Source organism: Streptomyces sp. NPDC127177 (assembly GCF_042672475.1).
Lineage (GTDB): Bacteria > Actinomycetota > Actinomycetes > Streptomycetales > Streptomycetaceae > Streptomyces.
In genome coordinates this window covers 102277-214612 of sequence record NZ_JBHXUW010000002.1, presented here as the reverse complement: position 1 = coordinate 214612, position 112336 = coordinate 102277, and the positions used below count along the sequence as shown (strand labels likewise).

Here is a 112336-nt window from a genome sequence, read left to right as displayed (position 1 = left end):
CCGCTGGGCAGCTTCTCGGCGCTGACCCAGGTGCTGTATCCCTTCGCGTCGGAGACAGCGGTGGGGGTGACGCAGAGGGTCAGCGCGTCCTCGACCTGCTGCCATTCCAGGACCGCGATCCGCTTGGCGGGCTTGTCCAGCTTCACCTGCCGGCCGACGCCGTCCTTGAAGGAGACCGGCTTCGTCGAGGTGGTCGTGGTGTCCTGCGCGCAGCTCGCCGACGCGGGCGAGGCGCTTGCGCCGTCGGCGGGGTCGGCCTTGTCGACGCTGGTCGTGCCGCAAGCCGTTGCGGCGAGGACTATGAGCCCGGTGGAGGCTGACGCCGCCAGGCGGTGGGCACGGTTCATGAACGATCCTCTTTCTTGCGATGAAGCGATGAGTCGAGTGGGTCGCGGCGGCGGCTGTGCCGCTGCGGGCAGGGGGACGTCCGGGCGCTTCGGGCCAGGGGCGTCCGGGCGCTTCGAACTCGGGGATGTCCGGGCGCTTCAGGGGGCCGGCCGCCTCGGTCGGGGGCGCGTGTCCGTTCGCCTCAGCCGGGGTGGCGTCCGATCGGGTCGATGCGGAGACGGCCCGTGCGAGGGTCGACGGCCACCTCGACACGGATGTCGTAGACCTCGCCGATGTTCTCGGCCGTGAGGACGTCGGCGGGGGTGCCGGCCGCGTGCACGCGGCCGGAGCGCATCAGGACCAGCGTGTCCGCGACACGGGATGCCTGGTCGAGGTCGTGCAGCACGATCCCGACCGCGATGCCGTGCTGCTCGACGAGGTCACGGACCAGGTCGAGTGTCTCGATCTGGTAGCGGAGGTCCAGGTGGTTGGTCGGTTCGTCCAGCAGCACGACGCCGGTGTCCTGGGCCAGACAGGCCGCGAGCCAGACGCGCTGCATCTCCCCGCCGGAGAGTTCCCCGACCGGCCGGTCGGCCATGTCCCGCACGCCGGTGACACCCATGGCGCGGTCGACGGCGCTCCGGTCCTCGGCGGTCAGTCCGGCGAAGCCGCTCCGGTACGGATGGCGTCCGAACGCCACGACCTCCGTGACCGTCAGCCCCTGGGGCGCGGGCCTCGACTGGGAGAACAGCGTGACCTCGCGGGCGAACCGGCGGGCGCTGAGCAGGGACGCGTCACGCTCGGCCGGTCCGTCCGGAGCACCGAGCGTCACCCGGCCCCCGTCCACCCGGTGCAGCCGCGAGAGTGCGCGAAGCAACGTGGACTTCCCGCTGCCGTTGGGCCCCACCAGGGCGGTCGCGCGGCCGGGCTCCAGGGCGATCGAGACGCCGTGGACGACCGGCTTGCCGCCGTAGCGCAGCAGCAGGTCGTGCCCGTTGAGCGCGGCCGCCGGGGCGGCGGGATCGGCCGCGGGGCTACCGGCTTGCCGGAAGGGGCTTGTGAACATCGATGAGTCCGGACGTTCGAAGGGGCGAGGAGTGCGGCACCCTTCGTCCAGCCTTCACCGGCCGGGCCATGAGCTGACCCCGCGCACGGACAGCACCGTCCACGGCGAGAGACAACTAAGGGTCACCTAACTCCGAGAAGGTTATATTCCGCTTGCGATGTCGACAATCAGGAGTTCTGGACACTCGATACGGGATTCCGGACATTTCCCGAGGTGTCGTCGACCGCACCGAAGAACGCACCCGGCGTGGTTCCCATGATCCGCCGGAAGGCGGCGATGAACGAGCTGGGCTGCGCGTAGCCGAGTGTCTCGGAGACCGTCATCACATCGAAACCCTCGGAGAGGAGCATGAGCGCCCGGTGCACCCGCAGCATCTGCCGCCACTGCGCGAAGGAGAGACCCGTCGCCTGACGGAACGCGCGGGTGATGGTGCGTTCACTGGTCCCCAGCGTCCGCGCCCACTCCTCCAGTGAGCGGCAGTCGCCGGGATCGTCGAGCAGAGCTTCGGCGATCGCGTCGATCCGGGGGTCACCAGGCAGCTGCAACGCGAACTGGTGCCCGGACGGCTCGATCACGTCGAACACGACGGACTCCGCCCGCGCCCTGGCCCGAGCCTCCAGATCCGCGCCGGCCAGATGGGTGAGCAGCGACTCGAGCAACGGCGTCATCGCGATGGCCTTCGGTTCCCCGAACGCGATCGGCGTGCGGTCGGGGGCGAAGAAGGCGTTGTAGAACCGCGCACCCGCCGTCGCCCGGCCCTCGTGCACCACCCCCGCGGGCATCCACAGTCCGTTGCCCTCGAACACGGTGAAGACGCGGCCCCCCACCCGGGACGTCAGCGTTCCCCCACGCACCCAGACGAGCTCGTGCAGGGGATGCGAGTGCGGCGCCCACTCCGTGGGCACGCGAGGAACCCGGAACCCGGCGCTTATGGCGAACGGGGCCGCCGCCTGCTCCGGCAGCGCCACTCCCCGGCGCACCACGGTGCCCGCCTCGCGCCGCCACATCCCGGGGGTCGCCTCACCACGGGACGATCGGACCATGCGGTCGAGTCTACGTGGCCCACCCGGGCCCGGCCCGTGTGAGAGCGGCCACCCCCTCTCCCCCGGCGGTAGATCTCGCGAGGTTCATCTCCGTCAGTTCGCGGGTTCGATCGCCACCTCCAGGTGGTCGAGACCGCGCAAACCGTTGTTGATCATCGGTCGGCTTTCGAGTACCTCGAAGCCGGCGACCCGGTCGGCGAGCCTTTCCAGCAGCGCGCTCATCTCCAGCCTGGCCAGGTGCATACCGACACACACGTGCTCTCCCCGTCCGAAGGCGAGGTGGTCCGACGGGCGGCGGGTGATGTCGAAGCGGGTGGGATCGGGGTAGTGACGCTCGTCGCGGTTGGCCGAGGCGTAGAGCAGCGCGACCCGTGAGCCGGCGGCCAGGCGAACTCCGCCGATCTCGTGGTCTTCGGTGAGGACCCGGCTGAACTGGGGCGCCGGGGTCTCCAGACGCAGCGACTCGTTGATCGCGTGCGGGATCAACGAGCGGTCCGCACGCAGCAGGTCCCACTGGTCCGGGTTCCGGGCGAACAACGCCACCGTGTTGGTGATCGCGAGGATGGTCGTGTCCAGGCTGGGAGTGACGTAGTCGAGCATCATGACCGGGCACTTCTCGTGCGGGATCTCACCGCGGCCGGCGGCCTCGTAGAGCTGGGCCGCCCAGCCGTCGGGGTCGATCCTTCCCGGCACGGCGTCGTTCATGGCGAACGCCATGAACTCCTCGACGGCGGGCCCCGCCGCGGCCGCCCGGTCATCGGCGGGCCCCTGGGTGTTCCAGATGGCCGCGGCCCACTCCAGCATCTTCTCCCGCCCCTGATCGGGGAGCCCGACCAGATCCGACACCACGGCCATGGGCAGGTACTCCGCCAGTTCGGTGACCACCTCGAACCGGCCCCGGCCGACCAGCCGCTCGACGGCCCGGTCGGCCTCGGCCTCGATGCGCGGAGTCACCTCGCGCATCCGCTCCGGCCGCAGCGGTCGCCCCAGCACCGAGCGCATCGCCGTGTGCTCGGGCGGATCGCTGCACAACGTGATGCCCTCCAGCCGGGCGTTCACGTCCGGATCCACGAACACTCCCCGCGCGGACGAGAACGTCTGCCAGTCCATCAGGGCGGCACGCACCTCGTCGTAGCGGGGCAGCGCGTAGAGGTCGTAGCGGGGCAGGTGGACCACAGGCCCGAGTGCCCGAAGCTCGGCGTAGATGTCGTACGGGTCGATGCGCGCCGGTTCGGCGTGCAGATCGACATCACTGGTGGGAACGGGGAACAACATGCCTCCAGGAGACGGATGAAACGAATTCCGCGGCGCCCGACGCACCGCTGCCTGTGGCGGCGTCTGTCCCGGTGCCGTGCCGGTGCCGTGTGGAAGGAAGGGCCGCGACGGCCCGCACGGACCAGTCGCGCCGCCTGCCCCGGTCAGCGGCCATCGGTGACGGACGGCGGCGTCCAGTACGGTGAGCGGCCCGCGAAGCCCAGCAACCGGTCAAGCGCCGGGGCGTCCGGGCTCACCGGCACCTCGAGGGCGAAAGGCATGCCCGCGCCACCCCGGTACTCGGGTTCGATCCGGTCGGCGAGCAGCGCGTGCGCCTGCTCCGTCGCGGCGGGGTCGGGTCGCCAGGCCTGACCGGTGGCGCGGGCGATGTCCCAGCCGTGCACCACGGCCTCGGCCACCAGCATGCTCAGCACGTAGTCGCCGGGGAACGTGCCGCCCAGCGCGGGCACCCGCACGGATACCGCTTCGATGCCGTCGGCCAGGGCGGCACGCACGGCCGCCGACAGTTCCCCGATCGCCGCGACCAGGACTTCGGCCCCGTCAGGACCGGTGTAGGCACGCGGATCCGGCCGCCGGTCACCTTCGGGGTCGGTAAGGGCGAGGGTGAAGTACCCGATCCCACCGAGCAGATGCCGGCGCAGCGCGACCACGTCGAGATCGGCGCAGGGCGTCGGCGCCGTGTCCTGCCGGGGAGTCGTCGCACCGATCACATGTGCCAGGCGGCTCAGGACGGGAAGCACCGGATGAGAGGACATCTGTTCCTTTTCCTCGTCGGGATGAACACGCGCTACGGAACGAGGAGGCGTTCCGCATGCGTTCCACATTCCGTAGCGGAGCGGCCGGCCCGGTAGTCCGGTAGTCCGGTCCGGTAGCGGACCGCCGGGGGCTGCCTCGTTGCGGAAACCCTTCCGCGGCAGCGGATCCTTCGCGTCGGCAAGAACTACGTATGTCAGCGGACTTCTGCGTTCGTCAGCGGACTTCTGCGTACGCCGAGGCCCGGCCGCCGTAACCGCCAGCAGCCGCGGTGTGGATCCGGGAGCGCGGAACACCGCGTCTACGTAATTTGCGCCGACGCGAAGCGGCGCTCCGGCGCGTGACGGTGTACCCATGAAACGACGCACAGCGCTGAAGGCCCTCGGATACGGCATCGGGGGCGCAGTCGTCCTCACCGGCGGTGGCTACGGGATCTACTACGCCACCGCGAAGCAGGACACGGTCGGCAAGATCGCCTTCGACAAGGCCCTGTCGATCCCGCCGCTGGCAGAGTCGAAGACCAACTCTTCGGGCGTCCGGGTCTTCACACTCGGCATCCAGTCGGGCGAGACCCGGTTCAAGACCGGTCCGGCCACCCGCACCTGGGGTGTGAACGGCACATACCTCGGTCCGACGATACGCGCGCGGCGCGGCGAGCAGGTCGGGTTCGCCGTGCACAACGGCCTGGACCAGGAGACCTCGCTCCACTGGCACGGGATGCACCTGCCCGCGGCCATGGACGGTGGACCACACCAGGTCGTCCCGGCAGGAGGGACCTGGCAGCCGCGGTGGACCATGGACCAGCCCGCCGCGACACTCTGGTACCACCCGCACGTGCACGGCGCGACGGCCGACCACATGTACCGGGGCCTCGGCGGGCTGTTCATCGTCGACGACGAGGACACAGCGGCGTCGAAGCTGCCGTCCGACTACGGCGTCGACGACATCCCGATGATCGTCCAGGACCGTGCGTTCGACGGGGACAACCAGTTCGAGAAGAGGACGCCGCTGGGCGGCTCGCTGGGCGTGATAGGCGACGAGGTACTGGTCAACGGCACGATCGGCCCGTACGTGGACGTCACGACCGGGCTCGTGCGGCTGCGGCTGCTCAACGGCTCCAACGCCCGCCTGTACCACTTCGGTTTCTCCGACGACCGGACGTTCTCGCTCGTCGCCACCGACGGCGGCCTGCTCGCCAGAGCGTGGAACACCGAGCGCCTGTATCTCTCGCCGGGGGAACGCGCCGAGATCGTGGTCGCCTTCAAGCCGGGCGAGCGGGTCGATCTGCGCTCCTACCCGTCCGAGTACGGCGGCACCCTGGGGCGGCTCGACGGCTTCGACGACCGTCTCGACATATGCCGGTTCCAGGCCGCGGCAACCCTGTCCGAAGGCGCCGAAATCCCTGCCTCGCTCGGCGTCGCACCGGACCTCGCCGGCGAAGCGGTCGCGCGGAAACGCTCCTTCGTGCTCGCGTCGGACCGGATCAACAGCCGTTCGATGGCGATGGACCGCATCGACTTCGGTGTCCGCGAGGGCACCGTCGAGGTGTGGGACGTGGTCAACGACAACGGTTACCTGCACAACTTCCACGTCCACGACGTGCAGTTCCAGGTGCTGACGGTCGATGGCGGGAAGCCGGAGCCGCACCTGCGCGGCTGGAAGGACACCGTCCTGCTGGCGCAGGGAAAGCACTACCGACTGGCGATGCGCTTCCACGGCCACACCGATCCGAACACGCCGTACATGTACCACTGCCACCTGTTGCAGCACGAGGACGACGGAATGATGGGCCAGTTCGTCGTCCTGGGCGAGGGCGAGAAGGTCGGCGCCGTGCCACAGACACACCACCACTCCTGACATCCCCACACGCCGACACACGGGCCCACCGCCGGCCCACAACACCGAGAAGCAAGGACTCCCATGCACGTCTCCGCCTCCCCTCGCCGCTCCGCCAGGACGGCCGCCGCAACGATCGCCGCGGCCGTGAGCCTGACCATCGCCCTCAGCGGTTGCGCCTCCGGCGACGAGTCGGAGCCCAAGGCGCAGAAGGCCAAGGCCCCCACCGCATCCGCCACCGGGCCGGCCGGACAGACCCGGGGAAACCGTTGCGGCGGGAAGAGCACGGATCCCGATGCGGCCCTCACCCGCTCTTCCGACATCGACATCGACGCACCCGTCGAACGGGTCTGGGACGTGCACACCGACGTCGTGAACTGGAAGAAGTGGCAGGACGCGGTCCTGAGCATCGAGCGCCTGGACTCCGGCGCCTTCTCCTCCACGTCCAGGTTCCGGTGGACAACTCCCGTGCCCAAGTCGCAATTCGCCCCGGCCGACACCCTGACGATCACGTCGAGCGTCCAGCGCATGGAGCCCGGCTCGTGCGTGATCTGGGAGGGGCCCGCGAAGGGCAAGGCGATCGCCATCGACAAGGGGACGCACCTCTGGATCTTCACCAAGACCGATAAGGGCACCCACGTACACACCCAGGAGTCCTGGGACGCCCCGCTGCTGGAGTCGCTGCAGGGGGACGACCGTGACGCCGTCGCCGACATGCTGGGCGGAGGGCTGGACGTCTGGCTCCGGGCGCTGAAGACCGAAGTCGAGGAGCCGGCGAGCTGACGGCCGTACACGCACCGACCCGTACGGCGGGGCGGCCGATGCCCCGCACCGGCCGGACCGCCCCGGGAGCGGCTCCGGACTGGTCCCGGGATTGGCCCCGGATTGGTCCCGGACCGGCCGAAGAACCCTGCCGGCTCGGTGAACCAGGCGCTGTAGCCTACGCGCTGTGCGAACGTCGGCTCCCACTCACGGTCCGCTGCTGGGCAGGCAGCACGAGACACAGCGCCTCCGTGAGCTGATCGACGCGGCACGGGCCGGCCGGGGCGGTGCTCTCGTCCTCGGTGGTGAGGCAGGTATCGGCAAGAGCACGCTGCTGGAGCACGCGGCAGGGGCGGCGTCCGGATTCCGCGTACTTCGCGCGGGCGGGTCCCAACTCGAGGCGGAACTGCCGTTCGCCGCGCTGCACCAGCTCTGCCTTCCGGTGCTGGGTCACCTGCCCGAGCTGCCCACCGAACACCGCCGGGCACTCAGGATCGCTTTCGACCTGGAGTCCGGGACATCGGACGTGTTCCGGGTCGGCCTGGCGACCCTGGGGCTGCTCACAGCGGCCGGCCAGGAGCGCCCGGTGTTCTGCGTGATCGACGACGCGCACTGGCTGGACGCGGCCTCGTCGAAGGCGCTGGCGTTCCTGGCCCGGCGCGTCTCGGCCGAGCCGGTCGCCATGGTGTTCGCCATCCGGCCGCCGTCAGGGGCAAGCGGACTGGACGCCCTGCCGACCCTGACCGTCGACGGGCTGAGCGACGCCGACGCACGGGCACTGCTCGCCGCGCAGAGCCACGAGACGCTAGACGAACAGGTGCGTGACCGGCTCGTGGACGAGGCACGGGGCAACCCGCTGGCTCTGGTCGCCCTGCCGAGAGCCGGTGGGTTCGTCCCGCCGCGACCCGCCTCGGTGCCGACCCGGGTCGGACACGGATTCCGGACCACGCTCTCCGGTCTGCCCGCACAGGCGCGACTGCTCCTCACGATCGCCGGCGCCGACCCGACCGGCGATCCCGGGCTGCTCTGGCCCGCCGCGCGCAGTCTGGACATCGACCTGCCCACCGCCGGTGCGGCCGCCACAGCCACCGGACTGGTCGAGTTCGGAACCCGCGTGCGCTTCTACCACCCGCTGGCGCGGTCCGCGGCATACGACGCGGCCTCGGCGGGCGAACGGCGGCTGGCCCACCGGGTGCTCGCCGAAGTCACCGACCCGGTCGCCGATCCCGACCGGCGCGCGTGGCACCGCGCCCAGGCCGCCGCCGTCCCCGACGAGGAGGTCGCCGCCGAACTGGAGCGCTCGGCGCTCCGAGCACGGGCCCGTGGCGGTGCGGCGGCGACGGCCGCCTTCCTCGAACGCGCGGCGGAGCTGTCGCCCGACACCGCACAGCGGACCGAGCGGACCCTCGCGGCGACGCGCGCCCACCTCGACGCGGGCGCCACCGACAAGGCGGCCACGCTGCTCAGGACAGCCGAGAGCTCGGGTCTTGACGAGTTCCAGCGGGCGGAGACCGAACTGCTCCGGGGCCGGATCGCCCTGGTCCGGGCCGACGACAGCGAGGGTCCGGCGTGGATGCTGCGCGCCGCGCGACGGCTCGCGCCCCTGGACCCCGAACGTTCCCGGGAGAGCTACCTGGAAGCGCTCGAAACGAGTCTGCTCGTCGGACGTCCGAACGGTGTGATGGGCAGGGTCCTCGCCGAGGCGAAGTCCGCGCCGCCGCACCCACCGGACATCCTGGACGCGCTGGACATCCTCACGTCGAACGGGCACCGGGCGGCCGTATCCCTGATCAGGGAGGCCCTCGACGGGGCTCGGGGCCCCCTGTGGACCCGGCACCCCGCGCTCGCGATCATCCTCGCGGCCGAGCTGTGGGACCCGGACACCCATATGCGGATCATCGAGTGGCTGCTGAAGTACGGCCGTGAGTCGGGATCACCGCTCACCCTGCGGCTCGGTCTCGCGCAGGCCGCATCCGCCGCCGCGCTCACCGGCAACCTCGACGAAGCGATGGCCGCGATCGCCGAGGAGGAGGCTATCGCCGACGCGACCGGCGCGCCGCCGGTCATCTACCACCGGCTGCAACTGGCCGCGATGCGCGGACGCCGCGAGGAGGCGTCGGCACTGTTCGAAGCCGTCATGGCGACGGTCACGGCCACAGGGCAGGTGGCCTCCAACATCCACTGGGCGAACGCCGTCCTCAACAACGGCCTGGCCAACTACCGGGAGGCACTGGCCGCCGCGCGACGTGCCACCGCCGACGGCGAACTCTTCACCGCCGGGTTCACCCTGCCGGAGCTGGTGGAGGCCGCCGTACGGTGCGGCGACCACGCCGCCGCCGTTGCCGCGCTGACATCGCTGACCGAACGCACCGAGGCCTGCGCGACCCCCATGGGCCTGGGGATCGCCGCCTACGCGCGAGCGCTGGTGACGGGAGCGGAGAACGACTACCGGGAATCGATCACCCACCTCACCGACACGCCGATGCTCCCGTACCGGGCCAGGGCCCACCTCCTGTACGGGGAGTGGCTGCGGCGGCAGGGCCGCAGACAGGACTGCCGGCCCCACCTGCGCACCGCGCACGAGCTGTTCTCCGGAGCCGGACTCGAGGCGTTCGGCAGACGCGCGGCCGGCGAGCTGCGCGCCACGGGCGAGACGGCACGCAGCCGTACCGATCACGCGCGCGACCAGCTCACCATGCAGGAGCTGCACATAGCGCGGCTGGCCGCCACCGGCGCGACGACGAAAGAGGTGGCCGCCCGGCTGTTCCTCAGCCCCCGGACCATAGACACCCACCTGCGCAACATCTACCGCAAACTGGGCATCAACTCCCGCCGCCAGCTCAGAGACCGGCCCGACCTGCGGTCCGCGGACTAGTGCCCCTCCCGGCAAGCCTTGCCCCGTCGCGCCGCCCAGCACGCGCGCTCGCCGCGTTGGCCGAAAGCCCTGGTAGCTCCGCGACAAGGGCTTCCGGTGGCATGGCGAGCAGTCGCGCCGGACGAGATGGCCGGTGTTCAGCGCGCGGGTGCAGCCGGTGGGGTACCGCGCAACCCGGCCGCAGCTCGGGCCAGCGCGGCGAGGGCCGGTGAGTGGTGGCCGGCCGGCCATGCGAGCACGGTCGTGATGTGCGGGGCGTCGACGACGGGCACCGCGACATGGTCGGGCCACTGCCAGGCGCGGCTGGAGGCGGGGATGACGAGCAGCGTCTTGCCCAGCGCGACGAGCTGAGCGAGTTGTGACTGGGTGTGCACCTCGGGCCCGGGGCCGTCGGGGTAGGAGCCGTCGAGCCGGGGCCATCGGGCGATGGGAAGGCCCGGCACGTCGCGGACGTCCGCGAGGGTGAGCCGGGAACGTGCGGCGAGCGGGTGTCCCGACGGGAGGAGGGCGACTTGGCCTTCGGTGTGGAGGTCTTCGGTATCGAACCCGGCCAGGTCGTCGACCGGCCGGTGCATGAGGGCCACGTCCGCGCGCCCGCTGCGCAGGAACCGTGCCTGCTCGCCGACCTCGCAAAGGACGACTTCGACCGGTACCGAATCCGTGCCGGCCGACGACGAGGCGAGGAGCCGTTGCAGCAGTCCGTGGGACGCGCCGGACTTCGTCACCAGTACCAGTGGCCGCCGGAGATCCGCTGCGCGTCGGGTCCGGCGCGCGGCAGCCGCGACCGCGTCGAGGGACACCCGGGCTTCGCGCAGCAACACCCCGCCGGCGCCGGTGAGGGCCACCCCTCGTCGGTTCCGGTCCAGAAGCTGGACGCCGAGCCGCCGTTCCAGCTGTCGGACGGCACGCGACAACGGCGGCTGCGCGATCCCGAGCCGCTGAGCCGCACGCCCGAAGTGCAGCTCCTCGGCGACCGCGACGAAGTACCGCAGCTCGCGGGTCTCCAGATCGTCCATGGACACACCCTATCCAGCGTGTGATACCCGCCGGGTATCACAACGTACCTGATCGATATTGGACGAAAAGGACGCAGCGCGCCCAGCATGGGCAGCGTGAACAACACCAGGACAGCGCTGGTCACCGGCGCGAACAAGGGAATCGGCTTCGCCATCGCTCAGGGTCTCGGAAACCTTGGTTTCACGGTCGCCGTGGGGGCGCGCGACGACATCCGACGCGAGGAGGCCGTCGAGCGGTTGCGTGCCGCGGAGGTCGACGCGTTCGGGGTCGCCCTCGACGTCACCTCCGACGACAGCGTCACCGCAGCGGCGGCGCGCATCGAGAAGGAGACCGGGCGACTCGACGTGCTCGTCAACAACGCGGGGATCTCCGGCCGGTTCGAGGCTGGGGCGCAGGACCCCACGACCCTCGACCTCGACGTCCTGCGCACGGTCCTGGACACGAACGTGTTCGGGGTCGTACGGGTGACGAACGCGATGCTCCCGCTGCTCGGCCGTGCCGCCTCGCCCCGGATCGTCAACATGTCCAGCAACATGGGCTCGCTCACGTTGCGGACCGGCCCGGTCATGGCCGCCTACGCACCCTCCAAGTCGATGCTCAACAGCGTCACGGCACAGTACGCCCGCCGATTCGCCGACACGAACATCATCGTGAACGTGGCATGCCCCGGGTACGTCGCAACGGACTTCACCGGGTTCGCCGGGGAACGAACACCCGAGCAGGGCGCCGCGATCGCCGTTCGCCTCGCCACCCTGCCCGACGACGGCCCCCGAGGCGGCTTCTTCGACGACAAGGGAGCCGTCGCCTGGTAACTCTGCGCGCGAGAGCGGCCGACGCGTGGAGCCTGTCGGCCGCCCGTGATCCGCCTAAGGGCTGTCCCGCGTCACCGCCGCCGCTGTTCGGCGCGCAGCTCGAAGTCGCCGTAGCTGTTGTCGACCGGGTTGACCGTGACCCCGGGGGCGACGATCTCGTCGACGGCGTCGAGCACGTCGGCCGGGAGCGTGACGTCCGTGGCGGGCAGGAACGCCTCCAGCTGTTCCATGGTGCGGGGCCCGATGATCGCCGAGGTCACGCCGGGGTGGTTGATGACGAAGGCGACGGCGAGCTCGATGAGCGTGAGACCGGCCTTCTCCGCCAGGACGGCGAGTTGTTCGACGGCGTCGAGCTTGCGCTGGTTGGCGGGGGTGTCCATATCGAAGCGTGCCCGGGGCCGGGCCGCGGAGGCGGGCCCCTCGATCGCGTGCTTGCGGTAGCGGCCGGAGAGCCAGCCTCCGGAGAGCGGACTGTAGGTGAGGGTGCCCATGCCGTGGCGGCGAACGGCGGGAAGCACGTCCTCCTCGATGCCGCGGACCAGGATCGAGTACGGCGGTTGCTCGGTCACGAACCGCTCCAGGTTCCGCTCCCGCGAGACCCACTGGGCCTCGACGACCTGGGAGCCGGAGTAGGACGAGGACCCGATGTATCGGATCTTGCCCTGGTGGACGAGGTCGGAGAGCGCGCCGAGGGTCTCCGCGACGTCGGTGCCGGGGCTGGGGCGGTGGACCTGGTAGAGGTCGATGTGGTCGGTACCCAGCCGCCGCAGGGAGTTCTCGACCTCGCGGATGATCCAACGCCGCGAACCACCGCGCTGGTTGGGGTCCTCCTGGTCCATCGGCATGAAGAACTTGGTCGCCAGGAACACGTCCTCGCGGCGGTCCTTCAGGGCCTTGCCGACGATCTCCTCCGAGACGCCGGCGGAGTACACATCCGCGGTGTCGACGAAGTTGATCCCTGCGTCGAGGGCGCGGTGGATGATCCGGATCGAGTCGGCTTCGTCCTCGTTGCCCCAGGGGCCGAACATCATCGCGCCCAGGCAGAGCGGGCTGACCTGGACGCCGGTGCGGCCGAGCGGTCGGTACTGCATGAAACGGTTCTCCTCGAGGTGGGCGTCAGTCGTTCACGGTGGGGACGACGGTGCCGGAACCCGCCCAGCTGGCGAGCAGGCCCAGGGCCTCCCGCTCCCGGGAGTCCGGTTCCGGGGTGTAGAAGTTGAGGCGCAGCCCGGGATCGGCCGGCAGATCCATCGCCTCGTAGGGCAGTGCGAGATCGCCGACCAGCGGATGGCGAAGGTTCTTGACGCCGGAACGGTGGAACTTCACGTCATGGCGGGCCCACCGGCGGGCGAAGTCGTCGCTCCTGGTCGTCAGCTCTCCGATCAGATCGGTGAGCGCCTTGTCCTGGGGGGCCCGGCCCGTCTCGGTGCGCAGGAAGGCGACCGCGTCGTCGGCGCCCTTTTTCCAGTCCGTCCAGAACTCCTGGCTCGTCGGGTCGAGGAACATGAAGCGGGCACTGTTGACCGGACCGCACCGGACGAACAGCGGCGAGTCGAAGACGGGCGCGTACAGCGCGCGTCCCAGCGTGTTGGCGGCCAGGATGTCGAAGCGCGCGTTGCGTACGTAGGCCGGCACGTCGGTCATGGAGTCGAGCAGCCGCAGGATCGTGGGCCGTACACGGGACGCGGTCACCGCGGCCCGCCGGCCCGACGGCGTCGCGGCACGGGCGAGGTCGTAGAGGTGGGTGCGCTCGGCCTCGTCCAGCTGGAGTGCGTGCACGAGGGCGTCGAGCACCGAGTCCGAAGCGCCGGCGAGATTCCCGCGTTCGAGCCGGATGTAGTAGTCCACACTCATGCCAGCGAGCAGGGCGACCTCCTCGCGGCGAAGGCCGGCGACTCGACGGTTTCCGCCGTAGACGGGGAGCCCGGCCTGCTCCGGAGTGATCCGGGCCCGCCGGGTGCTCAGGAACTCGCGGACCTCGGCGGCCCGGGTGCTCCTGCCGGTGTCAGCCATGTTCAGGAGCACCTGGGCTGGTGGCGAGGACGCTCATGAGGCGGCTCCTTCCGATCGTCGGGAATCCTGTGCCGGTCCTCTCACGGTAGATCCGTCGGCGAGAGCCTGCGAGGTACTGCCGTTACCTGGAAGAGCAGTGACTCCCACCCGTTCGCCGAGACGCGGTTTGCTGGACCGGTCCGGGCGCAGCCGGCCGGGGCTCGGGCTCACCTCCGGCGGGTGGCGCCGGTCGGCTTAGTCCTCGGGGCCTCGTCCAGCGGTTGCCGGGGCTGGTGAGCGGGCCGAGAGTGCTGAGGGGGGTGCCCCGGCCACCGGCGGGACTTGCCCGGCCCGGCCCCGCCTCGACCTCCGGCGGGCGCCGCGCAGACCGGCTCCGCTGCCGTACTCGCGGCCCACGGGCCCGGCCGTCATGACCCTCATCGCGCCCTCGCAGGCCACCACACAGAAAGGTCCCCGTGATGCAGACCCTCACCCTCAACAACGGCGTCGAGATGCCCGCCCTGGGACTCGGCGTCTTCCAGACCCCGCCGGACGAGACCCGGGCCGCCGTCACAGCGGCGCTCGACCTCGGCTACCGGCACATCGACACCGCTGCCGCGTACGGCAACGAACGCGAGGTCGGCCGGGCCATCCGCGAATCCGCCGTACCGCGCGAGGAGATCTTCGTCGAGACGAAGATCTGGATCAGCGACTACGGGTACGACGAGACGCTGCACGGCTTCGGCAAGAGCGCAGCCAAGCTGGGCGTCGACCGCATCGATCTGCTCATCCTCCACCAGGCCCTCCCGTCGGACTTCGGCAGAACCCTCGCCGCCTACCGCGCCCTGGAGACGCTCCTGGCCGACGGCAAGGTCCGCGCGATCGGCGTCAGCAACTTCATGGTCGACCACCTGACCGCGCTGCTCGACGCCACGACGGTCGTCCCCGCGGTCAATCAGCTGGAGATCCACCCCTACTTCCAGCAGCGCGCCGTCCTCGACTTCGACGACCGGCACCACATCCTCAACCAGGCGTGGTCCCCCATCGGCGGCATCACCTTCTACCCGGGGTACGGCGAGAACCGCAGGAGCGTCCTGGAGGACTCCGTAGTCACCGAAATCGCCGAGGCGCACGGCAGGAGTCCCGCCCAGGTGCTGCTCCGCTGGGGCCTGCAGCACGGCCGCTCGGTGATCCCCAAGTCGACCAGGCGCCACCGCATCGCGGAGAACATCGACGTCTTCGGCTTCGAGTTGACCGCGGACGAGCTGAAGGCCCTCGACACCCTTGAGACCGGCCACCGCGGCGGCCCCGAGCCGACGGGCATCACCCTCGCGGACCACGGCCGTGCCATCCCGGAAGCCTGACCGAAGGACCTGACCGGTACCGGGGCACACGCTCCCGCGGCCGAGGACGCGTCGAGCCCGGAGGCGTCCGGGCCGATGTCGCCTTCCGCGAAGCGGATCCCGGCGAGTACGCGGACGTGGACATGGCGTACCGGGTGAAGTACGGCCGGCGCACCGGCATCGTCGAGCACGTCCTCACCGACCGGGCCCGCGACTCCACCCTGCGTCTCTAGCCCCGCTGATCCCCCGCTCCCCCATCCCTTCCCACCCCCCTCCAAGGAGCATCAACCGTGCGAGCCACCCTGATGTACGCGGCGGAAGACGTACGCGTCGAGGACGTCACCGACCCGAAGATCCAGCAGCCCACCGACGCGGTGGTACGGATCGTGCTGGCCTGCGTGTGCGGCAGCGATCTGTGGCCCTACAGGTCTCTGGAACCCACCGACACGCCCCGCCACATGGGCCACGAATTCCTCGGCGTCGTCGAGGAGATCGGCTCCGCGGTGCGCGGTCTCGCACCCGGGGACGTGGTCGTCGCCCCGTTCGTCTGGTCCGACAACACCTGCGCCTACTGCCGGGAGGGCCTCCAGACCTCCTGCCCGCACGGCGGCCAGTGGGGCGTGAACGGCGTCGACGGCGGTCAGGGGCAGGCCGCCCGTGTCCCGTATGCCGACGGGACCCTGGTGAAGCTGCCCGTCGCCGAGGACTCGGAACTGCTGCCGGACCTCCTGACCCTGTCCGACGTACTGTGCACCGGCTACCACGCCGCCCGCACCGCCGGTGTCGGCCCCGGCGACACGGTCACCGTCATCGGGGACGGCGCGGTCGGCCTGTCCGCCGTGATCTCCGCCCGGCTGCTGGGCGCCGAGAAGATCGTCCTCATGGGCCGCCACCGGGCCCGGACCGACCTCGGCCGCGACTTCGGCGCCACCGACGTGGTCGCCGAGCGCGGTGAGGAGGGCGTCGCCCGGGTCCGTGAACTGACCGGTGGCGAGGGCACCCGCAGGGTCCTCGAATGCGTCGGCCTGAAGGACGCGCTCGTGCAGGGATTCGGAGTGGTCCGCGACGGTGGCACGATCAGCCGGGTCGGCGCCCCCCAGTACACCGACGTCCCCTTCGGGTTTGCCGACTTCCTCCGCAACATCACCCTCACCGGCGGTGTCGCTCCCGCCCGCGCCTACATCGAGGAACTCATGCCACACGTCCTGGACGGCTCGATCCGCCCCGGTCGCGTCTTCGACCGCACGGTCGGCCTGGAGGACATCGCGGACGGATACCGGGCAATGAACGACCGGGCGGCCCTGAAGGTGCTGGTACGCCCATGACCGCTCGCAATCGGTGTTCCGCCCACCGCGGCGGGCGCGGCCTCCCCGCCCCCGAAACCGGCGAACGTGCCGGCGGCCCGTCTCGGACTTCCATGTCGAGGGGCGACTGAGAACGCGGGAGGGGTGAGGGGGCGGGCGGCCCCCACCCCCTCACCCAACGGGTCCTTCACCAGGAGGACTTCGTCACCCCTGGCAGGTATCCGGCATGGGCCTGGGCCCGTACGTTCACCCGGGACAGGCCGAACTTGCGCAGGTGGCCACGCGGGCGGCCGTCGACACTGTCACGGTTCCGCACCCGGGTGGCACTCGCGTCCCGGGGCTGGCGTCGGATCTCTGCCCGCGCGGCGGCCTTCGCGTCGTCCGTGGCATGCGGAGACGCCAGAACCGCCTTGAGTTCGGCGCGCCGCTGCGCGTAGCGGGCCACGACCAGCTTCCGCTTGTCGTTCTTCGCGATCTTGCTCTTCTTCGCCATCAGACACGCTCCCCGCGAGCCCGGATGCGGGCGACCGCGGCCTCGATGCCGATGGTGTCCACGGTCTTGATGGCACGCGCGCTCAGCCTCAGACGGACGTGCCGCCCCTCGCCGGGCAGCCAATAGCGCTTGTTCTGGATGTTGGGGTCGAAGCGGCGCGAGGTGCGCCGGTGCGAGTGGGAGATCTTCTTGCCGAAAACCGGCTGGGCGCCGGTCAGCTGGCAGTGGGCGGACATGACGGTTCTGCCTTTCTCTCCACCGAGTTATCGGTAATGGAAATCATTGTCGTATAGTACCCGTCATGGCCCGCAACGAGGTACGCCCGATCATCAAGCTCCGCTCCACCGCCGGAACCGGCTACACGTACGTGACCCGTAAGAACCGCCGTAACGACCCGGACCGGCTGGTTCTGCGGAAGTTCGACCCCGTGGCCCGACGCCACGTCGACTTCCGCGAGGAACGCTGACCCCGTCGGCCCCGCCCGCCTGTCGGCACCCGATTGAGAGACCACACCCATGAAGCCTGGAATCCACCCCGTCTACCGGCCGGTCGTCTTCCGCGACAAGGCAGGTGACTTCGCCATCCTCACTCGGTCCACGATCACCAGTGACAAGACCATCGAGTGGGAGGACGGCAGGACCTATCCGGTGGTCGACGTCGAGATCTCGTCGGCCAGCCACCCCTTCTACACCGGCACCGCCCGCGTGCTGGACACCGCGGGCCGCGTCGAGCGTTTCGAGCGCCGCTACGGACCGGACGGAGGCCGCCCATGACCCCCGACGGGCCGATGTCCGTGGTGATCGTCGCCGGACTCCACGCCGACGCCCGGCGCGCCACCGTCGAACGGCTGTTGCGCGAGGTGCCCGGCAGCGTCGCGCTGCACCATGACCTGTCCGCCGGCCCGGCGGGCACCGTGCGCCGGAGCGTCCGCGACGCCATGGGCGAGACGTGCTGGGGCGAGACGCCCCTGGTCAACGACTGCGCCTGCTGCGCACTGCGCGAGGACCTCGTTCCCGAACTGGAACGGCTGGCCGACAGCGGCCTCACCCGCCTCGCCGTCGTGGAACTCTGGGACTCGGTGGAACCCCGCGGCATGGCCGAGGTCATCGCCGCCCACGGCGGTGGCGCCTTCCGGCTGACCAACGTGCTGACCGCGGTGGATCCCGCCCTCGCGCTGGCCTGCCTGTCCAACGGCGACGACCTCGCGGAAGCGGGACTCGCCGCGGCCACCACGGACCAGCGCACCGTGGGCGACACCTTCGCACGGCAACTGGAGTACGCTCCCGTGCTCGCCGTGACCGAAAGCACCACCACCGGACTCGACGATCTGGCACTTCTGCGGCAGTTGCACCCCACCGCTCAGCAAGTCGGTGTCGAGTCGGGCCGGTTGGGTGCCGCAGCGACTGCCGGCTTCGATGTGGACGCCGCCGCGGCCGCACAGCACCCGGCGTGCGCCCGGCTCCCCCACGACTGCGACGAGCAGGGCGTCAGTACGCTCGTCTGGCGGCGCCGTCGCCCCTTCCACTCCGGTCGCCTCTACGAGGCGCTGGAGGATCTGTGCTGCGCGGCGGCCCGTAGCCGGGGGAGGTTCTGGCTGGCGGACCGGCCCGACTGCCTGCTCGCCTGGGACGCCGCCGGTGGCGCACTGTGCGTGGAGAGCGCCGGGCCATGGATGGCCGCGCTCCCGGACGCGGCCTGGGAGATGATGCCGGCCGAGCGTCGCACCGCCGCAGCCCTCGACTGGCATTCCGAGCACGGTGACCGCTGCCAGCATCTCGTCTTCACCTCCCCGGACCTCGACCGGGCGGGGCTGCTGGCCCTGCTCGACTCCTGTCTGCTCACCGACGCCGAACTGGCGTCCGGACCCGGCACCTGGCCCCGTCCCACCGGCTTCGACGAACTGCTCGACGCCGCCGCCTGACCGCCCCATCACACCGACAGGAAGCCGTCATGCCACGCATCGCCAAGACCGCGCCCGCGCGCAAGAGCCGGCCGAACCCGCTCGACGCCGCCGGCATCACGTACATCGACTACAAGGACACCGATCTGCTGCGGAGGTTCATCTCCGATCGCGGCAAGATCCGCAGCCCCCGCGTCACCCGGGTCAGCCGACAGCAGCAGCGTCAGATCGCCGCAGCCGTCAAGAACGCCCGCGAGATGGCCCTGCTCCCCTACTCCAGCCACTGACCCGAAGGCCGTCCACGGCTCGCTCCCCCGCCCCCACGTACTTCCCCCTCCGACGAAAGGACCGTCATGGCCGTCCCCAAGCGCAAGATGTCCCGAAGCAACACCCGCCACCGCCGCGCCCAATGGAAGGCGAGCACTCCGGCGCTCGTCCCGGTGACCGTCGACGGCAGCACCCACCTGGTACCCCAGCACCTCAGGAAGGCGTACGAGCGCGGCATCCTCAACCCCGAGGACTGACACGACTCCGAGGACCGACACGCCCCCGAGGACTGACGCGGCATCCGCACGACCGCAGTCAACGACCCGTTCGGTGAGCCCGCTTGTCATGACTCTCCCGGTCAGCCGGCGCTGTGGTTTCCCCGTGCCGGCGAAGAGGGCTTCGAGGACGCGGTCGACGTACTCGTGGGTCAGGGGCCGCCGGACGACCGGGAGGCGTCTCACCGGGGATCATCTGGCGGGACGCCGCCCGGCCAAGGCCGGTGGTGCCGTCAACGGCTGTTCACGGGCGCCCCCTTCGAGGCGGTGACCGCACCCGGATCGGTGGTGCTCCGCGGAGCCTCGGAGCCTTCCGCGGGCCCGGACCTCGCCAGCCACAGGCCGGTGAACACGGCGGTTGCCAGAGTGACGGCGCCGGCGGCGAGGAAGACGCTGTCGAGGCCGGCCTCGAAGGAGGCGCCGCCGGACTGCCGGCTGCGGACGATGGCTCCCAGTACCGCCACTCCGAGCACCGCGCCGATCTGCCGGGTGGTGCTGATGATGCCTGACGCGAGGCCCCCTTCCTGCGGGCTGACCGCCTGGATGGCGGCTCCCGTCAGCGGGGACATGGTCAGGGCAAAGCCGATACCGACGACTCCCAGCCGCCACCACACGTTCCCGTAGCCGGTGTCGGCGTGCACCATCCCGAGCGCCAGCAGCCCCAGGCCGGCCAGGGCCAAGCCGGTGGTGACCACGATCCGGAAGCCGTACCGGGCGGCGAGCCGGCCCGCGTACGGGCTGACGATCACCATGCCGAGGGACATCGGCAAGGTCTGCAGACCCGCGCGCAGGATCGAACTGCCCTGGACGTAGACGAAGAACTGGGAGAAGAAGAACGACGACCCCATGAGCGCGAACCCCACCACGACCATGGCCGTGTTGGACACGGTGAACAGGCGCTGACGGAACAGCCGCAACGGCAGCATCGGAGCGGAACGACGCGCTTCGACGGCGACGAAGGCGGCGAGGAGGAGCGCCCCGGCGGCGAAGCTGCCCAGGATCACCGGCGCAGTCCAGCCGCGGGCACCGCCCTCGATCAGCCCGTAGGTCAGCGCCCCCACTCCCAGAACGGACAGCACCGTACCCGGGGTGTCGATCGCGGGGGCACTGGGATTGCGGGTCTCTTCAAGGCTCCGCAGGCCGACCACCAGCAGGACCACGCCGATGGGCAGATTGACCAGGAAGATGGCGGGCCAGCCGAACACATCCGTCAGCACGCCGCCGGCGACAGGGCCAACGGCCAGGCCGAGTCCGCTGAATCCGGCCCACAGGCCGATCGCCTTGATCCGTTCCTGCGGCACGGGACAGGCGGCGGCGAGCAGGGCCAACGAGGCAGGGCTCAGCGCCGCGGCCCCGATGCCCTGCAGCACCCGGCCGGCGACCAGCCAGCCGACCGAGGGTGCGAGGCTGCACAGCACCGACGCGACGGTGAACACCGCGACGCCGGTCAGGTACACGCGCTTGCGGCCGAACCGGTCGGCGAAGACACCGCCGGGCAGCAGCAGCATGGCGACCAGCAGTACGTACGCGTCGACGATCCATTGCAGACCGGTCAGCTGAGTGTGCAGCCGGTGCTGCATGTCGGGCAGCGCTGCTCCAACGATCGTGTTGTCGAGCAGAACCATGAACTGGCCCAGGCAGGTCACCGTGAGCAGCATGGTCCGGCTCGGTCGGCTGCCTACGGACGCAGGCGATGCAGCCATGCGGATTCCTCTCCATCGTTGGTCGTGCGTCTCCGGGGCCGACATGGTCAGCCTCCGTACAGTCTCCTAACGCAGCCAGTGGCTGCGTTAGGAGACTGTACGGAGGGTTGCCCCATAAACGCAAGTCATAACTGCGTTAAGGTGTGAGCATGGACGAACAACAGCGAGCCCGACGGCCCGGCGGGCGCAGCGCCCGCATCGGCGCGGAGGTGCACCAGGCCGTCACCGGCCTGATCAGCGAGCGCGGTTACGGCAACTTCACCGTCGGCGAGGTCGCAGCCCGCGCGGGCGTGGCCGACAGCAGCATCTACCGCCGGTGGGGCGGCCTGGACAACCTGCTCACCGACGTGGCGCTCACCCGCCTCAACGCGCAGTCACCGATGCCGGACACCGGGAGCCTGGCCGGCGACCTGCGCACGTACGCGGCCCAGGTGGCCCGCGAGATCACCGGGCCCGACGGCCTGGCACTGGTTCATCTGGCCGTCGCCCTGTCGAGCAGTGGCCGGCAGGGGCTGCAGGCGCGTGATGAAATCCGCGACGAACGCACCCGGCAACTGCAGTCGATGCTCGATCGCGCCCTCGAACGCGGCGAGCACGCACCCGACGCGCTCGGCGTGCTGGACCACATCCTGGCCCCGATGTACATCCGCGTCCTGTTCGGCATGGAGCTCGCCCCGGACTACGTCGAGGGGCTGGTCGACCGAATGCTGTGACCTCGGCACGGACCCGCGAGGAGGGCGGAGCGCTCACCTCCCCCGTTCGCTTCGTCGACAGGGACAGAGGGGCGCCCCCGCGCCGGCAACGCGCGCTGCGGTCCGGGCATTCGCCCTCGTCAGGCCGGCCTTGGGCGGCCTTCCGCCCGACCCGAAGCGCTCGCGTTCCGGGCTGTCCTCGGCGGCCGGCATCGGTGACGACCTGGCATGGTGGAAGATCCAGCGCCGGCGATGCCGGCACGGCATGCGCGACGGTGCACGGGCCTCCATCCCGTTCGTCGCGCGCACGACGGAGAGGCTGAAGGCGTTGCGCACAGCCGGTCCGGAGGCGAAGGGCATGAAGTGGACGATCCACCGGAACGGCACCCGGAGGACCCGTGCGGTCACGCACAGCAGGAGCTACGGTCAAACCGGTGACGGTGTGACGTCAGCGCTTCCATGGCGACGAAAAGGCGCCACGGACAGCATGGGCACGAGCACCCGGGCGCCCGCATACCCCAGGATGGACGGGGGGCGCTGCAGCAGGGGCGCGGGCAGCGCTGGCGAGTTCACGAAGCGATGAGCGGTCGCAGGCGTCCCCGGCCGAGGAGTTGGACCGCCGCCGGGGAGTACCGGTTCAGCAGGAGCGCCGACGCGCCGGCGACGAGGGCGCCCACGGCCAGGCCGGCGATGATGTCGTGCGGGTAGTGGGCTCCGACCCACACGCGGGAGCCGGCCATCGCCAGCGCACCGATCGTGGCGATCACGCCGAGGCGTACCGACACGAACCACAGGGCGACGGCGGCTGCGGCAGCCAAGGTGGCGTGGTTACTGGGGAAGGACCAGTCGCCGGCCGCCGGACACGCCTCCAGGGTGATCACGTGCAGGGACCTGCACGGGCGCGTCTCGTGCACCCCTTGCTTCAGAAGTGAGCTGACGGCAAAGGCGATCACGGTCAGGACCGGGACCGCCAGCGCCATCACCGCCTGGGGCGCGTCCTGGCGGCGCGCCTGCCACCAACCGATCAGCATGAGGACCGCGAAGAGGGCGAGCCCGTAGGTGGAGTAGCCGGAGATGAGCGTGTCCAGCCAGGCGGGGGCGTCGTGTGCCACTCCGACCACGTCCAGGAAGGCACCTCCGTCGATGCTCGATCCGTCGTACGTCTGAGCGAGCGTGGCATTGAGGGTGTGCATCAGGCGCCGCCTTCCGCTCGGTGGGCGCGCCGGGAGCGCAGCAGTTCCAAGCCCACGGGGATGAGCGAGACGACGACGATGACGGCGATGATCGGCAGGAGGTAGCGGTCGACGTCGGGTACGGACGCGCCCAGGGCGTACCCGGCCAGTACGAGGCCCACGGTCCACAGCAGCCCGCCGAGGACCTGCCAGAGGGCGAAGGTCCGTGCGGGTACGGCAAGGACGCCGGCGAGCGGGTTCAGCACGGTCCGCACGATCGGCAGGAAGCGGGCCAGGACGATGGCCTTGGCGTGTCCGTACCGTTCGAGGATCTCGGCGGCGCGGTCGGCGCCCTCACGGATTTTGCGGGATTTCGTGCGGGAGAGCAGTGCGGGTCCGGCGCGGCGGCCGAGCAGGTAGCCGGTCTGGGCTCCGGCCAGTGCGCCCGCGACGGCGGCGAGCAGAACCCAGGGAAGCGACAGGTGCCCCGGTGTGGCGCCCGAGCCGCCCGCGCACAGCAGTCCGGCGGTGAACAACAGGGAGTCGCCGGGCAGGAAGAACCCGAGGAGCAGGCCCGTCTCGGCGAACAGGACGGCGGCGATGCCGATCGTGCCGAAGGTGGCGAGCAGTGACTGCGCGTCGAGCACGTTCACGGCGAGCTGGAGCGGGGGTGCGGCTTGGTGCGCGAGCGTCATCGGCGCTGGCCCCTTCGATGTGGGCGATCGGGCATACGGATGTGGGCAGGTCGAGACCGTCACAGGAGGGCGGCCCCCCTTGCGTCTACAAGGTAGTAGTTGGTCTACTTCACTGTAGACGATCCGACAGGGAGGGCGACCGCATGACTGGGGCGGCGGGCGAGCGCAGGCCGGCCGGCGAGCTGGAGGCCGGTGTGCTGGCGGCACTGTGCGCGGCGGGTGTGCCGCAGTCGGCGGCCGAGGTGCGGATGGCGATACCCCAGGAGCTCGCCCGCACCACGGTGGCCACACTGCTCACCCGGCTGCACGAGAAGGGGGTCGTGGGGCGGACTCCGGGCAGGCGCGGCTTTCTGTACTTCGCGGTGCAGGACGCCCATGACCTGGCCGCGCGGCGTATGCACCGGGAGCTGGACCAGGACGACGACCGCAGCACCGTGCTGGCCAGGTTCGTCGAGGGGCTGAGCACCGCGGACGAGGCGGAGCTGAAGCGACTGCTGGCGGGAGGCGGCCCGTGATCGCCCTGCTGCTGGCCCCGCTCGCCCTGCCCTGGTTCCTGCCACCGCTGGCCCGGCGCACGGTCGCACGGGTGCGGCCCGAGATCGCGCTGGTGACGGTCACCTGCGCAACAGCGACCCTGGGCGTGGGCGTCGTGGCCTGCCTGGGCGCCCTTCTGCTGCCCCTCGCCCTCACCATTCCTCCGGTGACCGCGCTCGCGGAGCTCATCGAGCCTCTCGACGCGGGACCGCGGCTACCCGCGATGGCCGTGTCCGCACTCGCCGCCGGCACTCTCGCCCTGGCCACCGTCCAGGGCCTGCGCAAGGCGATGAGGGAAGCGGCTCGCCTGCGCGTCGCGCACGGTCGCACGGACGGCCTTCCGGAAGCAGGAGGACTGTGCGTCGTGGCCGACCCCCACCCGGACGCCTTCGCGCTGCCGGGCGGTCTGCGGCGGGAGGACCGGATCGTGGTGACCACCGGCATGCTGCGCGCCCTGGGGCCTGCGGAACGAGAAGCGCTGCTCGCACACGAGCGTGCGCACCTCGCCGCCAAGCACCACTTCTACCTGGGCGCCGCCCAGCTCGCCGGATGGTGCCATCCAGCCCTGGCGGCGGTCGCGAGCCAGGTCTCGTTCGCCGCCGAGCGGGCCGCCGACGAGGCGGCCGCAAGGCACTGCGGTGACCGCGCCATCACCGCTCAGGCAGTGGGGCGCGCCGCACTGGCCGCGAACCGTACCGGCAGCCATTCCGGCACCCCCGCCCTCACACCCGGTGTCGCCACAGGCCCCGTTCCCGCCCGCGTCCGGGCCCTGCTCGTCCAGGCGCCGGTACGGCGCGTCGTGCCCGCTCTGCTCGCCATCGTCCTGGTCTGCGCGACAGCGGGGACCTTGTCGCTGGCCGGAGCCGCCTGGCTGCACCACGGCATCGAGACCGCCCAGGGCGAGCGCCCCTCCGATGGGTCACCCTCACCCACTGCGAGATGAGGGCAGCCTTTTCTCACCGTCTACATTTACGTAGACTGTGGTGCGGCCGGACAGCAGTTGCCCGCGCCGTCGGCCCTTCACGTGAATCGAGGCACACCCATGTCCGCCGGACCGGCGCCATGCTCGCCTTCGTCTCGTCCGGCTGCCGTATCCGATCCCCGTGATGGCGCTCTCCCTCACCCCCGTCCGCACAGCGCCGGCAACTCGGATGCCGGCCAACAGCCGAGTGAAAGCAACACCGGCCGCATGAACTCAGCCTCCATCGCGAACCCTGGGCGGGAGACGATGTACGAGAGCAGAAGGCCCGGCACCGATTTCGTCACGCCGGCCGCTCCGCCGGCCGAGCGGGTAATGGAATGGCTGACCGCCCACGAGAGCGTCGAACAGGCTTTCCGTGCACCGCTGGACGGAATACCGAACGAACGGGACGAACGCCTCGCGCGGTTGGCCGATGTCCTCCGGGCCACCGCACAGGGACTCGGCCCACGGGCAGCCGCCACATGGGCCGGTGTGCCCGAGCCCCTTCTTCAGCAGTGGCTGGCGACCGACCCGGAGTTCGCCGCCGCTGTGCGCGCCGCCTCGGCCTTGGCCTCGGCACACGGAGTCGAGCCCGGCGGGAAGATGACACCGGCGATGCTCCGCGTCGTGGTCGTCGCCCTGAGCAAAGGCGAGACCTTCGCCACGGCAGCGGAGACGGCGGGCCTCACCCCTCATAAACTCCGGCTGCTCTGGAGGGAGTCACCTGCTCTGGTCGCCCTGATGGACGCGGCTCGGCGCACCCGGCAGCGGAAACCGAAGAGCTACCTCCCGACGACCTACCGGCCCCGCAAGCCGGGACGTCCCACTCCCACTGCCGGGTACCGTCTCGTACACCGCGGGGAAGAGTAGAAGCCGGCAACCGGAACCGGCGACTTGCGCAACCGCTGGGCCGGCCACGCTTGTTGCCCGTACAGAGCACGCGGGGGCAACGACCTCACTCATGAACGTCTGCACGTTCGCGGACGGCGGGGTGGGTGATTCGAGCGGAGTACCGGGCCGCCGCCTGGCCCCGTTCCGAACCGCTCCTGTGCTGCGCCGGGCGCGCCCGCCGGGGATGGCGGGACAGCCCTTAGACCGTCAGGAATCGGGCCGTCGGGCCGTGGTCTGTGACGTGCCCTGCGTCGAGTACGTGGATGGTGTCGGTGTAGCGGACGACCAGATGCTGTTCGTGGGACACCACCACAAGCGTCATCCCGTGCTCCGTACGCAGACGGGTGAGGAGGTCCATGATGCCGAGGGCGGTGTCGGTGTCGAGGGCCGAGGTGACCTCGTCGCACAGCAGGATGTCGGGGCCGGCGGTGAGGGCGCGGGCGATGGAGACACGCTGGCGCTGCCCACCGGACAGTTCGCTGGGGTACCGGTCGGCGAAGTCGTCGGAGAGACCGACCAGGGCGAGAAGCTCGGCGACGCGTTCCCGGTGGAGGCTCTTGGCCAGGTCCGTGTGCAGGCGCAGAGGCCGAGTCAGCTGCTGCCCGACGGTGTGCCGGGGGTTGAGCGCGGCGAGCGGGTTCTGGGGAACGAGCTGGATGCGGCGCCGTTGTTCCCGGGTGCGGCGCTGTACACGCGGGGCGAGCGGGCGGCCGTCCAGGGTGAGGTGACCGGTGTGGGCGGGGTGGAGTCCGGCCAGGACACGGAGCAGGGTGGTCTTGCCCGATCCGGAGGGCCCGATGACGGCGGTCGCCGAGCCGGGTGCCGCGGTGAATCCCACACCTTTCAGGACCGCGCGCGGCCGGCGGCCGTCGCGGAAGAAGACGTCGATCGCCTGCGCGGCGATGCCGTCGCCGGGGGGTGTGTCATGCACGGCTGATGCGGCGGGCCGGTCGGGGGATGTCTGCCGTACGGCGGCGGTGTTGGGGGTGAGCCGGATGGTGTGGTCGGCGCAGTCCGCGACGAGTTGCGGGTCGTGGGTTGCGATGACGACGGCGAGGTTCCGGCCGGCGGCGAGGTGGCGGAGCAGGTGGGCGAGCTCGTCTCGCACCGTGGCGTCGAGTCCGGCTGTGGGCTCGTCCAGCAGCAGAATCTTCGGGGCGCGGGCCAGCGCACGGGCGAGCGCGACACGTCGTTGCTGTCCACCGGAGAGGGCGGTGGGCCTGCGGTCGGCGATCTGAGTGTCGGCGGGCAGGCGGCACTCGGCCAGCAGTGCGAGCACGTTGTCCTCGGCCGGGTCGGCGGCGAGTTCGGCGACCAGGCGGCGTGCGGTCATGCGGGGGTTGAGGGCGGAGCCCGGGTCCTGACCCACGTAGGCGACGTCGGAGCGGCGCAGTGCGCGCAGTTCGCCTGCCGGCAGCTGGTGCGGGGTGCGGCCGAGGACGTCAAGTCCTCCGGTGACGGTGGCGCCCGGGGGGAGGTGGCCGACGAGCGCGCGGAGCAGGGTGGTCTTGCCGGACCCGGAGGCGCCCGTGAGGGCGGTGACCTGGCCGGCGTGGATCTGTGCGGTGGTCTCGGGCAGGAGGACGCGGCCCCGGGGCAGGTGTATTCCGAAGTCGGTCACGGTGACGAGGGGGGTCCGCTCCGTTTTCCCGGAGGTGGCCGGACTGGGGTGGACAGGGGCGAGGTCGCTCATGAGCGGGTCACCGCCTTTGCTGTGGCGTCGGGGGCCAGGGAGAGGGTCGCAAGGTTGACGGTGATGGCCAGTACCGCGATGGCCAGACTGGGGGCTACGACAGCCCAGGGGTTGAGGAGGATGCCGGGGGCGTTCTCACGGACCATCAGTGACCAGTCGGAGGCCGGTGGTTGAGGTCCGATCTGGAGGAATCCGGCCATCGAGATGATGTAGACGGCCTCGACGAACCGGAGCCCGAACAGGGTCACGATCGTGGCGCGGAGATTGGGGGCGATCTCGCGCAGGGCGATGTAGAGGGTGGATTCACCACGGCCCAGGGCCGCTTCGACGTAGCCGGCGGTGGCGAGCGGGGATGCGGCGGCAGCGACGACCCGGATCGCGTAGGGCACGCCGAGGAGGACGGCGGCGGCGATCACGGCCCAGCGCCCGCCGTCGGGCCATGCCAGCGCGATCAGCATGATGCCCAGCAGCGGCGGCAACAGGATCACGACGTCCGCTGCGCGCTCGACCGCGCGCCCGAGGGCGGGTCGTAGCACCGCGATGCAGCCGATCACGGTGGCGGCCAGGGTGACGGCGACGGCGATCAGCAGGGCGCCTGCGACCAGCAGGGTGCCGCCTGACAGGAGACGGCTGAGCACGTCACGGCCGAGCTGGTCCCCGCCCAGCGGGGCTTCGCTCGCGGGTGAGGCGAAAGGGGCGGTGACAGGCGTGTCGATCGGGTGCGGGGCGATCAGGGAACCGGCGAGCGTCACCAGGAGTGGCAGAGCCGCGATCAGTACCAGTGCGGTGGTCTTCGCCCGGCGGGAGGGCCGGGGTTCGGCCAGGGGCAGGGCGGCGGTCATGCGCGGGCTCCCAGGACGGCGTGGCGGATGAGGTCGGCTGCCAGCAGGACGAGGCTGACGACGGCACCGGCGCAGATGACGACCCCGGCGATGAGGGGGGTGTCCCGTGCGGCGACCGCTCCGGCCAGGACTGATCCGATTCCGGGGTAGTTGAACAAGGTCTCGACCACGACCGCGCCGCCGAACAGCAGGCCCGTGGAAGTGGCCATGCCGGTGGCGATCGCGGGTACGGCGCCGGGCAGTTGGTGGCGCAGCAGGACCCGGTGCAGTGGCAGGCCGTCCAGGTGGGCCGCCTCCACGTGCGGAGCCGCCGACTGGTCGGCCAGCGCACCGCGCACGACTCGGCTGTTCCAGCCGGTCTGCGGGATGACCAGGGCGAGGACCGGCATGACCAGCATGGTCCACGTCGCGGGCTTTCCGTCGCCGCCGGTCACCGTCACCGCGGGCAGCCACCCCGTCCACAGGGACAGCACAAGCAGCAGCATGGCCGCGACGACGAACTCGGGGACCGCGAACGCGGCCGTCGAGGCGTTCCCGATGATCCGGTCAGTGAGCCGGCCGGGGCGGGCGGCGGCGCAGCAGCCGAGCAGCAGGGACAGCACGACGGTGATCGTGAAGGCGGTCACCGCGAGGACCAGCGTGTTGGGCAGGGGGTCGGCGAGCAACTCGGTGACCTTCTGCCCGCGGGCAGAGGTACCGAGGTCTCCGGTGGGGAGCGCCGTCATCCAGTCGGCGAACCGTTCCCACAGCGGCCGGTCCAGACCCAGCAGGTGCCGGCGGGCGACAAGGCCGGCCGCGCTCTCCCCGCGCTCGGCGGTGGCGCTCGCCGCGTCTCCCGGCAGCAGTTCGACTGCCGCGAAGACCAGGGCCAGCAGCACGAGGAGCATCAGCACGCGCCGCCCGGACGTCCCCGCGATGCGCAGCACCATACGTGCGGTCCGGCAGGGGGCGGTGGCCGCCTCAACGCCGGGGGCGGCCAACGGGCCGGTCCTGGCCGTCCGGCTCAACTCAGCCACACGCCTTCGAGCTGGACACGTCCGTAGCCCGGAAGCCTGGGCAGGTTCTGCACCTTCGAGGCGGCCAGGTCGATTCCGTCGGCCATGCCCCACAGCAGGTAGCCGGAGCGGTCGTGCTCGATCTGCTGGAGATCCTTCAGCGCTGCCACACGCTTCTTCGGGTCGCTGCTGCTGATCGCCTTGCGATAGGCGGCGTCGAAACCGGGGTCGTTCCAGCCGGCCTCGTTCTGGCCCGCCTCGCTGACCATGGTCTTGGATGCGTAGAAGATGACCGAGTCGTTGGTGCCCCAGTAGCTGGTGTAGAAGTCCCCGCTCTTCCAGGTCCTGTCCCAGAACGCGCCGGACTCCTGCTTGACGACCTTGATCTTGATTCCGGCCTCGCGGGCCTGGTTGGCGAACAGGGTCGCCGAGTCGGCGAGCCCGGAGATGTCTTCGGTAGTGATCAGCTCGTAGGTCTTCGCGAGGTCGAAGTCCGCTTCCTTCAGCAGCTGCTGGGCCTTGGTCAGGTCCCTCTTGCGCTGCGGAATGCCCTTGGCGTAGTCGGGGTCTCCGGTGCCCAGGATGTCATTGGCGACGGTGCCGTAGCCGGACAGAACCTGCTTGACCATCGCTTCGCGGTCCACGACCAGGCGCATGGCCTCACGGACCCGCTCGTCCGCGAAGGGGCTGCCCTCGGCGGTCCGCATGACGATGGGCATCGCCATGTCGTTGGGGCGGCGCAGCACCTGGATGTCCTTGCGGGACTCGGCAGTGCGCGCGGCCACCGCACCGGCGTTGGATGCGAGGTCGATCTGCCCCGCCAGCAGGGCGTTCGCCATCGCCTGCGGGGTTTCGAACATGGTGATCTCGATCGCATCGAGGTGAACGGCGGGGCCGTACCACTTGTCGTTGCGCACGAGGCGTGCGTTGCCGCCGCGGAACCAGTCCAGCTTGAACGGCCCGGTGCCGGGCGTCTTGGCGATCTCCGAGTCCTTGGTGTCCTTCTTCATCACGAAGGTGGCGAAGCGCGTCAGGAGCGGGAACTCGGCATTGGCGTAGTCGGAGACGAGGACGACGGTGTCCGAACCCTCGGCGCTGATGTTCTTCGCCTGGATGCCGGGCAGACGGGCCGCTCCCGACGGGGTGTTGCGCAGCCGCTTCAACGACCACACGACGTCCTCGGCGGTCACCGGGGTGCCGTCGTGGAAGACGGCACTCTTGGCTATCCGGAACTTCCAGGTCTTCAGGTCCGCGGACGGCTCCCACGAAGCGGCAAGGCGCGGGGCGGTGTTGTTCTCGGCTCCAGGAACGGTGAGAGTGTCGAAGACCAGGGCGAGAACGAGGTAGTCGCTCTCGTTGGCCTGCGTGCCGTGCGGATCACGGGTGATCGCGCCGGCGTGCCCCAGCGCCCCCAGCCTCAGCGTGCCCCCGGCCCGAGGCTTCCCCGTCGCCGCACCGGAGGCTGCGGTTTCGGAGTCCTCGCTGCCGCCGCAGGCCGCAAGAAGTCCGGCCGCTCCTATGCCGGTGCCTGCCCACAGCAGCTGTCGTCTGGTGACGCCCACGTCTGGTTCCTCGTCTCGGGTTCGCGCTCGGCCGTTCTTAGGGTTACCTAACCTGATCCAGCCCGGCCACGCAAGCAGCCCCGGACCACTTCAGCACCCCCTCACGCAACACAGATCGGCCTCAACTCACCTGCTCAGCAAGGGTTCTGACGCCCCATCAGTAATGCGCGGAGTCACCGAAAGTGGGACTACGTTGATGTAGTCAATCACATCGATTAGGGTTGCCTTACCTGGGTGGCGTTGTTACGTTCCTGGTGTCCGGCAGCGCCCCGAGCCGCGCAGCCCCCGACTGTTTCGCATCCCCCTCTTCTCCCTCTCCCGCTTTCGAGCCGGTGCGGCGATGCCGCATGCCCGCGCTTCGATTTCGCCCTGCCCCGGAAGGTGCCACCGTGCTCACCTGCCCTGCCCCGGTACGCCCTCTCGACGTCACCGCCGCAGCCGAACTCACCGCCACCGCGGCCGGGCTGCTCGCCGGCCACGGCTCCGCCACCTCGCCCGAACTCCTCGCCGCCCTCCCCAAGGCGTGCGCCGGACTCACCGATGCGGTCCACCACGCCCTCCGGCCCGTGGACACCGCAGACGGGCTGTTCGTCCTGCGCGGCCTGAACCCCGACGACACGGACCTCGGCTCCACCCCGAGCCACTGGTCAACGGTTGGCGACGCCGGCGCTCTGTGGGACGTGGTCCTGCTGCTCGTCTCCACGCTGATGGGCACCCCGATCGCCTGGGACGGCCAGCAGGACGGCCGGTTCGTCCACAACATCGTGCCCTCGCCGGGACACGAGAGCGAGCAGACCGGCGCCTCCAGCAACGTGCTGCTCGCCCCGCACACCGAGGACGCCTTCCACCCCGGCCGGGCCCATTTGCTGCTGCTGTGCTGCATGCGCAACCACGACGACATCGCCACCACCGCGGCCAGCATCCGCCGCACCGCGCTGTCCGACGACGATGTGCGGCAGCTGAGGCGGCCCGTGGCGCCGATCCTGCCCGACGACGCCTACGAGCAGGCCCAGCGGTTCGCCGGCCGGCCCGCACCGGTACCGGCTCTCTTCGACACCGACGAGGGCCTGACCATGCGCTTCGACCCCGCCTACACCCCCCTCGACGAGGCCGACGACGCATGGCGTGCGGCGTATGCGCGGCTGGGCGAGGAACTGGCCCGCGTCTCGGTCGCGGTAAGCCTGGAGCCCGGTGACGTACTGGTCGTCGACAACGACATCGTCGTCCACGGCCGCGTCCCGTTCCGGGCGCGCTACGACGGCACCGACCGCTGGCTCAAGCGCGCCTCCGTCCACGTCGAGGGCCGTCCCACCCGCCCTGCTGCCGAGGCCGACGAGCACGGGTACGGACAGGCCGCCCTCACCGCCTGGGCTGCCTGAACACCCTGCTCCACCCGCCGCCCCCGCCGCTCCACACTTCGAAAGGACTCGCTCATGGACCGGGACGACACCACCCTGCGCGTGCTGTCCACCAGCGACCTCGCCGGCCTGGACATCCCCCTCACCGACGTCGTCGACACCGTCCGGCAGGCCTACCGCACCCTGGCGGCAGGCGAATCGGACAACCCCCGCAAACTCACGGTCAAGCCCGCCGACGGCCACTCCGTCTCCTACGCCATGCTCGGCCGCGACGGCGTCCGCAACGTCGTCGCCATCAAGACCTCGTACAAACACGGCCTGCACGAGAGCCGCGAAAAGCAGCACTACTACACCACTCTGACCATCTACGACGACGTCACCGGCCGGCCCGTCGCGATGATGGACTGCTCCCGCATCGGGTCCCTGCGCACGCCCGCCGTCTCCGCGCTCCTGGCTCGCGAATGCGCCGCCCCGGACGCCTCGACCGCCCTTGTGGTCGGCACCGGTACCCAAGGCCGCCTCGCGCTGCCGTTCCTGCTGACCACACTGCCGAACCTGGACCGCCTGCTGCTCTCGGGCACCCACCCCGACGGCATCACCGCCGTCCGCGCCGAACTCACCCGGCACTTCCCGGACCGTGACGTGGACGTGGTCAGCGATCTGAGGGCCGCCGCCCGTGACGCGGACATCGTCGTGGCGACCGCCGGCGCCCACACTCCCGCCGCCATCGAGGCCGACTGGCTGCGGGCCGGCGCGACGGCGATCCTCGTCGGCCACGGCCTGGCCCCCTCCACCTTGCACGGCGCCGACCGGGTCATCGCCACCAGCGAGGCCCAAATGCGTGTCACCGGAACCGACATGGCCGACGCAGAGGGAAACCTGCCCGCCGTGGACGTGGAGCTGCCCGTCATCATCTCCGGCATCTCCAAGGCCCGTACCGCGGCCGAGCAGCGCATCTTCGCCTACAACAGCGGGCTGGTCGTCACCGACATCGCCCTCGGGCACCGCTTCGCACAGCTCGCCGCCGAGCAGAAGCTCGGGACCGAGGTGGCCTTGTGGCAGTGAACATCGAGAGCTGGCCCCGCCTTCCGGTCCTCCGGGACACCGCCACCGAGGCGGTGATGGCATCCGGGCTGCTGCCCGAACTCGCCTACGCGTTCGGCGGACCCTTCCACTTCCTGCTGCCGGACGCCTTCGCCGCCAACCTCGGCGCCATGCGGGCGACCCTCTCCGCAGCCGGCGTGGACGGCTTCGTCCACTTCGCCAAGAAGGCCAACAAGGCAGCCGTCTTCGTCGAGCAGGCCGCCGCACAGGAGGCCGGAGTGGACGTCGCGTCCGCAGCCGAGCTGCGCGAAGCGCTCGGCCACGGAGTACGCGGCGAGCACTCGGTGGTCACCGGCCCTGCCAAGGACCCGGCACTGCTGCGCCTGGCCGTGGCACATGGCGCCCTGATAGCCGTAGACGCTCTCGACGAACTCGACGCGGTGATCACCACGGCGCTGGCAGGGCGGATCCGTCCGGCCCGCATCCTGCTACGCGTCCTGCCCCCGGAACAGCCGCACAGCCGCTTCGGAATGACCGACGCCGAGCTCACCACCGCGCTGGGACGCTGCGTCGAGGCCGGTGAAGCGCTGCGGATGGAAGGCTTCAGCTTCCACCTGTCCGGCTACGCCCTCCAGCCACGCGCCGACCTCGCAGCCCGCCTCGTCGAACGCTGCCTCGAAGCCCGTGTGATGGGCCTGGAGGCCGGCCGGATCTCCATCGGCGGCGGCCTGCCCATCAGTTACACCGACGCAGACAGCTGGCACACCTTCCTCGCGGAGCAGAAGCCGGCCCACTACCACGCCGGCAAATCCTTCACCGGCGACGACTTCTACCCGTACCACTCACCGACATCCGGAGCCCACGCCCTGGCCGCCCTGTTGGAAGCGCTGCCGGAGAACGGCTGCCGCACACTCGGCCGGGTCCTCACCGACGCCGCAGTTCAGCTTCTGGTCGAGCCGGGCCGTGCCCTGCTCGACCGGGCCGGCGCCACCGTGTTCACGGTACAGGGGGTCAAGGACCGCGACGGCTACCAGCTCCTGACCGTCGACGGCACGAGCCTCAGCCTGTCCGAGCAGTGGTTCAACAGCGAGTACGCCCCCGACCCGCTGCTGATACCCCGCCGGCCCGACGCACCGCCGGGCGTGTTCCCAGCGAGCATCGGCGCCGCCACCTGTCTGGAATCGGACATGCTGACCTGGCGCAAGATCGCCTTCGACCGGCGGCCTCGCGCCGGGGACCTCCTGCTGTACCCCAACACGGCGGGCTACCAGATGGACTCCAACGAGTCCCCCTTCCACGACCTGCCCCTTCCGCCCAAGGTCGTCATCGACCGGGCCCACCGCTCCCGGCCGCGCTGGCGGCTCGACCGCCACTTCACCTGACCAGCGCGCGCCCCGCCCCGCCCTTCGCCGTCCACCTTCACAGGAGTCTTCTGATGCCCGGAGCCCTTCAGCGGCCCGCCGTGGTCTCCCGCATATCCGACCTGATCGGCTACACCCCTCTGCTGGAACTGGCCACCACCGAGACCGGCAGCCGCCTGCTGCTGAAGCTGGAGATGTTCAACCCCACAGGCACCGCCAAGATCCGCATGGCCCGCGCGATGATCGACGCCGCCGAATCCGCCGGAGAACTTCGCTCCGGAGGCCGGATCATCGAATCCACCTCCGGCAACACCGGACTCGGCCTGTCCGTGATCGCCGCGGAGCGCGGCTACACGTTCACCGCCGTCGTCGACAACCACGCCGCCGCCGACAAACTGCGTGCCATGAAGGCGCTGGGCACCGAACTCGTCCGCGTCGACGCCGACAGCGACGGCGACGAGCTCCACACCGCGGCCCGCGAGGAACTCGCCGAGGACATGGCCCGCGGCCAGGACAACACGATCTTCACCGAGCAGCACAACAACCCCGCCAACGGCGTCGGATACTTCCCCGTCGCGCACGAGCTGGCCGAGGCCCTGGACGGAGATATCGACATCCTCGTCGGCGCCGTCGGCACCGGCGGCGGGCTGTGCGGAACCGGCCGCGAACTGGCCAAGCTCGTTGACGGCTTCACCACCATCGGTGTCGAGCCCAAGGGATCGATCGCGTTCGGCGGTCCCGCCCACGACTATTACCAGTCCGGCACCGGCACCCCCGAAGGCGCCGCGCTCGGGGCCCTGGTCGACTTCGACCTCATCGACGAGGGCGTCAAGGTCGGTGACGTCGAAGCATTTGCCACATGCCGCGCGGTGGCCCGCACCGGGCTGCTGATCGGCGGCTCCGCAGGGGGTGTGGTCTACGCGGCCCTGACCCGCCTGCCCTCGCTTCCGCCGGGCACCACTATGGTCGCCCTGATCAACGACGGAGGGGAGAAGTACCTGGACACCGTCTTCAACGACGTCTGGATGGCCGAGCGCGACCTCCTCAGCCCCGCGGCCGAACGCGAAGTGGACGAACACCTCACCAAGCTCCGCAGGAACCGCCAACCATGCTGACCACCCTCCTCCGCGACAGCCGGGCGCTCGGCGCCCTCGCCGTTCCGCTCATCCTCACCCAGCTCGCGCAGGTTGCCCTGACAACCACCGACACGGTGATGATGGGCCTCCTGGGCACCACCGAGCTCGCAGCCGGCGGCCTGGCCATCGTCATCTTCAACCAGATCCGCACCATGGGCGTCGGCCTGGTCACCTCCGTCGGCAACCAGATCGCCGCCGCGGCGGCCCGAGCCGAACAAACCCCCGCCGGCGAGAGCGGTGAAGAATCGGCAAGGGCGGCAAGAGCGACAAAGGAGGCACACCGCGAGGTACGCGACATCGTCCGCGCCGGCCTGGCCGTCGCCACCCTCACCGGCATCGTCGGCGCCTTCCTCATGGTCCTCATCGGCCAGGCCCTCGGCCTGCTCGGCCAGGACGCCGCCGTCGTCAACCTCACACGGACCATGCTCTACGCCCTCGCGCCCGGGCTGCTCCCCTGCCTGTGGTTCCAGGCCATCCGCCAGTTCACCGTCGGAATGCGCCGCCCCCAGGCCCTCCTGCGCATCACCCTCGCCTCCATCGCGGTCAACGCCGCCCTGAACTGGGCACTCATCCACGGCACCTTCGGCCTGCCCCACACCGGCCTGACCGGTGTCGGCATCGCCACCTCCACCGTCTACACGCTGTCCTGCGCGGCCCTCTACATCGCCGTGAAGAGGGACAGCACCCTGGCGCCGCTCCTCGCCCCCGACGTGACGCGCGCGGACGCCACCACCGTGAAACGCCTCCTCGGCCTCGGCATCCCCATCGCCGCCACCTACGGCTCCGAAGCAGGCTTCTTCTCCGTCACAGCACTGATAGCCGGCTCGTTCGGACCCGACGCACTCGCCGCTCACACCGCCGTCAACCAGCTCGTCTACATCGTCTTCCAGGTCGCCGTCGGCCTCTCCCACGCCGCGTCCATCAACGTCAGCCGCGAACTCGCCCTCGACAACCACGACGGCGCCCGCCGCATCAAGAACACCGCCCTGGCCTGTGCCGGCGCCGTCATGGCAGTTGTCGGCATCAGCTACCTCGCCCTGCCACGGCTCGTCCTGGCGCCCTTCCTGGAAACCGGGTCCGACCAGGCCCTCACCATCGCAACCCACCTGCTCGTCATCACCGCGTTCCTGCAGTTCTTCGACTGTGCCCAGAACATCGGCGTCGGCCTCCTGCGCGGCCTGGACGACACGAAGAGCGGCTTCCGCATCACTCTGATCGGCTACTGGGCCATCGGGCTGCCCACGTCATGGCTCCTCGCCTACGTGCTGAACCTCGACACGGTGGGACTCTGGCTCGGACTCCTCACCGGCCTCGCCGCCACTGCCCTGCTCCTCCTGCGCCGCTACAACAGCGCGCTCTCCGCGGCGGCACGACCCCAGCCCGCCGGTGCTGCCTGAGGGCTGTGCGTAATCCCCTGCGGGCGCACGGCGCCGGCTACGGCGTCTCGCCGTGTTCTGCCGAAACACCCGAATACTCCACTGTGCGGACGTCCCTCCGCCTTGCGATGCACCGCATCCGACGCCTCGCGCTGATCCACCAGGGATTACAGGACAGCCCTTTCCCGGCACCCCAACCCGGACCAGCGGGCGAACCGCCGGCTCCGACGAATCGATCCCGCCCGCTTCCAGCCTCTGGGGCGGGCGGAATCAGCCACCGCGCACGGCAACAGCCGCGTACTCCACGTACTCGTGCAACCCGTAGGCCAGGGCGACGGCCGCGAACGCGGCGACAGCCACCACACCCCCCAGGGCAGCAACACCCGCCCGGCGAGGACCGCGTCGCGGCAACTCGGGCTCAGGAAGGAGCAGGGCCTCGACCCGCCGAGGCACCGGCCCGCTGGTCGCCGACAACAGCGGGTATCCGCCCTTACCCGGTCGGCCCCGGGCCGCCCCGGCCAGGGCCGCCCTCGCGATGGCCGCGGCTGCCACCCGCCGGTTGCCCACCACCGCGGCCGCCGCCTCATCCGCCCAGCGCTCCAGGTGGAAGGCCAGTGCTTCGCGCGGGCCCCGCAGGGCAGGGTGGATCACGGAGGCAAGGTCGACCGCCGCCGACAGCAGGTGATGACGCCCGGCCAGGTGAGCCCGCTCATGAGCCAGCAGCACCTCGCGCTCACTCGCCTTCAGGTCCCGCACCACCCCGGAAGTCAGCACGACCCGCCCCCGCCGTCCCCGGTATCCCGGCAGCGCGAAGGCATCAACATCGGTTCCCGGGACCACGAGCAGATCGCCGTCACCCGTCCCCTCCTCGGCCGACCGCCAGGCCCGACTGAGCAACGAACGGTGCTGGAACCACCGCCGCAGCAGCAAAATCAGCTGCCCGAGCATCACGGCCCCCGCGGCACAGGCCAACGGAACAGCTGCCGGCCATTCCTCCAGCACGCGGGGCAGGGGTACCTGCTCCAGCGAGGCAAGAAACGGGACGTGGAAGAGCCCGATCAGCGCCGCGATCGTCCCGCCCGCCAGCAGGAGCGACGCACCGGTCAACGCCCAACACGCCTCGCGCGGCGGCAGCACTCCGGCCAGGCGAACGGCGATCACCGCCCCACCCCACGGCAGGGCGAGGGCCAGAACCACCAGGACCAGGACGTACGTCACTCGGACTCGCCCTCATCTTCAGCAGCGTCAGCCTCAGCCTCAAGGAGCAGACGTCGCAGCATCTCCTCGTCACCCTCCGACAAGGACGAGACGAAGCGTTTCAGCACCAGCTCACGATGGGGATCGCTCTCCAGTTCGCGACGCATACGACCGGCGACAAGCCCCGCCTCATCCACCACCGGCTCGTAGGCGAAACCGCGCACTACGGGAGTCCGGCGCAGCGTGCCCTTCTCGTACAGGCGGGCCAGAATGGTGGCTACCGTCGTCCTGGCCAACCCCTGACCGAGTTCGGCGTTGATCTGCTGCGCGGTCAGTGGCCGCCCGGCCTGCCACAGCACCGCCAGCACGTCCGCGACGAGCTCACCGTGCGGACGTCTCTCGCCCCGACGCTTGTCCAACACTTATCTCCCGTTCTCCCGCACCCCAAGCGCGTGGGGCGAGCCCGGTGCGGCTAGCTCCCGACCGACGACTACAGCTAGGCAGACGAATGCCGCAGATCATTTCTTAGGCACGGCTAATCTATCGCCTCCGCCGGAGCACCTGCGGTTCTCCTGGAGGGGCCGACCTGACGACCGTCGTCCCTGAGTTCCACCCCGGACCTCACGACGTCGGACGTCAGGGCACCGGGAACCAGGCCGCCAGGCGCTTCGCAATGACCGGTACAGCGACGTTGTCCTGCGCGACTTCCTCGACGAACGGGCCGGCAATCGAGACCGGCGGCGGGGCAGTACTGGCGCTGAGGCCGTTGACCCGCAGGAAGACACGCATGGCAAGCCAGGCGGTGCGTTTGTTGCCGTCAATCAGCGCGTGATTGCGGGCAACGGAGTGCAGCAGTGCCGCCGACTTCTCGTGCAGCGCGGGATATAGCTCGGCTCCGAACACGTTGGTGCGGGGCCGTTCGATAGCTGACACCAAAAGTCCCATGTCACGCACGCTGTGCTCGGTATCGTTGACCTTGCGAGCGATGGCCAGAATCTCGTCGATCTGGATGTGGCGCACTTCGGTCACTTCAGGTAGTCCAGGATCTCCGCATCGCTGTCCATGAGCTCGGCGAGGACATCCTCGACCTGCAGCTCGGCCCGGTTCTGGGCCTCACGGATGGCCTCAATGGCAAGTTCCTGCTTGCTGCGGCGCTCCCGACGAGCACGCTCAGTGAGCTTCGCGTCAAGATCGTCGGGGAGTCGGAGTGTCATCGCCATACAGCGATGATACCTGACCGGTATCTAGGCGACCAGGCGATACCAACCGCACCACCTACGTCGAGCAATACTTCCGCGGTCGCGCCTTCGATCCGACCTGGATCGCGGGCACCCAAGCGCGCCACATTGGACCTGTGCAGAGTTACTGGCCGCCATTGCATGACCATTTCTGGATAGCTCCAAGTTGTGACGAAGTGCTGGCCGAGTCGCCTCTCCGGGAGAAGCGGATCCCATCGAGGACAGGGAGTCATCGATGGGTGCGGTGACATTCATCCAGTCGTCGATGCCGGGCGTATGGATCTCGCTCGGTTGTGCATGCGGGAGGGCGGGGCGGTGGTGTCGATGGCACCGCGGTGGGTGCCCTTCTTCGGCGGGTGCAGCACGATCTTTCTTCATGACCGCCGCCCGTGATCCAGCCGTCCTGTATCCCGACATCGCAACTGAGGGCAGCCTCGCTGCGGCACTTCAGGCCGCAGCGGACAGGGACGGCCTCGCTGTTTCGTTCGAGGCTTCCGAGTCCAGTCCGCTGCTCCGCGCCTCGGTCACGAGCGTGGTTTCGCACCGGACGGTCCTGACTATCAGCGCTTGGGAGGTCAAACGTCGTTGGTCGATCTGCGGCCGCGAGCCGTTCCAGGACGTGTCGCTCGTGGAAGGAATCACGCAGGACCTCGCCCAGGTTGCTCGGGCATCACAGGCATGGCAGAACGGGGTAGAGCTGGCCGGTAGGGCACGGCCAGGACGAGCGTGACCCCCATCAACTCCCCCACTGACCGCAGGGTGATGGCAGCTCGGATCGGACCGGAGTCCCCAACACGGGTGTCGATCCGGACTCGAGGTCTATTGCCGCGGTTGCGACTCTGGGTGCTGGCCGACTGAGTACATGACGAAGCCCCCGGCCATCGGCGAATTCCCGGGGGCTCGTCGTCCGGTGGGGTCAGCTCACCGGCACGAGGCAAGTCACGTGAGCTCGGACCATGTGAGAACCAGGACCATCATTGGTCACAGAGAACTCGACGGTCCTGTCATCCACGTTCTTGGCTGTCCAGGCGACCTTGTCGTTACCTCCGGAGCCTTCGAGGTAGCGGCCCACGAGCTGAGATCCAGCCGGGCACTGTGCTGTCAGCACGAGACGTGCGTCAGGCACTGCGGCACCTTCCTGGCCGGAGACGTCGACAGCCTTGAACTGCGCTGCGTCGCCCTTGTCTCCCTTAGGTCCGGCCGGACCAGCAGCCCCGGTGTCGCCCTTAGCGCCTGTGTCTCCAGCGTCACCCTCGGGCCCTGCGGGGCCCTGAGGGCCGGTCATTCCTGTTTCTCCCCTGGGCCCGGTAGGGCCCGCATCACCCTTGGCCCCCTTGGGACCAGGGTCGCCGAGGTCCCCCTTGTCTCCCCTGTCTCCCTTGTCCCCCTTGACGCCGTTGGTGCTGGTGCCGTTCTTGCCCGGCTCTCCCTTTGGACCTGCGGGACCGGCAGGCCCCTGCGGACCCGTCTTACCGGGCTCACCCTTCGGGCCTCGCGGCCCTCCCTCTCCACGGTCTCCCTTGGGACCCTCATCGCCCTTATCTCCCTTGTCTCCCTTGTCCCCCTTGGGTCCGGGAGGACCGACCTTGCCGGCGTTGTCCGAGCAGACCGGGACCGGCCCGAGGTTCTGCGTGTACCGGGCACTGAGCCAGCCCTTGGGCGTCTTGTACCACGTGCTGTTGCCGCTCACGTTCTGGCCAGTGACCTTGCACACGAGCTGGACACGGGCGCCGCTGCGGTAGAAGCCGGTGACGACTGAGGTCGTGGCGGGCATCGAGCGGGCGTTCTGTCCGATGCGGGATACGACCTTGCCGGTCGAGCTTGCCGCGTGCGCTTCGGCGGTCATGACTGAGGTGGCCGTAAGCCCTGCGAGAAGGCCGATCGTCGCGCTTCTGGCGATGCGGGTTCTGATCATGGGCTGGATATTATGCGAATGACTTGATAATTCGTCACATAACACCCCATTCAGGAAGGAAGATAACTGACTGTCACCGCGTAGAGCGGTCACGACCAGAGCGCCAATGTCGCCGCCCTTTGATGCGTCCAACGCGTTCGCGTCAACGTCGGAAATCACCGCGCGGCGCAGGAGCCCGGCAGCCGCACTTCGGCCACATCAACATTCAGCTATACGGTTCCAGATAGGTCACCGGGACGCCCTGCTCATAGCGTTGGGCCCAGGATTCATTCAGACGACGGTCAGTGAACAAGCACACGAAGCCCCGGGGCGGCACGGGTGATCGTGATGGTGACCCGTCGTCCGCCAAGACCGTCATCAGTTCCTACAGCCCATCAACCACCGCTCCACACCGTCAGGTTGGAAATGGCTCACTGGATCGGCTCTTGTACCGGGCCGCCTCGGGGCCCCGAGCGACGATGTGCTGACACAACTGGTTATCAGGGCCACTTCGATGACGCACTCAAGCACTGCGGAGAGCTGCCGTCCGAGAAATCCACGCCAGGACCGGATCAGACAATGTTTGCCCTGCTGTGATTTCGACGGCGTACCGCAACTGACCAGCGGGTGCCCAACTTAGGCCAGCCCCACGTCCACATTCTCCCTGCGCTCGGACAGCCCTGGTGGACCTGCGTGGCACGCTCAACTGTGAGCAGGTAGTTGCAGGGCAAAGCGGCGGACGGCATCGGTGAAGGCATCCGGATCGTCGAAGTTCGCGAGATGTCTCGCCCGCGCGATCAGTTCGATGCGGGCGTCCGGATGCGCACGGACGAAGTCCATCTCGCCGGACCGGAAGACGGTGTCTTTCTCACCATTCAGGATGAGCACCGGAGCCGCCACATGACGCATCGCATTCGCGTCGAAGCGGCCCAGCACCTCGCCCCAGGCGGCCGGCAGAGTGTGGAAGGCGTAGCCGGAGCGGATGGTGGCGTCCACCACCTCGGGAGGGTAGAGCCGGCGCAGCAGCCTGTCATTCCAGCGGGTCAACCGGTCCGCCGGCATACGGGAGACAAGCCCGGCGACCCACCGGTACGGCGTTGCCCACGGACCACGAGTTGACGCGCTGGCCCCGGCGAGGACCAACCCCCGCAGCTGCTCCGGGCAACGCCGCGCGAACTCCAGCGAGGCGTATCCACCGAGCGAGTGCCCGACGACCAGAGCCGGCCCGCGGTCGAGCGAGTCCACCGCAGAAGCGATGACCTCCGTCGCCGCGTCCAGACTCCACGGTTGAGCAGAGCGGGCCCCGTGCCCCGGTAGGTCAACGGCGGCTACCCGGAAGTCCTTTTGGAGCACGGCGAGCTGTGGGCTCCATTGTCCCGCGCTGAACCGCGTCCCGTGTACGAAGATGATGGGCGGTGCATCCACAGCCGTCATGAGTCCCCCAGATCCGCGCTCTCCTCGTGCCGACTCTACTGGCGGGCAGCCCCCGGCGCCGAGACGCGGAAATTCCGGCCTACAAAGACGTTCGGCCTGGTCAGCTGCGTCGAGGAAACGGGGCATGACACATCATCACGGGCTGAGCTCAATGCACACGCGGCAGGCGGCAGGCGGCAGGCGGCAGGCGGCAGGCGGCACAGGTGACCGGCCGGACAGGTCCTCGTCGTTTCAGAATGAACTCGGCTTACCGGCTGGGCAGGAATGGCAGGGTGACGGGAATTTCGTGGTGCAGAGCGGCCCCGCCCGGTCACCCGCGCAGAGTGGCGGAATCGCCTGACCAGCGGGGCAACGCGCCTGATAACCCATCAGGACGAGCGTCACAATGCCTCGTAGAGCGTCATCCCAGCGTCAAGGTATCGCCCGTAACGCGCCGTCCCGACCTTCGCTGTCGGTGGTTTGCGGCTTTGCTGATCAAGGGCTCGCCCGGTCCTCGATCACTCCTCGGCGGTCGACCCTTGCAGCGGACCGGAGGCCAGGACTCTGGTGGCGAAGTTCGCCAACTGTTCCCGCATTCTCTCCCGCGGAATGCCCCCTTCTCCGGCCAGGTGCTCGACGAGGTCGGCTCGTGTGGCGGCGAGTAGGGCGTGGGTGGTGAAGTCGCTGTCGGTCAGGCCGGGGATCTGCTCCAGTACGGCTCGGAGCAGGCTGTGCCACCGCTCGTAGTGCTCCGCCTGGTACGGGCTGCCGCTCCCGCCTTCCTCCAAAGCCAGCGCGAGGCGCCGGTTGTCGAGTTTGAAGCACAGGATGGCATCGAGCAGGGCGGGTACGCGATCCCGCGGTGGGGTCGCGGGCCCCAGGGGTGGCGGGCCGGTCTCGACGGCCTGCCTGATCGGTTCGAGTCGTGACTCGTACAGCGCGCGGAGCAGCCCGGCGCGATCGCCGAAGGCCCGGAAGAGCGTGCCCTTGCCGACGCCGGCCGCTGCCGCGACGTCGGCCATGGTGACGTCCTCGGGACTCTCGCGGCGAGCGAAGAGAGCGTCGGCGGCCGCGAGCACGGCCTCCCGGTTGCGGTTGGCGTCCTTGCGAGACGACTGGCGTTCGGGCATGTCGCTCCTTCCATTTGCAAAACGGACCCGCGGTCCATATCGTCAAAGCGGACCAAGGGTCCGGATTCTATGACTGGAGGATACCCATGTCCGCACCGACCTCGCCGGCGGATCTATACCGCCACAGCCTGCGACTGCTACTCGACAAGGACATTGCCGCGTGGGTCGCCCTGTGGGCCGAGGACGGCCTCATGGAGTTCCCCTTCGCCCCCGACGGCTGGCCCCGGCGTCTGGAGGGCAAGGAGGCCATCGCCGCCTACATGCGCCACTACCCCGACCACATCGACCTGCACGACTTCCCCGACCTGCGGATCCACGAGACCACCGATCCGCAGACCATCGTGGTCGAGATGCGCGGCGTCGGCCGCATGGTGGAGAGCGACGCTCCCTTCGACATGACCTACATCGCCGTTGTGACCGTTCGAGACGGGCACATCACCTCCTACCGCGACTACTGGAACCCCCTCGCCGTCCAGGAACCCGGCGCCGACTTCACCGGGAGCAGCCGATGACCACCACCGGCACCACTCTGGTCGTCGGCGCCACCGGCACGACCGGAAGCCGCACCGCCGCACAGCTGACGGCCGCGGGTCACCGCGTCAAAGCCGCCAGCCGCCGGGCCACCCCGGTCGCCGGCGCCGAGCCGGTCCCCTTCGACTGGTACGACCCCGCCACCCACGCGGCGGCGCTCGACGGCGTCGACCGCGTCTACCTCATACCGCCCCTGGGAGACTCCGACCCCGTGGCGACCATGCTGCCGTTCCTCCATCAGGCCCGCGCCGCCGGCGTGCACCGCGCGGTGCTGCTGAGCTCCTCGGCTATCCCCGAGGGCGGCCCGGCGGTGGGGACGGTGCATCAGGCCCTGCCCGATCTCTTCGGACAGTGGGCGGTACTGCGGCCCTCGTGGTTCATGCAGAACTTCACCGGCACGCACGCGCACGCTCGCAGCATCCGGGACGAGGGCATCATCTGGACCGCCACTGCGAGCGGTCGGGTCGGCTTCGTCGACGCCGAGGACATCGCGGCCGTCGCCGTGCGCGCTCTAACCGACGAGCAAGCCCCCAACACCGATCTCGTCCTCACCGGACCCGAGGCACTCAGCCACGACGACATCTCCGCGGACATCACCGAGGTCACCGGTCGGCCCGTGGTCCACCACCGTCTGTCCTACGAGCAGATGCGCGACCGCCTCACGACGCAGGTGCCGGTGGAGTTCGCCGCAATGCTGGCCGGCATGGACCGTGCCATTGCCGAAGGGACGGAGGACCGCATCACCGACACCGTCCAGCGCCTCACCGGTCGGCCCCCGCGCACCTTCCGCGCCTTCCTTGAGGCGGAGATGCGATCCAGCGGATGATGTTCCAGGGCGATCAGCACTTCCGTTTGAGACCCTGCGTAAATCTCGGGCCGGCCGTCTGAGGAGGCTCGGAGGTCGGTGAAGTCGTCGCAACCGCCTCCCGGGTCACCTCCGGCGACTACGACGGCTGGACCACGCCTACCAGCGCGGTGTCGCCTGCTTCCGTGATGCCAATGCGCACCTCACGGGTGTCGCTCCCGTGGAGACGTATTGCGCGGCTACTTCTACCGGGCGGCAGGCGCCCCCGAGGGCTTGTACCTACTGGCCCCGGACTTAAGAACCCGCCGGGCCGATCGTCGATGGCCGGCATGGAGGGTCGTCGGGGTGAAGGCCGGTCAACTCCGCGACGGAGTCGACGGGGAGCCCGCGCGCTCGAAGGTGAGCCACGGCTCTGGTAACAAGTGGCTGCGTTCAGCGTAAGCGGGTCCGGGCTGGTTGGAGGGGGCGTCTCGTCGCCGAGCCCCTGCGGGGTGGCTCTGTGGGGCCACCCCGGTAGTAGTTCCAGGTCATGCGGGCGGTGGAGGACTGCGGATGTCGGAACTCCCCAGGCGCTGGCTGCTGCGGTCAGGCGTTCGGGAGTGGCTGTGCGCTCGCCACCCAGCGCGAGGAGATCGTCCATCTTCGGGTTTCCGCCGCCGGAACGAGGTGGGTGAGCCGCCTCCCCGCACCGCGAACCACCCTCATCGGGAGCTGCAGTTGATGGAGGCCCCCGTCAATCAGACAGCAGGCTCCGGCAATCGTGAGTTTGGACAGTTCGTGAGCACCCTGATGCTCCAGGACACCTGGGCAAACCCGAGTGGGTCGGCCTCCTCACACCCGCCGACCGGGGCGGCCTGAACCCGTTGTTCTGGCCCCACGTTCGCCCGTAGGGAGTCTCGACATGGACCCCCGTCTGAACTCACCGCGACGAGGCTTCCCGACCCCCGCGCCCCAACTGACGCCAAGCAGCCGGTAGTGGACCGTACGGACACGTGAGTTCGCCGTCCGAAGCCATCACCGCGCGGTGCGATGAGGTCGCTGCCGCTGTAAACAATGGCTACGGTTGCCGGGGCCGCCTCATCTAGGTTTGTCTGCACATCAACCGAGACAGCATCACGATGCTGGCGGATGGGGGAACGGGTGCGCGAGGACATGGCTGTCGGGGACCGCTACCACGTTCGGCGCGTGCTGGGCAGAGGCGGGCTCGGCGAAGTCTGGGAGGCTCTGGATCACAAACTCCACCGACGGGTTGCGATCAAGTTCGTCACCGGTGTCGCCCGGTATCCAGAAGCGGCTGGGCGATTCGCCCGCGAAGCCCGGACCCTCGCGTCGCTGAACCACGGCAGCATTGTCACCGTCCACGACGCTGGAACGGTCGACCACGAGGGCTACTCCCTGCCCTACGTTGTGATGGAGATGCTGAACGGCCTCACCTGGGAGACAGCGCAAGTGGACTCGGTTGTCGAAACCGGTTCCCGCCTGGCGGACGCGCTCGCACATGTCCATGAGGCGAAGATCGTGCACCGAGATGTCAAGCCCGCCAACATCATGATCTGTACAGACGGGCGCACCGTCCTGATGGACTTCGGCATCGCCCGCGACGACAACTCCCCCACCCGAACGGCCACGACCACCGGGAGGGCTTTCGGTACACCTGCCTATATGGCTCCCGAACAGCTCCAGGGAAGCGCTGCCACGCCTGCCTCGGACATCTACGCACTCGGACTCGTCCTGGTCGACAAACTCACAGGTCAGCGCACCCCCGCCGCGCACTTGACCGGGGCCGCCCGCGCCGCGCTCCCCAAACACCTGGAACTGCTACTTACCCGCATGACATCCCAACGCCCCCAGGACCGGCCACCCGCCGCCGAATGCGTACAAGCGCTGCGCGCCACCGAGCCCCAGCAGCCGCCTGCCACCCACAGGGTGCGCATCGACGTCGAGTCGCACCGTGCCTGGATGGGCGAGGAGGAACTCCAGCTCACCTCAAAGGAGTTCGACCTGCTGCGGGTGCTGGTGCGGAACGCGGGGCGGATCGTCACCCACGATCAGCTGATGCGCGAGGTCTGGGCCACCACGTGGTGGACGTCGACCAAGACGCTCGACGTGCATATCTCCCGGCTCCGCGAGAAGCTCGGCGACGATGCGGCGAACCCCCGCTACATCACCACGGTCGGCCACCGCGGCTTCCGCTTTGGGAAGTCCTGACCCACATCGGCGTCGTGGCACTGCTCGCCATCGTCGACGCCAGCCGACGGACGCACTTTTTGCCCGGACCGCGCCTCGGGCCGAGATCGCCACCGGCGGCAGCAGCGCGGCTTCCCCCGTTGTCTGTGCGACCTCACGACCACCGCAGGCAAGTGGCCTATGTCACGCATACGCCCTCGGAATGCAACACGCTCGACGACCTGCGTCGCAAACAGTGCGTCGGAGAGCGAACCGCTCAATCGCCACACGGAGTCATCCGCACACGGCCTCTGCGAACGCAAGGCGCACCTTTGCCCGGTTCGTCGCCCGCCGCCCAGGCGGCACGATCGCCGGCGCACTTGCGTACCGGCACCACAGCGTTCAAATCTTCGAAGGCTACGCAGGGACCATCGAGGCCGGCTTCCGGGCGGAGGTCGAAAGCGAACAGGCCCTCGCCAGAGGCCAGCACCTCATGGCCATGATCGACGCTCACGAGCAGACCGCGCGCTGAGCGGACCGACAGCAGAAGAAGCCGCCGAGAGACTGAGCATTTTCAGAGTGACCACCGGTCGGGTGACGGTGCGGTGTGGGATCGGGGTGCGCAACGGACCGTTCACTCCTCAGTTGCTCCGTAGAGGGCAGACAGAAGTCGAGCGGCGAGCACGCTGGTCATACAGTCCTTCCATCCGTAGGCGATGGACTGGGCTTCCGGCCTACCAAGATCTGGCGGACGCCCCGGTGTCACGACGCACCGACCCACTGACCATGAGGAGTGACAATCTGCATGCCGCACACAACGACGCCCGACGGGATCGGTATCGCCTACCAGGTCCAGGGGGAGGGGACGGCGCCGCTGGTTCTGCTGGCGGGCCAGGCGAACAACCACCACTGGTGGGACGCGGTGCGCGATGACTTCCACGCCGACCGCAGCACCATCACGTTCGACTACCGCGGCACGGGGCAGAGCGACAAGCCCGACACCCCCTACAGCACCGACCTCTTCGCACTGGACGTGATCGCGGTACTCGACGACCTCGGTGTCGACCGGGCCGATGTCTACGGCACTTCCATGGGCGGGCGCGTGGCCCAACAGCTCGCAGCCCGCCATCCGGACCGGGTGCGCGCCCTGGTGCTCGGGTGCACCTCGCCCGGAGGACCGCACGCCGTCGAACGCACCAACGAGGTGCGTCGGTCGCTGGTGCAGACGCAACCGGGTGCGGCACGGCGGGCCCTGCTGGAGCTGATGTACACCCCGGCCTGGCTGGCGGCGAACCCCGGCCCGCACCAGACGCTCGGCGACCCGGGTATGCCCGCCCACGCCCAGCGCCGCCACCTTGCGGCCAGCAACCAGCACGACGCGTGGCAGCTCCTGCCGGACATCGGCGCACCTACGCTGGTCGTGCACGGCACCGACGACCTGCTCAACCCGCCGGCCAACGCCCCTCTGCTCGCGGACCGTATCCCCGGCGCCCACCTGCAGATGATCCCAGGAGCACGGCACGCCTATTTCGAGGAGTTCCGCGCCGTCGCGAGCCAGCTCGTCCTGGACTTCCTCACCACCCTGCCGCGACGGTGAGGACGGGCCGACACTCGCACGGCACCGCTGACGGGAGCAAGCGACCGGGCCAACTCGAGTTCCTGCCAACCTCTTCCAACCGGTTCCGCAGCTCACTCCGTTCACGCTGCCAACGGCACTCACCGCAGACTTCGTCCGAATGAAGGTCCCCTCCCGCATCGCCTGAATTTCCATGGCAACAACGGGCACTGTGGGCTGGGTCACGCAGTCGCTACACCACGGGAGAACCGCGTGCACCGGGACCTGATCGAGCGGCAGCGAGCCGTACTCGCCTGGGTGAGGCAAGGGTGCCTCAGAGGGGTTTGGCCGGACAGCACATACAAGGTCAGCGCTCAGTGCGTTGTGGCAAACCGGATCTCGTTCGAGGTTTCCGGCGGCGGGTGATCGTCTGGACGGAGGTTCGGGTGCGGTCTCGAACTTGAAAGAACGGGCTCCCTTCCAGCAACCCCAACATCGACGTCATCGCGCACCCCTCGACGATCAGGCGGAATGAAGACGCGGGATCTCTCTCTCCTCCGAGCGAAACCAATGCCTGACCAGCGGAATTCAGCGATCATGTTCGGTTGAGCTGAAGACAAGCCAGCGGCGGTGCGCCGATCTGTGGGGCGTTGCCTGATGTCATCGCACCAGCTCTCCTCATAGTTCGGCGTCGCCCCACTCCTTGACGACCACCTCGTCACCGACTGACAGCTTCCCCGGCGTGATCACGGAGAACTTCGCGCCGAACACTACGCCCCCGCTCGCCGCTCGCCGGTAGCCGGCGAGCGTGCGCAAGGGCTCCGGCCCCTGCCGCGCCCCAGCCCCCTGCGCAACCAGGGTGACGGCACAGCGCACCGCGAGCTTGGCATAGCCCAACTCGGCACCGCCGATGGTGATGCGGCGTGCACGGTCCTCGGCGTGCGGCAGTGCCGTCCAGTCGCCCTCCCCCTCGCTCTCGTGACTGTCGTGGCTGTCGACGACGATGTTCGGGCGGAAGCGGTTCATCGGCAGGGGTGGGGCACCTCGCTCGGCCATCCGCCGGTTGAGGAGGGCGAGGGAGGCGCGGGACAGCAGGTGCACGGCACTGCTGTCGGCATAGCCGGACGGGCCAGGGATCAGGCCATCGGCGATCCGGTCATGTTCCGGCGGCACACGGACCAGACGACTGGGGGTACCGAGGACCTCCGAGAGCCAGGCGGCGACGTCGTCACCCTGGTCGATCCCCTGGAAGGCGGTTCCGAACAGATCGACGTCACGGCGTGGCGCGGACGTCGTCACATCGAGACGGACTGTGCCGTGACCTTCCATGCTGTCGTCAGACTCGAGTGTGAGCCGGGTGCCGTCGGCGCTGACGGCGGGCCGGATCAGCGCGAGGCGAGGGTGCCTGCGCTGCGTGCGGAAGATTCCGTCCTCGCTGATGACCATGAAGCTGCGGTCGTGCGCGAGGCCCGCCGGCGTCAGGAGCGCATCGCTCATGGACGTGCCGGCGCACCCCTTGACGGGATAGAAGATCAGATTCACAACGTTGGCCATGTGCCGCCCCCTTGAGCCCCAGGACTACCGGCGGGTTCCATCCCCCGAATCAGGATCGGATCCCGAATTCGACCACCATCACAGAGAAGTCCTGTGTCGTCGGTGGTAGGACCAGGCCACCGCTGCCAGGAGCGGGCCCCACAGCAGGAGTGGCGCGTAGGCGGCGACGAAGAGGGCTTCGCCGGCCGAGATGCCAGGATCCGGACTGGGGGAGGTCAGCAGTCCTCCGAAGAAGAGGACCCACCACAGGAAGGTGACCGCGAAAGCTCCCAGCGAAGCTGCGAGGACCGCGATCCTGTGGTCGACTGGACCGCCTCCGAGAAACGGAATCCAGCGGGGCATCACTTCCCCCCAAGGCCGTACCAGGCCCAGCGTGAGGTAGGAGGCGACTTCCGCGACCGCACCGATCAGCAGTACGTAAGCCAGGCCGATCAGAGGGGAGTTGTGCGGGAAGGCGGCGAGAAACTCTTCTTGCTCCATCACCCCGACCGGCACCCCGAGCACGAGCGCGACGCGCCACACCCCGGAGGGGACGGTTGACCAGGCCGCGACACGCGCGGCCCGCACGGCCCAGCGCGGAGGCGGCGGGACCGGCAGCACGCGGGATTCGGGCGGGGCGGGATCCGGCGGCGTCATGATGCGAGTCTCTCCCACCGCCGGGCCCGGCACGTCACCCTGCATAATGATCCGCCTCCACCGCACGGGGGAGCACGGCCAGCAGCTCTGGGGTGACTGGTGGCTGCGGGGCCTGACGTTGGAACAAAGGCGTTGAATGTGTCGGTGGGTGAGTGCGTTGTGGCAAAACGGATCTCGTTCGAGGTTTCCGGCGGCGGGTGATCGTCTGGACGGAGGTTCGGGTGCGGTCTCGGGCATGAAAGAACGGGCTCCTTGGTAGTGACGCGGTTACGACACCAGCACGACCAAGGAAGCCCGTTGCTGAATCAGTTGAGCAGTTTCACTGTGCCTGCGTCCACCGCGGCCTCCCCTGGGTGTGACTGCTACGTGCACAGGTTCGGTTCGATTGCTCCGGGACAGCGGGTGCGGTGCCATCCCAGTGACATGACGGATGCGGAGTGGGCCGAGGTCCGCTCCGTGATGCCGGTGCGGCCTGGCTTCTGAAGCGGGCGGACTCCCGGAGGCGTTCTGCCATCGCGAGATGCTCGACGCGGTGCGTTACCTCGTCGACAACGGTGTGAAGTGGACGGCTCTGCCGGTCGACTTCCCTTATTGGCGGGCGGTCTACGATTTCTTCCGCCGCTGGCGGGCCTGCGATTACGCGCGTGAACTCTACGAACGCCTGCGCCGCACGACGCGGGAACGCTCAGGGCGCAACGCCGAGCCCAGCGGGGGGATCATCGACAGCCAGTCGGTGGACGCCTCCGAAACCGTAGGTGAGGACAGTCGCGGATACGACGGCGGCAAGTTCTCCTGCCTCGCACTCGCCTCACGCCGTTCCATCAACCCCAGCACCGACGGCATCACAACCTCCTCGATCAACAACAGGCCGCCCGCTGTCTGCCCCTACCCCACAACGATCACGCCCCGCAGACGAAGAAGCCCCTGCTCATCGAACAGGGCCTCCCTTTGCCGCAACGCACTCAGGCTCTGCAAAGCCGAGGGCTGATCAAGGTCATCAGACGCCGTGGGCATTGGGACGCCCAACTCACCGACGAGGGGCAGCAGCATCTCGCTGACAGCGGCCGTGGCAAAGTCCAGGTACGCGTTCAGTCGAATCCATACTGATGGCCACGGGAAATCCCGGTGGGCGGCCGTCCGACCTATTGCGTTCGGCGACTCACGCGCGCTGAGCGAGCCACGAGATTTCTGGCGTCGGAGCTACCGGGCCGGTGGACCGGCGAGGCGGTCGCCGGACAGTAGCGTGCCTGCCTGCTTGACATGCCGTAGGACAGGTGAGACTTCCATGCTCTGCAGGCCAGGCAGTCCCCCGATGCGATCTGACGTGAACTCGAAGAGTTCGTCGAGGTCCCGGCAGTGGGCGACGGCATGGATGTTGTACGGGCCGGATATGGCCGCGGCGAAGGCGATCTCGGGTTCTCGTGCCAGCGAGCGTCCGACTTTCTTCACCTGTGACGGGTGTACTCGAAGCCACAGGTTGGCCCGTGCGTGATAGCCCAAGGCTGCCGGGGCGATCTCGATGTCGATGTGGACGACGCGATGCAGGAGCAGGACGCGGAGGCGGCGGGAGACGCGACCTGGTGTGGAGTCCGCCGCTGTGGCGAGCTCGACGAGACTGGCCCGGCCGTCCGCAGCGAGCATTTCGAGCATCGCCTCGTCTTCGGTGGTGAGGTGTACGGGGTCGTCCGTGACGGCCGGAGACTCTGTGAACGGAGGGCTGTCGCTTCCGAGCATGGCTTCCTCCTGCGGCGTCAGTGTGCCGTGGAGCGCGGCCCAGTAGTGGCCGCGGCCTCCCATGAACTGGCGGAGCATGGCGAAGGCGTTGATGTCGAGTACCGCCGCGGTGCGCGGCAGCCGCTGGCCGAGGAGTTCTTCCCGCTGCGCTTGGTCCCGTGACTGCGTCGCGCAGGTGACTTCGGAGCCGGCTGCGCCCAGGGCTACCCAGTTCACATCGTCTCGCTTGGCGAGTGCGCCCGCGATCGCCGCTGCGCTGCCGGGCCGGCAGCGCAGTCGTACCAGCCATCTGCTCTGCCCCAGCGCTCCTGGGTTGACGACGCCGACAACGCGGATGACGCCGTCGGTGTGCAGGCGCCGATACCGGCGCCTGACGGCGCCCTCGGTGAGGCCGAGCGCAGCTGCCATCGAGGCGAAGGAGGCTCTCGGGGCGACCTGCAGTGCGCGAATGATTCGCACATCGTCGGGCTGAATCGCGATGGATCCAGGCACTGATACATCCGCCATAGCGGGAATCCTACAAAACGATCTGTCTGGATCGCACATGCGGCGCCATGCCAAGCAGACTTGTTCCGTACCGATGAAGAGCCACAGCAGCGCGTACTTCGAGGCCGCCCCGAGGCGGTCTCGGTAAAGGACGCACGAAGTGAGCTCGCCATGTAAAGGAACGGAGATGGTGCTGTATGTCATCGACTGTCACAGGGCAGCACGTGCCGACCGCCCTCATCGTCGGGGCCTCGCGCGGCCTCGGCCACGCGATGGCGGCTGAATTCCTCGGCCGGGGCTGGAACGTCATCGGCACGGTACGCGACCCTTCCGCGCACACACCCCTGCACGATCTCGCCGCCCGGGCCGGCGGCCGCGTCACCGTCGAGCATCTCGACATCAACGAGCCCGCCCACCTTGCGCCCCTGCACGAGCATCTTACGAACCGCCGGCTTGACCTGCTCCTCGTCAACGCCGGCACCACGAAAAGCGAGCAGACGCCCATCGGCAAGGTGGCGACAGACGACTTCGTCGAGGTGATGATCACCAATGCTCTCAGCCCCATGCGCGTCATCGAGGCGCTCGAAGACCTGGTGTCCCCCACCGGCCTCATCGGGGCGATGTCGTCCGGACAGGGCAGCATCACGAACAACACGACCGCGGGCCGCGAGGTCTACCGGGGAAGCAAAGCTGCCTTGAACATGTTCATGCGTAGTTTCGCCGTCCGGCAGGCCGACACGCAGCGAGGCTTCGCCGTCCTGGCACCGGGCTGGATCCGCACCGCGCTCGGGGGGCCGGATGCTCCGTACACCGTGGAGGAGAGTGTCCCGCTGCTCGTGGACGTCCTGCTGTCCAAGCTGGGCACGCCTGGTCTGGCCTTCCTGGATCGCTCGGGTCAGACCGTGCCCTGGTAAACCCTGCCGGGCGCCCCCTGCGGACGGTCTGACGGCCAGCAGGCGCCATAGCGATTCCATGTCACTCGGAAGCACCCCCATCACCAGCGCGTGGCACGGCCGTGGCGCAGGAAACCGCAGAGGATGACGCCCGTGTCTCTCATCGCTATCGAAGAACACTGGATCACGCCGGCCGTGACGTCCGCCCTCCGAGCTGTGCCGCAGCCTGACGAGAGCCTCGTCTTCAACGGGCGGGGCGACAACCAGGAACGTCTGGAGGACCTCGGGGCCGGCCGCATCGCAGCCATGGACGCTCAGGGAATCGACGTGTCCGTCCTGGCTCTGACGCCGCCGGGAGTCCAGCCGCTGCCGCCCAGCACGGCACTGCCTCTGAGCCGCGCCGCCAACGACATGGCTACAGCGGCCGTCGCCCGACACCCGGACCGCTTCCGAGCGCTGTCCACTCTCCCCATGTCGTCACCGAAGGACGTCGCGGGCGAGCTGGAGCGAGCTGCGGGCATGGGGCATGTAGGCACCATGGTCTACGGCCGATCGGGCGACCGGTTTCTCGACGACCCCGCCTATGACGACTTCTTCTCCGCCGCATCAGAACTCGGCCAGCCCGTGTTCATCCATCCGCAGCTGCCCTCGACCGCAGCCCGAGATGCCTCATACCGCGGATTCGACCCCACGACGGAGCTCGCCCTCGCCACATTTGGGTGGGGATGGCACCTGGACACCGCGATCGCGGCGCTCCGGCTGGTGCTGCGAGGAACGTTCGACCGCCATCCCGACCTTCAAGTCGTGCTCGGCCACTGGGGCGAGATGCTGCTCTTCTGGCTCGACCGAGCTGACAGTCTTTCCCGCATCGCAGGTCTGGAGCGATCCGTATCAGACTACGTCCGGTCAAACTTCTATATCACTACCTCCGGCATGCTCAATCCGGCACTCCTGCAGCACGCCCTCTCCGTCACCTCCGTCGACCGGTTGATCTTCTCGACCGACTACCCGTTCCAACGGCCGACCAGGGAAGAAATCGATTCCTTCCTGAGTCACTTCTCGTCGGACGCGGAACGCGAGCAGTTCTCCTCGGCCAACGCGGCATCTTTGTACGGAATTGCCTTCTAAAGGCTGCCCCCTAATCCCCGGCGGGCGCGCGACGCCGGCTACGGCGCCGCGCGCTGATCCACCAGGGACTACGGGACAGCCTTTAGCCCATGCCGCACACATCCACGCCTATCGCGTCCAGCACCTCGGAAAACAGACGGACGCATGGCACGAAGCCAAGCACCTGACCGAATTCGTCACAGCGGTACGCGACCACGCCGCATCCCTGCCACCCGGACAGGAAAAGACCGAGATCGAGGAGTGGCTCGCGTTCGTAGACGCCCACCTTCAGCAACCCACCAAAGCCGCCTCGGCGCCGAAGCCACCCACGCTGCCGCACCCCAGCCGCGCAGATCTTGAGCCGTACCTCGCCACCGTGAAGTCATCCGCGAACCGAGCTCAACCTCGGCCCCAAAGCCAGCAGGACCAAAGACCCTCAGACCACACCTGCCGGATCGCCACCTGCGCACAGGAACGCCTGACGCTCCATCAGTTCATGCGTCAAACGTGCGTCACGTGCGTCAAGACATCGCCCGTAACGCACACAACGCACACTCGACGAAATGGCAGGTCAGACGCCCTTTGCGGCAGGCTCAAGGATCGCCACGCACTCCACATGGTGCGTCATCGGAAACAGATCGAAAGCCCGCAACGTCCGCACCTTGTACCCGCCCTCAGCGAAGTACGCCAGGTCCCGCGCCAGCGCCGCCGGGTCGCAGGCCACGTACGCGATCTTGCGTGCCCCGAGGGCCGACAGACGCTTGACGACCTGCTTGCCCGCTCCCGCGCGCGGCGGGTCCAGGACGATCAGGTCGCACTCGGTGATGCCCGTGCGGGGCAGGACCTGGTCGACCTTGCCGTGCTCGATGCGGACCCGCTCCAGGTCCTTGAGGTTGTGGCGGGCGTCCTCGACGGCGCGCTTGCCGGACTCGATGCCGAGCACCGCGCCCTTCTCGCCGATGCGCTGGCCGATGGCGCCGGCGAACAGGCCGACACCGCAGTAGAGGTCGAGCGCCATGTCGTTCTTGCGGGGCAGCAGGCCCTGCATGACAGCGCGGACAAGGGTGTCCGCCGCCTGCGGGTGGACCTGCCAGAAGCCGCCGGAGCCGACGCGGTAGGTGCGGTCGTCGGCGCGTTCGCGGACGAAGCCGCGGCCGTGGACGCGGTGTACCCCGCCGTCGCGCTCGTCGACGCGGAGGACCGAGACCGGCTTGTCCAGCTCGACGAGCGGGAGTCGGCCGCCCTCGCGCGGGGTGAGGATGACCTGGCGGTCGTTGGAGCCCGTGGCGGCGATGGCCTCCACCGTGGCCATCTGGGGCCAGTCCTGCTTCTCGATGCCGAGCTCGGAGACGCCGGGGGCGGCGATCAGGCACTGGTCGATGATCTCGATGTCGTGCGAGCGGTGCTTGCGCAGACCGACTCGGCCGTCCTCGTCGATGGCGTACTGGACCCGGGTGCGCCAGGCGGGCACCTCACCCGGCGGGAGCTTGTCGCCCTCGGCCGGCATGACCGTGCCGTCCCAGCCGGCCTCCTCGGGGGTGAGGCCCGCGAGGTGCTGGAGCTGTTCGGTGATCACTTCGCCCTTGAGCCGTCGCTGGGCGCCGGGCTTGGCGTGCTGCCAGTCACAGCCGCCGCACTTGCCGGGGCCTGCGAACGGACAGGGGGCCTTCACCCGGTCCTTGGACGCCTCGATGATCCGTACCGCGTCGGCGCGCAGGAAGCGGGAGTCGGCCGTGCCGTCGGTGACCTTGGCGACGACCTTCTCGCCGGGGAGCGTGTGGCGTACGAAGAGGACCTGGCCCTCGGCCGTACGGGCGATGCAGTGGCCGCCGTGAGCGACGGGGCCGACCTCGACCTCGTACTCCTGCCCGACAAGCGACTCGGCAGCCTGCGGTTCGGCGGCCTGCGGTTCGACAGCCTGCGATTCGACGGCCCGCGTCTCCTCGGCCTTCGTCTCCTCGGCCTGCGTTTCCCCGGTCTGCGGCGAAGTGGATTCGTTCTGCATGAAGGGGAGGCTCCAGAGATCAAGAAGGGAAACGGCAAGCGGCCGGACAACAACCTACGAGTCTACGTGGGTGTCGTCCGGCTGCTTACCAGGAACGGCGGGCGCACGCACAGCTGACGCGCCTCAGCCCTTGTGCGTGTGCGTGTGCTCCTTCGACCTGCGTTCCACCGGGCCGCGGCGCACCGAGCCCGGGGCCGTCCAGTTCGCACGCCTGCGAGCCCGCTTCTTGGCCGCCTCGGAGGACTCCAGCTGGTACGGGACCGAGGTGACCATCACACCGGGGGTGAAGAGCAGCCGGCCCTTGAGGCGCAGGGCGCTCTGGTTGTGGAGCAGGTGCTCGTACCAGTGGCCGACGACGTACTCCGGGATGTAGACGCTCACGACATCGCGCGGGCTCTCCCGGCGCAGGCCCTTGACGTACTCGATGACCGGGCGGGTCACCTCGCGGTAGGGCGAGTCGAGGATCTTCAGCGGTACGTTGATGCCGCGCCGCTCCCAGTCGTCCCTGAGCGCCTTCGTCTCGGCCGGGTCGACGCTGATGGAGAGCGCCTCCAGGTGGTCGGTGCGGATCAGTTTCGCGTACGCCAGGGCCCGCAGTGTGGGGCGGTGGAGCTTGGAGACCAGGACGATCGAGTGGACCCGCGAGGGCCGGATGGTCTCGTCCGACGGGCCCTCGTCGGCGGCGATCTCCTCGGCGACCCGGTCGTAGTGCTTACGGATCGCCGTCATCGTGCCGTAGAAGATCACCATGCCGAGCAGGGCGACCCAGGCACCGTGGGTGAACTTGGTGGCGAGGACGACGACGAGGACCAGACCGGTGAAGAAGGCGCCGAAGGTGTTGATCGCGCGGGAGCGGACCATGTGGCGGCGCTTGAGCGGGTCCCGCTCCGTGCGCAGGTGCCGGTTCCAGTGCCGGACCATGCCGGTCTGGCTCAGCGTGAAGGAGACGAACACGCCGACGATGTAGAGCTGGATCAGCCTGGTCGAGTCGGCACCGTAGATGACGACCAGCAGGATCGCGGCGCCGGCCAGCAGCACGATCCCGTTGGAGAAGGCGAGCCGGTCACCGCGGGTGTGCAGTTGGCGCGGCAGGTACCGGTCCTGGGCGAGGATCGAACCGAGCAGCGGGAAGCCGTTGTACGCGGTGTTCGCGGCCAGGAAGAGGACGAGCGCGGTGGCCGCGGCGAGGATGACGAAGAAGAACGTTCCGTCACCGAAGACGGCGGCCGCGACCTGTGAGATCACCGGGTCCTGGACGAAGCCCGAACCGACCGGGGAGCCCTTGTTGATCAGGTCCGTCGCCGGGTGCTCGGCCATCTTCACATCGGTGGCCATGGCCAGTGCGATGATCCCGCAGAACATGGTGACGGCGAGCAGGCCCATCGCCGCGAGGGTGGTGGCGGCGTTCTTGCTCTTCGGCTTGCGGAAGGCGGGGACACCGTTGCTGATGGCCTCGACGCCGGTGAGAGCCGCACAGCCGGAGGAGAACGCCCGCAGCAGCAGGAAGACCAGGGCGAAACCGGCCAGGCCCTGGTGCTCGGCCTTGATCGTGTAGCCGGATGTCGGGGCGTGCATGGTGTCGCCGAGCACCAGTCCCCGGAAGGCACCCCAGATGATCATGATGAAGACGCCGGCCACGAACAGGTACGTGGGGATGGCGAAGAGCTTGCCGGACTCCTTGACGCCGCGCAGGTTCATCAGGGTCAGCAGGACGATCGCGGCGACCGCGCAGGCCGTCTTGTGCTCGACGACGAACGGGATCGCGGAGCCGAGGTTCTCCACCCCGGATGCGATCGACACGGCGACGGTCAGGACGTAGTCGACCAGCAGGGCGCTGGCCACGGTCAGTCCGGCCTTCGGGCCGAGGTTGGTGGTCGCGACCTCGTAGTCGCCGCCACCGCTGGGGTACGCGTGCACGTTCTGCCGGTACGAGGCGACGACGGTGAACATCAGGACCACGACGGCGACCGCGATCCACGGGCTGAAGTGGTAGGCCGACACGCCCGCGATGGACAGCACGAGGAGGACTTCTCCGGGTGCGTACGCCACCGAGGACAGCGGGTCGGATGCGAAGACGGGGAGGGCAATGCGTTTGGGGAGAAGTGTCTCCCCCAGCTTGTCGCTGCGCAGGGCCCGCCCGATCAGGATCCGTTTGGGCACGTCGGTCAGTTTGGACACGCTGAGGATCGTAAGGGTTTCGCACGGGACCGGCCCACGCACCACCCCCGTGACCCCTGAATCTCCTGCACTCACGCGGAACGGCCACGGATTCCTTAACGCGATCCTTGCGCCGGGGCGCTCCCCGAGGCATCGGAACGCCGCGGGGAGCCCCAGCGCCGCCGCGCCTTTGCCATGGCGGCCCTGCGATACGCACACTCGAATGAGGCAACGCACCCGGCGCCGCATAAGCTCATCCTGGGCAACGGGACGAACCGTTGCCCCATGTGTTTGCCCGGCCAGCCGAGGAAAGAGTGTGAGCAGGGTGTTTTCGCAGGTCAGCCGGACGACCAGGACTGCGAGGTAGGCGCAAGGTGCACATCGTCATCATGGGCTGCGGGCGAGTAGGAGCCGCTCTCGCGCAGACCCTGGAGCAGCAGGGGCACACGGTCGCCGTCATCGACCAGGACCCCACCGCGTTCCGCCGCCTCGGCTCCGGATTCGGCGGCCGTCGCGTCAGCGGCGTCGGTTTCGATCAGGACACCCTCCGTGAGGCGGGCATCGAGGAGGCCGGTGCGTTCGCCGCGGTGAGCAGCGGCGACAACTCGAACATCATCGCCGCCAGGGTGGCGCGCGAGATGTTCGGCATCGAGAACGTCGCGGCGAGGATCTACGACCCCCGGCGTGCCGAGGTCTACCAGCGCCTGGGCATCCCCACGGTCGCCACCGTGCGCTGGACCGCGGACCAGATGCTGCGCCGGCTGCTGCCCGCGGGTGCCGAGCCGCTGTGGCGGGACCCGAGCGGGGGTGTACAGCTCGCCGAGGTGCACACCACGCCGTCCTGGATCGGCCACAAGATCAGCACTCTGCAGGAGGAGACGGGCGTCCGCGTGGCGTTCCTCACCCGGCTGGGCGAAGCCATACTGCCGTCGTCGCAGACGGTGCTGCAGGAGGGCGATCTCGTCCACGTGATGATGCGTACGGACGAGATCGCGAAGGTCGAGGCGGCCTTCGCCGAGGGCCCTGAGGAGGGCGGTCACTGATGCGTGTCGCGATTGCCGGGGCCGGTGCGGTGGGCCGTTCCATCGCGGCCGAGCTGCTGGAGAACGGCCACGAGGTGCTGCTCGTCGACAAGGCGCCGACCGCCATCTCGGTGGAACGGGTGCCGATGGCCGAGTGGCTGCTGGCGGACGCCTGCGAGATCACGTCGCTGGACGAGGCGGCGTTGCAGCGCTGCAACGTCGTGATCGCCGCGACCGGGGACGACAAGGTGAACCTGGTCGTCTCGCTGCTCGCCAAGACGGAGTACGGCGTGCCGCGGGTCGTCGCCCGGGTGAACAACCCGAAGAACGAGTGGCTGTTCAACGAGTCCTGGGGCGTCGATGTGGCGGTCTCCACGCCACGGCTGATGTCGGCCCTGGTCGAGGAGGCGGTGAGTGTCGGCGATCTGGTCCGGCTGCTGCGCTTCAGCCACGGCGACGCCAACCTGGTCGAGCTGACCCTGCCCCCGGAGTCGGCGTTGGCCGGTACCCCGGTCGGCGAGGTGGCGTGGCCCGAGGACACCTCGCTCGTGACGATCATCCGTGGTCAGCGGGTGCTGACGCCGAGCACGGAGGAGACCCTGGAGGCCGGTGACGAACTGCTGTTCGTGGCGGCCCAGGCGCGTGAGGAGCAGTTGGAGGATCTGCTGTCGGTGCGCCAGGGGGATGACCCCGCGAGCTGAGCCGGAAGTGGACGTGAAGACGTGAAGGGGCCCGGACCGCTGATGACGGTCCGGGCCCCTTCATGTGTCCGCGTGCGAAGGCAGGTGTGCGCGTGCGAAGGCAGGTGTCCGCGTGCGCAGGCCGGCTCAGAACTCCTGGCTGCGGGCCGCTTCCGCGGCGGCCGCCACACGGTCCTGCTCGGCCTTGCGGTCCTTCTCGGCCTGTTCCTCGGCCTCCATCTCGGCGAAGACGTCGATGGGCGGCGGTGCCTTGGCGAGGAAGACCCAGGTGAGGTAGACCGCCAGCAGGAACGGCGGGATCTTCAGTGCCACCAGGACCCAGCCGAACTGGGTGGTGTCACCCCACCAGTACAGCGGGAAGAGGATCGCGCACTTGGCGAGGAGGATCAGTCCCCAGGCGTAGCTGGATTTGGCGTAGGCCTTCTTGCGGCCCGGGTTCCTGGTGCGCCAGGAGAGGTTCTCCTTGAAGACCGGGCCCAGGATCAGCCCGATCAGCGGCAGTCCCGCGACCGTGGTCACCAGGTAGGCGAGGGCCAGTCCGAGCGTGTAGATCATGCCCGGCAGGTAGAAGTCCTTGGCGTTGCCGGTCATCTTCGCGAAGACGACGCCGAAGGCCACACCGAAGACACCGCTGAAGGCGTGCTTGACGGTGTCCCTGCGGATCAGCCGTACGGCCACGAGCACCAGCGACACCGCCACGGCCGCGATGGCCGAGTACGTGAGGTTCTTGTCGATGGTGAAGATGGTGACGAAGAGCAGTCCGGGCAGGACTGTCTCCACCATGCCCCGGATGCCGCCGAAGGCCTCGAAGAGCGCGGCCTCGGTGACCGCCTTCGCGTCGGCCTCCTGCTGGTCGGTGCGGGTGGTGGGGTCCGTGTCGGACGTCGGCTTGTCAAGAGACGTCACCGGCTACTCCTTGCCGAGCGGTCGGAGTTCGTATTTGGGGTTGAACAGCACCCGGCGCCCGTGGCTCATGGAGATCCGGCCGGAGGCGATGAGCTTGCGGCCCGGCTCTATGCCCATGATGGAGCGGCGGCCGAGCCAGACCACGTCCAGCGGAGCGGTGCCGTCGAAGAGCTCCGCCTCCAGGGCGGGCACTCCGGCGCGCGGTCGCAGGGTGACCGTCCGCAAGGTACCAGTGACCTTCACGATCTGGCGGTCGGTGCACTCGGAGATCCGGGTGCACCCCGATGCCTGCGAGTCCTCGGCCAGCTCCTCGCACTCCAGGTCCTCCTGGGAGCTGGAGAGGCGGTCGAGCATCCGCCGGAAGCGCCCGGACGGCCGGTCGGCCTTCCCGGCCTTCTCGAATCGAGGAACAGCACTCATACCCGAAGGGTACCGGTCTCCCGGGGTCCTGGCGGGTGGCCACCATCTCACTCGAACGGGTGATAGGAAGCGGGCCCCCGGCGCCCTTCGGGAGCGCCCGCGACCCGTGGTTCGGCCGGTGGCTCAGCCCCGCTCGAAGCGGTAGCCCATTCCCGGCTCGGTGACGAAGTGCCGGGGGTGGGAGGGGTCGGTCTCCAGCTTGCGCCGCAGCTGGGCCATGTAGACCCGTAGGTAGTTGGTCTCGGTGCCGTACGAGGGCCCCCAGACCTCCTGGAGCAGCTGCTTCTGGCTGACCAGCCGGCCGCTGTTGCGGACGAGGACCTCCAGCAGATGCCACTCGGTGGGCGTGAGCCGTACGTCCCGGCCCTCGCGGTGGACCTTCTTGGCGGCCAGGTCGACAGTGAAGCCGGTGGTCTCGACGATCACCGCCTGGTCGCCGCCTTCCTGGCCGACCGGTTCGGCGCGGCGGACGGAGGCGCGCAGCCGGGCCAGCAGTTCGTCCATGCCGAACGGTTTGGTGACGTAGTCGTCGGCACCGGCGTCCAGCGCCTCGACCTTCTCGTCCGAGGTGTGGCGGGCCGAGAGCACCAGGATCGGCACTCGCGTCCAGCCCCGCAGTCCCCTGATCACCTCGACGCCGTCCATGTCGGGCAGCCCGAGGTCCAGGACGACGACGTCGGGGTGGCGGGCGGCGGCGAGCTGGAGGGCGGTCGCGCCGTCGGGCGCCGCGTCCACCTCGTACTGGCGCGCCTTCAGGTTGATCACGAGGGCGCGTACGATCTGCGGCTCGTCGTCGACCACTAGCACCCGGGTCATCGCGGTCCTGCCTTTCTGCAGCCCATCGGGGCCGTGCTGTACGTGGGTGTGGGTCATGAGGTGACCCGCGCGGACAGACCGGCGCCCGACGGGGTGTGTCCCGAGGCCGCCCTGAGGGTCAGCACCATGGTGAGGCCGCCGCCGGGGGTGTCCTCGGCGTCGAGTGTGCCGCCCATGGTCTCCACGAAGCCGCGGGCCACGGCGAGGCCGAGGCCGACCCCGGCGCCGCGCGGGGCGTCGCCGTAGCGCTGGAAGGGTTCGAAGATGCGTTCCTTGCCGTCGTCGGGGACTCCGCGGCCGCGGTCGGCCACCCGTAGCTCGACGCGGGCGCCCAGCGCGCTGGCGGCCACCGCGACGCGGTCGCCGGCGGGGCTGTACTTGACGGCGTTCTCGACGATGTTGGCGACGGCCCGCTCCAGCAGTCCGGGGTCCACGGCGACCATGGGCAGCGTCTCGGGGATGTCCAGGTCGACGCTGTCCTCCGGCACCCCGCCCAGGGCCATGGGCACGACCTCGTCGAGGTCGATCTCGCGGATCAGCGGGGTGACGGTGCCGGTCTGCAGCCGGGACATGTCGAGGAGGTTGCCCACCAGGTGGTCGAGGCGGTCCGCACCGTTCTCGATGCCTTCCAGGAGTTCGGCCTCGTCGTCCTCGGACCAGGCGACGTCGTCGGAGCGCAGGGAGCTGACCGCGGCCTTGATGGCGGCGAGCGGGGTCCGCAGGTCGTGGCTGACGGCGGCCAGCAGCGCGGTCCTGATCCGGTTGCCCTCGGCGAGCCTGCGGGCCTCCTCGGCCTCGTCCACGAGCCGCTGCCGGTCCAGCACGACGGCGGCCTGGGCGGCGAAGGCGCCGAGCACCCGGCGGTCCTCGGCGGGCAGGACCCGGCCGGACAGCGCGAGTGCCATGTGGTCGCCGACGGGCATGTCGACATCGGCGTCCTCGGGCCGGGCGACGGGTGCAGGGCCTACGCTTCCGGCGCACGTCCACGGGTCGACGTCGCTCTGCCGCTCCAGGAGCGCCACGGACTCCATCCCGAAGGTCTCGCGGACCCGGTCCAGGAGTGCGGCCAGGGTGGTCTCGCCGCGCAGCACGCTGCCGGCCAGGAAGGAAAGAATTTCGGACTCGGCGCGCAGCCTGGCGGCCTGGTGGGTACGGCGGGCCGCCAGGTCGACCACCGAGGCCACGGCGACCGCCACCGCGAAGAAGATCACGATGGCGACGAAGTTCTCCGGGTCCTGGACGGTCAGGGTGTGGGTGGGCGGGGTGAACCAGTAGTTCAGCAGCATCGAGCCCACGGCGGCCGACGCGAGGGCGGGCAGCAGCCCGCCGAGCAGGGCTGCGGCGACGGTCATGAAGAGGAAGAGCAGGACGTCGTTGGCGAGCCCCGGGCCGTTCTCCAGGCCCTTGAGGAGCAGCGCGAGGAAGACCGGCCCGCCCACGCCGACGATCCAGCCCCAGATGATGCGGGCCCGGCCGAGCCGGGCACCGCGGGCGATGGGGAGGCCGCGGCCCTTGGCGACCTCGTCGTGGGTGACGATGTGGACGTCGAGGTCGGTGCCGGACTCGCGGGCGACGGTGGCGCCGACGCCCGGTCCGTAGATGTACTGCCAGGCCTTGCGGCGGCTGGAGCCGAGGACGATCTGCGTGGCGTTGACGCCCCGGGCGAATTCGAGGAGTGCCGAGGGTATGTCGTCGCCGATGACGTGGTGGAAGGTGCCGCCGAGGTCCTCGACGAGGGTGCGCTGGACGGTCAGCTCCTTGGGGGATGCCGAGGTCAGTCCGTCGCTGCGGGCGATGTAGACGGCGAGGATCTCGCTGCCGGAGCCCTTGGCCGCCATCCGGGAGGCCCGGCGGATGAGGGTGCGGCCCTCGGGGCCTCCGGTGAGGCCGACGACGATGCGTTCGCGGGCCTGCCAGGTGGTGCGGATGTTGTGCTCGCCGCGGTACTGCTGGAGGTATTCGTCGACCCGGTCGGCGACCCAGAGGAGGGCCAGCTCGCGCAGGGCGGTGAGGTTGCCGGGGCGGAAGTAGTTGGACAGCGAGGCGTCGATCCGGTCCGGTTTGTAGATGTTGCCGTGGGCCATCCGCCGGCGCAGCGCCTGTGGCGACATGTCGACCAGTTCGAGCTGGTCGGCACGGCGGACCACCTCGTCCGGCACCGTCTCGCGCTGGCGTACGCCGGTTATCGACTCGACGACGTCGCCGAGCGACTCCAGGTGCTGGATGTTGACGGTGGAGACCACGTCGATGCCGGCCTGGAGGAGCTCCTCGACGTCCTGCCAGCGCTTGGCGTTGCGGGAGCCGGGGACGTTGGTGTGCGCGAGCTCGTCCACCAGGGCGACGGCCGGGGCGCGCTCCAGCACGGCGTCGACGTCCATCTCGGTGAACAGGGCGGAGCGGTACTCGATCTCGCGGCGCCGGATCTGTTCGAGGCCGTGCAGCATGACCTCGGTGCGCGGGCGGTCGTGGTGCTCGACGAAGCCGACGACGCAGTCGGTGCCCCGCTCCACCCGGCGGTGCGCCTCGGAGAGCATCGCGTACGTCTTGCCGACGCCGGGTGCCGCACCGAGGTAGATCCGAAGTTTGCCGCGCGCCATGGCCTCATTGTCTTTCCTGAACCGGCTGCGGCCGATGCGGCAGCCCCCTCACGAAGCTACCCCGAGTATTTCCGGCATATCGGGCGGGAGGGCTGGAGGGGACCGTATTGACACAATTCTGATGCCGCGATTGACGTGATGTTGATACCGCGGCCGGACCGTCGTCCGGTGGCCTGCGGGCAGTGCCCGGGCCGGCCGTGGCGGCCGGCCCGGGCAGCGGGTGCGGTCAGCGTCCCGCGGTGTTGCTCACCAGCTGCCGCAGGGCGATGTTGAGCCGCAGGACGTTGACCCGCGGCTCACCCGCGAAGCCGAGGATCCGTCCGTCGGTGTGCCGCTCCACCAGCTTCGCCACCTGCCCCGCGCCCAGCTGGTTGCGCTCGGCGACCCGGCGCACCTGGAGCCGTGCGTACGCCGGGGAGATGTCCGGGTCGAGTCCGGAGCCCGAGGAGGTGACGGCGTCGGCCGGCACCTGCGAGGGGCGTACGGGGTGGCCGGGTACGGAGTTGTCCTCGACCACGGCGGACTTGGCGGCGGTGACCCAGTCGATCAGTTCCCTGTTGTCGCCGGAGCGGTTGGTGGCGCCGGAGACGATCAGTGCGTACCCGGTGTTGACGCTGTTGGTGCCGAGGCCGTTGGACGGGCGCGGCTGGAACCACCTGAGGTCGGGGGCGGGGGTCTGTCGGCCCTTCTTCTGGGGCAGGTCGTAGCGCTGGCCGATGAGCTCGGAGCCGACGGTCCTGCCGTTCGCCGTGATCTCGGAGCCGTTGGCGCGGCCGGGCATGAGGCCCTGGGCGACGCCGGTGACGACGAGGGGGTAGATGACGCCGCAGACCAGCGTGAGGACGAGCAGTGCACGCAGTCCGGCCCCGAGTTGCCGTACTGAGTTTCCTACGGAGTTGTTCATGGCAGGTCAGCCGATTCCTGGGATGAGGGAGATGATCAGATCGATGATCTTGATGCCGATGAACGGGGCGATCAGACCGCCGAGCCCGTAGATCCCGAGGTTGCGCCGGAGCATCGAGTCGGCGCCCGCAGGCCGGTAGCGCACGCCCTTGAGGGCCAGCGGCACCAGCGCGACGATGATCAGCGCGTTGAAGATCACGGCGGACAGGATCGCGGACCGGGGTGAGGACAGGTCCATGATGTTGAGCCGGTCCAGACCGGGATGGACCACGGCGAACATCGCCGGGATGATCGCGAAGTACTTCGCGACATCGTTGGCGATGGAGAACGTCGTCAGTGCGCCCCGGGTGATCAGCAGCTGTTTGCCGATCCCGACGATCTCGATCAGCTTGGTCGGGTCGGAGTCCAGGTCCACCATGTTCCCGGCCTCCTTGGCGGCCGAGGTTCCGGTGTTCATGGCCACACCGACGTCGGCCTGGGCGAGCGCGGGGGCGTCGTTCGTCCCGTCGCCGGTCATCGCGACGAGCTTGCCGCCGGCCTGCTCCCGCTTGATGAGGGCCATCTTGTCCTCGGGTGTGGCCTCGGCGAGGAAGTCGTCGACGCCCGCCTCCTGGGCGATGGCCTTCGCGGTCAGCGGGTTGTCGCCGGTGATCATGACCGTACGGATGCCCATCCGGCGCAGTTCACCGAACCGCTCGCGCATGCCGTCCTTGACGACGTCCTTGAGGTGGATGACACCGAGGACCCGGGCCCCGTCGCCGTCGTCGACCGCGACCGGCAGCGGTGTGCCGCCCTCGCGGGAGATCCGGCCGGCGAGCGTGGCCACGTCCGGATGGACCGTGCCGCCGCGTTCCCGGACCCAGGCGACGACCGAGCCGGTGGCTCCCTTGCGGATCCGGCGTCCCCCGACGTCCACTCCGGACATCCGGGTCTGTGCCGTGAAACCCACCCACTCGGCGGTGGCCTGCTCCTCCCGGTGCCGCTCCCGGAGCCCGTAGCCCTCCTTCGCCAGGACGACGACGGAGCGGCCCTCGGGCGTCTCGTCGGCCAGCGAGGAGAGCAGGGCGGCGTCCGCCAGCTCCGCCTCCGTGACGCCCCCGACCGGGAGCAGGGCGGCGGCCTGCCGGTTGCCGAGGGTGATGGTGCCGGTCTTGTCGAGCAGCAGGGTCGACACATCGCCCGCCGCCTCGACGGCGCGCCCGGACATGGCGAGCACGTTGCGCTGCACCAGCCGGTCCATGCCGGCGATGCCGATCGCGGAGAGCAGCGCCCCGATGGTGGTCGGGATCAGACAGACCAGCAGCGCCGTCAGCACGATCATGGACTGCTCGCTGCCCGCGTACACGGCGAACGGCTGGAGGGTGACCACGGCCAGCAGGAACACGATGGTCAGCGAGGCGAGCAGAATGTTCAGCGCGATCTCGTTGGGCGTCCGCTGCCGGGCCGCGCCCTCGACCAGGGCGATCATCCGGTCGATGAAGGTCTCGCCCTGCCTGGTGGTGATCTTGATGACGACCCGGTCGGAGAGCACCTTCGTACCACCGGTGACAGCGCTGCGGTCACCGCCGGACTCCCGGATGACCGGGGCCGATTCACCCGTGATCGCGGACTCGTCGACGCTCGCCACGCCCTCGACGACATCCCCGTCGCCCGGGATGATGTCACCGGCCCCGCAGACCACCAGATCACCGACGCGCAGTTCGGTGCCGGGGATCCGCTCCTCGTCCCCAGCGGTCAGCCGGCGGGCGACGGTGTCCGTCCTGGCCCGGCGCAGGGTGTCGGCCTGGGCCTTGCCTCGTCCCTCGGCGACCGCCTCCGCCAGGTTGGCGAAGACCGTGGTCAGCCAGAGCCAGGCCGTGATCGCCCAGCCGAACCAGTCGGCCGGGTCCAGGGCCGCCAGCACGGTGGTGAACACCGATCCGGTCAGCACCACGAACATCACCGGCGACTTGATCATCACCCGCGGGTCGAGTTTGCGCAGCGCGTCGGGGAACGAGCCGATCAGCATCCCGGGGTCGAAAAGGCCTGCGCCGACGCGCCCTGACGGGTTGTCGTGGTGCGGGGCACGGGCCGGTGTGACGGTGGACATCGCGTCCTCTTGCCTCGTACGGATGGTCATGACGCCAGCCCCTCGGCCAGGGGCCCCAGAGCCAGGGCCGGGAAGTAGGTCAGACCGGCGACGATCATGACGGTGGCGACCAGCAGTCCGCTGAAGAGCGGTCTGTGCGTGCCGAGCGTGCCGAGGGTCGCCGGTACCGGTCGTTGCCCGGCGAACGAGCCGGCCAGGGCGAGGACGAACACCATCGGCAGGAACCGGCCCAGCAGCATGGCCAGTCCGATCGTGGTGTTGAACCACTGGGTGTCCGCCGCCAGTCCGGCGAAGGCCGAACCGTTGTTGTTGGCACCGGAGGTGTACGCGTAGAGGATCTCGGAGAAGCCGTGCGCCCCTGAGTTGGTCATCGAGTTGCCCGGGGTCGGCAGGGCCAGCGCGGCGGCGGTGAAGCAGAGCACCAGCGCCGGGGTGACCAGGATGTAGCAGGCCGCGAGCTTGATCTCCCGGATGCCGATCTTCTTGCCGAGGTACTCCGGCGTACGGCCGACCATCAGACCGGCGATGAACACCGCGACGACCGCCATGACCAGCATCCCGTAGAGCCCGGATCCGGTACCGCCCGGAGCGATCTCGCCGAGTTGCATGCCGAGCATCGTGAGGCCGCCGCCGAAGCCGGTGAACGAGGAGTGGAAGGAGTTCACGGCACCGGTCGAGGTGAGTGTCGTGGCCACCGCGAAGAGGGACGACCCGCCGACCCCGAAACGGGTCTCCTTGCCCTCCATGGCCCCGCCCGCGATGTCGAACGCGGGCCCGTGGTGGGCGAATTCGGTCCACATCATCAGGGCGGTGAAGCCGAGCCAGATGACGCCCATGGTGGCGAGGATCGCGTAGCCCTGCCTGAGCGAGCCGACCATGCGGCCGAAGGTGCGGGTCAGGGCGAACGGGATGACGAGGATCAGGAAGATCTCGAAGAGGTTGGACAGTCCGTTCGGATTCTCGAAGGGGTGGGCCGAGTTGGCGTTGAAGTAGCCGCCACCGTTGGTGCCCAGCTCCTTGATGACCTCCTGGGACGCGACCGCGCCGCCGTTCCACTGCTGGGCGCCGCCCAGGAACTGCCCGACGGAGTGGATGCCGGAGAAGTTCTGGATCGCCCCGCAGGCGACCAACACGAGCGCGCCGATCACGGAGATCGGCAGCAGGATCCGCACGGTGCCGCGCACCAGGTCGGACCAGAAGTTGCCGAGCTCGCCGGTGCGGGTGGCGGCGAGACCCCGCACCAGCGCCACCGCGACGGCGATGCCGACGGCCGCCGAGACGAAGTTCTGCACCGCGAGGCCGCCGGTCTGCACGACGTGGCCCATGGCCTGTTCGCCCGAGTAGGACTGCCAGTCGGTGTTGGCGACGAACGACGCCGCCGTGTTGAACGCCTGGTCGGGGTCGATCGAGGTGAATCCGAGCGAGCCGGGCAGCGAGCCCTGGAGCCGCTGCAGCAGATACAGGAAGAGGACGCTCACGGCGGAGAAGGCCAGCACGCCGCGCAGATAGGCGGGCCAGCTCATCTGTGTGTTCGGGTCGGCGCCGATCGCCTTGTAGATCCACTTCTCGGCCCGCAGATGCCGGGGCGAGGTGTAGACACGGGCCATGTGGTCGCCGAGCGGGCGGTACGCCAGGCCGAGCGCCACGACGAGCGCGAGCGCCTGGAGCACACCTGCGAGGACGGGGCTCATATCGGGCTCAGAACCTCTCCGGGTACAGAAGGGCGAGGACGAGACAGCCCAGCAGGGCGGCGGCCACGACGAGGCCCACCACGTTTTCCGCGCTCACAGCCTCGTCACCCCCTTGGCGATGAGTGCCACCAGCGCGAAGACCGCGATCGTGGTGACGACGAAGGCCATGTCGGCCATCGGGTGCTCCTGGATGAGGTTCGGATTTCTCTGACCCCATGAGCAAAGCTGCCGCAGGCACCGCTGTGACCTGCGTTGATGCCTTCCATACGGAGATGGGCCGCCCCTTGACGGCGCCTGTACGTGCCCGATACGCGCCCCATACGGGCTGCCACTCTCCCCCGGGCAGGCGCGGTACCGCCGGACACGGAAATGCCGGTGGGCCGCACCCCTCGTGGAAGGGATACGGCCCACCGGCCGGTGCTGCGAGGGTGCGGGGTCAGCGCACCTCGGTGATCTCGGGGCCGCGCTGGAGCTGGCCCATGCCGCCGGAGAACTTCGAGCCCTCCTGCTCCTCCTGCTGAACGCCCTCGGGGACCATCTGGGCGTCGTTGGGGAGCTTGAGGACGATCGGGTCGCGCGGGGCCATCGGGCCGTCGCCACGGACCACCACGGTGTCCCGGAAGACCGTCTCCAGCAGCCCGGCGGCCTCCGGCTGCACGGCGCCCTGACCGGAGATCACACCGCGCAGGAACCAGCGCGGGCCGTCGATGCCGACGAAGCGGACCAGCTGCACGCCGTTCGCCCCGTCGGGGAGCTGTACGGGGACCTGCGCGCGCAGCTCCCAGCCCAGCGGGCCCTCGATCTCGTCGATGATCCCGCCCTGCTGGGTGATGCCGGATGCGATCTCCTCACGCACCTCGCCCCAGATGCCCTCCTTCTTGGGGGCAGCGAAGGCCTGCAGCTGGATCGCGCTGTCGCGCAGCACGACGGTGGCGGCGACGATCGCGTCCCCGGCCACCTCTACACGCAGCTCCATGCCCTCGACACCGGGCACGAAGATGCCGCCGAGGTCGACCCGGCCCTCGCCGGGCTGGGAGACCTCTTCGATGTCCCACGGCCCGTCCGGTCGCGGCGCCGGCGGGAGGTTCGTCCGACGCGATCCGCTCTCGGCGGCATCGGCGTCATCGAGCTCGTCGACGACCTGCTCGGCCTCGCGCGCTTCGTCCGCCGTGTCCTCGGCGGAACCACTGTTCTTGCGACGTCCGAACACGTCACTGTCCTTCCCGGTCGGATTCGACCGAAGCGTAGCTGTTCCCGCCCTGGGGAACCCTGCCCCGGACGCCATCAACATCAACGGCGGCATGGCCGCCGGTGGACCCGAAGCCCCCCTCGGCCCGCGCCGAACCGGGAAGCTCCGACACTTCGTGGAAGCGCACCTTCTCGACCTGCTGTACGACCAGTTGGGCAATCCGGTCGAACCGCTCGAACCGCACGGACTCGCGCGGGTCGAGATTGATGACGATTACCTTGATCTCTCCACGGTACCCGGCATCAACTGTCCCCGGGGCATTCACCAGGGCGACTCCACAGCGCGCGGCGATACCCGACCGGGGGTGCACGAACGCGGCGTACCCGTCGGGCAGGGCGATCGAAACCCCGGTGGGGAGCACGGCGCGCTCGCCCGGTGCCAGTTCGGCCGCCTCGGTGGTCACCAGGTCCGCCCCGGCGTCGCCCGGGTGCCCGTACGCCGGGACCGGCACGTCCGGGTCGGTCCGGCGGATCAGCACGTCCACGGGGTGGCGCATCACGGGTTCACCTCGAAGGCACGGGCTCGCTTGACCTGGTCGGGGTCGGCCATCGCGGCCTGGATCTCGGCCGGGCGGCCGTTGTCGATGAAGTGGTCGACCTTCACCTCGATGAAGAGGGCCTCGGCGCGGACCGCGACGGGCCCGTCGGGGCCGCCGATCCGGCCGGTCGCCCGGCAGTAGATCTTCCTGCCGTGCACGGCGGTGATCTCGGCGTCGAGGAACAGGACCGTGTCGACGGGGACGGGGCGGACGAAGTCGGTCTCCAGCCGTCCGGTCACCGCGATCACCCGCAGCAGCCAGTTCAGCGAGCCGAGCGTCTCGTCGAGCGCCGTGGCCAGCACTCCGCCGTGTGCCAGCCCGGGAGCGCCCTGGTGGGCGGCCTGCACGGTGAATTCGGCGGTCACCTCGACACCCTCGCCGGCCCGCGCCTGGAGATGCAGCCCGTGCGGCTGTCCCCCACCGCAGCCGAAACAGTGTTCGTAGTGCGCGCCGAGGAGCTCGCCGGGGGCCGGTGCGTCGGGGTGCCGGACCGGTTTGACCGCGTCGGCCGGGGGCTTCAGAGCCGCAGATGTTCCACTCACAGCCGCAGACCTTACCCGCGCGGGTCCCCGCAGGTCGCGCCGTGCCAAGCTTGGGCACATGCAGCCTTCCGCCCCGCCGTTCGACGAACGTCTCACCGCGCCCCGTTCCTGGTGGCTGATCTCCTTCCTCTTCGGCATCGCGTGCGCGCTGATGCTGCTGCCGCTCGGCACCCTGCCGCTGCTCGCCGGCCTGGTGGGCGGTACGGCCGCTGCGGCCGTGGTGGTCAGCTCCTACGGCTCCGCCCGGATCAGGGTGGTGGCCGGGGCCCTCGTGGCGGGCGACGCGCGTATCCCGGTCTCGGCGCTCGGCGAGGCCGAGGCGCTGGACGCCGACGAGGCACGCGCCTGGCGCTCGTACAAGGCGGACACCCGGGCGTTCATGCTGCTGCGCAGCTACATCCCGACGGCGGTGCGGGTGAAGGTCACGGACCCGCAGGACCCGACGCCGTACGTCTATCTCTCGACACGCGAGCCGCAGGCACTGGTGGCGGCGCTGAAGGCGGCGGTCCGGGCCTGAGGGCGCGGGCAGGGGCGGACGGAGGCGCCGGGGGCGGGTGCCGCTTCCGGTCGGCCCGCGTGGCGCTCGGCTGCCCTGCGCGGGCAGGCGCTGCGGGGCCGGTCAGTCCTTGGAGGGCCGGTCCTCCGGGTCCGCGGCGAGCGGCTCGTACGGAACCGCGGGCCGCTCCAGCGGCGGCAGCTCCGGCAGCCGGTCCCACGGGATCTGACGTTTGCGCAGATCCTTCCTGACCCGTTCGGCAAGTCTCCTGGTGTCGCGGCGGTTCATCATCGCGCCGACCGTGGCGCCGACCATGAACGGAATCAGGTTCGGCAGGTCGCGCACGGTGCGTTTCATGATCTGCTGGCGCAGCTCGCGCTTCATCTGGCCGCCGAGCGCCGCGTTGACCGTCGCCGGATGGGCGACGTCGATGCCGCGCTCCTCGGTCCAGGAGGTGAGGTAGGCGGTGGAGCGCTGGGTGATGCCGCCCGGCGGGCGCAGTCCGTAGACCTCGTGCAGTTCCGCGACGAGTTTCATCTCGATCGCTGCCACACCGGTGATCTCCGCGGCCAGCTCCGCGAGCATGGCGGGCGGTACGGGCATCATGGCCGCCGCGCCGATTCCGGCGCCGACGGTTGCGGTGGCCTTGCCGGCCCCCGCGATGAGGCGGTCGGCGAGTTCCTCGGGCCCGAGGTCCGGGAACTGTCTCCGCAACGTGGCGAGATCGCGTACAGGGACGCGGGGAGCGATGTCGATGATCAGGTCCGCGATATGACCGATCGCTGCCCTGGCGCTCTCCCCGCCCTTGCGTACGCCCCGTTTCACTGAATTCAGACGGCCTGCCCCGGTCACGGGCTCCGTCCTGTCGACCTGTTCGGCCCCGTCGGCCGTGTCGACTTCCGCAGCCGGTTCGGCTGCTTCGAGCGAGGCCGGCCGGCCCCGCTCGTCATCCTGTCCGCCCGGCGAAGGTGGCAGGGCGGACAGCTCGGCAGGCGCTGCTACGCCTTCTGCCGGGTCTGTCCCGCCCTGATGCGCCTCCGACGACTTCTTGCGCCGGGGGCGCCGCTTCCGGAACGGTGTGTCCCCTGCCACGGCCGACCGGACCTCAGTCGCAGTCGCGGCAGATGGGCTGGCCGTTCTTCTCGCGGGCCAGCTGACTGCGGTGGTGCACGAGGAAGCAGCTCATGCACGTGAACTCATCGGCCTGCTTGGGCAGGACCCTTACGGCCAGCTCTTCGTTGGACAGGTCTGCGCCGGGCAGCTCCAGTCCTTCGGCCGCGTCGAACTCGTCGACGTCCACGGCCGAGGCCGTCTTGTCGCTCCTACGCGCCTTGAGCTCTTCAAGGCTGTCCTGATCGACGTCGTCGTCGGTCTTGCGTGGGGTGTCGTAATCCGTTGCCATGTCGCTCTCCCCCTCTGGGTGTCTGCGGTGTCTCAGCGCACGTAACGCGTGAGAGGCCGGACTTGTGCCCGACCCGAGGCGGAGATTTTGCCTCACATCAAGGTCTGTTACTCAATCGACACCCAAAAGGACCGCTCGAGAGTGATCGGCTTGGGTGGCGATGGGGACCGTACACGGTCCCGGCGGTGCCCTTTGCAGGCGCCACCCCGTGTACTTCCCGTGATATTGGCCCCCGAAAACCCCGACTTTTGCCGGTTTTCCGGTGGGATCCCTGATCACGGAGCGTGGACGGCCGGAAAATCGCTCCTGTGATCGATCACACACGGGCCCTCCGGGAGCGGGTCCCGAAAATTCCGCTCAAAGCGAACAAAATAATCCGCGTGCGAATCGCTTCGTCCGGCCCGTCAGACAGGCAGTGAGACGCGCATCACAAGACCACCGCCCTCGCGGGGCTCCGCGATGATACGGCCTCCGTGAGCGCGCGCGACGGACCGTGCGATCGACAGGCCGAGCCCCACCCCCTTGTCGCTGCCCGTCCGCTCCGTACGCAGCCGCCTGAAGGGCTCGAAGAGGTTGTCGATCTCGTAGCCGGGCACCACAGGTCCCGTGTTCGAGACGACGAGCAGGGCCTGGCCCGGCAGGAGCTCGGTGGAGACCTCGACCCAGCCGCTGTCCGGGACGTTGTACCGCACCGCGTTCTGCACGAGGTTCAGCGCGATCCGCTCCAGGAGCACGCCGTTGCCCTGCACGACGGCCGGGCCCAGCCCGCCGCGCATCTCCACGCCCTTGGCCTCGGCCTCGGCCCGCGTCTGGTCGAGCGCGCGGGAGGCCACCTCGGCGAGGTCGACGGGTTTGCGTTCGACGATCTGGTTGTCGCTGCGGGCGAGCAGCAGCAGTCCCTCGACCAGCTGCTCACTGCGTTCGTTGGTGGCCAGCAGCGTCTTGCCGAGCTGTTTGAGCTCCGGAGGTGCCTCGGGATCGGAGAGATGCACCTCCAGCAGCGTGCGGTTGATCGCCAGGGGGGTGCGCAGCTCGTGCGACGCGTTCCCGACGAACCGCTGCTGCGCGGTGAAGGCCCGCTCCAGCCGGTCCAGCATGTCGTCGAAGGTGTCGGCGAGCTCCTTGAGCTCGTCGTCCGGGCCGTCCAGCTCGATGCGCCGGGACAGATCGGTTCCGGCCACCCGGCGCGCGATGCGGGTGATCCGGCCCAGCGGTGAGAGCACCCGTCCCGCCATCGCGTATCCGAAGGCGAAGGCGATGACGCTCAGACCGACGAGGGCCAGCAGGGACCGGTTGAGCAGCGTGTCGAGCGCCTGCTGACGCTGGTGGTTGACGCAGGAGTTCATGGCGGCGTTGAAGGTCTCGACCGACGCCTTCTCCGGGAGGTTGCAGATGTCGCTGGTCACCGAGCCGTTGGCGATCTTGAACGGCAGCTCGCTGCCCACGTGCAGGGCCTGCGCGGCCAGCATGTAGATGATCGACAGCAGCAGGATGCCGGCGATCAGGAACATGCCGCCGTACAGCAGGGTGAGCCGTATCCGGATGGTCGGACGCAGCCAGGGGTACGGGGGCTCCTGCTGCTTGGGCTCCCAGGTGGGCTTGGGGGGCGCCGTCGGTGGCGGCTGGACCGTGGGCACCGGCGTCAGATCCGGTAGCCCGAGCCGGGCACGGTGACGATCACCGGGGGCTCGCCGAGCTTGCGCCGCAGGGTCATGACGGTGACCCGGACGACGTTGGTGAACGGATCGGTGTTCTCGTCCCACGCCTTCTCCAGGAGCTGCTCGGCCGAGACCACGGCGCCCTCGCTGCGCATCAGGACCTCCAGCACGGCGAACTCCTTGGGCGCGAGCTGGACCTCCTGCTCGCCCCGGAAGACCTCGCGGCGGTTCGGGTCGAGCTTGATCCCGGCACGCTCCAGGACCGGTGGCAGGGCGACCGTCGTACGGCGCCCGAGCGCCCGTACCCGCGCGGTCAGCTCGCTGAAGGCGAAGGGTTTGGGCAGGTAGTCGTCCGCGCCGAGCTCCAGACCCTCCACCCGGTCGCTGACGTCGCCGGATGCGGTGAGCATGAGCACCCGGGTCGGCATGCCCAGCTCGACGATGCGACGGCAGACGTCGTCGCCGTGCACCAGGGGGAGGTCCCGGTCCAGCACCACGACGTCGTAGTCGTTGACCTCGATGCGCTCCAGTGCAGCTGCGCCGTCGTACACGACATCGACGGCCATGGCCTCCCGGCGCAATCCGGTGGCCACCGCATCGGCGAGCAGTTGCTCGTCCTCCACGACGAGTACGCGCACGGCGCTTCCTTCCTTAGAACTTCCACGACAGAACTTCCACAACAGAACTGCACGACGTTCGAAACGGACCGGCGGAACGTTCGAAACAGACCCGGGTCCATGATCCGGGCCGCACCCAGGCACGGTCCGTGCGCCTCCATCCTGCCCGTAACGCGTATAAACCGGCGGTAAGACGGCGCGGCCCGACCTGCGACTTCGGGGAATTCGGCGGTTTTTCCGACCAGTTGAGGTTTCTCTGAGGGTTGGGCTGGGGAGGACGATTTCACACCCGCGATCACGTCTCGTATGTGGCGTGCCACAGGCCCCTCCGTTCCCCCGGAGAACACGTGATCACCCGCCCTACCGCTTCGGCGGAGGGAAACCCGGGCACACCCCCGTGCCACCGACCCACGATGAGGGGGCGCCTCATGGACGCTTTCACCGCAGGTCTGCTGCAACGCATCAAGACCACCGAGTCCGACCTCACGAAGGCCCGCGAGACGGGCGACGACTTCCTTGCGGACGTCGAGCAGAGCGAGCTGGAGGATCTGCACCGCCTCGCGGCCGAGCACGGTGTCCACATCGGCGCCACAAGCGTCTGAGCCGTCACGAGAAGGCCCCGCGGTGCCGTACCGGCACTCCGCGGGGCCTTCTTCGTCACGGCGCAGCTGACGGGCCGTACAGCGGCTCAGTCGTGCCAGGCGCCCAGTTCCTCCAGCAGTGACTGGAGGGGCTCGAAGACGCCCGGTGACGCGGCCACCGTCAGCCCGCCGTCCACGGGCTGCCCCGGCCGCCCGCCGGTCCGTGCGCCGGCCTCCCTGGCGATGAGGTCACCGGCCGCCAGGTCCCAGGGGTGCAGTCCGCGCTCGTAATAGCCGTCGAGGCGGCCCGCGGCGACGTCGCACAGGTCGATCGCGGCCGATCCGCCGCGCCGGATGTCCCGCAGCCGCGGGACCAGCACGCGCGCCACGTCGGCCTGGTGCGCGCGGACGTCGGCGACGTAGTTGAACCCGGTCGACACGAGGGCCTGGTCGAGCGGCGGAGCGGGCCGGCAGCGCAGGGCGGCCCCGTCCCCGAAGGCGCCGCCCTTGGCGTACGCACCGCCGCCCAGGACCGCGTGGTACGTCTCCCGGCGCATCGGAGCCTCCACCACGCCCACGACCCGCTCGCCGTCCCGTTCGGCGGCGACGGAGACGGCCCAGGTCGGCAGGCCGTACAGATAGTTCACGGTGCCGTCGAGCGGGTCGATCACCCAGCGGATGCCGCTGCTGCCCTCGGAGCTGGCACCCTCCTCCCCGAGGAAGCCGTCCTCGGGGCGGCGCTCGGACAGGAAGCCGGTGATCAGTTTCTCGGCGGCGATGTCCATCTCGGTGACGACGTCCACCGGGCTGGACTTGGTCGCGGCCACCCCCAGGTCGGCGGGGCGGCCGTCGCGCAGCAGCGCTCCGGCCCGGCCGGCGACGTCCAGGGCGAGGTCGAGCAGTTCGGACAGCAGGGGGTCGGTCACGGCGCTCCCAAGAGGGGTGAGGAGGGGCTTGGCGGGTCGGTGGCGGCGTGCGTCAGGCGTACGGGCTGTCGGCGCCGGCGGCGGCCGGCCTGGCCACCCTGGCCGGGCAGCAGCCGGCCGGGCAGAGGTCGTGGCTCGCCCCGAGCGCCCCGAGCGCGCAGCGCCCGGGGCCGCGTCCCCGTTCGGCGGCGGCGCGCTCCAGCACGAGGTCGCGCACCGCGGCCGCGAACCTCGGGTCGTCGCCGACGGTCGCGGACCGGCGTACCGGCAGACCGAGCTCGGCGGCCTTCGCGGTGGCCTCGGTGTCGAGGTCGTAGAGGACCTCCATGTGGTCCGAGACGAAGCCGATGGGTGCCATCACCACGGCGGGTACGCCCTCGCCGTGCAGCGACTCCAGGTGATCGCAGATGTCGGGTTCGAGCCACGGGATGTGCGGGGCGCCGCTGCGGGACTGGTACACGAGCTGCCAGGGGTGTTCGACGCCGGTCCGCTCACGGACGGCATCGACGATCACCCGTGCCACGTCGAGGTGCTCGGCGACGTACGCGCCGCCGTCGCCGTGCGCCTCGGGCGGGCCGGAGGCATCGGCGGCCGACGTGGGGATGGAGTGCGTGGTGAAGGCGAGGTGCGCCCCGGCCCGTACGTCCTCGGGGAGGCCGGCCAGGGACGCGAGGACGCCGTCCACCATCGGCTCGACGAAGCCGGGGTGGTTGAAGTAGTGCCGCAGCTTGTCGACGCGCGGCACCGGCAGGCCTTCGGCCTCCAGGGCGGCCAGCGACTCGGCGAGGTTCTCGCGGTACTGCCGGCAGCCGGAGTAGGAGGCGTACGCGCTGGTCGCCAGGACGGCGATGCGCCGGTGCCCGTCCGCGGCCATCTCGCGCAGGGTGTCCGTCAGGTAGGGCGCCCAGTTGCGATTGCCCCAGTACACCGGCAGATCCAGTCCGTGATCCGCGAAGTCCTTGCGCAGGGCGTCGAGCAGCGCCCTGTTCTGGCCGTTGATCGGACTGACGCCGCCGAACAGGAAGTAGTGCTTGCCGACTTCCTTGAGCCGCTCCTCGGGGATGCCCCGGCCGCGGGTCACGTTCGCCAGGAACGGGACCACGTCGTCCGGGCCCTCGGGGCCTCCGAAGGAGAGCAGCAGCAGGGCGTCGTAGGGAGCGGGATCGCGCAGATCGGACATGACATCGATCCTGCCACCCGTTCCCGGGACCTCTCCCACCGACATCCGTCCCGCCCTCCGGCCGGTGGCTGGTGGGAGTGCGTGCGACGGCCGTGAGTATGATCCCCCTCCAACTGGCCGGGAGCCTGTCGTTCCTGGCCGTGGCGCTCTTTGCCGCGGGCCTCGCCATCGCACCGACGATGGTCACCACCATGGTCCTCGTCGAACGGCGCGTACCGCGCACGAGACCGACCGAGGGCGCGACCCGGACCAGCGCCGGGCTCGCCGTAGGTGGACGTTCGGCTCCCCGGCCACCGGCCGGCTGTTCGACGCCCGGGGTGAGGACGGGGTACGCGGGTGCCCGCCCCGGCGGGAGCGATCGCGGCCGCGACGGCGTTCCCGGGGGCACCGCCGGCTCAGTGGGCCGGTTCCTACGGAAGGGCGCGGGGAAGATGACCGACACCTACGCACGGACGACGAGCCCGTGGCGCAACTGGGCGGGGAACGTCACCGCCCGTCCGGTACGGACCGTGTCGCCCGCCTCCGTGGACGAGCTGGCCGAAGCGCTGCGCAGGGCGTCCGAGGACGGCCTGAAGGTCAAGCCGGTGGGCACCGGTCACTCCTTCACCGCGACGGCGGCAACCGACGGGCTGCTGATCCGCCCCGATCTGCTCACCGGCATCCGGGAGATCGACCGTGCGGCGATGACGGTGACCGTCGAGGCGGGCACCCCGCTGAAGCGCCTCAACACCGCGCTGGCCCGCGAGGGCCTCTCGCTCACCAACATGGGCGACATAATGGACCAGACCGTCGCCGGGGCCACCTCCACCGGCACCCACGGCACCGGACGTGACTCCGCGTCGATAGCCGCCCAGATCCGCGCCCTGGAGCTGGTCACGGCGGACGGCACGGTGCTGACCTGCTCGGAGACCGAGAACCCGGACGTCTTCGCCGTCGCCCGGATCGGGCTCGGAGCCCTGGGCGTCATCACCGCGATCACCTTCGCCGTGGAGCCGGTCTTCCTGCTCACCGCGCGCGAGGAGCCGATGCCCTTCGACAGGGTCACGGCCGACTTCGATCAGCTGGTGGCCGAGAACGAGCACTTCGAGTTCTACTGGTTCCCCCACACCGGCAACTGCAACACCAAGCGCAACAACCGCAGCGCGGGCCCCGCCGCTCCGCCCGGAAGGGTCAGCGGCTGGATCGAGGACGAGCTCCTCTCCAACGGCGTCTTCCAGGCCGCCTGTTCGCTCGGCCGGGCGGTGCCCGCCACGATCCCGTCGATCGCCAAGCTCTCCAGCCGCGCCCTGTCGGCCCGTACGTACACCGACATCCCGTACAAGGTGTTCACCAGCCCGCGCCGGGTGCGGTTCGTCGAGATGGAGTACGCCCTGCCGCGCGAGGCGGCCGTGGAGGCGCTGCGCGAGGTCAGGGCGATGGTCGAGCGTTCTCCGCTGAAGATCAGCTTCCCGGTGGAGGTGCGGACCGCGCCCGCGGACGACATCGCGCTCTCCACGGCCTCGGGCCGGGAGAGCGCGTACATCGCCGTCCACCTGTACCGGGGCACGCCCTACCAGTCGTACTTCACCGCGGTGGAGCGGATCATGACCGCCCATGGCGGCCGCCCGCACTGGGGCAAGATCAACACGCGGGACGCCGGTTACCTGGCCGGGGTGTACCCGCGGTTCGGCGAGTTCACGGCGGTCCGGGACCGGCTGGACCCGGACCGCCTCTTCGCCAACGACTACCTGCGCCGGGTCCTGGGCGACTGACCGCCGCCCGCGTTCACTCCCCGGTGTCCGTACCGGCGGGTCCGCGGTCCTGATCCGCCGGGGCGCTGCCCGTGCCCGCCGGGTCGGGGGCGGTGCTGCCGCCGTCATCGGTCCGGGTCGGGGTGGGCGTGGGCGACGGCTTCGTGCCGTCCCCCGCGGAGTCCGACGGCGAGGGGGTCGGCGTCGGGTCCCCCGTGGAGCTGTCCCCCTGGTCCGTCCGAGGGCTCCGGCTCTGTCCGTCCTTCGGGTCGGAGCCGGGCTCCGTGCTCTTGTCCTGGTCGGGGGCCGGGCTGTCCGCGGACGGGCCGGTGCTGTCCGACGGTGCCGGGCCGGCCGGGTCCGAGCCGCGGTCCCCGCGCACGACGGAGCCCACGGTCGTTCCCTGACCACCGCTCAGGTCGTTGCCGGAGACGAGTTCGAACGTGGTGATCCCGGCCATCGAGACGACGAACACCACGGCGGCCCCGAGCGCGGAGCGCTTCCAGCCGCGCATCCGGGTGCCGTGCGTGGTCGCATCCGAGAACGCCTCGTCGCCGGCGCCGGCCGGGAGCGGCCGGGCGCCGTCGATCGCCTTGATCAGCTGGGTGCGCCCCGGGTCGTCGGTAGCCCCGCGCAGGACCGTGGTGGCGTCCACGGCACGCAGAACGGTGGTGGCGTCCACGGCGCGCAGGACTGTGGTGTCGTCCGCGTCCTCGGGTGCGGCGGCCGTCGCGCCGACCTGACGCAGGACCGTGGTGGCGTCCGGTGCGCGCGGCACGGCGGCGGCGTCGGCGGATCCTTCCGCCTCCCGCACCGCGACCCGCGTCTCGGGGGTCCCCCACGTCCCGTCCCCGTCCCCGGCGTCGCGCGTCTGGCGCGTGTGCACGGTCACCTCACGGTCCGGGTGCTTCACCTGGACCGTGACCTCACGGATCTGTTCACCCGTACGACGGAAGAAGTGCTGGAAGACCGAGCCCCCACAGGTCGCCACGACGCTCATCACGCCGGCGCCCAGAATCGTTCCGTACACGCCCAGTTGCGAGGCCGCCACGGCTGCCGCGACCGCCGCCACGGCACTGCCCGCAACCTGGGGCAAGCTGAGATCTATCCGCCTTTCTCTGGGTTCTATGTCACTTTCCGGCTTCTGCACCATTTCCAGCCCTTGATTGACATCGCTCCCACCATGCAACACAAGGGACATTTGAGCGAAGCCGATAGTTCCGTTTACGGTGATTCTGTGAAGCAGGACACCCGGAAGGGGCATCCCGCGTCCAACTGGGTAGCTCAACTCCCGTGCCGCGCGAGAACTTCGACGGCGCGGCGGTCCACCCACGTGGCCCGAATGGAGTACTGTGGCGAGCCCTGGGGCCGGACTCCCGCGTGGAAGTCCGGGACCTTCGGGAGGGGGCCGAAGGAGGCACTCGATCCGGCGGCGCCGAGGCATCGCACGGGGGCCGGCTGCACGGAGTGACCAACGGTCACTTTGTGTTGCGCAAGAGGTCACCGTGCCACATCGGCGATCAAGGGCTCACGCCCGACACGCCGGGCAACACGGCAATGTTGTGGCAGGCTGCACCCGGGCAGGTCACACTCGACTAGCGGAAGCAGCGACGCACGTGACGTCGGCAGGCACCACCCGGGAGGTCCCCATGCCCGAACTGCGTGTCGTGGCCGTCTCCAACGACGGCACACGACTGGTGCTCAAGGCTGCGGACAGCACGGAGTACACGCTTCCGATCGACGAGCGGCTGCGAGCCGCCGTGCGCAACGACCGCGCGCGGCTCGGCCAGATCGAGATCGAGGTGGAGAGCCACCTCCGACCGCGTGACATCCAGGCCCGGATACGAGCCGGTGCCTCGGCGGAGGAAGTCGCTCAGTTCGCCGGTATTCCGGTCGACCGTGTCCGCCGCTTCGAGGGCCCCGTGCTCGCGGAGCGCGCCTTCATGGCCGAGCGGGCCCGGAAGACTCCTGTGCGCCGTCCGGGCGAGAACACCGGACCCCAGCTCGGCGAGGCGGTACAGGAGAGACTCCTGCTGCGCGGCGCCGACAGGGAGACCGTCCAGTGGGACTCCTGGCGCCGCGACGACGGCACCTGGGAGGTCCTCCTGGTGTACCGGGTCGCCGGTGAGCCGCACTCCGCGAGCTGGACGTACGACGCCCCGCGCCGGCTCGTCCAGGCCGTGGACGACGAGGCGCGCTCGCTGATCGGCGAGACCGACGACGTCGCCGCGCCCGAACCCAGCTTCCCGTTCGTTCCGCGGATCGCCCGGCTGCCGCGCGACCGGCCGCTGGACCGCGCCCTGGACCGTCAGATCGAGCGCCCCGCCCCGCCTCCGCCGCCGGAGCCGGAGGAGCGCGTCGGCGGGGTCACGGCGAGCGAACGCGATTCGCTCACCAGCCTGCTGGAGGCCGTGCCCAGCTTCCGCGGTGACATGGTCGTACCGGAACGCCCGTCGCCGCCGGAGCCCCCGGCGATCGAACCGGCCGCGCAGGAGCCCGAGGCCGAGGAACCGCCCGCCCCGGCCGCCTCCGCCGGTGCCGGTTCCGCCTACGCGGACGTGCTGATGCCTCGCGCGGTGGCCGGTCACCGTGACCGGCTGACCGGTACGACGGACCGGCAGGCCGAGGCGGACGGTGTCCGGCCGGGCCGCCGGGCCGCGGTGCCGAGCTGGGACGAGATCGTCTTCGGCACGCGCCGCAAGAAGCAGGACTGACGCGGGGTGCCCGCGGCATGACGAGGGCCCGTACGCGATCGTGTACGGGCCCTCGTTCGGCGCCCGGAGCGTACGCGCCGGCTCCGCTGCGGCCCGCCGCCCCGTTACCTGGGGTCCGGGCCCGTGGCGACCGGGCGGGAGGCGTCGCCCGACCACTGCGACCAGGAGCCCGCGTAGAGAGCTCCCGTGAATCCGGCGATCTCCAGCGCCAGCACCTCGTGGGCGCCGGAGACCCCCGAACCGCAGTAGACACCGACGTCTCCGATGTCCTCGGTGGCGCCCAGCGCCGAGAACCGGGAAGCCAGCCGCTCGGCGGGGTGGAAACGTCCGTCCGTGCCCACGTTCTCCGTGGTGGGGGCCGAGACCGCGCCGGGGATGTGCCCGCCGACCCGGTCGATCGGCTCCACATCGCCCCGGTAGCGCTCGGCGGCGCGCGCGTCGAGCAGCAGGCCCGAGCGGGCTGTGGCCGCCGCACCGTCCGCGTCCAGCAGGGGAAGCGCGCCCGGTTCCGGGACGAAGTCGCCCTCGGTGGGCGCCGGCGTCTCCTTCGACAGTTCGCCGGTCCAGGCGGCGAGACCGCCGTCCAGCACCCGGACGTCGCGGTGCCCCGCCCAGCGCAGCAGCCACCAGGCCCGGGCGGCCGCCCAGCCGAGGCCGCCGTCGTACACGATCACCGAACTGTCCCGGTTGATCCCGGCGCGGCGCATCACCGCACCGAATTCCGCCGGCTCGGGAAGCGGGTGACGGCCGCCGCTGCCCGCCGGGCCGGCGAGTTCTGCCTCCAGATCCACGAAGACGGCCCCGGGAATGTGCCCGGCCTCGTAGTCGGGCAGGCCGTGCGGACCACCCAGCCGCCAACGTACGTCCAGGAGCACCGGCGGACGTGGCCCCGCCGACTCGCTCACACATTCGGATGCGGAGATGATGGGCTTCATGGGAGCCATCCTCGCGCAGTTACCTGCCCACCCGTAACAACGGCGAAATGGCCGTACCGCAACAAATGAGACCTCCTCCGTCGAGTTCACGGAAAGTGCGGCGCGGCCGGGGCGCATCGGGCGCCGGGTGGTGCAAGCATCTGCACGGGGCGTACACATCCCGTACCGCACGACGGCGCGCAGGCCCGTTCCCCCGTACGGCCACCACGATGGTCCGAGGAGAGAGTGACGATGACCGAGGCTGCCGCTCGGCGTAAACCCGGAACACCTTGCTGGGTGAGCCTGATCGTGCACGGCCTGGACACGACCCAGAACTTCTACGCCGAACTGTTCGGCTGGGAGTTCGGACCGGGCCCGGAGCAGCTGGGACCGTATGTCCGGGCACTGATCGACGGGAAGGAGGTGGCCGGCATCGGACAGCTGCCTCCCGACCGGCACCTCCCGATCGCCTGGACGACCTATCTGGCCACCGACGACGCCGATCTCACGGCGGAGACGATCCGGGCCTGCGGCGGCACGGTGGGCGTCGGACCGCTCGACGCGGGCGAGGCGGGCCGGATGGCCATCGCCTCCGACCCCGGCGGGGCGGTCTTCGGGATCTGGCAGGCCGCCCGTCATGTCGGCACCGCGCTGGCGGGAGCGCCCGGCACACCCGTCTGGAACGAGCTGGTGACCCGGGAGACGGCGACGGTCGCCAAGTTCTACCAGGCGGTCTTCGGCTACGAGACGGAGGCCGTGGTCTCGGCCGACTTCGACTATCAGACCCTGCATCTGGACGGCCGCCCGGTCGCCTCGCTGCACGGCGTGGGCCACGGCCTGCCGCGGGACCGCGGACCGCACTGGATGACGTACTTCGACGTCGCCGACACGGACGCGGCGGCGCAGCACGTGGTGGAGCTCGGCGGGCACATCCTCCAGCCCCCCAGGGACGGGGCCGGCGGCAGGCTGGCGACGGTCGCGGACCCGGAGGGCGCGGCGTTCACGATCGTGTCATCGGCGGAGCGCTGAGACGCGTACCCGAGCGATCGGGAAGGGGCCTGAAACGGCCGCCCCGTCAGGCCGGGTTGACCGGCAGGACGTCCGGGGACAGGGCACCCGCGTTCGCGGACGCGCTGGTCATGCGGCGGCGGTGATGGCTGCGGCAGAGGACCTCGTAGCCGACGTCCTTCGCCGGCCGGTCGACGTCGCCGACGACGACCTGGGCGCCCTCGACGACCATCTGACCGCCCACCGTCCGCGCGTTGTGAGTGGCACGCGCGCCGCACCAGCAAAGGGCCTCCACCTGGAGGGCCTCTATGCGGTCGGCGAGCTCGATCAGCCGCTGGGAGCCGGGGAAGAGCTTGGTGCGGAAGTCCGTGGTGATGCCGAAGGCGAAGACGTCCAGAGCCAGGTCGTCCACCACCCGGGCCAGTTCGTCGATCTGTTCCGGGGCGAGGAACTGCGCCTCGTCGACGATCACGTAGTCCACCCGGCCGCCCTGGGAGAGCCGGCCGACGACGTACGCGTACAGGTCCATGCCCTCGGCGGCCTCGACCGCCTCCGTGACCAGGCCGAGCCGGGAGGACAACTTCCCCTCCCCCGCCCGGTCGTCACGGGTGAAGATCACACCTTGCAGACCGCGGGCCGACCGGTTGTGGCCGATCTGCAGCGCCAGCGTGCTCTTTCCGCAGTCCATCGTTCCGGAGAAGAACACAAGCTCGGGCATGAGGGGTTGAGCACCTTTCGGGACGGGCGGGGAGCAGGACGGCAGCGCCGGGACGTGTTCCGGAAGCCTTCCGCCCGCGGGGCAGGGGACGTTCGGCACACGCCCTAGGAGCGTACTTCGAGGAGCGGGACGAGTTGCTCGACGGGGGTCATCGAGCCGTGCATGCCGACCATCGCCGACTCGTGGGGCTCGTTGTCGGAAGCGGTGATGACGACGTCGTCGTGGGCCGCCGCGACCACGTCGCCGATCCGGCCGGTGACCCGTTCGTCGATCCGGGGGCCGAACCAGCCGGCTGCGACGGCCTCGTCCCGGCTCGCCACCCAGAACTGCTCGCCGAGGACCTCGCGCCAGACGGCCAGTACGTCGGCCTCGGCTCCCGGGACGGCGTACACATGGCGGGCGCGGCCCTCGCCGCCGAGCAGCGCGACACCCGCGCGCAGCTCCCAGTCCTCGTCGAAGTCGATCCTGGACTGTTCGTCGAACGGGATGTCGATCATGCCGTGGTCGGCGGTGATGTAGAGCGCCGAACGCGGCGGGAGCTGCTCGGCCAGGCGTCTGGCCAGTCCGTCGACGTGCATCAGCTGTCCGCGCCAGGCGTCGGAGTCGATACCGAAGCGGTGCCCCATGCCGTCGACCTCGCTGTAGTACGTGTAGACGAGCGAGCGGTCCCCGGCGGCCAGCCGCTGGGCGGCCACGTCCATCCGGTCCTCGCCGGTCAGCCGGCCCAGGAACGAGCCGCCGCTGAGCGCGACCTTGGTGAGCGGCGTCTGCTCGAAGGCGGGTGCGGAGACCTGCGCGGTGCGCACTCCGGCCGCGTCGGCGAGCGAGAAGACGGTGGGGTACGGCTGCCAGACCCTGGGCTCCGACCAGGGCCGCCAGCGGAGCTGGTTCATCAGCGCGCCGGTCGCCGGATTGCGCACGGAGTAACCGGTCAGGCCGTGCTCGCCGGGGGGCAGTCCGGTGCCGACGGAGGCCAGCGACGTGGCCGTGGTGGCCGGGAAACCCGCCGTGATCGGGCGGCCCGTGCCGCCGCGCGAAGTGGGCAGCAGGGAGTGCAGGAAGGGGGCCTCGTCCGGATGCGACCGGATCTGCTCCCAGCCGAGGCCGTCGATCAGGAAGACGCAGTTGCGGTCGGCGGGGGTGAGTTCGGCGATCGCCGCCGTGAACCCGGGGACGCCCTGTCCGGCGACGAGCGTGGGCAGCAGATCGGCGAGCGAGCCACTGCCGTACTCGGGCACGGGGGCGGTCTCGACAGGGAGCAGTACGGGGTCCTGCCAGGCCGGCTGGACCATCAGCGGCCGGCCGCCCCGGTCGCGGCCGTGGCCTCGGAGAGGGCCTGGGCGAAGGCCAGCGTCTGGCGCACGGTGTCGGGGCCGTCGCCGGCCTCGCTGACCCGCAGGCTCAGGTCGTCGGCGGTGGAGCTGCCGGTGTAGCCGTGGTCGGCCTCGCAGTTGGTGTCGCCGCAGGCGGCGGGCTCCAGGTCGATCCGGGAGACCGCGCCCCAGCCGATGGTCAGGACGACCTCGCGGGGCAGCGTGCCGGGGACGTACTTCTCCGGGTTGGCCACGACGCGGCTGACCACCACCGATGAGATCCGGTCGAGCTTGACCGACTCGGTGGAGGTGGTGGCGTAGGGCGTCGGTGAGCTGGTGTCGGCGTTCTGCTCGTCGGTGTGGCTGACGACGAAACGGTTGTCCGTGAGCACCAGGACCGTGACGTGCCGGCGCACCTCGTTGGAGTCGAAGGTGGTCTCCTGGTGCACCAGGTACGAAGAGACCGGCTCACCACCCACGGCGGCCTCCACCGCCTCGGCCACGAGGGCCGGGTAGTAGCCGCTGCGCTCGATCGCCGCGCGCAGCCCCTGGGTCGTCGTACCGGTCTTAGCCATACGGACCATCCTACGGGGGGCTGATGGCTGCCGGGGACCTCCCGCCCGCCCCGCGCCGGGGGGCCGGGTCAGTAGTTGGAGAGGCGGCGCGGGCCGAGGTCGGTACGGGCCGGGGGCGGCGAGAGCCGGACGCTCGCTCCGAGGACCGTCAGTCCCTGGGTGGCGACCACGACCGGTTCCAGCGCGATGGAGACCACCTCGGGGTGGTCGTCGACCAGCAGGGAGACCCGGAGCAGCAGTTCCTCCAGCGCCGCGGTGTCCACGGGGGCCGAGCCGCGCCAGCCGAAGAGGACCGGGGCGGCCCGGATGGAGCGGATCAGCTCGGCGGCGTCCCGGTCGGTTGCGGGGACCAGCCGGTGGGCGGTGTCGCCGAGGAGTTCGGATGGCGCGCCCGCCAGGCCGAAGGAGAGGACGGCACCCGCCGCCGGATCGATGGTGGCCCGTACGACGGTGTCGACACCACGCGGGGCCATGGCCTGCACGACGGGCCTGAGCTCGGCGGGCTTGCCCAGCAGTTCGGTCAGTTCGCCGTAGGCGCGGCGCAGCGCGGACTCGGTGGCGAGGTCGAGCCGGACACCGCCGAGGTCTGCGCGGTGGCGCAGGTGGGGCGCCGTGGTCTTCAGCGCCACCGGGTAGCCGAGCCGCGCGGCGGCGGCGACGGCCGCCTCGGCGTCGGGGGCGGGCAGCGTGGGCCGGACGGTGATGCCGTAGGCGGCCAGGAGTTCGCGGGCCTCGTCGTGCTCCAGGGGCCTGCCGCGGGGGTCGGGGTCCGGGCCGAGCAGTGCCTCGATGCGGGCGGCCGCGCCCGGTTCGTCGATGGTGTCGTCGAGGAACTCGGGCACCTTGCCGGGGATGGCGGCCTGACGCCGCCACTGGGCGTACTTCACTGCTTCGGCGAGCGCCCGGACGGCACGTTCGGCGGCGGGGTAGGCGGGAATCCGTCCGGTGGCGCGGACGCCTTCGGACCCGGCGGCGGGGGCGTCGGCGGGCGCGGGCGTCACCGGGGGCGCGGGCGGAGGCGTGGCGGGGGCGCCGGATGGTCGTACCGGTGCCGGGACGCCGGGCGCCGGCGGTACGGGCCGCTGCTGGGCCACCGTGCTGGTGGCGGCGGCCAGCGCCTCGGCGAGGCCGCCGATCTCGACATGGACGACGGCCACGGGCTTGGCGGGGCCCGCGGCGGCGGCCGAGTGCAGGGCGGTGGCCAGCACCTCGCCGTCGCCCGACTCCGCCTCGCCGTCCTCGCCCACCCACGGGATCGCCGTCACGATCACCGCGTCGCAGCCCTCGTCGGCCAGTGCGCCGGCCAGTGCGTCCCGGAAGTCCTGCGGGGTGGCGGCCGTGGTGAGGTCGCGCGGCGGACGGGGCCGCAGCCCCTCGGCGAGGCAGGCGTCGTACGTGAGCAGGCCGAGGGACTCGGAGTTGCCGAGGATGGCGACGCGTCCGCCCGCCGGGAGCGGCTGGTCCGCGAGGAGCAGGCCCGCGTCGACCATCTCGGTGACCGTGTCGACGCGGATGACGCCCGCCTGTCGCATCAGCGCGGAGACGGTGGCGTCCGGGATCCGGCTGATGGGTACGGCGTGGCCGGGCGGGGTGGAGCCGCTGTGCCGGGCGCCCTTCACGACGACCACCGGCTTGACCGCGGCGGTGCGGCGGGCGAGGCGGGTGAACTTGCGGGGGTTGCCGAGCGATTCGAGGTACAGCAGGGCGACGTCGGTGTCCGGGTCCTCGTACCAGTACTGGAGGAAGTCGTTGCCGGAGATGTCGGCACGGTTGCCGGCCGAGATGAAGGTGGAGAGTCCGGCGCCGCGGCGGTAGAGCCCGGAGAGCAGGGCGATGCCGATCGCGCCGGACTGGGTGAACAGGCCGATGCGTCCGGAGGCGGGCCGTTCGGGGGCGAGTGAGGCGTTCAGCCGGACGGCTTCGGAGTTGTTGATGATGCCGAAGGCGTTCGGGCCGATGATCCGCATGCCGTACGAGCGGGCCTGGCGCACCAGTTCGCGCTGCCGTTCGCGGCCCTCGGCTCCCCACTCGGCGTATCCGGCGGAGAGGACGACCAGTCCCTGGACGCCGTGCTCCCCGCAGTCCGCCACGGCTTCGGGCACCCGTTCGGCGGGGACGGCGACGACTGCGAGGTCGACGGGTTCGCCGATTTCACCGAGGGAGCGGTGGGCGGGCACCCCGTCGATGGTCACCTGGTCGGCGGCGAAGGCGCTGTTCACCGCGTAGGTGCGGCCGGTGAAGCCCGCGCCGAGGAGGTTGCGCAGGACCGTACGGCCGACCCCGCCGGGGTTGCGGCCGGCGCCGATGACGGCGACGGAGCCCGGGGCGAGCAGCCGCTGCACGGACCGGGCCTCGGCGCGCTGTTCACGGGCGCGCTGGACGGCGAGCGACTCGGCGGTCGGTTCGAGGTCCAGGGTGAGGTGGACCGAGCCGTCCTCGAAGCTGCGCTGCTGGGTGTATCCGGCGTCCCGGAACACCTTGATCATCTTGTTGTTGGCGGGCAGCACCTCGGCGGCGAAGCGCCGGATGCCGCGCTCGCGGGCGACGGCCGCGATGTGTTCGAGCAGCGTGGAGGCGACCCCGCGGCCCTGGTGCGCGTCCTGGACGAGGAAGGCGACCTCGGCCTCGTCCGCCGGTACCGAGGCGGGCCTGCCCTGCGCGTCAATGCGGTCGTAGCGGACCGTGGCGATGAACTCGCCGCCCACCGTGACGGCGAGCCCCACCCGGTCGACGTAGTCGTGATGGGTGAAGCGGTGGACGTCCTTCGCGGAGAGCCGGGGGTAGGGAGCGAAGAAGCGGTAGTACTTCGACTCGGGCGAGACCTGTTCGTAGAAGCTGACCAGCCGTTCGGCATCGTCCGTGGTGATCGGCCTGATCCGCGCGGTGCCGCCGTCGCGGAGCACCACGTCCGCCTCCCAGTGATCGGGGTAGGCGTGATGCGGACTCTGCTCCACAGAGGGCTCCATGGGCAAAGCCTACGGCCCTGTCAGCGGTCGCGTGGGGGGCGGGGCCGGGGCAGTCTGGGGGTGGCCGGCCGGCGGCGGGACGCGGGCCGGGGACGGGCCGAAGGTCCGGCCGGAGCATTGCACACTGCATGAGAGACTGGTCTAGACAACCATTGATTCGTGAAGGGCAGAACCATGGCTGAGCGCCGCGTCAACGTCGGTTGGGCCGAGGGCCTGCACGCCCGCCCCGCATCCATCTTCGTCCGTGCCGCCACGGCCTCCGGTGTCCCCGTGACCATCGCCAAGGCAGACGGCAACCCGGTGAACGCCGCGTCCATGCTCGCGGTGCTCGGGCTCGGCGCGCAGGGCGGCGAGGAGATCATCCTCGCCTCCGAGGCCGACAACGCCGAGGCCGCTCTGGACCGTCTGTCCAAGCTGGTCGCCGAGGGGCTCGACGAGCTTCCGGAGACCGTCTGATCCGACGGTCCCGACCGCCGGAATTCCTGCGGAAGAGCCGCGACACCCCCGACCGGGAGTCGCGGCTCTTTCGTTTGCGCAAGCAGTCCGGCCCATCGGTACGAACCATTGGCGCGACGCCGCCGGATAAATTCGGGGCAGCAGAAAGAAAGCCCGCCCGGAAAGCCCCGGCAAATAGCCGCTCTTTGTATACGGCGTCATTGTTAATGCTGTCCGCTCGGGGTGTTTACGGCATGTTGCGAAGTCCTCACCCGGCCTGCGCGCGGGACGGTGCCGGAGCCCGGCCGGTCGGGGCGGCGCAGCCGGTGCGCGGCGGTGGCCCGCTCGGCGTGCTGGGCGGCCAGTGCTCTCGCCCGTTCCGCGTCGCCGCGCGCCACCGCGTCCACGATGGCCCCGTGCTCGGCCCAGGAGTCGGCGGGGCGGGCAGGCTGGTCCACCGCGTACATCCAGGCGATCTTGTGCCGGAGCTGGGTGAGCAGCGCGATCAGGCCGGGGCTGCCGGAGGCCTGGGCAAGCGTCTCGTGGAACCAGCCGCCCAATGACCGCAGGTCCTCGCCCTCGCCCCGGCGGGCCCGCTCCTGGCCCAGCCGGACCAGGCCGCGCAACACCTTGAGGTGGGCGTCGGTGCGCCGCTGGGCGGCGCGGGCCGCGCCGAGCGGCTCCAGCAGCATCCGGACCTCCAGGAGGTCGGCGGCCTCCTGCTCGTCGGGCTCCGCCACGCAGGCCCCGGCGTGCCTGCGGGTGACCACGAAACCCTCGGACTCCAGGGTGCGCAACGCTTCGCGCACCGGGACGCGGGAGACCCCGTAGCGGCGCGCGAGCACCTCCTCGGTGAGTCGGCTGCCGCGTTCGAAGACACCGGAGACGATGTCGTCACGGATTGCCGTGCATACCGAATGCGCCGGAATGCGCATGTCCGAACCTCCGCCTTAATCCCCGCGGAACGCGGCCGATCGACGCCTGTCCTGTGACTCTATTGCAATGCGCTCGCATTTCCGATGCCGGGTGGAAATTCATGAATATCTTTTGGCCGTGCGGCCGGGTACGACGAAGGCCCCGGCACGGTGCCGGGGCCTTCGTCGAGGATTTCGTGCCGTCAGAGACTGACGCCGTGTGCGCGCAGGTAGGCGACCGGGTCCATGTCGGAGCCGTACGAGGGTGTGGTGCGGGCCTCGAAGTGGAGGTGCGGGCCGGTGGAGTTGCCGGTGGAGCCGGAGAGACCGATCTGCTGCCCCTGGCCGACGCTCTGGCCGACGGAGACGCCGATCGAGGAGAGGTGGCCGTACTGGGTGTACGTGCCGTCCGTCATCCGGAGCACGATGTTGTTGCCGTACGCGCCGCCCCAGCCGGCCTCGACGACCGTGCCGGCGCCGACGGCGACGACGGAGGTGCCGGACGCGGCGTGGAAGTCGACGCCGGAGTGGCTGCCGGAGGACCACAGGGAGCCGCTGGACTTGTATCCGGTGCTCACGTACGAACCGGCGACGGGGAGCTGGAAGGTACCCAGCCTGGCGCGCTCGGCGGAGCGGGCGGCACGCGCCTTGCTCTCCCGGGCCTTCTTGGCGCGGGCGGCGGCCTTGGCCTTCGCGGCCGCCCTGGCCTTCGCCTCGGCCTTCTTCTTCGCCTCGACCTTCACCTTCGCCGCGACGTCCGCCTGATGCTGCTGCTCGTCCGCCTGGGCGGCGATCCGCTCGGCGAGGTCCCCCTCGATCGAGATGACCTGGGTGAGGCCGGTCTCGCCGGTGGCGGGGGTCTCGGTGTCCGCGGCGAGGGCCGGAGAGGCCATGGAGCCGATGACGCCGGTGGTGGCCAGGGTCGCGATGCCGACGGCCTTCGCACCGCAGCGCGTCAGACGGCTCGGGGCACGATGCTTCCCGGTGGCACGGGTGAACGCCATGAAGTGGCTGGTCCTTTCCTTCCCTCTCGCCTACCGGGTTAGCTGACGGGTTCGGAGCAGGAAGGTCTCCTACGGACCCCCGGCGCCACAGAGGCACGGGCATCCGATTCACCCCAGGGACTGCGTGGGTCCCCGGCTCCCCAGGGCTCGCGCCTGACGGGGACTCGGCGATGGCTGCCCGGTACGTCGCGGATGCGGCATACGAGTGGCGGACAGCCGGGCCGACGCTAGACGGGGGCACTTCCCCCCACCAAACGGACAGGCGGTTTTGTAGCACATCCCACAGGGCAGACAGGCAACCTCTCCCCCAAAGCAGACAAAAGGGGCGGGGCTCGGCGGTTGGTGATCCGCCGGGCCCCGCCCTTTGCCCCGTTATCGGGGTGGGTGACCGGTCAGCCGGTGACGACCGACACCTCGCCGATACCGAGCGCCCTGACGGGCTCCTCGATCTGCGCGGCGTCCCCGACGAGGACCGTGACCAGCCGGTCCCCCGGGAAGGCGTTGACCACGGCCGCGGTCGCCTCCACCGTGCCGGTGTCGGCCAGGCGCGCGTACAGCTGCGCCTGGTAGTCGTCCGGCAGATGCTGCTCGACCTGGTCGGCGAGGGTGGCCGCGACCGAGGCCGCCGTCTCGAACTTCAGCGGCGCGACGCCCACGAGGTTCTGCACGGCCGTCTCGCGTTCGGCGTCCGTCAGGCCCTCCGCGGCCAGGGTCCGCAGCACCTTCCACAGGTCATCGAGCGCCGGACCGGTGGACTCGGTGTCCACCGAGCCGCTGATGGCCAGCATCGCGGCACCGGTCGCCCCCGTCGCGGAATCGCGTGCCGAGGAGCGCAGCACCTGGGCGAAGGCGCGGACGCCGTAGGTGTAGCCCTTCTCCTCACGCAGCACGCGGTCGAGCCGGGAGGTGAGCGTGCCGCCCAGGCAGTAGGTGCCGAGCACCTGGGCCGGCCAGACGCTGTCGTGCCGGTCGGCGCCGATCCGGCCGATCAGGAGCTGCGTCTGAACCGCGCCGGGACGGTCCACGATGACCACCCTGCCGGTGTCGTCGGCGGTGATCGGCGGAACCGGACGGGGCTCGGCCGTGTTGCCCGACCAGTCACCGATGGTCTCGGCGAGCAGCGCGTCCAGATCGATGCCGGTGAGGTCACCGACGACCACGGCGGTCGCGGTGGACGGCCGGACATGGGCGTCGTAGAAGGCGCGCACGGCCGCGGAGTCGATCCGCTCCACGGTCTCCTCGGTGCCCTGGCGCGGGCGCGACATCCGGGCCGTGGCCGGGAAGAGCTCCTTGGAGAGCTGCTTGGCGGCGCGCCGGGCGGGGTTGGCCTGCTCGTGCGGGATCTCGTCGAGCCGGTTGTTCACCAGCCGCTCGATCTCGCTGTCGGCGAAGGCCGGTGCCCGCAGGGCCTCGGCGACCAGGCCGAGCGCCTTGGCCAGCCGGGAGGCGGGCACCTCCAGGGAGACCCGGACGCCGGGGTGGTCGGCGTGGGCGTCCAGCGTGGCGCCACATCGCTCCAGCTCGGCGGCGAACTCCTCGGCACTGTGCTTGTCGGTGCCCTCGGACAGGGCGCGCGACATGATCGTCGCCACCCCGTCCAGCCCCTGAGGCTCGGCCTCCAGGGGGGCTTCCAGGAAGATCTCGACGGCGACGACCTGCTGGCCGGGGCGGTGGCAGCGCAGCACCGTGAGGCCGTTGGGCAGGGCGCCACGCTCGGGAGCGGGGAAGGCCCAGGGCCTGGCCGCTCCGGGGGCGGGCTGCGGGTGGTACTCCATCGAGACTCCAGTCGCGGCAGCGTCGGTCACTTGTCCGCTCCTTCGTGAGCGTCGGTGTCGTTGGCGGCGCCGTCAGCCACCTCTTCGGTGGGCTCCGACGGCTCCAGGGGCTCGTAGACCAGCACCGCCCGGTTGTCGGGGCGCAGCTGGGCCCTGGCGGCCGTCCGGACCTCCTCGGCGGTGACGTCGAGCACCCGGTGCACGGCGGTCAGGGCGAGCTGCGGGTCACCGAACAGCACGGCGAACCTGCACAGTTCGTCGGCACGGCCGGCGACCGTGCCGAGACGGTCCAGCCACTCGCGCTCCAACTGGGCCTGCGCACGCTCCATTTCCTCGGGCGAGGGGCCCTCATCGGCGAACCGGGCGAGCTCCTCGTCGACCGCGGTCTCGATCTGCGCCACCTCGACACCGCCGGACGTCTTGACGTCCAGCCAGCCGAGCGAGGGCGCACCGGCCAGCCGCAGCAGCCCGAATCCGGCCGCGACGGCCGTGCGGTCGCGGCGGACCAGCCGGTTGTGCAGCCGGGACGACTCGCCGCCGCCCAGCACCGTCAGTGCGAGATCCGCGGCGTCGCACTCCCGGGTGCCGTCGTGCGGCAGCCGGTAGGCGGCCATCAGGGCACGCGCCGGAACCTCCTCGCGGACCTCCTCGCGCAGCTCACCACCGATGACCTCGGGCAGGGCGCCGTCCCGCGGCGGCTGCTTGCCGTCGTGGGAGGGGATGGTGCCGAAGTACTTCTCGATCCAGGCGAGCGTCTGCTCGGGGTCGATGTCGCCGACGACCGAGAGCACCGCGTTGTTGGGCGCGTAGTACGTACGGAAGAAGGTCCGCGCGTCGTCGAGGGTCGCCGCGTCCAGGTCCGCCATCGAGCCGATCGGCGTGTGGTGGTACGGGTGGCCCTCCGGGTAGGCGAGGGCGGTCAGGCGCTCGAACGCGGTGCCGTACGGGACGTTGTCGTAGCGCTGGCGGCGCTCGTTCTTGACGACGTCGCGCTGGTTCTCCATGGACTCCTCGTCGAGCGCGGCGAGCAGTGAGCCCATCCGGTCGGCCTCGAGCCACAGGGCCAGCTCCAGCTGGTGCGTGGGCATCGTCTCGAAGTAGTTGGTCCGCTCGAAGCTGGTGGTGCCGTTGAGGGAGCCGCCTGCGCCCTGTACCAGCTCGAAGTGGCCGTTCCCCTTGACCTGGCCCGAGCCCTGGAACATCAGGTGCTCGAAGAGGTGAGCCAGACCGGTGCGTCCCTTGACCTCGTGGCGCGAGCCGACGTCGTACCAGAGGCACACCGCGGCGACCGGAGTCAGATGGTCCTCCGAGAGCACCACGCGCAGGCCGTTGGCCAGACGGTGCTCGGTCGCTGTCAAGCCGCCGGAGCCGGCCTGGGCTGTGGCCGTGTGACCCATGGGCATGTACGTCCCTTCGATCGCGATACTGAATGTGTTGCGAGACCTGCCACTGTAGGCAGGCGCACCGACACCTGGCGAAGTATCCGTGCCGCGCACGTCACCGGAAATGCCCGTCCCGACCCCCTCGGGACGGGTGGAGAACCCTCTTTGGGACGGGTCGAGGTCGGAGTTGTCAGTGCGGCGGTCCACAATGGTCCGCGTCAGAACCTGAGGTTGCCCGAACAGAATCCGTGAAGGAGTCGCAGCAGCGATGGCCCGCCGCAGCACGAAGACCCCGCCGCCGGACGACTTCGAGGAGAAGATCCTCGACATCGACGTCGTCGACGAAATGCAGGGCTCCTTCCTTGAGTACGCGTACTCGGTGATCTACTCACGGGCCCTGCCGGACGCCCGTGACGGCATGAAGCCGGTGCACCGCCGCATCGTGTACCAGATGAATGAGATGGGCCTGCGCCCGGACCGCGGCTACGTGAAGTGTGCCCGCGTCGTCGGCGAGGTCATGGGTAAGCTGCACCCGCACGGGGACGCGTCGATCTACGACGCGCTCGTGCGGATGGCGCAGCCGTTCTCCATGCGGCTCCCCCTCGTCGACGGACACGGAAACTTCGGCTCGCTCGGCAACGACGACCCGCCGGCCGCCATGCGGTACACCGAGTGCCGGATGGCCGACGCGACGTCGTTGATGACGGAGTCGATCGACGAGGACACCGTCGCTTTCCAGTCGAATTACGACGGCCAGGAGCAGGAGCCCGTCGTCCTGCCGGCCGCCTATCCCAACCTCCTGGTCAACGGCACGACCGGGATCGCTGTCGGCATGGCGACCAACATGCCGCCGCACAACCTGGGCGAGGTCATCGCCGCCGCCCGCCACCTGATCAAGCATCCGGGCGCGGACCTGGAGACCCTGATGCGGTTCGTCCCCGGCCCCGACCTGCCGACCGGCGGCCGGATCGTGGGCCTCGGCGGCATCAAGGACGCCTACGCCGGCGGCCGTGGCTCGTTCAAGATCCGCGCCACCGTCGCCGTGGAGAACGTGACGGCCCGGCGCAAGGGCCTGGTCGTCACCGAACTGCCCTTCAGCGTCGGTCCGGAGAAGGTGATCGCCAAGATCAAGGACCTGGTCTCGGCGAAGAAGCTCCAGGGCATCGCGGACGTCAAGGACCTCACCGACCGCTCGCACGGGCTGCGCCTGGTCATCGAGATCAAGAACGGTTTCGTGCCGGAGGCCGTTCTGGAGCAGCTCTACAAGCTGACGCCGATGGAGGAGTCCTTCGGCATCAACAACGTGGCGCTGGTGGACGGGCAGCCGCTCACCCTGGGCCTCAAGGAGCTCCTGGAGGTCTATCTCGACCACCGCTTCGACGTGGTGCGCCGGCGCAGCGAGTTCCGCAGGACCAAGCGCCGCAACCGGCTGCACCTGGTCGAGGGCCTGCTCGTCGCGCTCGTCGACATCGACGAGGTCATCCGGCTCATCCGGTCCAGCGACAACTCGGCGCAGGCGAAGGACCGGCTCATCGAGCACTTCTCGCTGAGCGAGGTCCAGACGCAGTACATCCTGGACACCCCGCTGCGCCGGCTCACCCGGTTCGACCGGATCGAGCTGGAGAGCGAGCGGGACCGGCTCAACGCCGAGATCGACGAGCTGACCGCGATCCTCGAATCGGACACCGAGCTGCGCAAGCTGGTCTCCACCGAACTGGCCGCGGTCGCCAAGAAGTTCGGCACCGACCGTCGTACGGTGCTGCTGGAGTCGGCCGGTTCGCAGATCGCGGCGGTGCCGCTGGAGGTCGCGGACGACCCGTGCCGGGTGCTGCTGTCCTCGACCGGTCTGCTGGCCCGTACGGCCAACAGCGACCCGATCGTCTTCGCCGAGGACGCCAAGCGCGCCAAGCACGATGTGATCGTGTCGGCGGTGCCGGCCACGGCCCGTGGCGACGTCGGCGTGGTCACCTCGACGGGGCGGCTGATGCGGCTCGCGGTGATCGATCTGCCGCAGCTGCCGGACACCCATGCGGCTCCCAACCTCTCGGGCGGGGCGATGGTGGCCGAGTTCCTCACCCTGGAGGCGGACGAGGAGGTCGTCTGCCTCACCACGCTCGACGAGTCCTCACCGGGGCTGGCGATCGGCACCCTGCAGGGCGTCGTGAAGCGTGTGGTGCCGGACTATCCGGCCAACAAGGACGAGCTGGAGGTCATCTCCCTCAAGGACGGTGACCGGATCGTCGGCGCGGTGGAGCTGCGTACCGGCGAGGAGGACCTGGTCTTCATCACCTCCGAGGCGCAGTTGCTGCGCTATCCGGCGGCGCAGGTGCGGCCGCAGGGAAGGCCGGCCGGCGGCATGGCGGGCGTGAAGCTCGCGGAGGGCGCGGAGGTGCTCTCGTTCGCGGCGGTGGATCCGGCCGCGGACGCCATGGTGTTCACGGTCGCCGGTTCGCACGGCACGCTGGACGACTCCGTGCTGACGTCCAAGTTCACCCCGTTCGACCAGTACCCGCGCAAGGGCCGGGCCACCGGCGGGGTGCGCTGTCAGCGGTTCCTCAAGGGCGAGGACGTGCTGGTGTTCGCCTGGGCGGGACCGACGCCGGCCCGCGCCGCGCAGAAGAACGGCGCTCCGGCGGAGCTGCCCGAGCCCGATCCACGGCGCGACGGTTCGGGTACGCCGCTGGTGTCGCCGGTCGCGGTGATCGCCGGACCGGTGTAGCCGGCCGGACCGGCGGCTCCGGCGCTATGCGTCGTCGTCGCCGGGCTGCCGCACGTAGCGCAGGACGCCCCACATGGATCGCTCGTGTGCGGCGTCCTGCGACGTCTGCGGGCCCGTCTCCCGGCAGCCGTCGAGCTCCTCGCGGAGGGCCTGTGCGTCGGTGCCGGCCCCGATCAGCACGAGCCGGGTCAGGCGTGGTCCGCCGCGCGTCCAGGGCTGCGGGGTGAACCGCAGGAAGCTGCCGACGGCGTGCAGCGCATACGTGTTGTCCGGGTCCCCCGCGCCGAAGTCGACGTAACCCTTGATCCGGTAGAGGCCCGCCGGCCGTGAGTCCAGGAACCCCATCAGCCGACGGGGGTCCATGGGCACGTCGCTGGTGTAGTCGAGGCTCTCGTACGCCGCGTGCAGATGGTCCCCGTGCTCCTCACCGGTCTGTGCCGCCCGCTCCTCCAGGTACAGGTCCTCGAAGGTCAGCTGACGTGCTTTCTCCTCGCTGTCGGGGCGCAGCGCCGGATCGAAGAGCAGCTCGGGGTCCACGCGTCCGTACGCGGCGGGGATCACGGCCGCCGTGCCGCCCGCCGCCGCGACGGCCTCCCGGACGCGGGTCTGCTCCTCCTCCCCCGCCCGGTCCGTCTTGTTCAGCACGACGAGGTCGGCGACGGCGAGATGGCGGTCGATCTCCGGGTGGCGTTCCCGGGTGGCGGCGAACTCGGCGGCGTCGACGACCTCGACCAGCCCCCCGTACACGATGTGCGGGTTGTCGCTGGCCAGCAGCATCCGCACGAGCTCCTGGGGTTCGGCGAGTCCGCTCGCCTCGATGACGATGACATCGAGGCGGGCGGCGGGCCGGGTCAGGGTCTCCAGGTAGGTGTCGAGCTCGCTGACGTCGACCGCGCAGCACAGGCAGCCGCCCCCGAGCGAGACCGTCGAGCCGACCTGTCCGGAGACGGTCATCGCGTCGATCTCGATCGACCCGAAATCGTTGACGATCACCCCGATCCGGTTCCCCGCGCGGTGCCGCAGCAGGTGGTTGAGCAGTGTCGTCTTGCCGGATCCCAGGAATCCTGCGAGGACGATCACCGGGATCTGCCGGCTGCGGGGCGGGGACGACGCGTTCAACAGGGGCCCTTCCTGGGGACGTCAGACGGCCGGGACCGGCTGCGGCGGGGGCGGGCCGACATAGCGGGCCGCCGGGCGGATGATCTTCGAGTCCTCCGCCTGCTCCAGGATATTGGCGCTCCAGCCGACCACCCGCGCGGCGCAGAACGTCGGGGTGAACATCTCGCGCGGCAGCCCGCACAGCTCCATGACCACTCCGGCGTAGAACTCCACGTTCGTGTGCAGTTCGCGCCCCGGCTTGAGCTCGGCGAGGATCGCCTCCACCTGGCGCTCCACCTCGACGGCGAAGTCGACGAGCGGGCCGCCGAAGCCCTGGGCGATGGAGCGCAGCATGCGCGAGCGGGGGTCCTCGGTGCGGTAGACGGGATGTCCGAAGCCCATGATGCGGTCACCGGCGTGCACCCGCTCGCGGATCCAGCCGTCGATGCGGTCGGGGGTTTTGATGGCGTCCAGGGTGTCGAGGGCGCGGCTGGGCGCACCGCCGTGCAGGGGACCGGAGAGCGCGCCGACGGCCGCCACCAGGCAGGCGGCGATGTCCGCACCGGTGGAGGCGACGACCCGGCCGGTGAACGTCGAGGCGTTGAAACCGTGGTCGACGGTGGAGATCAGATACCGCTCGACGGCCCTGACCCGGGCGGCGTCCGGTACGGAACCGGTGAGCATGTACAGGTAGTTGGCCGCGTGCGGCAGGTCGTCGCGCGGTTCCACCGGTTCGAGCCCCTGTCCGAGCCGGTGCAGCGCGGTGAGCACGGTCGGAACGGCGGCGCAGGCGGTCAGCGCGTCGTCGCGGCGACGGCCGGCGTCGATGTCGTAGACCGGACGGAAGCCCGCCGACGCCCCGAGCAGCGACAGTGCCGTGCGCAGCCCTGCGAGCGGACCGGAGGCGGCGCCCGCTCGCGCTATGGCGGGCAGCGCGTCGCGTACCTCCGCGGGCAGCCGGCGCAGGCCGGCGGTACGGGCCGCGAAGTCGGCGCGGGCGGCCGGACCGGGCAGCTCTCCTTCGGTCATCAGGTACCAGACGTCCTCGAAGCTTCGGGTCTGTGCCAGTTCGACCGCCGAGTACTGCCGGTAGTGGTAGAAGCCCTCGCGGCCGCGGACATCACCGAGAGCGGTGTCGGTGACCACGACACCAGCGAGGCCTCGGGGGACGTCGAGCGGTGTTCCGCCGGTCATGGTCGTCATTGCTTCCTCCGTGGACATTCCGGTGATCCTTGACATTGATTCGACTGTCCATGCTTGACTGAAGATCTGTCAATGTTGATTGAATCAATATGGATACGGTGAGCAGCATGACGGATCAAGCAGATGCCGGTGACGGTTCGGAGCCCGCGGCGCATCGGCTCACCACCCGGGAGACAGCCGAGCGCCTGGGGGTGAAGCCCGAGACGGTGTACGCGTACGTGAGCAGGGGCCAGCTGAGCAGTAACCGCGCACCCGGCGGACGGGGCAGCACGTTCGACGCGGCGGAGGTCGATGCCCTCGCACGGCGTACGGGGCGCAGGGAGCCCGCCTCCCCCACCGTTGAGCAGGGCTTCCGCACCGCCATCACACTCATCGAGGGCGATCGCTACTACTTCCGGGGCGTGGACGCCACGGAGCTGGCCCGGCGTCATGCCTACGAGGAGGTAGCCGAGTGGCTCTGGACCGGCGGGATGCGGAACGGAATGCGCTTCGCAGCGCCCGCCGAAGCGCTGGCGGCGGCCCGCCGGGCGGTCGGCGCACTGCCCGCGCACTGCGGTTCCACGGACCGACTGCGGGTGGCGGTCGTCGCCGCGGCCACCACGGATCCGCTCCGTTTCGACCTGTCACGCGAGGCGGTGCTGGGCAGCGCCCGGAGCCTGATCCCGACCCTGGCGGCGGCCCTGCCGGCGGTGGGCGGGGCCGACGAGGGGGGCGCGGACGGGGACTCGGCGGCGCCTCCCCACGCCGACCTGGCACATCAGCTGTGGCCGAAACTCACCGCACGCCCGGCCGACGAGGCATCACTCGACGTGCTGGACACCGCCCTCGGGCTGCTCATCGACCACGACCTCGCCGCGTCGACCCTGGCGGCCCGGGTGGCGGCCTCCGCGCACGCCCACCCGTACGCGGTGGTCTCGGCGGGGCTCGGGGTCCTGGAGGGGCCACTGCACGGGGCGGCCAGCGGGCTGGCCCACCGGATGCTGGCCGAGGTGCTGGAGCGCGGCGGTGCGGCCCCGGTGGTCGCCGACCACCTCCGCACCGGACGCCGCGTCCCCGGACTCGGGCACCGGCTCTACACCGGCGAGGACCCACGGGCCGCGACGCTGTTCGACCTGCTCGGAGAGGTTCCGCAGGCGGCTCCGGCACTGGCCGCGGCTCACGATGTGGTCGCCACGACCGCGCGCCACGCGCCGCTGCACGCCAACGTCGACCTGGCGCTCGCGGTGCTGTCCGTCTCCTCGGACATGGCCGCCGAGGCCGGCGAGACCGTGTTCGCCGTCTCGCGCACCGCGGGCTGGATCGCGCACGCCCTGGAGGAGTACGGGGAACGCCCGCTGCGAATGCGCCCGATCGGCCAGTACACCGGGCCGCGACCGCCTCAGCCGCTGCCCACCACTACAGGGGGCAGCGCCGCAATAGCCGGTTCATGAGACGCAAATAAGCGACGGTCAGCGGGAAGCGGTGCGCGGGGGCTGGGCGGTCGAACCGCGCACCACCAGCTCGGGCTCGAAGAGCAGCTCGTCGGAGGGCACGGTACGGCCCCCGATCTGCACCGAGAGCAGTTCGACCGCGGCACGCCCCATGGCCTCGATCGGCTGGCGGACGGTGGTCAGCGGCGGTTCGGTGCAGTTCATGAACGCCGAGTCGTCGTACCCGACGACGGAGACGTCGGCGGGGACCGACAGACCCCGGCGCCGCGCCGCACGGACCGCGCCGAGGGCGAGCGGGTCGCTGGCGCAGATGAACCCGGTGACGCCCTGGTCCAGCAGCCGCATGGCGGCAGCCTGCCCGCCCTCCAGCGAGAACATCGCCCTGGCCACCCACTCGTCCGGAATGGTCGTCCCGGACTCCTCGGCGAGCACCCGGGCCGCGGCCAGCTTGCGCTGCGAAGGCATGTGGTCCGAGGGGCCGAGCACCAGACCGATGCGCTCGTGGCCCAGCGAGACCAGGTGGCGCCATGCCTGCTCGACGGCCACCGAATCGTCGCAGGAGACACAGGGGAAGCCGAGGTGTGCGATGGCCGCGTTGATCAGGACGACCGGGATCTTGCGGTCGGCCAGCACCTTGTAGTGATCATGCGGGGCGTCGGCCTGGGCGTAGAGGCCACCGGCGAAGACCACGCCCGAGACCTGCTGCTGCAGGAGCAGCTCGACGTAGTCCGCCTCGGAGACGCCGCCCTTGGTCTGGGTGCACAGGACGGGGGTCAGCCCCTGCTGGGCGAGCGCGCCGCCGACCACCTCCGCGAAGGCGGGGAAGATCGGGTTCTGCAGCTCGGGCAGGACCAGGCCGACCAGTCTGGCCCGCTCGCCGCGCAGCTGGGTCGGCCGCTCGTATCCGAGGACGTCCAGCGCGGACAGGACGGCCTGCCGCGTGGCGTCGGAGACTCCTGGCTTGCCGTTGAGCACCCGGCTGACCGTGGCCTCGCTGACTCCAACCTTCTGTGCCACCTGAGCAAGTCGTCGCGTCATGTGCGCAAGATTAGCGCAAGAAACGCAAGCAGATTGCGTGGGGCTGGAAACGAGACGAATTTCGGAAAGAACCGGAATGCCCTCTACCGTCTCTACGATGAGCGCCCCACCGCCCACCGCCAGGAAGCCGCGTCGGCTCGGCCGGCCCCGGCGGGTCTTCTCGCAGGTACTGCTGATGCAGCTGGCCATCGCCACCGGCGTCACGGTACTCGCCACCGGCCTCTTTCTGGCACCCCTCAGCGCACAACTGGACGACCAGGCGATGCGCCGGGCACTGGCCATCGCCCAGAGCACGGCCGCGGAGCCGGAGATGGCCGAATCGCTGCTCACCACGGAACCGGCTCCCCTCGGCCGGGTCCAGTCGGCGGCGGAGCGGATCAGGCGTGCCACGGACGCCGAGTACGTCGTCGTGATGGACCGGCACGGGGTGCGGTGGTCGCATCCCGACAGCGGCCGGATCGGCAAGGTCGTCTCGACCGACCCCGACGAGGCGCTCGCGGGCCAGGAGGTCATGGAGATCGACAACGGCACGCTCGGCCGCTCGGCCCGGGGCAAGGTGCCGCTGCGCGACGAGGCGGGGCGGATCACCGGCGCGGTCTCCGTGGGTATCGCCTACGACAGCGTCCGCGCCCGGCTCCTCGCGGCGATTCCCGGCCTGTTCGCCTACGCGGGCGGAGCGCTGGCCGTGGGGGCGCTGGCCGCGTATCTGATCTCCAGGCGTCTCCAACGGCAGACCCATGACCTGGGCTTCTCCGATATCGCCGCGCTGCTGGCGGAGCGCGAGGCGATGCTGCACAGCATCCGGGAGGGCGTCGTCGCGCTCGACGCGACCGGCCGCATCCGGCTGCTGAACGACGAGGCTCAGCGGCTCCTGGGCCTCGGGCCCGAGGCTTCGGGCCGACCACTGGCCGAGGTGCTCGGCGCGGGACGGACGACCGATGTGCTGGCCGGTGCGGTGGCGGGCGAGGACCTGCTGGCCGTACGCGGCAGCCGGGTGCTGCTGGCCAACCGGATGCCCACAGCCGACGGCGGCGCCGTAGTCACCCTCCGCGACCGCACCGAGCTCGAACACCTCGGCCGGGAGCTCGACTCCACCCACGGGCTGATCGACGCCCTGCGCGCCCAGGACCACGAGCACGCCAACCGGCTGCACACCCTGCTCGGGCTGCTGGAGCTTGAGCTGCACGAGGACGCGCGGGAATTCGTCACCGAGGTCGTCGGCGGCCACCGGGCCACGGCCGAGCAGGTCGCCGAGAAGGTCCACGACCCGCTGCTGGCCGCGTTGCTGGTCGGCAAGGCGACGGTGGCCGCGGAGCGCGGTGTGGCCCTGCGCATGGCCCCCGGCACGCTGCTTCCCGACGGGCTGGTGGACCCCCGCGGGCTCGTCACGGTCGTCGGCAACCTCGTCGACAACGCGCTGGACGCCGCATCCGGATCGGACGGCGCCCTGATCGAGGTGGGACTGCGCGCCGAGGGCCGTACGGTGGTGCTGCGGGTCCGGGACAGCGGCCCGGGCGTCCCGCCCGGACAGCGCGAGGCCATCTTCACGGAGGGCTGGTCGACCAAGGACCTGCCGGTGCACGGCAAGCGCGGTCTGGGGCTCGCGCTGGTGCGACGGCTGGCCGAACGCCAGGGCGGCAGCGCGGTGGTGGAAACGGCGGACGGCGGCGGCGCCGAGTTCACCGTGGTCCTGCCTGAGGCCATGGCCGAAGCGGAATCCGACCGGGCGGGAGCGGCTCAGTGATCGAGGTACTCATCGTCGACGACGACGTCCGGGTCGCGCGGATCAATGCCGCCTACGTGTCGAAGGTGGCCGGCTTCCGGGTGGCCGCCCAGGCGCACTGTGCCGCCGACGCGCTCGCAGCGGTCGAGAACGGTGCGGTGGACCTGATCCTGCTGGACCACTACATGCCGGGCGGCAACGGACTGGCCCTGGTGCGGGAGCTGCGCGGCCGCGGCCACCGCACCGATGTGATCATGGTGACGGCGGCACGCGATGTCGCCACCGTCCAGGAGGCCATGCGCCAGGGAGCTCTGCAGTACCTGGTGAAGCCGTTCACGTACGCGGGCCTGCGCACCAAGCTGGAGGCGTACGCCTCGCTGCGGCACACCCTGGAGAGCGGTGGCGAGGCCGAGCAGGGGGAGGTGGACCGGCTCTTCGGGGCACTGTGGGCGGCGGGCGAACCCGATCTCCCCAAGGGGCACTCCACGACCACCGCGGAGCTGGTCCGCAAGGCGCTCCGGGGCGCCGAGGGCCCGCTCTCCGCGCAGGAGGTCGCGGAGAGCGCCGGGATGAGCCGGCAGACCGCACAGCGCTATCTGAAACTGCTGGAGCGGTCCGGTCGGATCCGTCTGACGCTGCGGTACGGCGAGACGGGGCGCCCGGAACACCGCTACACCTGGGGCGCCGACACGCCGAGGCCCTGAGGGGCGACCCGGGGCGGTGAGGGGCGGTCAGGCCCCCCGGTCCGCCGCCCCGCGCGGGCCGGATGTCACACCGCGCCTGCTCCGGTCAGGGCGCGGACCTCGGTCTCCGCGTGCTTGGCCGCGTCCGGCGGCTCCCCCGAAGTGACCGTCCCGATCCAGCCGGCCAGGAATCCCAGCGGGATCGAGACAAGGCCGGGGTTCTCCAGCGGGAAGAGCTGGAAGTCCACGCCCGGGAAGAGCGAGGTGGCGCTGCCGGAGACCACCGGGGAGAACACGACGAGCAGCACGGCGGGGATCAGCCCTCCGTAGACCGACCAGACCGCCCCGCGCGTGGTGAAGTTCCGCCAGAACAACGAGTAGAGCAGCACCGGCAGGTTCGCCGATGCCGCGACCGCGAAGGCCAGACCCACCAGGAAGGCCACGTTCAGGTCCTGGGCGAGCAGCCCGAGCCCGATGGCGGCCACCCCGATGCCCGCCGCGGCGACCCGGGCCACGGCGACCTCGCTGTGCTGCTTGGATCCCGGGCGGCGGAGCGATGCGTAGAGGTCGTGGGCGACGGAGGCGGACGAGGCGAGCGTGATCCCCGCGACGACGGCGAGGATGGTCGCGAAGGCCACGGCGGCGACCACGGCGAACAGGATCGTGCCCCCGGTGGAGCCCTCGCCACCGCCGAGCACCAGGGCCAGCAGCGGAACGGCCGTGTTCCCCGAGGCGTTCGACGCCCGGACGTCCGCCGAGCCGACCAGTGCCGCCGCCCCGAACCCGAGGACGATCGTCATCAGGTAGAAGCTGCCGATGAGGCCGATGGACCAGACGACCGACCGGCGGGCCGCGCGGGCGGTCGGCACCGTGTAGAAGCGCGACAGGATGTGCGGCAGCCCTGCCGTACCGAGCACCAGGGCCAGCCCCAGGCTGATGAAATCGATCCGGGCCGTCCACGTCCCGCCGTACCGGAGGCCCGGCGAGAGGAACTTCTTGCCGTATCCGCTCCGGTCGGCGGCGGAGTTGAGCAACTCGTTGACATTGCCGTGGAAGTGGACCAGGACGAGCACGGTGAGAACGATCGTGCCCGCCATCAGCAGGACGGCCTTCACGATCTGGATCCAGGTGGTGGCGCGCATGCCGCCGAGCGACACGTAGATCACCATGAGCGCCCCGACGCCGATGACCGTCCAGGACCGGGCGGCACCGCTCGTGCCGCCCAGGAGAAGGGCCACCAGGCTGCCCGCTCCCACCATCTGCGCCACCAGGTACAGCACGGAGACCGTGACGGAGGACGTCCCCGCCGCGATCCGTACCGGGCGCTCCGCCATCCGCGCGGCCACCACGTCCGCGAGGGTGAACCGGCCGCAGTTGCGGACGAGTTCCGCGACGAGCAGCAGCACGACGAGCCAGGCGACCAGGAAGCCGACCGAGTAGAGCATCCCGTCGTAGCCGAAGAGGGCGATCAGGCCGGAGATGCCGAGGAAGGACGCGGCCGACATGTAGTCGCCCGCGATGGCGAAGCCGTTCTCCATGGGAGAGAACAGCCGGCCGCCGGCGTAGAACTCCTCTGCGGAACCGTGCCTGTTGCGGCTCACCCAGGTGGTGATGGCGAGTGTCACCGCGATGAAGACGCTGAACAGCACGAGCGCCAGGGTCTGGTGATTGCCGCTCAACGCCCGAACCCCCGTGTCATCTCCTGCGTCTCCCAGCGCAGGTCGAGCGCTGCCCGGTCTCTGCGCAGCCGCGCGTGCCGCGCGTAGGCGCCGGTGAGCAGGAACGTCGTGAGGAACTGCCCGAGTCCTGCGACCATGGCGACGTTGACCGCCCCGGCGACCGGCCTGGCCATCAGACCGGGCGCGGTGACCGCCATGACCACATAGGCGAGGTACCAGACGAAGAAGGCGAGGGTGGCGGGGACGATGAAGCGCCGGTAGCGGCGCCGCACTTCCTGGAAGGCGTCACTGCGCTGCACCTCCAGGTAGATGTCCGCTGCACTGTGGTTGCGCTGCGGCGCCACGGAATCGGGCGTACCGGCGGGCGCGAAGCTTCCCGTACCGTCCAGTTCCCCCCATCCGGAGGCCAGCGCGTCGTACCACGGGTCGTCGAGTCGCATCGCTGCGGACTCGCGCCCTGCTTCCTTCTCCACCGAACAACTCCCCTTGTCCACGGACCACTTCGGCCGCGTACCCAAGAATGGGCAGATCGGGAAGATCCCGGGCACTTCATTCGCGAGACTTCACCTCTTCAGGTGAAGGATGCGCCGGGCGGCTGTGCGAGCCCTCGAACGTACGCATAGCGGACCGCCTGAGCCCGGTCGCGCAGCCCGGCCTTGGCGAACAGGTTGTTGATGTGGCTCTTCACGGTGGCCTGCGAGATGTGCAGGTCCCGGGCGATCTCCGCGTTGGACATCCCGTCGGCGATCAGCACGAGCACCTCCACCTCACGGGGCGTCATCCCGTCGGGAAGCTCCGCCTCACCTCCTCCGGCCGACGGCAACGGCCCGGTGGTGACCTGCTCCAGCAGCCTGCGCTGCACGGCGGGAGAGAGCCCGACCTCACCCGAGAGCACGGCCTCGATGGCCCGTACGATCTCGTCTCCCCCGGCGTCCTTGGTGAGATAACCGCGGGCCCCGGCCCGCAGCGCGGGGAAGAGCGAGTCGTCCTCGGCGAAGGTCGTGAGCACCACGACCTGGGTGCCGGGAAAGTCCTTGCGGATACGGCGCGTTGCCTCCACGCCGTCGCAACGGGGCATCCGCAGGTCCATCAGGACCACGTCCGGGGAGTGCTCCGCGACCAGGGCGACGGCCTCCTCCCCGTCCTTCGCCGATCCGACCACCTCGATGCCGGGCAGCAGACCCAGCAGCATGACGATTCCCTCGCGCACCACCGACTGGTCGTCGGCGACCACCACCCGCGCGCTCACGCGGGCACCCTCAGACTCACCACGAACCCCTCCTCACCGGGACCGGCCTCCAGCGAGCCGCCCAGCAGTTCTGCCCGCTCCCTCATTCCCAGCAGACCGTATCCGGAGCCACTGACAGCGAGGTCACCCGCGGGGCTCCCGCCGCCCGAATCGCTGACCTCCAGGGCGATCCCGTCCGGCAGGTACTCCAGCCGGATGAGCACTCTGGCCCCGGGCGCGTGCTTGCGCACATTGGTCAGCGCTTCCTGGGCCACGCGCCGGACCGTCTGCGAGGCCTCGGCGGTCAGCGTACGGTGCTCCCCCTCCACCCTGACCTCGGCCGGCTCGGCCACCACCAACTGCCGCAGGAAGTCCTCCACCGGCGACACCTCGCCGCGCAGGGCGGAGAGCGCCTGACGGGTCTCCGCGAGCCCCTCACGGGCCATGGAGCGGGCGGAGACCACCCGCTGAAGGACCTGGTCCCGGAACTCCCCCGCCGGCTCCCTCTCGATCAGCAGCCGAGCCGCCTCCAGATGCACCAACTGCGCGGAGAGACTGTGCGCCAGCACGTCGTGGATCTCCCTGGCGATCCTGGACCGCTCGTTCAGCGCGGCCGTCTCGGCCTCCGCCACCCGGGCTGCCCGCTCCTGTGCGAGAAGCCGATGGGCGCTGCCCCGGGCCTCGGCGTCCAGCCGGAGCACGTAGCCCCCGAGGCAGAGCCCCGCCGTGGTCGCCGCCGTGGTCAGCCAGTCGCCGGTGTTCACGGCGGCGTAGGCACCGAGCGCCACAGCCGTGGCCGGGATCCCCGCCACGAGCGGCAGCCGCTCCAGAGCAGTGACGGCGCAGCCGCACCAGAGAACCACCGCGGGGACGGAGGCCCCCGCCTGCTGTGCTCCGAACGCCGCCCCCATCAGCAGGGCAAGCAGTCCGAGGGACGGCCACAGAAGGTGCTCCAGGCTGGTCCGGAAGAAGGCCACCGCGAGCAGGGCACAGCCGAAGACCCCGATCAGGCCGACCACGATCTCCCACGGCCCGAACTTTCCGCCCGTGAAGGTCCCCCACAACATCAGGGTGAGCAGGCCGCTCCGCACGGACCATCCGATCACGACCCGCGAACGGGCGCGCTTCTCCCGTGAGAGGGCCTCCCGCGAGGGCCAGCTCGTCCACGCAGCGGGTGTCACACACGGTCCTTCCATGCCGGCCGGGACGGCGCGCTGTCAGCAGCACCACCACCGTACGGCGCCGGTATCTCCGCGGTTCGCGAGGCCAGCACCCCGCTGCGCACCAGCAGCGTCACGGCGAGAGCCATCATCAGGGCGGGGCTGCCCTGATGTATGCCCAGCGCCGCGGCAACCCCGTAGAGAGCGACCCGCAGCACCAGCCCGCCGATCCAGACGTAGGCGGTGGCCTTGGTCCCCTTGCTCCAGAGGGAGCCGTCCTCCGCGCGCCAGAGCCTGGCCGTCCACCCCCAGGCGGCGCCCGTGATCAGTCCCACGACCAGCTCGGCGCCCAGGAGGAAGACGGAGAGCGTCTCGTGGTGGGAGTCCACAAGCCCGGGCTCACGCAGAGCCATGACGAGCAGCACGCCCGGCAGGACCCACCAGCGCCGGTCGCCGGATATCTGCCGCGCGGAGCACTGGCGGACCACGACGAGAGCGACGACCGCGACGATCACCAGGACATTGACGGGCCCGGACATGAATGCCTCCGAATAGCGGGAAGTTCTACGACTCCGACGCTACGGAAACGACCAGGTCAGGGGATCGGCTCAGGGGTTGATCGTGGGTGGAGCCGTGGGGGGCCCCCGGGGGGGGGGGGGGCGGCGCCGGGGGGGGGGGGGGCCCGCCGGGGGCGTTTAAAAAAAAGAAGGGGGCCAGCAAAGTACAAGTGTTTATTT

General features: G+C 70.2%; 104 protein-coding genes, 2 pseudogenes and 1 riboswitch (1 of these 107 cut by a window edge). Of the genes and pseudogenes, 42 read left to right on the top strand and 64 right to left on the bottom strand.

Annotated features, from left to right (window positions below):
• From ACFVJX_RS03355 to ACFVJX_RS03335, 5 genes are all read right to left on the bottom strand, one after another.
• A protein-coding gene (locus tag ACFVJX_RS03355; RefSeq protein WP_384125354.1) for an iron-siderophore ABC transporter substrate-binding protein crosses the window boundary here: on the bottom strand, positions 1-347 show its 5' portion. It extends 718 nt beyond the left edge of the window; the window shows 347 of its 1065 coding nt (coding positions 1-347); its start codon is at positions 345-347; its stop codon lies off the left edge, out of view.
• A gap of 182 nt (positions 348-529) precedes the next feature.
• Entirely contained in the window at positions 530-1393 is an 864-nt protein-coding gene (locus ACFVJX_RS03350) for an ABC transporter ATP-binding protein (protein ID WP_384125352.1), read from the bottom strand.
• A gap of 167 nt (positions 1394-1560) precedes the next feature.
• The gene (locus ACFVJX_RS03345) at positions 1561-2436 is read right to left on the bottom strand and encodes a helix-turn-helix domain-containing protein (protein WP_384125350.1); all 876 of its coding nucleotides are present in this window, start codon (positions 2434-2436) and stop codon (positions 1561-1563) included.
• A gap of 93 nt (positions 2437-2529) precedes the next feature.
• Positions 2530-3711, bottom strand: coding sequence for a cytochrome P450 (locus tag ACFVJX_RS03340; RefSeq protein ID WP_384125347.1), 1182 nt, complete (start codon positions 3709-3711; stop codon positions 2530-2532).
• A 143-nt stretch (positions 3712-3854) separates the two neighbouring features.
• Entirely contained in the window at positions 3855-4466 is a 612-nt protein-coding gene (locus ACFVJX_RS03335) for a TIGR03086 family metal-binding protein (protein ID WP_384125345.1), read from the bottom strand.
• Between the two features lie 352 nt (positions 4467-4818).
• On the opposite strand from ACFVJX_RS03335, the gene ACFVJX_RS03330 reads away from it, so the two are divergent.
• From ACFVJX_RS03330 to ACFVJX_RS03320, 3 genes are all read left to right on the top strand, one after another.
• The gene (locus ACFVJX_RS03330; RefSeq protein ID WP_384125343.1) at positions 4819-6321 is read left to right on the top strand and encodes a multicopper oxidase family protein; all 1503 of its coding nucleotides are present in this window, start codon (positions 4819-4821) and stop codon (positions 6319-6321) included.
• 63 nt (positions 6322-6384) lie between these two features.
• Entirely contained in the window at positions 6385-7083 is a 699-nt protein-coding gene (locus ACFVJX_RS03325; RefSeq protein WP_384125341.1) for an SRPBCC family protein, read from the top strand.
• Between the two features lie 166 nt (positions 7084-7249).
• On the top strand, positions 7250-9937 hold the full coding sequence (locus tag ACFVJX_RS03320) for an AAA family ATPase (RefSeq protein ID WP_384125339.1): 2688 nt from the start codon (positions 7250-7252) through the stop codon (positions 9935-9937).
• A 137-nt stretch (positions 9938-10074) separates the two neighbouring features.
• Here the strand turns inward: ACFVJX_RS03320 and ACFVJX_RS03315 are convergent, their stop codons facing one another.
• Positions 10075-10953, bottom strand: a complete 879-nt coding sequence (locus ACFVJX_RS03315; RefSeq protein ID WP_384125338.1) for a LysR family transcriptional regulator — start codon at positions 10951-10953, stop codon at positions 10075-10077.
• A gap of 87 nt (positions 10954-11040) precedes the next feature.
• On the opposite strand from ACFVJX_RS03315, the gene ACFVJX_RS03310 reads away from it, so the two are divergent.
• Complete coding sequence (locus tag ACFVJX_RS03310; RefSeq protein WP_384125336.1) at positions 11041-11766, top strand: SDR family oxidoreductase; 726 nt, start codon at positions 11041-11043, stop codon at positions 11764-11766.
• A 71-nt stretch (positions 11767-11837) separates the two neighbouring features.
• Here the strand turns inward: ACFVJX_RS03310 and ACFVJX_RS03305 are convergent, their stop codons facing one another.
• Complete coding sequence (locus ACFVJX_RS03305; protein ID WP_384125334.1) at positions 11838-12857, bottom strand: aldo/keto reductase; 1020 nt, start codon at positions 12855-12857, stop codon at positions 11838-11840.
• A gap of 25 nt (positions 12858-12882) precedes the next feature.
• Positions 12883-13779 carry a helix-turn-helix transcriptional regulator gene (locus ACFVJX_RS03300; RefSeq protein ID WP_384125332.1) on the bottom strand — a complete coding sequence of 299 codons (897 nt, stop codon included), beginning with the start codon at positions 13777-13779 and terminating at the stop codon, positions 12883-12885.
• Between the two features lie 458 nt (positions 13780-14237).
• Here ACFVJX_RS03300 and ACFVJX_RS03295 point away from each other — a divergent pair, with 458 nt between their 5' ends.
• From ACFVJX_RS03295 to ACFVJX_RS03285, 3 genes are read left to right on the top strand one after another with little or no spacing between them, the layout of a single operon-like run.
• A complete protein-coding gene (locus ACFVJX_RS03295) occupies positions 14238-15122 on the top strand; it encodes an aldo/keto reductase (protein WP_384125330.1) in 885 nt (294 codons plus the stop codon).
• Positions 15119-15334: a DUF2255 family protein gene (locus ACFVJX_RS03290; RefSeq protein ID WP_384125422.1), complete on the top strand. Its 216-nt coding sequence runs from the start codon at positions 15119-15121 to the stop codon at positions 15332-15334. Before ACFVJX_RS03295 ends, ACFVJX_RS03290 begins: the two co-directional genes overlap by 4 nt.
• 57 nt (positions 15335-15391) lie before the next feature.
• Complete coding sequence (locus ACFVJX_RS03285) at positions 15392-16426, top strand: zinc-dependent alcohol dehydrogenase family protein (RefSeq protein ID WP_384125328.1); 1035 nt, start codon at positions 15392-15394, stop codon at positions 16424-16426.
• Between the two features lie 166 nt (positions 16427-16592).
• Here the strand turns inward: ACFVJX_RS03285 and rpsN are convergent, their stop codons facing one another.
• Both rpsN and rpmB read right to left on the bottom strand, forming a co-directional pair.
• The gene (gene rpsN, locus ACFVJX_RS03280; protein ID WP_384125326.1) at positions 16593-16898 is read right to left on the bottom strand and encodes a 30S ribosomal protein S14; all 306 of its coding nucleotides are present in this window, start codon (positions 16896-16898) and stop codon (positions 16593-16595) included.
• Positions 16898-17134 (bottom strand): 50S ribosomal protein L28, encoded by a 237-nt coding sequence (rpmB, locus tag ACFVJX_RS03275; protein ID WP_384125324.1) that lies wholly within the window; start codon positions 17132-17134, stop codon positions 16898-16900. The genes rpsN and rpmB overlap by 1 nt, the downstream gene beginning before the upstream one ends.
• Before the next feature lie 65 nt (positions 17135-17199).
• On the opposite strand from rpmB, the gene rpmG reads away from it, so the two are divergent.
• From rpmG to rpmF, 5 genes are all read left to right on the top strand, one after another.
• On the top strand, positions 17200-17364 hold the full coding sequence (gene rpmG, locus ACFVJX_RS03270) for a 50S ribosomal protein L33 (RefSeq protein WP_265538784.1): 165 nt from the start codon (positions 17200-17202) through the stop codon (positions 17362-17364).
• Between the two features lie 49 nt (positions 17365-17413).
• Positions 17414-17671, top strand: coding sequence for a type B 50S ribosomal protein L31 (locus ACFVJX_RS03265; RefSeq protein ID WP_384125322.1), 258 nt, complete (start codon positions 17414-17416; stop codon positions 17669-17671).
• Complete coding sequence (locus ACFVJX_RS03260; RefSeq protein ID WP_384125320.1) at positions 17668-18819, top strand: GTP-binding protein; 1152 nt, start codon at positions 17668-17670, stop codon at positions 18817-18819. The genes ACFVJX_RS03265 and ACFVJX_RS03260 overlap by 4 nt, the downstream gene beginning before the upstream one ends.
• A gap of 29 nt (positions 18820-18848) precedes the next feature.
• Complete coding sequence (gene rpsR, locus ACFVJX_RS03255; protein WP_384125318.1) at positions 18849-19085, top strand: 30S ribosomal protein S18; 237 nt, start codon at positions 18849-18851, stop codon at positions 19083-19085.
• A gap of 66 nt (positions 19086-19151) precedes the next feature.
• Positions 19152-19322 carry a 50S ribosomal protein L32 gene (rpmF, locus tag ACFVJX_RS03250; RefSeq protein ID WP_384125316.1) on the top strand — a complete coding sequence of 57 codons (171 nt, stop codon included), beginning with the start codon at positions 19152-19154 and terminating at the stop codon, positions 19320-19322.
• Between the two features lie 251 nt (positions 19323-19573).
• Here the strand turns inward: rpmF and ACFVJX_RS03245 are convergent, their stop codons facing one another.
• Positions 19574-21043 carry an MFS transporter gene (locus tag ACFVJX_RS03245; RefSeq protein ID WP_384125314.1) on the bottom strand — a complete coding sequence of 490 codons (1470 nt, stop codon included), beginning with the start codon at positions 21041-21043 and terminating at the stop codon, positions 19574-19576.
• A 149-nt stretch (positions 21044-21192) separates the two neighbouring features.
• Between ACFVJX_RS03245 and ACFVJX_RS03240 the strand changes: the two genes are divergently transcribed.
• Positions 21193-21756 (top strand): TetR/AcrR family transcriptional regulator, encoded by a 564-nt coding sequence (locus ACFVJX_RS03240; protein ID WP_384125312.1) that lies wholly within the window; start codon positions 21193-21195, stop codon positions 21754-21756.
• 548 nt (positions 21757-22304) lie between these two features.
• Here ACFVJX_RS03240 and ACFVJX_RS03235 read toward each other — a convergent pair.
• Together ACFVJX_RS03235 and ACFVJX_RS03230 are read right to left on the bottom strand one after the other, a co-directional pair.
• Positions 22305-22928 (bottom strand): phosphatase PAP2 family protein, encoded by a 624-nt coding sequence (locus ACFVJX_RS03235; RefSeq protein ID WP_384125310.1) that lies wholly within the window; start codon positions 22926-22928, stop codon positions 22305-22307.
• Positions 22928-23602: a DedA family protein gene (locus ACFVJX_RS03230; RefSeq protein ID WP_384125308.1), complete on the bottom strand. Its 675-nt coding sequence runs from the start codon at positions 23600-23602 to the stop codon at positions 22928-22930. The genes ACFVJX_RS03235 and ACFVJX_RS03230 overlap by 1 nt, the downstream gene beginning before the upstream one ends.
• A 143-nt stretch (positions 23603-23745) precedes the next feature.
• Between ACFVJX_RS03230 and ACFVJX_RS03225 the strand changes: the two genes are divergently transcribed.
• From ACFVJX_RS03225 to ACFVJX_RS03215, 3 genes are all read left to right on the top strand, one after another.
• Positions 23746-24117, top strand: a complete 372-nt coding sequence (locus tag ACFVJX_RS03225; protein WP_384125306.1) for a BlaI/MecI/CopY family transcriptional regulator — start codon at positions 23746-23748, stop codon at positions 24115-24117.
• Positions 24114-25079, top strand: a complete 966-nt coding sequence (locus tag ACFVJX_RS03220; protein ID WP_384125304.1) for a M56 family metallopeptidase — start codon at positions 24114-24116, stop codon at positions 25077-25079. The genes ACFVJX_RS03225 and ACFVJX_RS03220 overlap by 4 nt, the downstream gene beginning before the upstream one ends.
• Positions 25080-25325: 246 nt before the next feature.
• Positions 25326-25967 carry a hypothetical protein gene (locus tag ACFVJX_RS03215; RefSeq protein WP_384125302.1) on the top strand — a complete coding sequence of 214 codons (642 nt, stop codon included), beginning with the start codon at positions 25326-25328 and terminating at the stop codon, positions 25965-25967.
• A gap of 220 nt (positions 25968-26187) precedes the next feature.
• Here ACFVJX_RS03215 and ACFVJX_RS03210 read toward each other — a convergent pair whose 3' ends face one another.
• The 4 genes from ACFVJX_RS03210 to ACFVJX_RS03195 form a co-directional block, all read right to left on the bottom strand.
• Positions 26188-27681: an ABC transporter ATP-binding protein gene (locus ACFVJX_RS03210; protein ID WP_384125300.1), complete on the bottom strand. Its 1494-nt coding sequence runs from the start codon at positions 27679-27681 to the stop codon at positions 26188-26190.
• Complete coding sequence (locus ACFVJX_RS03205) at positions 27678-28523, bottom strand: ABC transporter permease (RefSeq protein ID WP_384125298.1); 846 nt, start codon at positions 28521-28523, stop codon at positions 27678-27680. The genes ACFVJX_RS03210 and ACFVJX_RS03205 overlap by 4 nt, the downstream gene beginning before the upstream one ends.
• A complete protein-coding gene (locus tag ACFVJX_RS03200) occupies positions 28520-29452 on the bottom strand; it encodes an ABC transporter permease (RefSeq protein WP_384125296.1) in 933 nt (310 codons plus the stop codon). The genes ACFVJX_RS03205 and ACFVJX_RS03200 overlap by 4 nt, the downstream gene beginning before the upstream one ends.
• Before the next feature lie 74 nt (positions 29453-29526).
• A complete protein-coding gene (locus ACFVJX_RS03195) occupies positions 29527-31080 on the bottom strand; it encodes an ABC transporter substrate-binding protein (RefSeq protein ID WP_384125294.1) in 1554 nt (517 codons plus the stop codon).
• A 389-nt stretch (positions 31081-31469) separates the two neighbouring features.
• On the opposite strand from ACFVJX_RS03195, the gene ACFVJX_RS03190 reads away from it, so the two are divergent.
• Genes ACFVJX_RS03190 through ACFVJX_RS03170 form a run of 5 tightly spaced genes read left to right on the top strand, consistent with a single transcriptional unit; the run spans position 31470 to position 37376 of the window.
• Positions 31470-32459: a TauD/TfdA family dioxygenase gene (locus tag ACFVJX_RS03190; RefSeq protein WP_384125292.1), complete on the top strand. Its 990-nt coding sequence runs from the start codon at positions 31470-31472 to the stop codon at positions 32457-32459.
• 54 nt (positions 32460-32513) lie between these two features.
• Positions 32514-33503, top strand: a complete 990-nt coding sequence (locus tag ACFVJX_RS03185; RefSeq protein ID WP_384125290.1) for an ornithine cyclodeaminase family protein — start codon at positions 32514-32516, stop codon at positions 33501-33503.
• Positions 33494-34864 carry a Y4yA family PLP-dependent enzyme gene (locus tag ACFVJX_RS03180; protein WP_384125288.1) on the top strand — a complete coding sequence of 457 codons (1371 nt, stop codon included), beginning with the start codon at positions 33494-33496 and terminating at the stop codon, positions 34862-34864. Before ACFVJX_RS03185 ends, ACFVJX_RS03180 begins: the two co-directional genes overlap by 10 nt.
• Before the next feature lie 53 nt (positions 34865-34917).
• Positions 34918-35958: a cysteine synthase family protein gene (locus ACFVJX_RS03175; RefSeq protein WP_384125286.1), complete on the top strand. Its 1041-nt coding sequence runs from the start codon at positions 34918-34920 to the stop codon at positions 35956-35958.
• The gene (locus ACFVJX_RS03170) at positions 35952-37376 is read left to right on the top strand and encodes an MATE family efflux transporter (protein WP_384125284.1); all 1425 of its coding nucleotides are present in this window, start codon (positions 35952-35954) and stop codon (positions 37374-37376) included. Before ACFVJX_RS03175 ends, ACFVJX_RS03170 begins: the two co-directional genes overlap by 7 nt.
• A 249-nt stretch (positions 37377-37625) precedes the next feature.
• On the opposite strand, the gene ACFVJX_RS03165 is transcribed toward ACFVJX_RS03170, so the two are convergent.
• The 4 genes from ACFVJX_RS03165 to ACFVJX_RS03150 form a co-directional block, all read right to left on the bottom strand.
• Positions 37626-38573, bottom strand: coding sequence for a M56 family metallopeptidase (locus ACFVJX_RS03165; protein ID WP_384125282.1), 948 nt, complete (start codon positions 38571-38573; stop codon positions 37626-37628).
• Positions 38570-38974, bottom strand: a complete 405-nt coding sequence (locus tag ACFVJX_RS03160; RefSeq protein WP_384125280.1) for a BlaI/MecI/CopY family transcriptional regulator — start codon at positions 38972-38974, stop codon at positions 38570-38572. Before ACFVJX_RS03160 ends, ACFVJX_RS03165 begins: the two co-directional genes overlap by 4 nt.
• 214 nt (positions 38975-39188) lie before the next feature.
• Positions 39189-39581 (bottom strand): type II toxin-antitoxin system death-on-curing family toxin, encoded by a 393-nt coding sequence (locus ACFVJX_RS03155; RefSeq protein WP_384125278.1) that lies wholly within the window; start codon positions 39579-39581, stop codon positions 39189-39191.
• Entirely contained in the window at positions 39578-39772 is a 195-nt protein-coding gene (locus ACFVJX_RS03150) for a hypothetical protein (protein WP_384125276.1), read from the bottom strand. Before ACFVJX_RS03150 ends, ACFVJX_RS03155 begins: the two co-directional genes overlap by 4 nt.
• Positions 39773-40166: 394 nt before the next feature.
• Here ACFVJX_RS03150 and ACFVJX_RS03145 point away from each other — a divergent pair, with 394 nt between their 5' ends.
• On the top strand, positions 40167-40520 hold the full coding sequence (locus tag ACFVJX_RS03145; protein ID WP_384125274.1) for a hypothetical protein: 354 nt from the start codon (positions 40167-40169) through the stop codon (positions 40518-40520).
• A gap of 186 nt (positions 40521-40706) precedes the next feature.
• Here ACFVJX_RS03145 and ACFVJX_RS03140 read toward each other — a convergent pair whose 3' ends face one another.
• The 3 genes from ACFVJX_RS03140 to ACFVJX_RS03130 form a co-directional block, all read right to left on the bottom strand.
• Positions 40707-41705 carry a hypothetical protein gene (locus ACFVJX_RS03140; protein WP_384125272.1) on the bottom strand — a complete coding sequence of 333 codons (999 nt, stop codon included), beginning with the start codon at positions 41703-41705 and terminating at the stop codon, positions 40707-40709.
• 681 nt (positions 41706-42386) lie between these two features.
• Positions 42387-43118 (bottom strand): alpha/beta fold hydrolase, encoded by a 732-nt coding sequence (locus ACFVJX_RS03135; RefSeq protein WP_384125270.1) that lies wholly within the window; start codon positions 43116-43118, stop codon positions 42387-42389.
• Between the two features lie 497 nt (positions 43119-43615).
• Positions 43616-44227 carry a TetR/AcrR family transcriptional regulator gene (locus tag ACFVJX_RS03130; protein ID WP_384125268.1) on the bottom strand — a complete coding sequence of 204 codons (612 nt, stop codon included), beginning with the start codon at positions 44225-44227 and terminating at the stop codon, positions 43616-43618.
• Positions 44228-44313: 86 nt separating this feature from the next.
• On the opposite strand from ACFVJX_RS03130, the gene ACFVJX_RS03125 reads away from it, so the two are divergent.
• From ACFVJX_RS03125 to ACFVJX_RS03105, 5 genes and pseudogenes are all read left to right on the top strand, one after another.
• Positions 44314-44739, top strand: a complete 426-nt coding sequence (locus ACFVJX_RS03125) for a nuclear transport factor 2 family protein (protein WP_384125266.1) — start codon at positions 44314-44316, stop codon at positions 44737-44739.
• Positions 44736-45584 carry an NAD(P)H-binding protein gene (locus ACFVJX_RS03120; protein ID WP_384125264.1) on the top strand — a complete coding sequence of 283 codons (849 nt, stop codon included), beginning with the start codon at positions 44736-44738 and terminating at the stop codon, positions 45582-45584. Before ACFVJX_RS03125 ends, ACFVJX_RS03120 begins: the two co-directional genes overlap by 4 nt.
• A 1032-nt stretch (positions 45585-46616) precedes the next feature.
• Positions 46617-47333: pseudogene (locus tag ACFVJX_RS03115) on the top strand (serine/threonine-protein kinase); the annotation flags it as partial.
• A 120-nt stretch (positions 47334-47453) separates the two neighbouring features.
• A pseudogene (locus ACFVJX_RS03110) lies at positions 47454-47771 on the top strand (winged helix-turn-helix domain-containing protein); the annotation flags it as partial.
• 763 nt (positions 47772-48534) lie between these two features.
• Positions 48535-49326 (top strand): alpha/beta fold hydrolase, encoded by a 792-nt coding sequence (locus ACFVJX_RS03105; protein ID WP_384125262.1) that lies wholly within the window; start codon positions 48535-48537, stop codon positions 49324-49326.
• Between the two features lie 636 nt (positions 49327-49962).
• Here ACFVJX_RS03105 and ACFVJX_RS03100 read toward each other — a convergent pair.
• Both ACFVJX_RS03100 and ACFVJX_RS03095 read right to left on the bottom strand, forming a co-directional pair.
• Entirely contained in the window at positions 49963-50838 is an 876-nt protein-coding gene (locus tag ACFVJX_RS03100) for an MOSC domain-containing protein (protein ID WP_384125260.1), read from the bottom strand.
• Positions 50839-50916: 78 nt separating this feature from the next.
• Positions 50917-51474, bottom strand: a complete 558-nt coding sequence (locus ACFVJX_RS03095; RefSeq protein WP_384125258.1) for a hypothetical protein — start codon at positions 51472-51474, stop codon at positions 50917-50919.
• 520 nt (positions 51475-51994) lie between these two features.
• Between ACFVJX_RS03095 and ACFVJX_RS03090 the strand changes: the two genes are divergently transcribed.
• A complete protein-coding gene (locus tag ACFVJX_RS03090; protein ID WP_384125256.1) occupies positions 51995-52462 on the top strand; it encodes a transposase in 468 nt (155 codons plus the stop codon).
• Positions 52463-52674: 212 nt separating this feature from the next.
• Here the strand turns inward: ACFVJX_RS03090 and ACFVJX_RS03085 are convergent, their stop codons facing one another.
• On the bottom strand, positions 52675-53715 hold the full coding sequence (locus tag ACFVJX_RS03085) for an Lrp/AsnC family transcriptional regulator (RefSeq protein ID WP_384125254.1): 1041 nt from the start codon (positions 53713-53715) through the stop codon (positions 52675-52677).
• A 176-nt stretch (positions 53716-53891) separates the two neighbouring features.
• Between ACFVJX_RS03085 and ACFVJX_RS03080 the strand changes: the two genes are divergently transcribed.
• The gene (locus tag ACFVJX_RS03080) at positions 53892-54608 is read left to right on the top strand and encodes an SDR family NAD(P)-dependent oxidoreductase (RefSeq protein WP_384125252.1); all 717 of its coding nucleotides are present in this window, start codon (positions 53892-53894) and stop codon (positions 54606-54608) included.
• Between the two features lie 132 nt (positions 54609-54740).
• On the top strand, positions 54741-55715 hold the full coding sequence (locus tag ACFVJX_RS03075) for an amidohydrolase family protein (RefSeq protein WP_384125250.1): 975 nt from the start codon (positions 54741-54743) through the stop codon (positions 55713-55715).
• 550 nt (positions 55716-56265) lie between these two features.
• On the opposite strand, the gene ACFVJX_RS03070 is transcribed toward ACFVJX_RS03075, so the two are convergent.
• Entirely contained in the window at positions 56266-57699 is a 1434-nt protein-coding gene (locus ACFVJX_RS03070) for a class I SAM-dependent RNA methyltransferase (RefSeq protein WP_384125246.1), read from the bottom strand.
• 123 nt (positions 57700-57822) lie between these two features.
• On the bottom strand, positions 57823-59877 hold the full coding sequence (locus ACFVJX_RS03065; RefSeq protein ID WP_384125244.1) for an APC family permease: 2055 nt from the start codon (positions 59875-59877) through the stop codon (positions 57823-57825).
• Between the two features lie 353 nt (positions 59878-60230).
• On the opposite strand from ACFVJX_RS03065, the gene ACFVJX_RS03060 reads away from it, so the two are divergent.
• A complete protein-coding gene (locus tag ACFVJX_RS03060) occupies positions 60231-60899 on the top strand; it encodes a potassium channel family protein (protein ID WP_384125242.1) in 669 nt (222 codons plus the stop codon).
• Positions 60899-61579: a potassium channel family protein gene (locus tag ACFVJX_RS03055; protein WP_384125241.1), complete on the top strand. Its 681-nt coding sequence runs from the start codon at positions 60899-60901 to the stop codon at positions 61577-61579. The genes ACFVJX_RS03060 and ACFVJX_RS03055 overlap by 1 nt, the downstream gene beginning before the upstream one ends.
• Positions 61580-61705: 126 nt before the next feature.
• On the opposite strand, the gene ACFVJX_RS03050 is transcribed toward ACFVJX_RS03055, so the two are convergent.
• The 11 genes from ACFVJX_RS03050 to ACFVJX_RS03000 form a co-directional block, all read right to left on the bottom strand.
• A complete protein-coding gene (locus tag ACFVJX_RS03050; protein ID WP_384125239.1) occupies positions 61706-62485 on the bottom strand; it encodes a DUF3159 domain-containing protein in 780 nt (259 codons plus the stop codon).
• Between the two features lie 3 nt (positions 62486-62488).
• A complete protein-coding gene (locus tag ACFVJX_RS03045; RefSeq protein ID WP_384125237.1) occupies positions 62489-62905 on the bottom strand; it encodes an OB-fold nucleic acid binding domain-containing protein in 417 nt (138 codons plus the stop codon).
• Between the two features lie 123 nt (positions 62906-63028).
• Entirely contained in the window at positions 63029-63721 is a 693-nt protein-coding gene (locus ACFVJX_RS03040) for a response regulator (RefSeq protein ID WP_384125235.1), read from the bottom strand.
• Between the two features lie 53 nt (positions 63722-63774).
• Entirely contained in the window at positions 63775-66318 is a 2544-nt protein-coding gene (locus ACFVJX_RS03035; RefSeq protein WP_384125233.1) for an ATP-binding protein, read from the bottom strand.
• Positions 66319-66544: 226 nt separating this feature from the next.
• Positions 66545-67222, bottom strand: coding sequence for a potassium-transporting ATPase subunit C (locus tag ACFVJX_RS03030; protein ID WP_384125231.1), 678 nt, complete (start codon positions 67220-67222; stop codon positions 66545-66547).
• Positions 67223-67228: 6 nt separating this feature from the next.
• A complete protein-coding gene (gene kdpB / locus ACFVJX_RS03025; RefSeq protein ID WP_384125420.1) occupies positions 67229-69310 on the bottom strand; it encodes a potassium-transporting ATPase subunit KdpB in 2082 nt (693 codons plus the stop codon).
• A 26-nt stretch (positions 69311-69336) separates the two neighbouring features.
• On the bottom strand, positions 69337-71001 hold the full coding sequence (gene kdpA, locus ACFVJX_RS03020) for a potassium-transporting ATPase subunit KdpA (RefSeq protein ID WP_384125229.1): 1665 nt from the start codon (positions 70999-71001) through the stop codon (positions 69337-69339).
• Between the two features lie 7 nt (positions 71002-71008).
• Positions 71009-71098 carry a K(+)-transporting ATPase subunit F gene (gene kdpF, locus ACFVJX_RS03015; protein ID WP_384125227.1) on the bottom strand — a complete coding sequence of 30 codons (90 nt, stop codon included), beginning with the start codon at positions 71096-71098 and terminating at the stop codon, positions 71009-71011.
• Between the two features lie 339 nt (positions 71099-71437).
• Positions 71438-72211 (bottom strand): DUF3710 domain-containing protein, encoded by a 774-nt coding sequence (locus ACFVJX_RS03010; RefSeq protein WP_384125225.1) that lies wholly within the window; start codon positions 72209-72211, stop codon positions 71438-71440.
• A gap of 1 nt (position 72212) precedes the next feature.
• Complete coding sequence (gene dut, locus ACFVJX_RS03005) at positions 72213-72746, bottom strand: dUTP diphosphatase (RefSeq protein ID WP_384125224.1); 534 nt, start codon at positions 72744-72746, stop codon at positions 72213-72215.
• A complete protein-coding gene (locus tag ACFVJX_RS03000) occupies positions 72746-73330 on the bottom strand; it encodes a PaaI family thioesterase (protein WP_384125222.1) in 585 nt (194 codons plus the stop codon). Before ACFVJX_RS03000 ends, dut begins: the two co-directional genes overlap by 1 nt.
• 58 nt (positions 73331-73388) lie before the next feature.
• Between ACFVJX_RS03000 and ACFVJX_RS02995 the strand changes: the two genes are divergently transcribed.
• The gene (locus tag ACFVJX_RS02995) at positions 73389-73847 is read left to right on the top strand and encodes a DUF3093 domain-containing protein (RefSeq protein ID WP_384125220.1); all 459 of its coding nucleotides are present in this window, start codon (positions 73389-73391) and stop codon (positions 73845-73847) included.
• 102 nt (positions 73848-73949) lie between these two features.
• On the opposite strand, the gene ACFVJX_RS02990 is transcribed toward ACFVJX_RS02995, so the two are convergent.
• The 4 genes from ACFVJX_RS02990 to ACFVJX_RS02975 form a co-directional block, all read right to left on the bottom strand.
• Positions 73950-74918, bottom strand: a complete 969-nt coding sequence (locus ACFVJX_RS02990) for a hypothetical protein (RefSeq protein WP_384125218.1) — start codon at positions 74916-74918, stop codon at positions 73950-73952.
• A 13-nt stretch (positions 74919-74931) separates the two neighbouring features.
• The gene (locus tag ACFVJX_RS02985; RefSeq protein WP_003965732.1) at positions 74932-75228 is read right to left on the bottom strand and encodes a DUF4193 domain-containing protein; all 297 of its coding nucleotides are present in this window, start codon (positions 75226-75228) and stop codon (positions 74932-74934) included.
• Positions 75229-75632: 404 nt separating this feature from the next.
• Positions 75633-76865 carry a sensor histidine kinase gene (locus ACFVJX_RS02980; protein ID WP_384125216.1) on the bottom strand — a complete coding sequence of 411 codons (1233 nt, stop codon included), beginning with the start codon at positions 76863-76865 and terminating at the stop codon, positions 75633-75635.
• A gap of 5 nt (positions 76866-76870) precedes the next feature.
• Positions 76871-77524, bottom strand: coding sequence for a response regulator transcription factor (locus tag ACFVJX_RS02975; protein WP_024490544.1), 654 nt, complete (start codon positions 77522-77524; stop codon positions 76871-76873).
• Between the two features lie 407 nt (positions 77525-77931).
• Between ACFVJX_RS02975 and ACFVJX_RS02970 the strand changes: the two genes are divergently transcribed.
• Entirely contained in the window at positions 77932-78105 is a 174-nt protein-coding gene (locus ACFVJX_RS02970; protein WP_362966737.1) for a hypothetical protein, read from the top strand.
• Positions 78106-78191: 86 nt separating this feature from the next.
• Here ACFVJX_RS02970 and ACFVJX_RS02965 read toward each other — a convergent pair whose 3' ends face one another.
• Positions 78192-79010 carry an inositol monophosphatase family protein gene (locus ACFVJX_RS02965; protein ID WP_384125214.1) on the bottom strand — a complete coding sequence of 273 codons (819 nt, stop codon included), beginning with the start codon at positions 79008-79010 and terminating at the stop codon, positions 78192-78194.
• A 52-nt stretch (positions 79011-79062) separates the two neighbouring features.
• Complete coding sequence (locus tag ACFVJX_RS02960) at positions 79063-80190, bottom strand: ferrochelatase (RefSeq protein ID WP_384125212.1); 1128 nt, start codon at positions 80188-80190, stop codon at positions 79063-79065.
• Positions 80191-80621: 431 nt separating this feature from the next.
• Here ACFVJX_RS02960 and ACFVJX_RS02955 point away from each other — a divergent pair, with 431 nt between their 5' ends.
• On the top strand, positions 80622-81941 hold the full coding sequence (locus ACFVJX_RS02955) for a D-arabinono-1,4-lactone oxidase (RefSeq protein WP_384125418.1): 1320 nt from the start codon (positions 80622-80624) through the stop codon (positions 81939-81941).
• 13 nt (positions 81942-81954) lie between these two features.
• Here the strand turns inward: ACFVJX_RS02955 and ACFVJX_RS02950 are convergent, their stop codons facing one another.
• On the bottom strand, positions 81955-83073 hold the full coding sequence (locus tag ACFVJX_RS02950) for a hypothetical protein (protein ID WP_384125210.1): 1119 nt from the start codon (positions 83071-83073) through the stop codon (positions 81955-81957).
• Positions 83074-83569: 496 nt separating this feature from the next.
• On the opposite strand from ACFVJX_RS02950, the gene sepH reads away from it, so the two are divergent.
• Positions 83570-84634: a septation protein SepH gene (gene sepH, locus ACFVJX_RS02945; RefSeq protein ID WP_384125208.1), complete on the top strand. Its 1065-nt coding sequence runs from the start codon at positions 83570-83572 to the stop codon at positions 84632-84634.
• A gap of 104 nt (positions 84635-84738) precedes the next feature.
• On the opposite strand, the gene ACFVJX_RS02940 is transcribed toward sepH, so the two are convergent.
• Positions 84739-85569, bottom strand: a complete 831-nt coding sequence (locus ACFVJX_RS02940) for a sulfurtransferase (RefSeq protein ID WP_384125206.1) — start codon at positions 85567-85569, stop codon at positions 84739-84741.
• A gap of 231 nt (positions 85570-85800) precedes the next feature.
• On the opposite strand from ACFVJX_RS02940, the gene ACFVJX_RS02935 reads away from it, so the two are divergent.
• Positions 85801-86577, top strand: a complete 777-nt coding sequence (locus tag ACFVJX_RS02935) for a VOC family protein (RefSeq protein WP_384125204.1) — start codon at positions 85801-85803, stop codon at positions 86575-86577.
• 46 nt (positions 86578-86623) lie between these two features.
• Here ACFVJX_RS02935 and ACFVJX_RS02930 read toward each other — a convergent pair whose 3' ends face one another.
• The 4 genes from ACFVJX_RS02930 to ACFVJX_RS02915 form a co-directional block, all read right to left on the bottom strand.
• The gene (locus tag ACFVJX_RS02930) at positions 86624-87274 is read right to left on the bottom strand and encodes a thymidine kinase (RefSeq protein WP_384125203.1); all 651 of its coding nucleotides are present in this window, start codon (positions 87272-87274) and stop codon (positions 86624-86626) included.
• A gap of 104 nt (positions 87275-87378) precedes the next feature.
• Positions 87379-88566 (bottom strand): alkaline phosphatase family protein, encoded by a 1188-nt coding sequence (locus ACFVJX_RS02925; protein WP_384125201.1) that lies wholly within the window; start codon positions 88564-88566, stop codon positions 87379-87381.
• Positions 88566-89162 carry a DUF5998 family protein gene (locus ACFVJX_RS02920; RefSeq protein WP_384125199.1) on the bottom strand — a complete coding sequence of 199 codons (597 nt, stop codon included), beginning with the start codon at positions 89160-89162 and terminating at the stop codon, positions 88566-88568. The genes ACFVJX_RS02925 and ACFVJX_RS02920 overlap by 1 nt, the downstream gene beginning before the upstream one ends.
• A 68-nt stretch (positions 89163-89230) precedes the next feature.
• Positions 89231-92128 carry a GNAT family N-acetyltransferase gene (locus tag ACFVJX_RS02915; protein ID WP_384125197.1) on the bottom strand — a complete coding sequence of 966 codons (2898 nt, stop codon included), beginning with the start codon at positions 92126-92128 and terminating at the stop codon, positions 89231-89233.
• 174 nt (positions 92129-92302) lie between these two features.
• Between ACFVJX_RS02915 and ACFVJX_RS02910 the strand changes: the two genes are divergently transcribed.
• Positions 92303-92584, top strand: a complete 282-nt coding sequence (locus tag ACFVJX_RS02910) for an HPr family phosphocarrier protein (RefSeq protein ID WP_073737688.1) — start codon at positions 92303-92305, stop codon at positions 92582-92584.
• 203 nt (positions 92585-92787) lie between these two features.
• On the opposite strand, the gene ACFVJX_RS02905 is transcribed toward ACFVJX_RS02910, so the two are convergent.
• The 4 genes from ACFVJX_RS02905 to ACFVJX_RS02890 form a co-directional block, all read right to left on the bottom strand.
• Positions 92788-93498: a GntR family transcriptional regulator gene (locus ACFVJX_RS02905; protein ID WP_384125195.1), complete on the bottom strand. Its 711-nt coding sequence runs from the start codon at positions 93496-93498 to the stop codon at positions 92788-92790.
• Between the two features lie 182 nt (positions 93499-93680).
• Positions 93681-94481 (bottom strand): M23 family metallopeptidase, encoded by an 801-nt coding sequence (locus ACFVJX_RS02900; protein WP_384125193.1) that lies wholly within the window; start codon positions 94479-94481, stop codon positions 93681-93683.
• A gap of 12 nt (positions 94482-94493) precedes the next feature.
• Positions 94494-94661, bottom strand: a riboswitch (cyclic di-AMP (ydaO/yuaA leader).
• Positions 94662-94873: 212 nt separating this feature from the next.
• Entirely contained in the window at positions 94874-96256 is a 1383-nt protein-coding gene (locus ACFVJX_RS02895; protein ID WP_384125416.1) for a M16 family metallopeptidase, read from the bottom strand.
• A gap of 26 nt (positions 96257-96282) precedes the next feature.
• On the bottom strand, positions 96283-97659 hold the full coding sequence (locus ACFVJX_RS02890) for a M16 family metallopeptidase (RefSeq protein WP_384125191.1): 1377 nt from the start codon (positions 97657-97659) through the stop codon (positions 96283-96285).
• Positions 97660-97906: 247 nt separating this feature from the next.
• Here ACFVJX_RS02890 and ACFVJX_RS02885 point away from each other — a divergent pair, with 247 nt between their 5' ends.
• Complete coding sequence (locus tag ACFVJX_RS02885; protein WP_384125189.1) at positions 97907-100357, top strand: DNA topoisomerase (ATP-hydrolyzing) subunit A; 2451 nt, start codon at positions 97907-97909, stop codon at positions 100355-100357.
• Positions 100358-100381: 24 nt separating this feature from the next.
• Here ACFVJX_RS02885 and ACFVJX_RS02880 read toward each other — a convergent pair whose 3' ends face one another.
• Complete coding sequence (locus ACFVJX_RS02880) at positions 100382-101476, bottom strand: CobW family GTP-binding protein (protein ID WP_384125187.1); 1095 nt, start codon at positions 101474-101476, stop codon at positions 100382-100384.
• Positions 101477-101497: 21 nt separating this feature from the next.
• Positions 101498-102658, bottom strand: coding sequence for a citrate synthase (locus ACFVJX_RS02875; protein WP_384125185.1), 1161 nt, complete (start codon positions 102656-102658; stop codon positions 101498-101500).
• Positions 102659-102765: 107 nt separating this feature from the next.
• Between ACFVJX_RS02875 and ACFVJX_RS02870 the strand changes: the two genes are divergently transcribed.
• Positions 102766-104088, top strand: a complete 1323-nt coding sequence (locus ACFVJX_RS02870; RefSeq protein WP_384125183.1) for a citrate/2-methylcitrate synthase — start codon at positions 102766-102768, stop codon at positions 104086-104088.
• A gap of 18 nt (positions 104089-104106) precedes the next feature.
• Here the strand turns inward: ACFVJX_RS02870 and ACFVJX_RS02865 are convergent, their stop codons facing one another.
• Positions 104107-105126: a LacI family DNA-binding transcriptional regulator gene (locus ACFVJX_RS02865; RefSeq protein WP_384125182.1), complete on the bottom strand. Its 1020-nt coding sequence runs from the start codon at positions 105124-105126 to the stop codon at positions 104107-104109.
• A gap of 97 nt (positions 105127-105223) precedes the next feature.
• Between ACFVJX_RS02865 and ACFVJX_RS02860 the strand changes: the two genes are divergently transcribed.
• A complete protein-coding gene (locus tag ACFVJX_RS02860) occupies positions 105224-106870 on the top strand; it encodes an ATP-binding protein (RefSeq protein ID WP_384125180.1) in 1647 nt (548 codons plus the stop codon).
• Positions 106867-107553 (top strand): response regulator, encoded by a 687-nt coding sequence (locus ACFVJX_RS02855; protein WP_384125178.1) that lies wholly within the window; start codon positions 106867-106869, stop codon positions 107551-107553. Before ACFVJX_RS02860 ends, ACFVJX_RS02855 begins: the two co-directional genes overlap by 4 nt.
• A 65-nt stretch (positions 107554-107618) precedes the next feature.
• On the opposite strand, the gene ACFVJX_RS02850 is transcribed toward ACFVJX_RS02855, so the two are convergent.
• From ACFVJX_RS02850 to ACFVJX_RS02830, 5 genes are all read right to left on the bottom strand, one after another.
• Entirely contained in the window at positions 107619-109211 is a 1593-nt protein-coding gene (locus ACFVJX_RS02850; RefSeq protein ID WP_384125176.1) for a cation acetate symporter, read from the bottom strand.
• On the bottom strand, positions 109208-109651 hold the full coding sequence (locus tag ACFVJX_RS02845) for a DUF485 domain-containing protein (RefSeq protein WP_384125414.1): 444 nt from the start codon (positions 109649-109651) through the stop codon (positions 109208-109210). The genes ACFVJX_RS02850 and ACFVJX_RS02845 overlap by 4 nt, the downstream gene beginning before the upstream one ends.
• Before the next feature lie 131 nt (positions 109652-109782).
• A complete protein-coding gene (locus ACFVJX_RS02840) occupies positions 109783-110460 on the bottom strand; it encodes a response regulator (protein ID WP_384125174.1) in 678 nt (225 codons plus the stop codon).
• Positions 110457-111620, bottom strand: a complete 1164-nt coding sequence (locus tag ACFVJX_RS02835; RefSeq protein WP_384125172.1) for a sensor histidine kinase — start codon at positions 111618-111620, stop codon at positions 110457-110459. Before ACFVJX_RS02835 ends, ACFVJX_RS02840 begins: the two co-directional genes overlap by 4 nt.
• Entirely contained in the window at positions 111617-112138 is a 522-nt protein-coding gene (locus ACFVJX_RS02830; RefSeq protein WP_384125170.1) for a DUF1453 domain-containing protein, read from the bottom strand. Before ACFVJX_RS02830 ends, ACFVJX_RS02835 begins: the two co-directional genes overlap by 4 nt.
• Between the last annotated feature and the right edge of the window lie 198 nt (positions 112139-112336).

Bases quoted from the DNA above. Each gene is read 5' to 3' on its own strand.
- ACFVJX_RS03350 (WP_384125352.1), bottom strand. From the start codon at position 1,393: ATGTTCACAAGCCCCTTCCGGCAAGCCGGTAGCCCCGCGGCCGATCCC.
- ACFVJX_RS03345 (WP_384125350.1), bottom strand. From the start codon at position 2,436: ATGGTCCGATCGTCCCGTGGTGAGGCGACCCCCGGGATGTGGCGGCGC.
- ACFVJX_RS03340 (WP_384125347.1), bottom strand. From the start codon at position 3,711: ATGTTGTTCCCCGTTCCCACCAGTGATGTCGATCTGCACGCCGAACCG.
- ACFVJX_RS03335 (WP_384125345.1), bottom strand. From the start codon at position 4,466: ATGTCCTCTCATCCGGTGCTTCCCGTCCTGAGCCGCCTGGCACATGTG.
- ACFVJX_RS03330 (WP_384125343.1), top strand. From the start codon at position 4,819: ATGAAACGACGCACAGCGCTGAAGGCCCTCGGATACGGCATCGGGGGC.
- ACFVJX_RS03325 (WP_384125341.1), top strand. From the start codon at position 6,385: ATGCACGTCTCCGCCTCCCCTCGCCGCTCCGCCAGGACGGCCGCCGCA.
- ACFVJX_RS03315 (WP_384125338.1), bottom strand. From the start codon at position 10,953: ATGGACGATCTGGAGACCCGCGAGCTGCGGTACTTCGTCGCGGTCGCC.
- ACFVJX_RS03310 (WP_384125336.1), top strand. From the start codon at position 11,041: ATGGGCAGCGTGAACAACACCAGGACAGCGCTGGTCACCGGCGCGAAC.
- ACFVJX_RS03305 (WP_384125334.1), bottom strand. From the start codon at position 12,857: ATGCAGTACCGACCGCTCGGCCGCACCGGCGTCCAGGTCAGCCCGCTC.
- ACFVJX_RS03300 (WP_384125332.1), bottom strand. From the start codon at position 13,779: ATGGCTGACACCGGCAGGAGCACCCGGGCCGCCGAGGTCCGCGAGTTC.
- ACFVJX_RS03295 (WP_384125330.1), top strand. From the start codon at position 14,238: ATGCAGACCCTCACCCTCAACAACGGCGTCGAGATGCCCGCCCTGGGA.
- rpsN (WP_384125326.1), bottom strand. From the start codon at position 16,898: ATGGCGAAGAAGAGCAAGATCGCGAAGAACGACAAGCGGAAGCTGGTC.
- rpmB (WP_384125324.1), bottom strand. From the start codon at position 17,134: ATGTCCGCCCACTGCCAGCTGACCGGCGCCCAGCCGGTTTTCGGCAAG.
- rpmG (WP_265538784.1), top strand. From the start codon at position 17,200: ATGGCCCGCAACGAGGTACGCCCGATCATCAAGCTCCGCTCCACCGCC.
- ACFVJX_RS03265 (WP_384125322.1), top strand. From the start codon at position 17,414: ATGAAGCCTGGAATCCACCCCGTCTACCGGCCGGTCGTCTTCCGCGAC.
- ACFVJX_RS03260 (WP_384125320.1), top strand. From the start codon at position 17,668: ATGACCCCCGACGGGCCGATGTCCGTGGTGATCGTCGCCGGACTCCAC.
- rpsR (WP_384125318.1), top strand. From the start codon at position 18,849: ATGCCACGCATCGCCAAGACCGCGCCCGCGCGCAAGAGCCGGCCGAAC.
- rpmF (WP_384125316.1), top strand. From the start codon at position 19,152: ATGGCCGTCCCCAAGCGCAAGATGTCCCGAAGCAACACCCGCCACCGC.
- ACFVJX_RS03245 (WP_384125314.1), bottom strand. From the start codon at position 21,043: ATGGCTGCATCGCCTGCGTCCGTAGGCAGCCGACCGAGCCGGACCATG.
- ACFVJX_RS03240 (WP_384125312.1), top strand. From the start codon at position 21,193: ATGGACGAACAACAGCGAGCCCGACGGCCCGGCGGGCGCAGCGCCCGC.
- ACFVJX_RS03235 (WP_384125310.1), bottom strand. From the start codon at position 22,928: ATGCACACCCTCAATGCCACGCTCGCTCAGACGTACGACGGATCGAGC.
- ACFVJX_RS03230 (WP_384125308.1), bottom strand. From the start codon at position 23,602: ATGACGCTCGCGCACCAAGCCGCACCCCCGCTCCAGCTCGCCGTGAAC.
- ACFVJX_RS03225 (WP_384125306.1), top strand. From the start codon at position 23,746: ATGACTGGGGCGGCGGGCGAGCGCAGGCCGGCCGGCGAGCTGGAGGCC.
- ACFVJX_RS03215 (WP_384125302.1), top strand. From the start codon at position 25,326: ATGAACTCAGCCTCCATCGCGAACCCTGGGCGGGAGACGATGTACGAG.
- ACFVJX_RS03210 (WP_384125300.1), bottom strand. From the start codon at position 27,681: ATGAGCGACCTCGCCCCTGTCCACCCCAGTCCGGCCACCTCCGGGAAA.
- ACFVJX_RS03205 (WP_384125298.1), bottom strand. From the start codon at position 28,523: ATGACCGCCGCCCTGCCCCTGGCCGAACCCCGGCCCTCCCGCCGGGCG.
- ACFVJX_RS03200 (WP_384125296.1), bottom strand. From the start codon at position 29,452: ATGGTGCTGCGCATCGCGGGGACGTCCGGGCGGCGCGTGCTGATGCTC.
- ACFVJX_RS03185 (WP_384125290.1), top strand. From the start codon at position 32,514: ATGGACCGGGACGACACCACCCTGCGCGTGCTGTCCACCAGCGACCTC.
- ACFVJX_RS03175 (WP_384125286.1), top strand. From the start codon at position 34,918: ATGCCCGGAGCCCTTCAGCGGCCCGCCGTGGTCTCCCGCATATCCGAC.
- ACFVJX_RS03170 (WP_384125284.1), top strand. From the start codon at position 35,952: ATGCTGACCACCCTCCTCCGCGACAGCCGGGCGCTCGGCGCCCTCGCC.
- ACFVJX_RS03150 (WP_384125276.1), bottom strand. From the start codon at position 39,772: ATGGCGATGACACTCCGACTCCCCGACGATCTTGACGCGAAGCTCACT.
- ACFVJX_RS03145 (WP_384125274.1), top strand. From the start codon at position 40,167: ATGACCGCCGCCCGTGATCCAGCCGTCCTGTATCCCGACATCGCAACT.
- ACFVJX_RS03140 (WP_384125272.1), bottom strand. From the start codon at position 41,705: ATGATCAGAACCCGCATCGCCAGAAGCGCGACGATCGGCCTTCTCGCA.
- ACFVJX_RS03135 (WP_384125270.1), bottom strand. From the start codon at position 43,118: ATGACGGCTGTGGATGCACCGCCCATCATCTTCGTACACGGGACGCGG.
- ACFVJX_RS03130 (WP_384125268.1), bottom strand. From the start codon at position 44,227: ATGCCCGAACGCCAGTCGTCTCGCAAGGACGCCAACCGCAACCGGGAG.
- ACFVJX_RS03125 (WP_384125266.1), top strand. From the start codon at position 44,314: ATGTCCGCACCGACCTCGCCGGCGGATCTATACCGCCACAGCCTGCGA.
- ACFVJX_RS03120 (WP_384125264.1), top strand. From the start codon at position 44,736: ATGACCACCACCGGCACCACTCTGGTCGTCGGCGCCACCGGCACGACC.
- ACFVJX_RS03105 (WP_384125262.1), top strand. From the start codon at position 48,535: ATGCCGCACACAACGACGCCCGACGGGATCGGTATCGCCTACCAGGTC.
- ACFVJX_RS03100 (WP_384125260.1), bottom strand. From the start codon at position 50,838: ATGGCCAACGTTGTGAATCTGATCTTCTATCCCGTCAAGGGGTGCGCC.
- ACFVJX_RS03095 (WP_384125258.1), bottom strand. From the start codon at position 51,474: ATGACGCCGCCGGATCCCGCCCCGCCCGAATCCCGCGTGCTGCCGGTC.
- ACFVJX_RS03090 (WP_384125256.1), top strand. From the start codon at position 51,995: ATGCTCGACGCGGTGCGTTACCTCGTCGACAACGGTGTGAAGTGGACG.
- ACFVJX_RS03085 (WP_384125254.1), bottom strand. From the start codon at position 53,715: ATGGCGGATGTATCAGTGCCTGGATCCATCGCGATTCAGCCCGACGAT.
- ACFVJX_RS03080 (WP_384125252.1), top strand. From the start codon at position 53,892: ATGTCATCGACTGTCACAGGGCAGCACGTGCCGACCGCCCTCATCGTC.
- ACFVJX_RS03070 (WP_384125246.1), bottom strand. From the start codon at position 57,699: ATGCAGAACGAATCCACTTCGCCGCAGACCGGGGAAACGCAGGCCGAG.
- ACFVJX_RS03055 (WP_384125241.1), top strand. From the start codon at position 60,899: ATGCGTGTCGCGATTGCCGGGGCCGGTGCGGTGGGCCGTTCCATCGCG.
- ACFVJX_RS03045 (WP_384125237.1), bottom strand. From the start codon at position 62,905: ATGAGTGCTGTTCCTCGATTCGAGAAGGCCGGGAAGGCCGACCGGCCG.
- ACFVJX_RS03040 (WP_384125235.1), bottom strand. From the start codon at position 63,721: ATGACCCGGGTGCTAGTGGTCGACGACGAGCCGCAGATCGTACGCGCC.
- ACFVJX_RS03035 (WP_384125233.1), bottom strand. From the start codon at position 66,318: ATGGCGCGCGGCAAACTTCGGATCTACCTCGGTGCGGCACCCGGCGTC.
- ACFVJX_RS03030 (WP_384125231.1), bottom strand. From the start codon at position 67,222: ATGAACAACTCCGTAGGAAACTCAGTACGGCAACTCGGGGCCGGACTG.
- kdpB (WP_384125420.1), bottom strand. From the start codon at position 69,310: ATGTCCACCGTCACACCGGCCCGTGCCCCGCACCACGACAACCCGTCA.
- kdpA (WP_384125229.1), bottom strand. From the start codon at position 71,001: ATGAGCCCCGTCCTCGCAGGTGTGCTCCAGGCGCTCGCGCTCGTCGTG.
- dut (WP_384125224.1), bottom strand. From the start codon at position 72,746: ATGCGCCACCCCGTGGACGTGCTGATCCGCCGGACCGACCCGGACGTG.
- ACFVJX_RS02995 (WP_384125220.1), top strand. From the start codon at position 73,389: ATGCAGCCTTCCGCCCCGCCGTTCGACGAACGTCTCACCGCGCCCCGT.
- ACFVJX_RS02985 (WP_003965732.1), bottom strand. From the start codon at position 75,228: ATGGCAACGGATTACGACACCCCACGCAAGACCGACGACGACGTCGAT.
- ACFVJX_RS02970 (WP_362966737.1), top strand. From the start codon at position 77,932: ATGGACGCTTTCACCGCAGGTCTGCTGCAACGCATCAAGACCACCGAG.
- ACFVJX_RS02960 (WP_384125212.1), bottom strand. From the start codon at position 80,190: ATGTCCGATCTGCGCGATCCCGCTCCCTACGACGCCCTGCTGCTGCTC.
- ACFVJX_RS02955 (WP_384125418.1), top strand. From the start codon at position 80,622: ATGACCGACACCTACGCACGGACGACGAGCCCGTGGCGCAACTGGGCG.
- ACFVJX_RS02950 (WP_384125210.1), bottom strand. From the start codon at position 83,073: ATGGTGCAGAAGCCGGAAAGTGACATAGAACCCAGAGAAAGGCGGATA.
- sepH (WP_384125208.1), top strand. From the start codon at position 83,570: ATGCCCGAACTGCGTGTCGTGGCCGTCTCCAACGACGGCACACGACTG.
- ACFVJX_RS02940 (WP_384125206.1), bottom strand. From the start codon at position 85,569: ATGAAGCCCATCATCTCCGCATCCGAATGTGTGAGCGAGTCGGCGGGG.
- ACFVJX_RS02935 (WP_384125204.1), top strand. From the start codon at position 85,801: ATGACCGAGGCTGCCGCTCGGCGTAAACCCGGAACACCTTGCTGGGTG.
- ACFVJX_RS02930 (WP_384125203.1), bottom strand. From the start codon at position 87,274: ATGCCCGAGCTTGTGTTCTTCTCCGGAACGATGGACTGCGGAAAGAGC.
- ACFVJX_RS02925 (WP_384125201.1), bottom strand. From the start codon at position 88,566: ATGGTCCAGCCGGCCTGGCAGGACCCCGTACTGCTCCCTGTCGAGACC.
- ACFVJX_RS02920 (WP_384125199.1), bottom strand. From the start codon at position 89,162: ATGGCTAAGACCGGTACGACGACCCAGGGGCTGCGCGCGGCGATCGAG.
- ACFVJX_RS02915 (WP_384125197.1), bottom strand. From the start codon at position 92,128: ATGGAGCCCTCTGTGGAGCAGAGTCCGCATCACGCCTACCCCGATCAC.
- ACFVJX_RS02910 (WP_073737688.1), top strand. From the start codon at position 92,303: ATGGCTGAGCGCCGCGTCAACGTCGGTTGGGCCGAGGGCCTGCACGCC.
- ACFVJX_RS02905 (WP_384125195.1), bottom strand. From the start codon at position 93,498: ATGCGCATTCCGGCGCATTCGGTATGCACGGCAATCCGTGACGACATC.
- ACFVJX_RS02900 (WP_384125193.1), bottom strand. From the start codon at position 94,481: ATGGCGTTCACCCGTGCCACCGGGAAGCATCGTGCCCCGAGCCGTCTG.
- ACFVJX_RS02895 (WP_384125416.1), bottom strand. From the start codon at position 96,256: ATGGAGTACCACCCGCAGCCCGCCCCCGGAGCGGCCAGGCCCTGGGCC.
- ACFVJX_RS02890 (WP_384125191.1), bottom strand. From the start codon at position 97,659: ATGCCCATGGGTCACACGGCCACAGCCCAGGCCGGCTCCGGCGGCTTG.
- ACFVJX_RS02885 (WP_384125189.1), top strand. From the start codon at position 97,907: ATGGCCCGCCGCAGCACGAAGACCCCGCCGCCGGACGACTTCGAGGAG.
- ACFVJX_RS02875 (WP_384125185.1), bottom strand. From the start codon at position 102,658: ATGACGACCATGACCGGCGGAACACCGCTCGACGTCCCCCGAGGCCTC.
- ACFVJX_RS02870 (WP_384125183.1), top strand. From the start codon at position 102,766: ATGACGGATCAAGCAGATGCCGGTGACGGTTCGGAGCCCGCGGCGCAT.
- ACFVJX_RS02865 (WP_384125182.1), bottom strand. From the start codon at position 105,126: ATGACGCGACGACTTGCTCAGGTGGCACAGAAGGTTGGAGTCAGCGAG.
- ACFVJX_RS02860 (WP_384125180.1), top strand. From the start codon at position 105,224: ATGAGCGCCCCACCGCCCACCGCCAGGAAGCCGCGTCGGCTCGGCCGG.
- ACFVJX_RS02845 (WP_384125414.1), bottom strand. From the start codon at position 109,651: ATGCGACTCGACGACCCGTGGTACGACGCGCTGGCCTCCGGATGGGGG.
- ACFVJX_RS02830 (WP_384125170.1), bottom strand. From the start codon at position 112,138: ATGTCCGGGCCCGTCAATGTCCTGGTGATCGTCGCGGTCGTCGCTCTC.